This is a genomic window from Psychrobacter sp. TWP2-1-2, from assembly GCF_049896785.1.
In the GTDB taxonomy this organism is placed as follows: domain Bacteria; phylum Pseudomonadota; class Gammaproteobacteria; order Pseudomonadales; family Moraxellaceae; genus Psychrobacter.
On record NZ_JAFCVA010000009.1, the window covers coordinates 57,672 to 173,014 of the forward strand.

Annotated in this window: 100 protein-coding genes and 1 tRNA gene (2 of these 101 cut by a window edge); 57 read left to right on the forward strand and 44 right to left on the reverse strand. The window is 43.8% G+C overall.

Annotation, left to right across the window (positions count from 1 at the left end; translation table 11 throughout):
- From ACP7AE_RS09805 to ACP7AE_RS09820, 4 genes are all read left to right on the forward strand, one after another.
- On the forward strand, positions 1 to 383 hold the final stretch of the coding sequence (locus tag ACP7AE_RS09805) for a UDP-N-acetylmuramoyl-L-alanyl-D-glutamate--2,6-diaminopimelate ligase (protein ID WP_426242815.1). 1,327 nt of this gene lie to the left of the window's left edge; the window shows 383 of its 1,710 coding nt (coding positions 1,328–1,710); its start codon lies beyond the left edge, outside the window; its stop codon occupies positions 381 to 383.
- 111 nt (positions 384 to 494) lie between these two features.
- Positions 495 to 1,955, forward strand: coding sequence for a UDP-N-acetylmuramoyl-tripeptide--D-alanyl-D-alanine ligase (locus ACP7AE_RS09810; RefSeq protein ID WP_426242817.1), 1,461 nt, complete (start codon positions 495 to 497; stop codon positions 1,953 to 1,955).
- A 3-nt stretch (positions 1,956 to 1,958) separates the two neighbouring features.
- Complete coding sequence (gene mraY, locus ACP7AE_RS09815; protein WP_055125376.1) at positions 1,959 to 3,077, forward strand: phospho-N-acetylmuramoyl-pentapeptide-transferase; 1,119 nt, start codon at positions 1,959 to 1,961, stop codon at positions 3,075 to 3,077.
- Between the two features lie 258 nt (positions 3,078 to 3,335).
- Positions 3,336 to 4,307 carry a putative RNA methyltransferase gene (locus ACP7AE_RS09820; protein ID WP_426242819.1) on the forward strand — a complete coding sequence of 324 codons (972 nt, stop codon included), beginning with the start codon at positions 3,336 to 3,338 and terminating at the stop codon, positions 4,305 to 4,307.
- Between the two features lie 67 nt (positions 4,308 to 4,374).
- Here ACP7AE_RS09820 and ACP7AE_RS09825 read toward each other — a convergent pair whose 3' ends face one another.
- Positions 4,375 to 5,898, reverse strand: coding sequence for a phospholipase D-like domain-containing protein (locus ACP7AE_RS09825; RefSeq protein WP_426242821.1), 1,524 nt, complete (start codon positions 5,896 to 5,898; stop codon positions 4,375 to 4,377).
- Positions 5,899 to 6,070: 172 nt separating this feature from the next.
- Positions 6,071 to 6,865 (reverse strand): YdcF family protein, encoded by a 795-nt coding sequence (locus tag ACP7AE_RS09830; RefSeq protein ID WP_426242823.1) that lies wholly within the window; start codon positions 6,863 to 6,865, stop codon positions 6,071 to 6,073.
- Positions 6,866 to 6,991: 126 nt separating this feature from the next.
- On the opposite strand from ACP7AE_RS09830, the gene ACP7AE_RS09835 reads away from it, so the two are divergent.
- Entirely contained in the window at positions 6,992 to 7,918 is a 927-nt protein-coding gene (locus ACP7AE_RS09835) for an IS30 family transposase (protein ID WP_426242825.1), read from the forward strand.
- Between the two features lie 115 nt (positions 7,919 to 8,033).
- Here ACP7AE_RS09835 and ACP7AE_RS09840 read toward each other — a convergent pair whose 3' ends face one another.
- A complete protein-coding gene (locus tag ACP7AE_RS09840; protein WP_426242827.1) occupies positions 8,034 to 8,939 on the reverse strand; it encodes a LysR family transcriptional regulator in 906 nt (301 codons plus the stop codon).
- A gap of 157 nt (positions 8,940 to 9,096) precedes the next feature.
- Here ACP7AE_RS09840 and ACP7AE_RS09845 point away from each other — a divergent pair, with 157 nt between their 5' ends.
- The 6 genes from ACP7AE_RS09845 (at position 9,097) to ACP7AE_RS09870 (ending at position 16,559) form a co-directional block, all read left to right on the forward strand.
- Positions 9,097 to 9,486: a RidA family protein gene (locus ACP7AE_RS09845; RefSeq protein WP_201540612.1), complete on the forward strand. Its 390-nt coding sequence runs from the start codon at positions 9,097 to 9,099 to the stop codon at positions 9,484 to 9,486.
- A 48-nt stretch (positions 9,487 to 9,534) separates the two neighbouring features.
- Complete coding sequence (locus tag ACP7AE_RS09850) at positions 9,535 to 11,010, forward strand: aldehyde dehydrogenase family protein (RefSeq protein WP_201540613.1); 1,476 nt, start codon at positions 9,535 to 9,537, stop codon at positions 11,008 to 11,010.
- A gap of 106 nt (positions 11,011 to 11,116) precedes the next feature.
- Positions 11,117 to 12,106, forward strand: a complete 990-nt coding sequence (locus ACP7AE_RS09855) for a membrane dipeptidase (RefSeq protein WP_426242829.1) — start codon at positions 11,117 to 11,119, stop codon at positions 12,104 to 12,106.
- 192 nt (positions 12,107 to 12,298) lie between these two features.
- Entirely contained in the window at positions 12,299 to 13,984 is a 1,686-nt protein-coding gene (locus tag ACP7AE_RS09860; protein WP_426242831.1) for a BCCT family transporter, read from the forward strand.
- 126 nt (positions 13,985 to 14,110) lie between these two features.
- Positions 14,111 to 15,850 (forward strand): hypothetical protein, encoded by a 1,740-nt coding sequence (locus ACP7AE_RS09865; protein WP_426242833.1) that lies wholly within the window; start codon positions 14,111 to 14,113, stop codon positions 15,848 to 15,850.
- Positions 15,834 to 16,559: a DUF3726 domain-containing protein gene (locus tag ACP7AE_RS09870; RefSeq protein WP_201540615.1), complete on the forward strand. Its 726-nt coding sequence runs from the start codon at positions 15,834 to 15,836 to the stop codon at positions 16,557 to 16,559. The genes ACP7AE_RS09865 and ACP7AE_RS09870 overlap by 17 nt, the downstream gene beginning before the upstream one ends.
- A gap of 169 nt (positions 16,560 to 16,728) precedes the next feature.
- On the opposite strand, the gene ACP7AE_RS09875 is transcribed toward ACP7AE_RS09870, so the two are convergent.
- Positions 16,729 to 16,819, reverse strand: a tRNA-Ser gene (locus ACP7AE_RS09875).
- 128 nt (positions 16,820 to 16,947) lie between these two features.
- On the opposite strand from ACP7AE_RS09875, the gene ACP7AE_RS09880 reads away from it, so the two are divergent.
- From ACP7AE_RS09880 to ACP7AE_RS09890, 3 genes are all read left to right on the forward strand, one after another.
- Entirely contained in the window at positions 16,948 to 17,841 is an 894-nt protein-coding gene (locus tag ACP7AE_RS09880) for a DNA/RNA non-specific endonuclease (protein WP_227676682.1), read from the forward strand.
- 87 nt (positions 17,842 to 17,928) lie between these two features.
- A complete protein-coding gene (locus tag ACP7AE_RS09885) occupies positions 17,929 to 18,192 on the forward strand; it encodes a hypothetical protein (RefSeq protein WP_426242836.1) in 264 nt (87 codons plus the stop codon).
- Positions 18,193 to 18,449: 257 nt separating this feature from the next.
- Entirely contained in the window at positions 18,450 to 18,833 is a 384-nt protein-coding gene (locus tag ACP7AE_RS09890; RefSeq protein WP_045445845.1) for a DUF2147 domain-containing protein, read from the forward strand.
- A gap of 111 nt (positions 18,834 to 18,944) precedes the next feature.
- Here ACP7AE_RS09890 and ACP7AE_RS09895 read toward each other — a convergent pair whose 3' ends face one another.
- The 4 genes from ACP7AE_RS09895 to ACP7AE_RS09910 form a co-directional block, all read right to left on the reverse strand.
- Complete coding sequence (locus tag ACP7AE_RS09895; RefSeq protein WP_426242838.1) at positions 18,945 to 20,207, reverse strand: ammonium transporter; 1,263 nt, start codon at positions 20,205 to 20,207, stop codon at positions 18,945 to 18,947.
- A 75-nt stretch (positions 20,208 to 20,282) separates the two neighbouring features.
- Complete coding sequence (locus tag ACP7AE_RS09900; RefSeq protein ID WP_010197981.1) at positions 20,283 to 20,621, reverse strand: P-II family nitrogen regulator; 339 nt, start codon at positions 20,619 to 20,621, stop codon at positions 20,283 to 20,285.
- Between the two features lie 455 nt (positions 20,622 to 21,076).
- Positions 21,077 to 21,931, reverse strand: a complete 855-nt coding sequence (locus tag ACP7AE_RS09905) for a universal stress protein (RefSeq protein WP_426242840.1) — start codon at positions 21,929 to 21,931, stop codon at positions 21,077 to 21,079.
- Between the two features lie 174 nt (positions 21,932 to 22,105).
- Positions 22,106 to 23,605 (reverse strand): SulP family inorganic anion transporter, encoded by a 1,500-nt coding sequence (locus tag ACP7AE_RS09910; protein WP_087813692.1) that lies wholly within the window; start codon positions 23,603 to 23,605, stop codon positions 22,106 to 22,108.
- Positions 23,606 to 24,264: 659 nt separating this feature from the next.
- On the opposite strand from ACP7AE_RS09910, the gene murD reads away from it, so the two are divergent.
- Positions 24,265 to 25,701 (forward strand): UDP-N-acetylmuramoyl-L-alanine--D-glutamate ligase, encoded by a 1,437-nt coding sequence (gene murD, locus ACP7AE_RS09915; RefSeq protein WP_426242842.1) that lies wholly within the window; start codon positions 24,265 to 24,267, stop codon positions 25,699 to 25,701.
- A 388-nt stretch (positions 25,702 to 26,089) separates the two neighbouring features.
- Positions 26,090 to 27,214 carry a putative lipid II flippase FtsW gene (ftsW, locus tag ACP7AE_RS09920; RefSeq protein ID WP_426242844.1) on the forward strand — a complete coding sequence of 375 codons (1,125 nt, stop codon included), beginning with the start codon at positions 26,090 to 26,092 and terminating at the stop codon, positions 27,212 to 27,214.
- Positions 27,215 to 27,306: 92 nt separating this feature from the next.
- On the opposite strand, the gene gluQRS is transcribed toward ftsW, so the two are convergent.
- The 6 genes from gluQRS to ACP7AE_RS09950 form a co-directional block, all read right to left on the reverse strand.
- Entirely contained in the window at positions 27,307 to 28,248 is a 942-nt protein-coding gene (gene gluQRS / locus ACP7AE_RS09925; protein ID WP_426242846.1) for a tRNA glutamyl-Q(34) synthetase GluQRS, read from the reverse strand.
- A gap of 247 nt (positions 28,249 to 28,495) precedes the next feature.
- On the reverse strand, positions 28,496 to 28,933 hold the full coding sequence (gene dksA / locus ACP7AE_RS09930; RefSeq protein ID WP_045445865.1) for an RNA polymerase-binding protein DksA: 438 nt from the start codon (positions 28,931 to 28,933) through the stop codon (positions 28,496 to 28,498).
- 500 nt (positions 28,934 to 29,433) lie between these two features.
- Positions 29,434 to 30,279 carry a metallophosphoesterase gene (locus tag ACP7AE_RS09935; RefSeq protein ID WP_426242848.1) on the reverse strand — a complete coding sequence of 282 codons (846 nt, stop codon included), beginning with the start codon at positions 30,277 to 30,279 and terminating at the stop codon, positions 29,434 to 29,436.
- A gap of 251 nt (positions 30,280 to 30,530) precedes the next feature.
- Positions 30,531 to 31,349: a metal ABC transporter permease gene (locus ACP7AE_RS09940; RefSeq protein WP_426242850.1), complete on the reverse strand. Its 819-nt coding sequence runs from the start codon at positions 31,347 to 31,349 to the stop codon at positions 30,531 to 30,533.
- 106 nt (positions 31,350 to 31,455) lie between these two features.
- Positions 31,456 to 32,253, reverse strand: a complete 798-nt coding sequence (locus ACP7AE_RS09945; RefSeq protein WP_426242852.1) for a metal ABC transporter ATP-binding protein — start codon at positions 32,251 to 32,253, stop codon at positions 31,456 to 31,458.
- 80 nt (positions 32,254 to 32,333) lie between these two features.
- The gene (locus ACP7AE_RS09950) at positions 32,334 to 32,885 is read right to left on the reverse strand and encodes a Fur family transcriptional regulator (protein ID WP_426242854.1); all 552 of its coding nucleotides are present in this window, start codon (positions 32,883 to 32,885) and stop codon (positions 32,334 to 32,336) included.
- Positions 32,886 to 33,081: 196 nt separating this feature from the next.
- On the opposite strand from ACP7AE_RS09950, the gene ACP7AE_RS09955 reads away from it, so the two are divergent.
- The 13 genes from ACP7AE_RS09955 (at position 33,082) to ACP7AE_RS10015 (ending at position 46,241) form a co-directional block, all read left to right on the forward strand.
- Complete coding sequence (locus tag ACP7AE_RS09955; RefSeq protein WP_426242856.1) at positions 33,082 to 33,972, forward strand: metal ABC transporter solute-binding protein, Zn/Mn family; 891 nt, start codon at positions 33,082 to 33,084, stop codon at positions 33,970 to 33,972.
- A 291-nt stretch (positions 33,973 to 34,263) separates the two neighbouring features.
- Positions 34,264 to 34,662, forward strand: coding sequence for an ATP synthase subunit I (locus tag ACP7AE_RS09960; protein WP_045452420.1), 399 nt, complete (start codon positions 34,264 to 34,266; stop codon positions 34,660 to 34,662).
- Positions 34,663 to 35,350: 688 nt separating this feature from the next.
- The gene (atpB, locus tag ACP7AE_RS09965; protein ID WP_055125357.1) at positions 35,351 to 36,217 is read left to right on the forward strand and encodes a F0F1 ATP synthase subunit A; all 867 of its coding nucleotides are present in this window, start codon (positions 35,351 to 35,353) and stop codon (positions 36,215 to 36,217) included.
- A gap of 33 nt (positions 36,218 to 36,250) precedes the next feature.
- Positions 36,251 to 36,499 (forward strand): F0F1 ATP synthase subunit C, encoded by a 249-nt coding sequence (gene atpE / locus ACP7AE_RS09970; protein WP_010197960.1) that lies wholly within the window; start codon positions 36,251 to 36,253, stop codon positions 36,497 to 36,499.
- Between the two features lie 117 nt (positions 36,500 to 36,616).
- The gene (locus ACP7AE_RS09975) at positions 36,617 to 37,087 is read left to right on the forward strand and encodes a F0F1 ATP synthase subunit B (RefSeq protein ID WP_045452424.1); all 471 of its coding nucleotides are present in this window, start codon (positions 36,617 to 36,619) and stop codon (positions 37,085 to 37,087) included.
- A 13-nt stretch (positions 37,088 to 37,100) separates the two neighbouring features.
- Positions 37,101 to 37,724, forward strand: coding sequence for a F0F1 ATP synthase subunit delta (locus ACP7AE_RS09980; protein ID WP_045445877.1), 624 nt, complete (start codon positions 37,101 to 37,103; stop codon positions 37,722 to 37,724).
- A 93-nt stretch (positions 37,725 to 37,817) separates the two neighbouring features.
- Positions 37,818 to 39,362: a F0F1 ATP synthase subunit alpha gene (gene atpA / locus ACP7AE_RS09985; RefSeq protein WP_426242858.1), complete on the forward strand. Its 1,545-nt coding sequence runs from the start codon at positions 37,818 to 37,820 to the stop codon at positions 39,360 to 39,362.
- Positions 39,363 to 39,588: 226 nt separating this feature from the next.
- Positions 39,589 to 40,470 carry a F0F1 ATP synthase subunit gamma gene (gene atpG / locus ACP7AE_RS09990; protein ID WP_045445883.1) on the forward strand — a complete coding sequence of 294 codons (882 nt, stop codon included), beginning with the start codon at positions 39,589 to 39,591 and terminating at the stop codon, positions 40,468 to 40,470.
- Between the two features lie 50 nt (positions 40,471 to 40,520).
- Positions 40,521 to 41,954 carry a F0F1 ATP synthase subunit beta gene (gene atpD, locus ACP7AE_RS09995; protein WP_045452427.1) on the forward strand — a complete coding sequence of 478 codons (1,434 nt, stop codon included), beginning with the start codon at positions 40,521 to 40,523 and terminating at the stop codon, positions 41,952 to 41,954.
- A gap of 104 nt (positions 41,955 to 42,058) precedes the next feature.
- A complete protein-coding gene (locus ACP7AE_RS10000) occupies positions 42,059 to 42,475 on the forward strand; it encodes a F0F1 ATP synthase subunit epsilon (RefSeq protein ID WP_021812807.1) in 417 nt (138 codons plus the stop codon).
- Positions 42,476 to 43,131: 656 nt separating this feature from the next.
- A complete protein-coding gene (locus ACP7AE_RS10005; RefSeq protein WP_045445894.1) occupies positions 43,132 to 43,848 on the forward strand; it encodes a response regulator in 717 nt (238 codons plus the stop codon).
- 314 nt (positions 43,849 to 44,162) lie between these two features.
- On the forward strand, positions 44,163 to 45,851 hold the full coding sequence (locus tag ACP7AE_RS10010) for an ATP-binding protein (RefSeq protein ID WP_426242860.1): 1,689 nt from the start codon (positions 44,163 to 44,165) through the stop codon (positions 45,849 to 45,851).
- A gap of 234 nt (positions 45,852 to 46,085) precedes the next feature.
- Positions 46,086 to 46,241, forward strand: coding sequence for a hypothetical protein (locus tag ACP7AE_RS10015; RefSeq protein WP_426242862.1), 156 nt, complete (start codon positions 46,086 to 46,088; stop codon positions 46,239 to 46,241).
- A gap of 82 nt (positions 46,242 to 46,323) precedes the next feature.
- Here ACP7AE_RS10015 and ACP7AE_RS10020 read toward each other — a convergent pair whose 3' ends face one another.
- Positions 46,324 to 47,802: an ATP-binding protein gene (locus ACP7AE_RS10020; RefSeq protein WP_201581850.1), complete on the reverse strand. Its 1,479-nt coding sequence runs from the start codon at positions 47,800 to 47,802 to the stop codon at positions 46,324 to 46,326.
- A 494-nt stretch (positions 47,803 to 48,296) separates the two neighbouring features.
- Here ACP7AE_RS10020 and rpsP point away from each other — a divergent pair, with 494 nt between their 5' ends.
- From rpsP to rplS, 4 genes are all read left to right on the forward strand, one after another.
- Positions 48,297 to 48,566 carry a 30S ribosomal protein S16 gene (gene rpsP / locus ACP7AE_RS10025; RefSeq protein WP_045445900.1) on the forward strand — a complete coding sequence of 90 codons (270 nt, stop codon included), beginning with the start codon at positions 48,297 to 48,299 and terminating at the stop codon, positions 48,564 to 48,566.
- A 204-nt stretch (positions 48,567 to 48,770) separates the two neighbouring features.
- On the forward strand, positions 48,771 to 49,304 hold the full coding sequence (gene rimM, locus ACP7AE_RS10030; RefSeq protein ID WP_045445903.1) for a ribosome maturation factor RimM: 534 nt from the start codon (positions 48,771 to 48,773) through the stop codon (positions 49,302 to 49,304).
- A gap of 87 nt (positions 49,305 to 49,391) precedes the next feature.
- Positions 49,392 to 50,162 carry a tRNA (guanosine(37)-N1)-methyltransferase TrmD gene (trmD, locus tag ACP7AE_RS10035; protein WP_201540626.1) on the forward strand — a complete coding sequence of 257 codons (771 nt, stop codon included), beginning with the start codon at positions 49,392 to 49,394 and terminating at the stop codon, positions 50,160 to 50,162.
- 182 nt (positions 50,163 to 50,344) lie between these two features.
- Complete coding sequence (rplS, locus tag ACP7AE_RS10040; RefSeq protein WP_045445905.1) at positions 50,345 to 50,737, forward strand: 50S ribosomal protein L19; 393 nt, start codon at positions 50,345 to 50,347, stop codon at positions 50,735 to 50,737.
- A gap of 275 nt (positions 50,738 to 51,012) precedes the next feature.
- Here the strand turns inward: rplS and ACP7AE_RS10045 are convergent, their stop codons facing one another.
- Complete coding sequence (locus ACP7AE_RS10045; RefSeq protein ID WP_087813636.1) at positions 51,013 to 51,570, reverse strand: DUF4442 domain-containing protein; 558 nt, start codon at positions 51,568 to 51,570, stop codon at positions 51,013 to 51,015.
- Between the two features lie 515 nt (positions 51,571 to 52,085).
- Between ACP7AE_RS10045 and ACP7AE_RS10050 the strand changes: the two genes are divergently transcribed.
- Together ACP7AE_RS10050 and uvrC are read left to right on the forward strand one after the other, a co-directional pair.
- Positions 52,086 to 53,612 (forward strand): DUF3360 family protein, encoded by a 1,527-nt coding sequence (locus tag ACP7AE_RS10050; protein WP_045452432.1) that lies wholly within the window; start codon positions 52,086 to 52,088, stop codon positions 53,610 to 53,612.
- A gap of 141 nt (positions 53,613 to 53,753) precedes the next feature.
- Positions 53,754 to 55,598, forward strand: coding sequence for an excinuclease ABC subunit UvrC (gene uvrC / locus ACP7AE_RS10055; protein WP_426242865.1), 1,845 nt, complete (start codon positions 53,754 to 53,756; stop codon positions 55,596 to 55,598).
- Positions 55,599 to 56,077: 479 nt separating this feature from the next.
- Here the strand turns inward: uvrC and ACP7AE_RS10060 are convergent, their stop codons facing one another.
- From ACP7AE_RS10060 to lgt, 3 genes are all read right to left on the reverse strand, one after another.
- Positions 56,078 to 56,644 carry a dihydrofolate reductase gene (locus ACP7AE_RS10060; RefSeq protein ID WP_426242867.1) on the reverse strand — a complete coding sequence of 189 codons (567 nt, stop codon included), beginning with the start codon at positions 56,642 to 56,644 and terminating at the stop codon, positions 56,078 to 56,080.
- 64 nt (positions 56,645 to 56,708) lie between these two features.
- Positions 56,709 to 57,599: a thymidylate synthase gene (locus tag ACP7AE_RS10065; RefSeq protein ID WP_426242869.1), complete on the reverse strand. Its 891-nt coding sequence runs from the start codon at positions 57,597 to 57,599 to the stop codon at positions 56,709 to 56,711.
- Between the two features lie 74 nt (positions 57,600 to 57,673).
- Positions 57,674 to 58,558 carry a prolipoprotein diacylglyceryl transferase gene (gene lgt, locus ACP7AE_RS10070; protein WP_087813630.1) on the reverse strand — a complete coding sequence of 295 codons (885 nt, stop codon included), beginning with the start codon at positions 58,556 to 58,558 and terminating at the stop codon, positions 57,674 to 57,676.
- Between the two features lie 277 nt (positions 58,559 to 58,835).
- Between lgt and ACP7AE_RS10075 the strand changes: the two genes are divergently transcribed.
- From ACP7AE_RS10075 to ACP7AE_RS10085, 3 genes are all read left to right on the forward strand, one after another.
- Positions 58,836 to 60,467, forward strand: a complete 1,632-nt coding sequence (locus tag ACP7AE_RS10075) for a DUF4139 domain-containing protein (RefSeq protein ID WP_227676698.1) — start codon at positions 58,836 to 58,838, stop codon at positions 60,465 to 60,467.
- A gap of 78 nt (positions 60,468 to 60,545) precedes the next feature.
- Positions 60,546 to 61,442, forward strand: coding sequence for an NRDE family protein (locus tag ACP7AE_RS10080; protein ID WP_426242871.1), 897 nt, complete (start codon positions 60,546 to 60,548; stop codon positions 61,440 to 61,442).
- Positions 61,443 to 61,690: 248 nt separating this feature from the next.
- Positions 61,691 to 62,785: an NAD(P)-dependent alcohol dehydrogenase gene (locus tag ACP7AE_RS10085; RefSeq protein ID WP_426242873.1), complete on the forward strand. Its 1,095-nt coding sequence runs from the start codon at positions 61,691 to 61,693 to the stop codon at positions 62,783 to 62,785.
- A gap of 96 nt (positions 62,786 to 62,881) precedes the next feature.
- On the opposite strand, the gene ACP7AE_RS10090 is transcribed toward ACP7AE_RS10085, so the two are convergent.
- A complete protein-coding gene (locus tag ACP7AE_RS10090; protein ID WP_045452438.1) occupies positions 62,882 to 63,403 on the reverse strand; it encodes an RNA pyrophosphohydrolase in 522 nt (173 codons plus the stop codon).
- A gap of 519 nt (positions 63,404 to 63,922) precedes the next feature.
- Between ACP7AE_RS10090 and ACP7AE_RS10095 the strand changes: the two genes are divergently transcribed.
- Entirely contained in the window at positions 63,923 to 64,336 is a 414-nt protein-coding gene (locus ACP7AE_RS10095; RefSeq protein ID WP_201540635.1) for an OsmC family protein, read from the forward strand.
- Between the two features lie 14 nt (positions 64,337 to 64,350).
- On the forward strand, positions 64,351 to 64,776 hold the full coding sequence (locus ACP7AE_RS10100) for an MAPEG family protein (protein WP_201540636.1): 426 nt from the start codon (positions 64,351 to 64,353) through the stop codon (positions 64,774 to 64,776).
- 53 nt (positions 64,777 to 64,829) lie between these two features.
- On the opposite strand, the gene ACP7AE_RS10105 is transcribed toward ACP7AE_RS10100, so the two are convergent.
- The 7 genes from ACP7AE_RS10105 to ACP7AE_RS10135 all read right to left on the reverse strand — a co-directional run bounded on the left by ACP7AE_RS10105 (position 64,830) and on the right by ACP7AE_RS10135 (position 71,133).
- On the reverse strand, positions 64,830 to 65,855 hold the full coding sequence (locus ACP7AE_RS10105) for a tRNA dihydrouridine synthase (RefSeq protein WP_201540637.1): 1,026 nt from the start codon (positions 65,853 to 65,855) through the stop codon (positions 64,830 to 64,832).
- 90 nt (positions 65,856 to 65,945) lie between these two features.
- Positions 65,946 to 67,445 (reverse strand): UvrD-helicase domain-containing protein, encoded by a 1,500-nt coding sequence (locus ACP7AE_RS10110; RefSeq protein ID WP_426242876.1) that lies wholly within the window; start codon positions 67,443 to 67,445, stop codon positions 65,946 to 65,948.
- A 218-nt stretch (positions 67,446 to 67,663) separates the two neighbouring features.
- A complete protein-coding gene (gene tatC / locus ACP7AE_RS10115; protein WP_426242878.1) occupies positions 67,664 to 68,548 on the reverse strand; it encodes a twin-arginine translocase subunit TatC in 885 nt (294 codons plus the stop codon).
- A complete protein-coding gene (tatB, locus tag ACP7AE_RS10120) occupies positions 68,548 to 69,243 on the reverse strand; it encodes a Sec-independent protein translocase protein TatB (protein ID WP_426242880.1) in 696 nt (231 codons plus the stop codon). Before tatB ends, tatC begins: the two co-directional genes overlap by 1 nt.
- Positions 69,244 to 69,284: 41 nt before the next feature.
- A complete protein-coding gene (gene tatA, locus ACP7AE_RS10125) occupies positions 69,285 to 69,527 on the reverse strand; it encodes a Sec-independent protein translocase subunit TatA (protein ID WP_045445916.1) in 243 nt (80 codons plus the stop codon).
- A gap of 188 nt (positions 69,528 to 69,715) precedes the next feature.
- Positions 69,716 to 70,576 carry a phosphoribosyl-AMP cyclohydrolase gene (gene hisI / locus ACP7AE_RS10130; RefSeq protein WP_426242883.1) on the reverse strand — a complete coding sequence of 287 codons (861 nt, stop codon included), beginning with the start codon at positions 70,574 to 70,576 and terminating at the stop codon, positions 69,716 to 69,718.
- A gap of 113 nt (positions 70,577 to 70,689) precedes the next feature.
- Positions 70,690 to 71,133 (reverse strand): acyl-CoA thioesterase, encoded by a 444-nt coding sequence (locus ACP7AE_RS10135; protein ID WP_045445921.1) that lies wholly within the window; start codon positions 71,131 to 71,133, stop codon positions 70,690 to 70,692.
- A gap of 598 nt (positions 71,134 to 71,731) precedes the next feature.
- Here ACP7AE_RS10135 and rpmI point away from each other — a divergent pair.
- From rpmI to ACP7AE_RS10160, 5 genes are all read left to right on the forward strand, one after another.
- Complete coding sequence (rpmI, locus tag ACP7AE_RS10140; RefSeq protein ID WP_010197866.1) at positions 71,732 to 71,929, forward strand: 50S ribosomal protein L35; 198 nt, start codon at positions 71,732 to 71,734, stop codon at positions 71,927 to 71,929.
- Between the two features lie 150 nt (positions 71,930 to 72,079).
- Positions 72,080 to 72,436 (forward strand): 50S ribosomal protein L20, encoded by a 357-nt coding sequence (gene rplT, locus ACP7AE_RS10145; protein ID WP_025651520.1) that lies wholly within the window; start codon positions 72,080 to 72,082, stop codon positions 72,434 to 72,436.
- A gap of 352 nt (positions 72,437 to 72,788) precedes the next feature.
- Positions 72,789 to 73,844, forward strand: a complete 1,056-nt coding sequence (gene pheS, locus ACP7AE_RS10150; protein ID WP_426242885.1) for a phenylalanine--tRNA ligase subunit alpha — start codon at positions 72,789 to 72,791, stop codon at positions 73,842 to 73,844.
- A gap of 70 nt (positions 73,845 to 73,914) precedes the next feature.
- Positions 73,915 to 76,329: a phenylalanine--tRNA ligase subunit beta gene (gene pheT, locus ACP7AE_RS10155; RefSeq protein WP_426242887.1), complete on the forward strand. Its 2,415-nt coding sequence runs from the start codon at positions 73,915 to 73,917 to the stop codon at positions 76,327 to 76,329.
- A 246-nt stretch (positions 76,330 to 76,575) separates the two neighbouring features.
- Positions 76,576 to 76,875, forward strand: coding sequence for an integration host factor subunit alpha (locus ACP7AE_RS10160; RefSeq protein WP_045445928.1), 300 nt, complete (start codon positions 76,576 to 76,578; stop codon positions 76,873 to 76,875).
- Positions 76,876 to 77,108: 233 nt separating this feature from the next.
- On the opposite strand, the gene ACP7AE_RS10165 is transcribed toward ACP7AE_RS10160, so the two are convergent.
- Entirely contained in the window at positions 77,109 to 77,465 is a 357-nt protein-coding gene (locus ACP7AE_RS10165; RefSeq protein WP_426242889.1) for a hypothetical protein, read from the reverse strand.
- A 453-nt stretch (positions 77,466 to 77,918) separates the two neighbouring features.
- On the opposite strand from ACP7AE_RS10165, the gene ypfJ reads away from it, so the two are divergent.
- The gene (ypfJ, locus tag ACP7AE_RS10170; protein ID WP_045452448.1) at positions 77,919 to 78,809 is read left to right on the forward strand and encodes a KPN_02809 family neutral zinc metallopeptidase; all 891 of its coding nucleotides are present in this window, start codon (positions 77,919 to 77,921) and stop codon (positions 78,807 to 78,809) included.
- Positions 78,810 to 78,993: 184 nt separating this feature from the next.
- Here the strand turns inward: ypfJ and ACP7AE_RS10175 are convergent, their stop codons facing one another.
- From ACP7AE_RS10175 to trxA, 3 genes are all read right to left on the reverse strand, one after another.
- Positions 78,994 to 79,233, reverse strand: a complete 240-nt coding sequence (locus ACP7AE_RS10175; RefSeq protein WP_055125335.1) for a hypothetical protein — start codon at positions 79,231 to 79,233, stop codon at positions 78,994 to 78,996.
- A 580-nt stretch (positions 79,234 to 79,813) separates the two neighbouring features.
- Entirely contained in the window at positions 79,814 to 81,082 is a 1,269-nt protein-coding gene (rho, locus tag ACP7AE_RS10180; RefSeq protein ID WP_055125334.1) for a transcription termination factor Rho, read from the reverse strand.
- Positions 81,083 to 81,608: 526 nt separating this feature from the next.
- Positions 81,609 to 81,935 (reverse strand): thioredoxin, encoded by a 327-nt coding sequence (gene trxA, locus ACP7AE_RS10185; protein ID WP_060491956.1) that lies wholly within the window; start codon positions 81,933 to 81,935, stop codon positions 81,609 to 81,611.
- Positions 81,936 to 82,304: 369 nt separating this feature from the next.
- Between trxA and ACP7AE_RS10190 the strand changes: the two genes are divergently transcribed.
- Together ACP7AE_RS10190 and ACP7AE_RS10195 are read left to right on the forward strand one after the other, a co-directional pair.
- Positions 82,305 to 83,018, forward strand: coding sequence for an RluA family pseudouridine synthase (locus ACP7AE_RS10190; protein ID WP_087813615.1), 714 nt, complete (start codon positions 82,305 to 82,307; stop codon positions 83,016 to 83,018).
- 53 nt (positions 83,019 to 83,071) lie between these two features.
- Positions 83,072 to 84,697, forward strand: coding sequence for a flavin-containing monooxygenase (locus tag ACP7AE_RS10195; RefSeq protein WP_426242893.1), 1,626 nt, complete (start codon positions 83,072 to 83,074; stop codon positions 84,695 to 84,697).
- 34 nt (positions 84,698 to 84,731) lie between these two features.
- Here the strand turns inward: ACP7AE_RS10195 and ACP7AE_RS10200 are convergent, their stop codons facing one another.
- The 3 genes from ACP7AE_RS10200 to ACP7AE_RS10210 all read right to left on the reverse strand — a co-directional run bounded on the left by ACP7AE_RS10200 (position 84,732) and on the right by ACP7AE_RS10210 (position 89,208).
- The gene (locus tag ACP7AE_RS10200) at positions 84,732 to 85,673 is read right to left on the reverse strand and encodes a D-2-hydroxyacid dehydrogenase (protein WP_426242895.1); all 942 of its coding nucleotides are present in this window, start codon (positions 85,671 to 85,673) and stop codon (positions 84,732 to 84,734) included.
- A gap of 186 nt (positions 85,674 to 85,859) precedes the next feature.
- A complete protein-coding gene (locus ACP7AE_RS10205; protein WP_201540732.1) occupies positions 85,860 to 86,816 on the reverse strand; it encodes a response regulator in 957 nt (318 codons plus the stop codon).
- Between the two features lie 79 nt (positions 86,817 to 86,895).
- Positions 86,896 to 89,208 carry an ATP-binding protein gene (locus ACP7AE_RS10210; RefSeq protein ID WP_426242898.1) on the reverse strand — a complete coding sequence of 771 codons (2,313 nt, stop codon included), beginning with the start codon at positions 89,206 to 89,208 and terminating at the stop codon, positions 86,896 to 86,898.
- Between the two features lie 676 nt (positions 89,209 to 89,884).
- Here ACP7AE_RS10210 and rapA point away from each other — a divergent pair.
- Positions 89,885 to 92,773: an RNA polymerase-associated protein RapA gene (gene rapA, locus ACP7AE_RS10215; protein ID WP_426242900.1), complete on the forward strand. Its 2,889-nt coding sequence runs from the start codon at positions 89,885 to 89,887 to the stop codon at positions 92,771 to 92,773.
- 496 nt (positions 92,774 to 93,269) lie between these two features.
- On the forward strand, positions 93,270 to 94,172 hold the full coding sequence (locus ACP7AE_RS10220) for an acyl-CoA thioesterase (RefSeq protein ID WP_045452453.1): 903 nt from the start codon (positions 93,270 to 93,272) through the stop codon (positions 94,170 to 94,172).
- Between the two features lie 58 nt (positions 94,173 to 94,230).
- Here the strand turns inward: ACP7AE_RS10220 and mutY are convergent, their stop codons facing one another.
- Positions 94,231 to 95,499, reverse strand: coding sequence for an A/G-specific adenine glycosylase (mutY, locus tag ACP7AE_RS10225; protein ID WP_426242902.1), 1,269 nt, complete (start codon positions 95,497 to 95,499; stop codon positions 94,231 to 94,233).
- Between the two features lie 401 nt (positions 95,500 to 95,900).
- On the opposite strand from mutY, the gene ACP7AE_RS10230 reads away from it, so the two are divergent.
- Positions 95,901 to 96,416 carry a GlcG/HbpS family heme-binding protein gene (locus ACP7AE_RS10230; protein WP_238034592.1) on the forward strand — a complete coding sequence of 172 codons (516 nt, stop codon included), beginning with the start codon at positions 95,901 to 95,903 and terminating at the stop codon, positions 96,414 to 96,416.
- A gap of 120 nt (positions 96,417 to 96,536) precedes the next feature.
- On the opposite strand, the gene ylqF is transcribed toward ACP7AE_RS10230, so the two are convergent.
- The 6 genes from ylqF to ACP7AE_RS10260 form a co-directional block, all read right to left on the reverse strand.
- Positions 96,537 to 97,493, reverse strand: coding sequence for a ribosome biogenesis GTPase YlqF (gene ylqF, locus ACP7AE_RS10235; RefSeq protein ID WP_426242904.1), 957 nt, complete (start codon positions 97,491 to 97,493; stop codon positions 96,537 to 96,539).
- 124 nt (positions 97,494 to 97,617) lie between these two features.
- Complete coding sequence (locus tag ACP7AE_RS10240) at positions 97,618 to 98,838, reverse strand: DUF2339 domain-containing protein (RefSeq protein ID WP_426242906.1); 1,221 nt, start codon at positions 98,836 to 98,838, stop codon at positions 97,618 to 97,620.
- Positions 98,839 to 98,862: 24 nt separating this feature from the next.
- Positions 98,863 to 100,671, reverse strand: coding sequence for a DUF2339 domain-containing protein (locus ACP7AE_RS10245; protein WP_426242908.1), 1,809 nt, complete (start codon positions 100,669 to 100,671; stop codon positions 98,863 to 98,865).
- Between the two features lie 155 nt (positions 100,672 to 100,826).
- Positions 100,827 to 101,078: a hypothetical protein gene (locus ACP7AE_RS10250; RefSeq protein WP_426242910.1), complete on the reverse strand. Its 252-nt coding sequence runs from the start codon at positions 101,076 to 101,078 to the stop codon at positions 100,827 to 100,829.
- A 356-nt stretch (positions 101,079 to 101,434) separates the two neighbouring features.
- Complete coding sequence (locus tag ACP7AE_RS10255; RefSeq protein WP_087813609.1) at positions 101,435 to 102,226, reverse strand: SDR family NAD(P)-dependent oxidoreductase; 792 nt, start codon at positions 102,224 to 102,226, stop codon at positions 101,435 to 101,437.
- A gap of 313 nt (positions 102,227 to 102,539) precedes the next feature.
- Positions 102,540 to 103,280, reverse strand: a complete 741-nt coding sequence (locus tag ACP7AE_RS10260) for a dienelactone hydrolase family protein (RefSeq protein ID WP_045452456.1) — start codon at positions 103,278 to 103,280, stop codon at positions 102,540 to 102,542.
- A gap of 315 nt (positions 103,281 to 103,595) precedes the next feature.
- On the opposite strand from ACP7AE_RS10260, the gene ACP7AE_RS10265 reads away from it, so the two are divergent.
- The gene (locus ACP7AE_RS10265) at positions 103,596 to 104,069 is read left to right on the forward strand and encodes a YcgN family cysteine cluster protein (RefSeq protein ID WP_426242936.1); all 474 of its coding nucleotides are present in this window, start codon (positions 103,596 to 103,598) and stop codon (positions 104,067 to 104,069) included.
- A 79-nt stretch (positions 104,070 to 104,148) separates the two neighbouring features.
- Here the strand turns inward: ACP7AE_RS10265 and ACP7AE_RS10270 are convergent, their stop codons facing one another.
- A complete protein-coding gene (locus ACP7AE_RS10270; RefSeq protein WP_426242913.1) occupies positions 104,149 to 105,510 on the reverse strand; it encodes a DUF4105 domain-containing protein in 1,362 nt (453 codons plus the stop codon).
- 245 nt (positions 105,511 to 105,755) lie between these two features.
- On the opposite strand from ACP7AE_RS10270, the gene ACP7AE_RS10275 reads away from it, so the two are divergent.
- From ACP7AE_RS10275 to ACP7AE_RS10295, 5 genes are all read left to right on the forward strand, one after another.
- The gene (locus ACP7AE_RS10275) at positions 105,756 to 106,655 is read left to right on the forward strand and encodes a CBS domain-containing protein (RefSeq protein WP_045445952.1); all 900 of its coding nucleotides are present in this window, start codon (positions 105,756 to 105,758) and stop codon (positions 106,653 to 106,655) included.
- Positions 106,656 to 106,899: 244 nt separating this feature from the next.
- Entirely contained in the window at positions 106,900 to 108,456 is a 1,557-nt protein-coding gene (lnt, locus tag ACP7AE_RS10280; RefSeq protein WP_426242915.1) for an apolipoprotein N-acyltransferase, read from the forward strand.
- A 207-nt stretch (positions 108,457 to 108,663) separates the two neighbouring features.
- A complete protein-coding gene (locus ACP7AE_RS10285; RefSeq protein ID WP_060491940.1) occupies positions 108,664 to 109,101 on the forward strand; it encodes a hypothetical protein in 438 nt (145 codons plus the stop codon).
- A gap of 354 nt (positions 109,102 to 109,455) precedes the next feature.
- Entirely contained in the window at positions 109,456 to 111,018 is a 1,563-nt protein-coding gene (locus tag ACP7AE_RS10290; protein ID WP_109592090.1) for a peptide MFS transporter, read from the forward strand.
- A gap of 397 nt (positions 111,019 to 111,415) precedes the next feature.
- Positions 111,416 to 113,233, forward strand: coding sequence for an aminopeptidase P family protein (locus ACP7AE_RS10295; RefSeq protein ID WP_426242918.1), 1,818 nt, complete (start codon positions 111,416 to 111,418; stop codon positions 113,231 to 113,233).
- A 124-nt stretch (positions 113,234 to 113,357) separates the two neighbouring features.
- On the opposite strand, the gene ACP7AE_RS10300 is transcribed toward ACP7AE_RS10295, so the two are convergent.
- Positions 113,358 to 114,188 (reverse strand): hypothetical protein, encoded by an 831-nt coding sequence (locus ACP7AE_RS10300; RefSeq protein ID WP_201540720.1) that lies wholly within the window; start codon positions 114,186 to 114,188, stop codon positions 113,358 to 113,360.
- Between the two features lie 115 nt (positions 114,189 to 114,303).
- Positions 114,304 to 115,343, reverse strand: the 3' portion of a protein-coding gene (gene fabF / locus ACP7AE_RS10305; RefSeq protein WP_426242920.1) for a beta-ketoacyl-ACP synthase II. The gene runs 340 nt beyond the window's last position; the window shows 1,040 of its 1,380 coding nt (coding positions 341–1,380); its start codon lies beyond the right edge, outside the window — the gene reads right to left on this strand; it ends in the stop codon at positions 114,304 to 114,306.

Genomic DNA, 115,343 nt, shown 5'->3' on the forward strand with positions numbered 1-115,343 from the left:
AGACCCATTGTAAAGGTCAGCTGTGGGCAGTGTTTGGTTGTGGTGGCGACCGTGATGCGGGCAAACGTCCTTTGATGGCGCAAGCAGGATTGGCAGGCGCGGATAAAGTCGTATTAACGGCAGACAATCCACGCACCGAAGATCCCAATATGATATTGCAAGACATGCAAGCTGGCATGAGTGCTGAGCAATATCAGCGTACGCATATCGAGCCTGCGCGCCAAACCGCCATTGAATATGCAGTTAATAAAGCAGCGCCTGATGATATTGTCGTTATCGCTGGCAAGGGTCATGAAACCTATCAAGAAATTAACCATGTTCGTTATGATTTTGACGACCGTGTTATTTTGCAAAACGCCTTAAAACAAGCAGGGCGCGTATAGCCTTGATAAATAAATAGTAGCGCTGAACATCCATTTTATATGCTTCTTAAGAAGCATGAGTCGTTAACGATAAAAAATAAATAAGTAGTCATCATATATAAGGTAATCATTATGACAGCCGACAACGATAACAGCATTCAGTCGCAAGGGCTGTATGTTTGGCGAGCAGACAACCTGCTCGCAGCAACCGCAACACTGGGTGGACATTGGCAACTGAGTGAAGATCAACCCGATTCAGAAAACACTTCAGTAAATGATGTCATGAGCACTCGTATCGCCACCGATACCCGTACGATAAAACCTGGTGATATATTTTTAGCGTTATCGGGTGATAATTTTGATGGTCACGATTATCTCGATATTGCCATCGCGCAAGGTGCGGTTGCGGCTATCGTCACTCGCCCTATTGCTACCGCTGATGCAAATAGCATTCCGCAGTTAGTGGTGAGCGATACCCGTTTGGCGCTAGGACAATTGGCTGCGTATCGTCGTCAACAGCATCAAAATTTAACCGTCATTGCTATTACTGGCTCTAGCGGTAAGACCACCTGTAAAGAAATGCTTGGTAGTATCTTTGGTAGACTGGCACCGACATTGATTACCCGTGGTAACCTAAATAACGATTTGGGTGTGCCGATGATGTTGCTCGAATTATCCGACCACCATCGTTATGCCATCCTAGAGCTTGGTGCAAACCATATTGGCGAAATTGCTTATACTACCGAGATTGTAAAGCCAGATGTCGCGTGTATTTTAAATATTGGTACGGCGCATTTGGGTGAGTTTGGCAGCCGTGAAGGGATTTGCCAAACCAAGGCTGAGATTTACCATACCTTGAATGACAGTCAATTTGCGATCGTTCCTGATAAAGATGATTTTAACAATCAATTACGCCGTATCGCTGAAAAGTATACGTCACACGTGATTGGCTTTGGTAATACTGATGTCAGTGCCAGCCATTTAGATGTCGAGCCTGAGCGCAGTGAATTTAAGCTGCATATCGGCAATCAAGTCCATGATATCAACTTGCCACTAGCGGGCGAGCACAATGTCAATAATGCTTTAGCCGCTGCTGCTTGTGCCCATGCACTAAATATCGATGTTAGTGATATCGTTGTCGGGCTCGAAAATGCGCGTCCTGCTAAAGGGCGCTTGAACAGTCAGCTGTTAGGCATGCATCGACTGATTGATGATACCTATAATGCCAATCCGCATTCGGTGCGAGCGGCAGCGAAAGTATTGGCGGCGCAAACGGGCACGCAAGTCATGGTGCTGGGTGATATCGCAGAACTGGGGGAGGCGGCGGTTAGCGAGCATCAAAGCTTGGGTCGTACGATCGCGACAACGGGCATCAATGTGCTGCTGTGTGTTGGTGAATACGCGCCTTTTACCGTGGCGGGTGCACAAGAGGTTTCTGACATCAATGCCCATGCGTTTACCGATAAAGACAGTTTATTGGCGTATTTGAAGCCGTATTTGCAAGCGCAGCAGGCGCAGCCTTGTACGGTGCTGTTTAAAGGTTCTCGTTCCATGCAAATGGAAACCCTTATCAATGCGCTAATCGAGGAGTAGGCGGTGTTAGTTTGGTTGTTTGGCTGGCTTGGCCAGTATTACACGCCGTTTTCTGCGGTTTCTTCGTTGACGCTACGAGCGTTACTCGCGGTCATTACCGCCCTCGCATTTAGCATGTTTTTTGGTGGGCGTGTTATTCGACGTCTGCGTGCACTGAAATATGGTCAAGCGATTCGCAATGATGGTCCACAATCGCATTTGGCGAAAACTGGTACGCCGACCATGGGTGGGGTGCTGATTTTAAGTGCGATTGGCGTGTCCACCTTACTATGGGCACGTTTGAATAACCCGTATGTTTGGATTTTGCTCATTGTCATGATTATCTTTGGCGCGGTCGGCTGGGCAGATGATTGGCTAAAAATTAAGTATAAAGATCCCAAAGGCTTAATCGCCCGCAAGAAATACTTTTGGCTGTCGATGGGTGCGTTATTCGTCGGTGTGTCTTTGTATTATATCGCCACCTTACAGCCAGATATTGCGACCACGCGTGAGATGCAGGATTTGCTGTTACCGATTTTTAAAGATTGGATGATTCCTTTTTCGGCAGTGCCATTTGGTATTGGCTTTATTATCTTTACCTACTTTGTGATTAATGGTGCTTCTAACGCCGTCAACTTAACCGACGGCTTGGATGGTTTAGCTATTTTGCCCGTGGTCTTGGTCGCGGCAGGTTTGGGCGCGATGGCTTATGTATCAGGTGATGTACGCTTTGCTGATTACTTGCATGTGCCTTATATTGCCTATAACTCCGAGGTTCTCATTGTCTGTGGTTCGATGATTGGTGCAGGGCTTGGTTTCTTATGGTTCAATGCCCATCCAGCCCAAGTATTTATGGGCGATGTGGGGGCGCTTGCTCTCGGGGCGATGCTCGGTACGATCGCCGTTATGACCCGTCAAGAAATCGCTTTTGCTATTATGGGCGGTCTATTTGTCGCCGAAGCATTATCGGTCATGCTACAGGTTGGCTCGTATAAGCTGCGTAAAAAGCGCGTCTTTCGCATGGCACCATTGCATCATCACTTTGAAGAAATTGGCTGGAAAGAGACGCAAGTGGTGGCAAGGTTTTGGATTATTGCCATTATTCTTGTCATCCTTGGGCTCATGACCTTAAAACTGCGTTAATACAGCCATATCGCTCGAACATTAATATGAATATCATGTACGCAAAAGCCATCTCACTTTAGTTGAGGTGGCTTTTTTTGTTGCTAATAGTTTGGTTGCTAATAGTTTTGTTGCTAATAGTTTGGTTGCTAATAGTTTGGTTGCTGATAGTTTATTTTTCGCATTTTCTTTCCTGTATTGTTTATCGCGCCTTTTATCACGCAGTAAGCCTGAATTTTGTTAAAATGGCAGCCATATTGCGATGACGTTGAGATACTTGTGAGCTTATTTATTTGTCCCCTTTGCCAATCACCATTACAGTCTGCCGCAGATACGTGGCGCTGCGATGGCAGCTTGCACCCAAAACACACGGCTCATCCATTTGATGTGGCACGTCAGGGTTATGTTAATTTATTGCCCGTGCAACAAAAAAAATCCAAAGCACCGGGCGATAGCCAGCAATCAATCGAGGCGCGCAAACGGTTTTTAAACGCCGGACATTATCAGCCATTGCAGACGCTTATTTGCCAAAAAATGAGGGAATTGTTGGCGAAAAATGAGTCGGTCGCTGATTCCGCAATTGAGCCGATAACTAAAAAGGATAGCAAGGCAATCAATTGGTTGGATATTGGCTGCGGTGAAGGTTATTACACGCAAGCAATGGCACAGACAGGCATGGATACGCTCATCGCCGCAGATATCAGTAAACCTGCTGTGGTAGAGCTTGCGAAAGCCAGTAAGGTAGCGGGGCGTCTTTGGTATCAGCAAGTTAAAGACAGTGTTACTAATGCGACAGCCAAGTCGGCAGTCATCTATCCGCTTGTTACCAGCGCTGCCCATTTGCCGTTACGCGCGCATAGCATAAAGGGTATTAGCAGTATTTTTAGCCCTATCTTGCCAGACGCGTTCAATGAGGTATTGACTGCAGACGGTTATTTAATCATTGCCAAGCCAGATATCGGGCATCTAGCGACGATGCGCGAAGCGTTATTTGATAACGTCCGCGAGCATGATTCGGATAAGTTTTTGCATGAATTGGCCCCATATTTTACGCTAATGGGTACGGAGCATGTCAGTACCGAGATGACGTTGTCAGCCGCTGATTTGGCTGATTTGATGACCATGACGCCTTATGCTTATCGCGCGCTTAATGAAAAAAGACAGGCGCTACTAGCAGCGGTCGAAACAGAATCCTTTACGACGCAAGCTAAGTTTGTCGTTTATATTTTGCAGAAGACAGCTGCTGAATAGAATCGCTTAATGTCATTAGCCCGTTTAGATATGATCAATTGAATTGAGGACACGCCCTAATAATGGGTTATAAGACAGGTCCCATTGTGGCGACAATGTTATTCCAGATTTTATAAGATAACGGCCAGTTTTCAACTTGCTCACGAGTGACCTCTTCAGAATCAGCGATATACTGGTATTGTCGCTCAACGATATCCGCTGTGAGCGTTTTATCGCTAAACACAATGTTGTTTTCATAGTTCAAATCAAAGCTACGCAAGTCTAAATTGGTCGAGCCAATCAGACTGATTTCGCCATCGATGGTCAAGGTTTTTGCGTGTAATAGACCGGGTTTATATTCGTAAATATTGACCCCCGCTTCAAGCAGCTGCCAGTAATAACTGTGGCTGGTAGCAGCTACGACTATTGAGTCGTTATTCTTTGGGAAAATCATGGTTACTTGTACACCGCGATAAGCGGTCGCACACAAAATGCTGACGAGCGAATAATCAGGCACAAAATAAGGCGTTGAGATAATCAGGGTTCGTTTTGCCTGACCAATTAAGACACCTAAAAATTGCGGTGTGGTGCCGCGTCGTTGGGTAGGACCATCAGAAAAAACTTGTGCCGCAAAGCCATTTGGCGGCAATGTGACTGGTAAAGGTGGCGGTGATGTTATTGGTAAAGGCTCCTCAGTTTCTGGCTGTGGGGATTTTTGTTGCTTTAGTTGAGGGTCAATAAAATAAGGAAAGCTGTCAAGCGGCGTATCAGGATTTTCAGTCAGCCAATCACTGGCAAACAACATCTGATTCTGTGCCACCACTGGTCCTTCGACCCGCAGCATAATGTCTACCCACGGCGCAAATTTTGGCTTTACACGAAACTCAGGATCAGCGCAGTTGCGACTGCCACAGTAACCGATTTTGCCGTCAATAACCGTAATCTTGCGGTGATTTCGCAAGTCAATCCGGCTAAACATGAGTACCTTTAAAAGATTACTAATTGGTAGGGCAACACTGACTTGTACGCCAGCTTCTATCATTTCCTGCCATATCTTTGAGCCGACCATTTTTCGTGAGCCCATACCGTCAACCATTGCTCGGCATATGACGCCGCGCCTTGCCGCTCGTATGAGCGCTTGAGCAGTATCGATTCCCATACCATCTATTAGCCAAATATAATACAGCACATGAATATGATCGGTCGCTGCATCAAAGTCCGCAATCATACGTTTGCGCGTCTCAGCCGCATCTGCCATTAGCTCTGCGTGATTGCCCACCGTTGTATGATAGCCAGTTGCATTGGCAGAGTAGGCAAAGGCCGCTTGGTATTCAGGTTTGATGGCCTCCGACAAAGCGATGTCATCACCAAGTACTTCAGGACTATGTGCGCTTAATTTATCAATGATCTCTTTACGTTTGCGCGTAAAATCGCGTCCTAGATGCACCTCACCAAACATCCAATAAATTACAACTCCCAGATAAGGCAAAATGAACAATATGACGAGCCAAGCAAGCCGAGCGGGCGAGGTCAGATCATGGCGCGCAAGCACTCGCAAAGAGATCAGTATCAGTAGCATAAAATGAACAGTTAAAAAGATATCCAATAGCATAATGCGCTCCATCATTATTATTTTTATTTGCAGTATTTATCAGCGGTTCTTACTGATTATAACGCACTGTAAAATTACCACCGTTTTGATTGGTAAAAATAGCAATGCGGCAACGTTGGAGCTATGATACTTAGTAGTAAGCTTGTTTAAGCTGGTGAAATATACACCCCCATCAATATTCTCCTAACAGCCAACCACTGACAAAGGCAAAATACTCGCGAAACCAAGCGTTGTAACGAATGGATAAAGGCGTGGGACTGGCGACGGTGATCGGTTGTGTATAACCCTGATGTCGCGCAATGCTGGCCGCGCGAATGCTATGAAAGTCACTGGTAACGATGGCGATAGGATCAGTGATAGACAGCCCTTTTTCTTCTAACAACGCTCGGCTATTAGCGAGGTTTTCTTCCGTACTGGTACTTTTGCCTTCTTGTAAAATGCGTTCGAATGGCACGCCATGTGCCTCATGCAAATACGTGGCCATGATATCGGCTTCGCTACGTGTACGCTGAAAACCAACGCCACCACTGGTTATCACCAAAGCATCTGGTTGTGTCTCGATAAGGGGCACAGCGGTGTCCAAGCGCTTGGCGAGCGTCGGTGTCGGCTTACCTGCAACCGTGCCGGAGCCTAATATAATAATCGCTGCCACTGTCGGTGCAGGCTGCTGGCTAAGCGCAATCTGCTGTTGTAATGACCAAATAAATAGAACGAAGCTCAACAACCAAAGTATAAATACAGCCCATAACCCATACCAAAGGCGGTTAAAGCCATAATGTTGGCTGCAAAACCTGCGTATTGCATGCCAAAAAATTCCATGTATGACAAAAACTATGCCGACTAAAAAAGGTACAACCGAGCCGAAGTTGACTTTACCGACGACCATCAATGCAGCGCAATCGATGATAAGTATGATGCCGATAACAGATAAGAGGCCACGAGTAACGGAAATTAAACCTTTAGACATAGTGAAAGACGCTTTTATTCAAGCTTAGATTAACAAATGAAGTGCAATTTCAAAGAGCAGGTGAAAAAGAAGCCTAGATGCGCTAGCATCAAAGCTACTATCCACCGCCAAAGTGAGATTGCAACCATGAGCTATACCCATCTAAGCCTAGGGGAACGATATCAGATTTATGCCCTTAGAGGGGCACAACATAGTATTAAATTTATAGCAGGGGCGTTAGGCAGAAGTCCAAGCACCATATCAAGAGAGCTTAGACGCAATAAAAGCCTACGAGGGTACCGAGCAAAGCATGCAGACAACACAGCTAAAGCGAGGCGAGCAAATAATGCCTTCACCATCATTTTAAACGTCTGGGACTGGGTAGTGACTAAGCTTAAACTGCAGTGGAGTCCTGAGCAAATAGCAGGCGTTCATAGTGGAGTCAGTCACATGAGTATCTATCGTCACTTATGGACTGATAAGAGGCAAGGCGGCACGCTATGGCAATATTTAAGACGCAAAGCCAAACCCTATCGTCAAAGGCTTACCACTGAGACTCGTGGGCGTATTAATGACAGGATCTCAATTCATGAGCGCCCTCATGTAGTAAAAGAGCGATCCCGCATCGGTGATTGGGAAGCGGACACCATCATTGGTCAAAACCACAAACAAGCTATCGTGACAGTAGTAGAGCGAAAGACAGGTTTGGTTAAGATGAAGCGAGTGACTAAAAAGAGTGCTCATCTGGTCGCGGATGCGATGGTCGTTATGCTAACTCCAGTGAGACTACACGTTAAGACGATTACGTCCGACAATGGCAAGGAATTTGCGGATCATAAAGCTATTAAGCAAAGACTCTATAGTGGGTTCTACTTTGCTGATGCTTATGCCTCATGGCAACGAGGAACAAACGAAAATACCAATGGCTTGATTAGAGAGTACTTGCCTAAAGGATGTGATTTTAGACAAGTATCTGATGATGAGGTTCAAAACATTGAAGACAGATTAAACAACAGGCCAAGAAAGCGTTTGGGGTTTAAAACGCCAAGCCAGGTGTTTTATTTCATTACTTAGCGTTGCACTTGGTGTGTTAATCTAGGAAGTGAATGGAGTTTCTGAGAGTGGCTTATAAAAGTAAGCGGTAATGAGGTATGTCTTAACCCATTTTCAACCTTTTTTTAACCTGTCTTTATAAAATATAGTGATTCTGGACGTACTGAATACACAGTTCATGAAACGCTTGTGCTGGCGGTGAAATCGTTTTATTTGCCAATTTAAAAATACCAATTTGTCTGTCTAAGGTAGGTTCAAGTAAGTCGAGCCATACCAATTCTGGCTCATTCGACGGAAAGGCGAGCTTGGGTAGGGTGGTGATGCCAAGATCATTGCGTAATAATGAAAATAAGGAAGTAATATTCTCGACCGTGTAACGCGCATTACGGTTGAGCACCTCGGCGGGTGTGTTTTCGAGCAGTCGACAAGTGCCATTATAAATAAAAGGCTGGGTCATCAGTTGTTGCCATTTAAGCCCTATTTTTTGTTGGTTTCTTGACGGTTTTACTGGTTGATTTAACGAGTTACTTTTTAAGCAGACCACGCCAATCGGGTCAGATATGAGCAAGGTGAAATCTATATTTGATTGATCGATACTGGTGCAGTTGCCCAATGCCAAATCGATTTCACCTGCCAATAAACGATTGGCAACACCGACAGAGTTATCATCTATTAGTACAATCTCGACATCAGGATATCTCTTGGAGTATTCAACCAACACGCTAGGCAAGAGTTTTGTCACCAGTGATGGCACGCTTGCAATCCTTATTTTGCCTTTATCGCCAGCGGCTGCTCCTTTTAAATCATCCTCTAGCGCTTGATAAACCGTCATAAACTGCTCGATTTTGGGTAAACAAGTCTCACCAAAAGGCGTGAGTGTTGTTTTATTTCCTCCTTCAAATAAGCGCTGACCCAGTGTTTTTTCCAATTCCTTTATCGAGGCAGACAATGCCGCTTGCGAACGGTTGGCGCGATCTGCCGCCGCCCGAAAGCCGCCTTCCTCTACCACGCATAAAAAGTGACGTAATTGCTGTAATTTCATACGCTTATTCCTCACCACTATTAATATATAAGATATCGTTTATGATAGATTAAATCTATCATATCCTAAATTTAATTAGTTAGATTTATCATTAGCACTTGGGTAGGATACCTCTATAGCAATCGCTGCCCAATCATTGGTCAAAGGATATGACGACATGACGACTCACTCAACCAAACAAGCCATCAAAACCTCACTTTATGCGTCTAAATCCCCTTTAGAATGGGCGATCACTAACAATGGTACGTTGTACACCGCGCAGATTCCTATCGATGAAAATGGTGACGTGGTTGTAGGTGGTATCGAAGCGCAAACCCGCCAAACGCTAGACAATCTAAAGCACACACTAGAATGTGCCAATGTTGGCATGGATTCGGTGTTACAGGTCATGATCTATGTGACCGATCGCGACTATCTAAAAACGGTCAATCAAGTCTACGCCGAATACTTTGACGCACCCTATCCAAATCGGGCAGCGCTCGTGATAGCAGGACTGGCTCGTGAAGAAATGTTGGTTGAGCTGGTTGTATATGCCGCTTTGCCTTAAAACTAATTTTAATATTCCATCTTTTAGTACTTTATCAAGGAAGCTCTTATGTCAGCTCACACCGCCCAACAGATATTGCAGCAAGACCCAACCAAATCACTTTATATTAACGGTGAATGGCAGTCAGGCGTAAATACCGTAGCCAATATTAACCCATCTGATATCACTGACACTATCGGTGAGTTCGCACAGGCCAGTGGCGATCAAGTCAAAGACGCTATTGCTGCTGCCCGTCACGCTCAGCCAAAATGGGAAGCGACTCCTTTAGAAAAAAAGCAGTCTATCCTACAAGCGATTGGCGATGAAATGATTGCTCGCTGTGATGAGCTAGGTACGCTGTTGTCTCTTGAAGAAGGCAAGCCGTTTGCGGAAGGTCGCGGCGAGATTTACCGCGCAGGTCAGTTTTTTCATTACTATGCCGCTGAGGTATTGCGCCAAATCGGTGATACCGCCGCCTCAGTACGTCCTGGTGTCAAGGTTGAAGTTACCCGCGAAGCAGTCGGTGTGGTCGCCATTATCTCACCTTGGAACTTTCCAACTGCCACCGCTGTGTGGAAGATCGCGCCAGCGCTAGCCTTTGGTAATACGGTCATTTGGAAGCCTGCGAACTTAACACCTGCCAGCGCAGTGGCATTGGCCGAAATTATCCACCGTCAAGGCATGCCAGAAGGCACATTCAACCTGCTACTGGGTGGCGGCTCGTCAGTCGGTGATGCACTCATCAATTCTACAGATATCGATGCCGTTAGCTTTACCGGTTCTGTGCCAACAGGTCGCAAAGTTGCTGCTGCGACGGCACCGAACTTTATTCGTTGCCAGCTTGAGATGGGCAGCAAAAACGCCTTGGTCATCGCTGACGATGCCGATTTGCAAGTCGCTATCGATGCGGCGGTTGCTGGTTCGTTTGGTGGTTCAGGGCAGAAATGTACGGCTTCTTCACGCCTCATCGTAATGGACAGTATTCATGATGCCTTTGTCGAAGGTGTGATTGCCAAAATGAAAACCTTAAAAGTCGGTCATGCGCTTGATGACGGTATCTTTATGGGTCCTGTTGTCGATGACAAGCAGCTGGCGTCAAACATGGACTGGATCGAAAAGGCCAAACAGTCTGGTGCAAATTTAGCCTTTGGTGGTGAGCGGTTAGAGATGCCGCATGACGGCTACTATATGTCGCCGACGTTATTTACCGAGACGGACAACAGCTGGGATATTAACCAAGAGGAAGTATTTGCGCCGCTCGCTTGCGTCATGCGTGTCAAGGATTTGGACGAAGCGATTGCGATGACCAATGACACGCGTTTTGGTTTGACTGGCGGCATCATCACTCAGAGTTTGCGCAGCAGCGCGATGTTTAAAGAGCAAGTGCAAGCAGGCTGCGTCATGGTCAATCTAGCGACGGCAGGTACGGACTATCATGTACCGTTTGGTGGCCGTAAACAGTCAAGCTTTGGCCCGCGTGAGCAAGGTCAATATGCCAAAGAGTTCTATACCATCGTGAAGACCGCTTATCAAAAAGCGTACTAGAACTATCTTAACAAGACTGCTCGCCGCTATCGAAACGATACTGTGCTAAAACGTGCTCAATCGCTAATGATAGCGGCTACTGATAAAAGTATTAAAGGGAATTGATATGTACCAAGACCATATCGTCATTGACGGATTACAGTATAGCCATTGGGATCGTGACTACTTTAAGATGCTACAAGCCAGTGGTATCAATGCGGTACACGCCACCTTGGTCTATCACGAAGATGCTCGTCAGACCATGACCCGCTTTAGTGAGTGGCACACACGCTTTGAGCAAAATAGCGATTTAATCTTACCAGTGTACTCAGTTGCTGATATCAAAATGGCAAAAGAGCAAGGCAAGGTCGGCATCTTCTTTGGCGCGCAAAACTGCTCACCAATTGATGATGAAATTGGCTTAATCAGCGTGATGCGCCGCCTAGGTCTATTGATTATGCAGCTGACTTACAACAACCAGAGCTTACTAGCCACTGGTTGTTATGAGCAGAATGACAGCGGCATCACACGTTTTGGTCAGCAGGCCATCGCTGAGATGAACCGTGTCGGTATGATCATCGATATGTCTCATAGCGCAGAGCGCTCCACGCTTGAAGCGATAGAAATCTCATCGCGCCCGATATGTATCAGTCATGCCAATCCAACCACGGCTCATGACGCGCTACGCAATAAATCGGATACGGTCATCAGTGCCTTGACCCAAGCAGGCGGGTTGTTAGGTTTTAGCTTATACCCGTTTCATTTGCCAAATGGTAGTGCATGTACGCTTGATGACTTCTGTACGATGATTGCCAACTGTGCCGACAAATATGGCGTCGAGCATTTATCTATTGGTAGTGACTTGTGTCTCAATCAACCCCAAGCCGTGCTTGAGTGGATGCGTAATGGGCGCTGGTCAAAAGCGATGGACTATGGTGAAGGCAATGCCAATAATTCAGGTTGGCCAGATACCTTGCCGTGGTTCGCTGGCAAGGACGGTATGGAAAACATCTATAACGGTTTGCTAAAACATGGCTTTAATGAGATTGACGCTGGAAAAGTCATCGGTCAAAACTGGTTTGATTTCCTTGGAAATGGCATAAGGCCTTTAGCCTAAAGGATAATTCTAGCAAGTTATCGCTAAAAATCGCTATAGGACGACAGACGTTTTATAGCGCATACCCATTTGAAATAGATAGCTTTGAAGTAAATGCCTTTGAAATCAATAATATAGTGAGGATATCTGGCTATATCCTCATTGTTATACGTCTGATCTAAATAACGGAACGTTAGCATATGGAGCCACATCATGGCCGATTTAAAGGGACTTAACCAAGGTGAGCAAGGACGCTCAAACGCTGCTAATAGCACAGCGGATAAGGTCAACGCTGTACCAGCTGCTGCCGATATTGATGCGTTGGGGCTAAAAAACCCTGCCTTTTGGTATAGTGGCGGGTTTATTACGATTTTTGTGCTCATGGCGATTTTTGCAGAAGCACAGTTAGCAACGATTGTGGATGTTGGTTTTAAATGGTCGGCCAATATCTTTGGTCCTTTTTGGCAAATTTTGCTTCTCGCTACTTTCGTTATCGCTTTAGCGGTTGGTGCAGGTCGCACGGGTCGTGTGATTTTGGGCAACTTACCAAAGCCTGAAATGGACAATTTCAAGTGGATGGCCATTCTGTTTTGTACATTGTTGGCTGGCGGCGGGGTTTTTTGGGCGGCGGCAGAACCTATTGCTCATTTCGTGTCAGCGCCTCCTTTATACGGTGAGTCACCAGACTTGCAACAACGAGCATTTAACGCCTTATCACAATCTTTTATGCATTGGGGATTTTTGGCGTGGTCGATTGTCGGTAGTTTGACCGCGATTGTGGTCATGCATCTGCATTATGACAAAGGCTTGCCGCTGAAACCTCGCACACTTCTTTATCCTATGTTTGGTGAGCGCGTACTTACTGGTCAAACGGGCGCGATTATCGATGCTTGCTGTATCGTCGCCGTGGCTGCGGGTACGATTGGTCCCATTGGCTTTTTGGGTCTACAGACCAGCTATGCCCTCAATACCTTGTTTGGTATTCCTGATACTTTTGCCACCCAGCTTATCATTATCATATTCGCGATTGCGCTTTATACCTTATCAGCGATCAGTGGTCTTGCTCGAGGCATGCAATTGCTCAGCCGCTTCAATGTCATATTGGCAGTGGCGCTGATGGTCTTTATTTTGATATTTGGACCGACCAATTTTATCGTCAATGGTTATATTCAAGGTGTCGGCACGATGGTCGATAACTTTATTCCTATGGCCACTTTTCGCGGTGATGAAGGCTGGCTTGGCGGTTGGACCGTGTTCTTTTGGGGTTGGTTTTTGGGTTATGGCCCGATGATGGCCATCTTTATCGCTCGTATCTCACGAGGTCGTACGATTCGTCAATTGATTACCACGGTTTGTATCATTGCGCCACTCGTTACTTGCTTTTGGTTCACCGTCGTTGGTGGTTCGGGTCTGGCGTTTGAGATTGCCAATCCGGGCAGTGTCAGTAGCGCGTTTGAAGGATTTAACTTGCCAGGCGCGCTATTAGCCGTTACCCAGCAATTACCCTTTCCTTTAATTACCTCGATATTATTTCTAATTTTAACCACTGTTTTTATCGTCACGACAGGCGATTCGATGACCTATACCATCAGCGTCGTCATCAGTGGCGAGCGTGAGCCAAACGCCATGATTCGTACCTTTTGGGGCATCATGATGGGGGTGACAGCGATTGTTTTAATCTCGCTTGGTTCAGGTGGCGTGACAGCGTTGCAGTCTTTTATCGTGATTACCGCCGTGCCAGTCTCTTTTATCCTGCTGCCATCGCTATGGAACGGACCACAAATTGCCCAGCAAATGGCGCGAGAGCAAGACTTGTATCGACCTAATCAGGTAGAGGTAAGACATAAAATTAGCGAAGAAAAGCTCGCTAAGGAAAAGCTTACTCAAAAAACTGATTGACTACCAAACGGTCAAGGTCCAAACAACGATCCTCAAAATGGCTGAATACTTATTTACCAATAGATATCATCATTGAGATTATTAACAAAGCTGCTGGCTCAGTATATTAGGTAAGGTAGTGAAATTATGAATATGATTCATGCAAATAATGAAAGCATTAACGTCAAGCCGCCCCAACTTACCACTGAATTTCGTACTCGTGACGTGATTATGAATGCAGAAAGGTTGGGCGCGATGCACCAAACTCGCATTAGCTTTGTGCGGACGTTACTGCGTAAGATTGATAGAGAGCAATGGACGCTCAGTACCCATTTGTGGGATTTGGATGAGCAAGGCTATGGCACGGTGATTTATCGCCTCAATACTCCAGAGCATCTGTATCATCTGGTGGTGTTTTGTAATGAGCTGTCTGATGAAGAGCGTAATGATAGGGTGATTGCTCAAAAATGGGATGTGACCTTTGGTCTGGTCTTTGGTGAGATAAGTGAGGAATTACTGGGTAATCTACAAGCCAACGTACCGCTGCAAGAAGCAGGTCGCAACTCTAATATGGTGATGGTGCTGGCACGAGCAAATAAGAGCGTACGGGTCTTTGATCATATCGTTAGCTCACTCGCCGTTGGTCAGCAACCAGATTTGGATATACTCGCGCAAGTGGGTTATATATTGCGCACTACTGCCGTCTATGGCAATGGTAAGTTTGGTATTTATGACTTCAAACCGTTAGATCACAGTGCAGATTTTGATCAATCCTTTCGAGCGCAGATGTGTGCCGTGTATTTGCTGCGTGAGTTTAGCTTAGATTGGGTCGATTATTTGGCAAAGCAAAAAGGCGGTAGCAACGCCGCTGCACTGCATCCAGAGATTAAGCGTTACTTGGGAGTTGGTAACGCCACCGGTCTGGGCATGGCACCGTATCTAATCAACCATCCTTGTGTCGTCGATCAATGGCTAACTACCCGTGAAGAAGCGTTGCAAGTGACACTGATCTGCCAGATTGAACCCAAAAAAACTGCATATTTTGCCAGTTTAATCAAACGTGCTATTCAGCATTTTAGCGAGATTGTTACCATCAATGAGTCGCAAATCAAACTCAATGAAGCGGTCGTTGCAGAATTAGCCGTATTACAAAATAATTTGATGGCAACCATTAATCACTACAGTACATGGGCGGAGTTCTTACAAGCTCACCATCATCTAAGCCTTGAGAGCCAAGAAGTGATTATCTCTTGCTTGATGGAGCTTTATCCTGAGCGTGTCGATGCGTTTCAAGAAAAAATAAATGCCGATGAAACGCTATCGCTACCGAAAGGCAAGGTGATCCAAGATTTAATCGATGTATTAGAGCTACATTATCAGTGGGCGATTAATATTGATTTTAGCCAGCCCGATAATAGCCATTGGTTTTGGTATCGTTCGGTGGATAAAGAAGAGCCAAGGATGGGTGTGCGCGGGCAAGAACCGGGTGCTGATCGTGAGCTTGCATTAGACATCGCACGGCAAGCAAATAAGCTGTATCTCGCGTTGAAACCCACCGATCCAAAGCAGCTCATTTCAGAGTTCATCTTAAATCAGCCAAAATATCGCTCGATTGCGCGCCGCGTTTGGACGATGGGACATAAGCCACTGGGCGATATTCAGATGAATGTCTTGCATAAAAATGCATTACCCATGCACCTGTTACGGTGTAAGTTATCGATGTTTGGGGCAACCAAGTTCGATCCCAGATCAGATCGCTGGGTGCGGATCACCTTGTTTCAAGGTGCGCCTTTGTTTGCAGAAGTGCATAGTGATGAATGGCTGTTTCCTTTATTACCCGATTTATCAAAAGAGCAGGGAGGTTTGACTCATGATCGTATCGCATAATGAAATCGTGACGATAGTACACAAAGCCTTTACTGGGATGCACCGTGAAGTAGGCGAAGCGGATGTGATTGCTACTATGGTCGCTGAGCTACAGATGGCGGGCTTGGACGGTATCAGACACTTTAATAATGCCAGTCCGTATATTTTAACCGAGCACGATACGCCAATCGATATCGTCTATCAAGAAGACGGCGCTATTCGTTTAGATTTGCATGGTAGCAGCTTGGCTTGTCACTTGCCGACTATCATTGACTATGCTCTGGAAAAAATGGGTGATTTGGCGCATTTTCATATTTATTTACAGAACTGTCATAACCGCTGGTTGGCTTATAGTGAGCTGGTGGAGCTGGCTGCCAAAGGCTTTGCTTGTCTGGCTAAATGGGACAATGGCTCTGTGCCCAAGCATACATTATTTACGTTAAATCAAGGTTTTGTGTATCCTGATTTATACTTTTTTGACCAAGCACAAGCCAATTATAATACCAATGATATGATTATTGAAATTGCGACTCAAAATTTTGATATTGAACAGGACATACAGCATTTCAATCATAAAATATCGACAGATGAGCTATTTGAAACCCATCAGCGCGCATGGAAAGAAGGTATCTATGTCGACGATGAGCAGTGGGCGATACTCAAAAAAATGGCTGCGGCGATGTTGGTAGAAAATAGCGAAACATCAAGTAAAGGTGCGGGAGGAGCGTAAGCGAGAGGAATGTAATAAATAAAAGGTTACAAAATGACATAGGCAAATAGATGAAGCCAAAAAGAGGCTTGTAATTAAAAATTTCAGAAAGTGTTTTGAATTAAAAGGTATTTCGGAGTTGTTTGAATAGATGGGAAAAGCTAGAGGCTTTGATTAAGCAGAATAAGATTGGCGGTGAAGGAGGGATTCGAACCCTCGATACGCTATTAACGCATACACACTTTCCAGGCGTGCGGTTTCAGCCACTCACCCACTTCACCGTTTTTAGACGGCTTAGTATAGCGGATACTGTCTAGAATGTCACGACTTGCACCTTATCTTTCTTTATTTACAAACGCCTGCTACGATAGCGTATACGTAATGACAAGCATAGATGGTTGAAAGTTAAATGATAAGTTTCGGTAGGCTCAATGCCCGTTTGAAAAACAGTATTACAATGACCGTGATGGCGGTGATCATAAGTATAACTTCAGCGCATGCTGATGACTTTACTCAGTGTAGCGAGTCTTTTTATGGCGGTGTCTATCCTGAGTTTATTAATACCAAGCTAAGCAACAAAACCCAAGCTTTATGCATGGATGGTTTTGCCGTTATGTATTCTGGCGTATCGCGTACACCGCTTTGGTCGGCAGAATATTTGGATCGCAAGCGTTTACAACAAGCAAAAGAAATCGATCGTGAAGACAGCTTTCATGAAGAAAGTAGGTTACCAAAATCCGCACGCGCCTCATTGTCCGACTATTCAGGCTCTGGCTATGATCGCGGGCATTTAGCGCCCAATGCCGATATGGCGAATCGTAGTCAACAATATGATAGCTTTAGCCTTGCCAATATCGCTCCGCAGTCACCACGTAACAATCGCTATATCTGGCGTAATATTGAATCAGCCACTCGCTATTTGACCCAGCAATATGGAGAGGTTTATAGCATTACAGGGGTAGCCTTTACTGGCAAAACAACCAAGCAACTGGCAGATCGTGTACTGGTGCCCAGTCATTTTTTTAAAGCCGTCTACATACCAGCGATTAATCAAGCAGGGGTCTATTATGCACCCAATGATGAGTCAGAGCGCATAGAGGTTATTAGTGTTGATGAACTCTCGACTAGAATTGGTATCGATGTGCTGCCCGTCTTGGATGCCAAAACCAAAACACAGGCATTTGATCTGCCATTAAAGGCGGGTGAAAGCTCCGAGTTGCCCGATGAGCCAACAGAAGAGCCGGCTTGGATGCTGTTTGTTTGGGCGATTCTTGAGTGGGTAATCGCCCAATTGCAAGCATAATGCCTTTGTGACACGAGTCTATATATAATAAAAGGCACAAGAAATCCAAAAATTACGCAAGATATTGTTAATAAAAAGGAGAATCAAATGATTGATCCATTTGCCAATGACCACCAAAGTATGCAAATCGGTGAGCTTATCATCGAGAACCAAACAGATAAAATTATTATATATGGCGATATTGATTTGACTCTTGATGCTACTGGATATGAGCAAGCACAACAGTTACATGAACTAACAAGCAAGATTCTTCAGGCATTTGAAAATAGTTCTATTTACAATAATAGTCAGCATAAGTCAAAAGAAAAATATGACCGGTTGGATAAAAATATCGACAATCCTTTTTTGTAACTATTTGATATAGTTCAAATTTTATAGAAATAATAAACTATAAAAAAATTACTAGGCAAAAGCTTAAAATTGCTTATAATGAGTCAAGACATCGCTTATGTCGTATAAAATTTTGATGAGCAGTTTTTTTAGATGCGATAACTACTCCCAAAGAGTAGAAAGTCGCATAGCTGTTAATAGGGATTTTAGCGAAGGATAAGCCTAGGAGATCAGAAACATAACGTTTCGAGTAATCATTGTATGAAGGGAATCAGTCTATGAAATTATTTACCAAAACCACTCTAGCTGTTGCAGGTATCAGTTTAGCAAGCATGGCATTCGCCGCTGATCCTTTGGCCAATACCACGTGGCAGACATTTGATGAAGGTAAGCCAAAAGGTACCGTAAAGATTACTGAGTCAAACGGTGTACTAACAGGTACGCTTATCGCTACCAACTCAGCCAAAGGCAAAAAGCACGTTGGTACGACCATTATTAAAGGTTTAAAGTCTGATGGTGGTGGCAAATATAGTGGTGGTACGATCACTGATCCTGAAAAAGGCAAAGACTATCGTATGACCGCAAACTTGAGTGGCAACACCTTAAATCTAAAAGGTTATATCGGTCCATTCTCACGCAGTCAAACGTGGAAAAAGAAATAAACCTATCGTTTATTTTTAACATTAGACCTAATATTTATAAATAAAAATCCCGCAATACCTTTTGGTAATGCGGGATTTTTAGTACATATATTTTAATATTGGCTTCAGAGCTTATCTCACAAATTCTGGATATGCTTCCATACCACACTCTGCTATATCCGCACCTTCATACTCATCTTCTTCAGAGATACGCAGACCAATCACTAATTTGATAACCGCCCAAGTGATTAAGCTGGCGATGAATACCCAAGTAAAGATAGTGGCTGCACCAGCAATCTGACCTACGAACGATGCTGCTGGATTGGTAATTGGTACGATAAGTAGACCGAACAGACCGACTACACCATGAACTGAGATGGCACCCACTGGATCATCTATTTTTATTTTATCCAATGCTAAGATAGATAGCACAACGATAACGCCAGCGATCAAACCAAACAGTGTTGCTTGTAATGCAGATGGGGTTGAGGGTTCTGCTGTGATAGCGACTAATCCTGCGAGTGCACCATTTAAGAGCATGGTTAAGTCAGCTTTGCCAAAGATGATGCGTGCTATTATTAAAGCACCGATTGCACCGCCTGCCGCTGCTCCATTGGTATTCAAAAACACCATAGCAACCGAGTTAGCACTGGCAATATCACCCAGTTTTAGCACCGAGCCGCCATTGAAACCGAACCAACCCATCCAGAGAATAAGTGTTCCAAGCGCTGCCAGTGGTAAGTTAGCCCCTGGAATGGCGCGTATTTCACCATTAGGGCCATACTTGCCTTTACGTGCACCTAATAATAATACCCCTGCTAATGCAGCCGCAGCACCCGCCATATGGACGATACCAGAACCTGCAAAATCAGAAAAACCCATGTCGCCTAAATTGAACATCCCAAATACATCATTGCCACCCCACGTCCAGCTACCCTCTAATGGATAAATGACACCAGTCATCACCACAGCAAATAATAGGAACGACCACAGCTTCATGCGCTCAGCCACCGCTCCTGAAACGATCGACATACAGGTTGCAACAAACACCACTTGGAAGAAAAAATCCGACGCAGCGGAGTAAACAGAATCACCGTCAAAGCCGTTTTCAGCGGAGGCTGCTAGGGCATCTGCTACCAGCGTTTCATTACCCGCGATACCGCTCAAGAATAGGTTGCCACCATACATAATGGCATAGCCGCATATCATGTACATAGTACAAGCGGTGGCAAAAAGTGCGATATTTTTGGTTAAAATCTCAACGGTGTTTTTTGAGCGGACGAGTCCAGCTTCTAACATGGTGAAGCCTGCTGCCATCCACATGACGAGCGCCCCGCACATTAAAAAGTAAAACGTGTCAAGTGCGTACTGGAGCTCGAAGATTTGATTTTGCATGTTAATTCCCCCTTGAATTGATGCAATACAGCTATCGGTATGATCTATAAATCTGTGTCTATATGGCCTTGCGCGTTAGATAGCGTCAGGGCCTGTCTCGCCCGTACGAATACGAATAACTTGCTCAAGTGCAGTGACAAAGATTTTGCCGTCACCAATCTTGCCTGTGCTAGCGATGCGAGTGATGGCTTCGATAGCAGGTTCGACCATCTCATCAATAACAGCCACTTCGACTTTTACTTTAGGTAAGAAGTCCACCACGTATTCTGCGCCGCGATAGAGTTCTGTGTGACCTTTTTGGCGACCGAAACCTTTGACTTCAGTAACAGTGACACCTTTAACACCGATGTCAGAAAGCGCTTCACGTACATCATCGAGCTTAAACGGTTTTAAGATCGCAGTGATTAGCTTCATAAAATATTCCTTATTTGTGTGATGCCGCAGGTTGATCGAAGCATTGTGGTGCATCGTATCGCTGCCATGCTTACTATTAGTCATTCAAGAACTGTGCCAATTTACTCAAGGGGGATAGGTAAGATTGGATTTGTTTGTTCAAAAACAGCCATAGTTATGGCAAAAAATACTGGTTATGCTGCAATGGTATAAACCACCGTTATGAGCATAGAGAATGCGAATTAACCTTTAGCGTTGAACTGACGAAAACTTTATTATAACCAACTTTTTAGGTGCTTGGGGAGACCATCCATCTATTTCCTGTGATGATTTGCTAACCTAGTTTGGCATATGAAACGAATCACTTGAGGAGAAAGTAGGGAAAATTGTGTGATACGGTAAGCGGCAGAGCTTAACATGGATGTATAGGCTCTGCGCTCAAAGAGAGAGGAGTGGCTGTGTAGATCGGCTAAAGCCTATACCTTTGGGAAGAGTAGGTAGGGGGTTTTGGTGCTGCCGAGCAGCTTTTTTGTGTCGCTACCTTTTAGAAGTTCACGCAGACGAGATTGGCCAAAGGCACCGGTCATCAGCATACCGATATCATTTTCATTTTGATAATAATTCAAAGCCGAAGTGACATCACGGCAGTCCAGCAAGGCTTTTTTAGACTTGATGCCTGCTTGTTTGAGACGCGCATAAGCTTCACGTAGCGCATCGCAATTTTCAGAATTTTCTTTACCGACCATCACGATATGAACGGTTAATGCGCGCACCAGTGAGGTTTTGCAGAGCCAATTGAGCAATTTATGTGAAGTAGGACTGTTGTCAAAAGCAAACAACGCGGTCGTAGGGGGCAAAAATGGTGCATGAGTCACCAAAATGGGGCAGTGGCTGACTCTAATTAACTGGCTCAATGTCGATTTGCAGGTGACATTGTGACCTATAACGATCAATTGTGCTTTGTCATCGACGTAATCGATACTTTCATTGAGGTGTTCATGGCGATGCAGGGTATAGGTTTTTAGTTTTTGTCGCTGCTGCTCGCAATAGGTGGTAGCTTGATGAAGCAAAAGCTTACCTTGGGCTTTTAGCTCACAATTACTCAAGTGCTCCTTGGTGGTGAATTGCTCAAGCAGCATGTTTTCATCATCGATATTTAGGCAGCCTGAGTAATTCACAGCCGCTTTTTGCTGCAAGCTCGGTACAGAATGCAACAATCCGACAGGTGCTTGTAGACGAGTCGCGGCCCACATGCTAGCTTCTAACACTGCTTGCACGTGGTTTGGGCAGTCCAAGCAGGCAATCACACTATCTGGTTTTAAATTACTCATAAGACCACCACATTATTCCAATATTAAAAAAACAGAATAAAAAGACAGCTGCTTAGCTCAAGGGTGGGGCAATAATGCTTATGCCCAACCCTTTGTACCAATGCAGCTGTTTATTCAACTGTCTATTTATGAGCGGTTAATCAATATTAGCTCAATAAATAGACGTGGCTTTGTTTAATCCAATAAGCCAATATCTCGGCGATCGTGGATAGAGAAGCGATCAATCAGTGTTCGGCTCGCATTATTGAGTCCCACCACTTTGACATCAATGCCCTCACGTTGCAAGCGCATGACCAGTTTGTCCAAGGTGTCTACGGCACTGACATCCCAAAAATGCGCTTGGCTGACATCAATTTGAATACTGTCCAAAGCTTCTTTGGTATCGAAGCTGTTTAAGAACTGAGTCGTAGAAGCAAAGAATACTTGTCCTTGCACATAATAATAACGGGTATTAGTACTCTCATCATATTCGCTAAATACCGTTAAGAATTGACCAATTTTATTGGCAAATGCCAGCGCCGATAGCAGCACGCCCACGCCCACGCCATAAGCTAGGTTGTGCGTAAATACTGTGGTCAAAACAGTCGCTAGCATGACAATGTTAAATGACATCGGATGCGTTTTAAATTCGCGAATAGACTGCCAGTTAAAAGTACCAATAGAGACCATAATCATCACAGCGACCAGTGCCGCCATTGGAATTTGACTGACCCATTCACTTAAAAACACTACCATAATGAGCAGTACGATACCTGCCATCAAAGTGGACAGACGCGTACGTCCGCCAGATTTGACGTTGATCATAGATTGACCAATCATGGCACAGCCTGCCATACCACCGAAGAAACCTGATACGACGTTGGCAATCCCTTGACCACGACACTCGCGGTTTTTATCGCTTGGCGTATCTGTCAAATCATCGACGATAGTCGCTGTCATCATCGATTCTAATAAACCAACGATGGCAAGTGCGATAGAGTAAGGCGCGATGATCAGTAAAGTATTTAGGTTCAATGGAATGTCAGGTAATAAGAACATCGGTAATGAATCAGGCAAATCGCCCATACTGCCGACATTACGAATATCAAGATTCATATACATGGCGACAGCGGTCAAACCAACGATACAGATCAGCGGTGACGGAATCACGCGACCGATTTTAGGAATCAGCGGAAACAAGTAGATAATCGCTAAGCCCGCCGCTGTCATGATATAAACCGTCATGCCAACGCGTTCAGTCATTGGGTTAAGCTCAGGCAGCTGGGCGGCAAAGATCAATATCGCGAGCGCATTGACGAAGCCAATGACTACCGAGCGCGACACAAAGCGCATCAAATTGCCAAGCTTTAGGATACCCATTACAATCTGAATCCCACCGCACAATAAGGTGGCAGCTAGCAAATACTGCAAACCATGCTCGGCGACTAAGTCAACCATCACCAGTGCCATCGCCCCAGTTGCTGCCGAAATCATGCCTGGACGACCACCGACGAAACTGATCACGACCGCGATACAAAATGAGGCATACAAGCCGACTTTTGGATCAACACCCGCGATAATAGAAAAGGCAATGGCTTCAGGAATCAGCGCTAAGGCAACGACCAAACCGGATAAAACGTCGCCGCGAACATTGGAAAACCACTCGTCACGTAAGTTATCAATAAAAGATGTCATAAGTAAACTGCATAGGGTTAGAGGCAAAAAAAGTAATCATTACTCATTCATAAAATGATCGCGTCGCTATAAAAGTAGCTATTCATCTTTCTTTTACGGCAATATGTGCTGTGTCATATTGCAGTATTGAATTATTAAAGGTCACTAATAAGTAGGTCTACTGATTTACTTACTGGTATCACTAATACGCTCACCAATAATTGATACGATGATAAATTCAGTGAGATTACTTAAAAAAATAGTTAAAATAAGGTGCTTAAAGCAGGGCGTTTATAAGAGCACCTACAATAACGAATAGCGTCAGCAATGATATGCTGCGGTAGAGGGTAATAAATAATCTGTCAAATAAAAATAGCCGCTCGACATGACCCGTCTATAGTAGTAACTTTGCCAAACAGCAGTGACAATAGCGTGCTAACTGTGACAACATGCTAAACTAAAATGCTTGGGTAAATACCCAGTCACTTACAGATTAAGGCAACTATTATAGCATTAGCCACTTAATATAAAAACAGGCGCATAATAGCACATCGTCATAAAAAACCAGTACCGAAATCTGAACGATACCGTTATGATGCGTCTCATCTTGACGGCATCATTTTGCTTCTTTATATAGGTTTGTTTGATGCCATTTTGCTCGTCCAACAGAAGGAATAAATATGACCACCAACACTGCAACAGATGCCTTACTTCACAAAGGCAGTGGTCTACAAGTCGTGGTCGGTTTGGGACAATCTGGATTATCAGTTGCGCGCTATTTGGCCAATCAAGGCTATCAGGTTGCTGTTACTGATGCTCAGGTAACACCTAGCTTAGCAGATCAACTGCCCGCTGAGATTAGTATTCGCCAATTTGGTGCGATTGACGCTGAGCTCTTGCAGCAAGCGGCACGTATTATTATAAGCCCCGGTATCTCACTTGCTACCGAAGCCGTCGCCGCTGCCCGCCAAGCGAATATTCCCGTGGTTAGTGACATTCAGCTATTTTGTGAGGCTTGTACCGTACCGATAGTGGCGATTACTGGTTCTAATGCTAAGAGCACCGTGACCACCTTGGTCGGGCAAATGGCCGCGGATGCTGGTGTCAATGTCGGTGTCGGCGGTAATATTGGCGTGCCAGCGCTGACCTTGCTTGATAATCCTGATATGGAACTGGCGGTACTTGAGCTGTCGAGCTTTCAGTTGGAGACGGTGACCAATTTGGGTGCGCAAGTGGCGACAGTTCTGAATATGTCACCTGACCATTTAGATCGCCACGGTGATATGCTGGGCTACCATCAAGCCAAACATCGTATCTTTCAGGGTGCTAAGTCCGTGGTTATCAATCGCGAAGACGCATTGACGCGTCCGCTCGTGGCTGATAATTTGCCCAGAGTGAGTACCGGTATACATGCTCCTGATAAAGGTCAATATGGTCTTATTACTACTCCTGAAGGTCAGATTTATCTTGCCCACGGTACAGAAAAACTACTGTCGGCAGATAAACTGTTGATTAAAGGTCGTCATAATCTGCTCAATGCACAGGCAGCCTTGGCATTAGGCGAACTTGCTGGTTTGCCATTGGGCAGTATGTTAAATACCTTACAGCAGTTTACTGGACTTGAGCATCGTTGCCAGTATGTGGCAAATGCTGCAGACATTGATTATTTCAATGATTCAAAAGGCACCAATATCGGCTCAACGATGGCAGCTATCGAAGGGCTGGGCGCAGTCTACGCGCCAAAGGACGGTAAACTACTATTGATTTTGGGTGGACAAGGTAAGGGTCAACAGTTTGGTGAATTGACGCCGTTTATCAATCAGTATGTTAGCCAAGTACTGTTTATTGGTGAAGATGCGCCGCTGATTGAACAGCATCTGCGAGCAGCTAAGATAAGCGCCGATGTTGCGTTACATCAATGCCAAACTTTAGAAAATGCTTTTACAACCATTCAACAAGTCACGACAAGCAGCCTATCGCAAGTGCAAGCGGTGCTATTGTCACCTGCTTGTGCCAGCTTTGATCAATATAGTGGCTACGCAGCTCGCGGTGAGCATTTCAGTCAGTTGGTTGGTCAATTAGCAACTGAGTCGTCAGATATGATGACTGCGGAATAAAAGGTTTGGTGATTTAAGCATTTGCATGATAAGTGCTTAGCGAATATCAGCATTTAATAAAGAAATCAGTATTTAATAAAGAATAAAAGCAATGCAATAGGATTGCCCTGAATTGACTTTTACGATGTGCGCGCATTTTCTGTATAAATGATTGTTTTGCTTATAGATTGCTGCTACTGTCAATCATAGCCAGTCAGCAACATGAATGGTCAGCTTATTTGCTTAGTAATCTGTCTGGTACTGTCTATTTTCTATTTTTTAAACGGTGGCGTTTAATAGACGCCGTGTTTTTTCGTTCGTTAGTGTATATAAAATTATGGCGCTCTCTTCTCTTTTTCGTTCCTCGTCCCAACCGAAGCAAGCATCTGGATCAGATGGTATTCTTTCTATGCCGTCAGCACGCGCCATTCTCCTATCGAGTGTTGGCTGTATGTTGGTGCTCAGTTTATTGATGGTGGCTTCCGCATCTATTCCTTTTGCGCTCAGTCGCGGCATGACAGAGCTGCACTTTTTCAAAAACCAGCTGCTGTATATGATGATCGGTTTGACGGTCGCTACGGTTTCTTATTACAGCGTGTCTTTGCGAACACTATATAAGACTGAAACCCAATTTATCTTATTGGGTATCACTGGCATGCTGCTAGTGGCAACCCTATTTAGTACGCCTATTAACGGCTCCAAGCGTTGGCTGAACCTAGGGGTATTTAATTTTCAGGTGGCAGAGTTGGCCAAGTTGGTGATGATTGTCTTTGTCTCTGATTTTGTGGTGCGTCGCTCTTTTGAAGTTCGTAACGGCTTAGACGGTTTTTTACGGATTATGTTGGTGGTGGTACTCATCACCATGCTGCTATTGTCACAGCCTGATTTTGGTTCTTTTGTCGTTATTTTAGGTACCATCTTTGCGATTTTTTATATCGCTGGTGCGCCTTACAAGCACTTTTTAGCACTGGGCGCGGCTGCCATCGGTGGAGCGGTATTGATGGTGACGACAGCGCAGTACCGATTGGTACGTGTGATGTCATTTATGGATCCGTTTGATGATGTGCAAGACACGGATTATCAGCTGGCACGCAGTTTGATTGCCTTTGGTCGTGGACAATTTACAGGCGTTGGTTATGGTGAGAGCGTACAGAAACTGTCGCATTTGCCCGAGGCACATACTGATTTTCTATTAGCCATTACAGGGGAAGAGTTAGGCTTTGTTGGGGTTACTATGGTACTGGTGCTCGAAGCGCTGATTATCGGTAGCGCGATGCGTATCAGTTATAATGCGCTCAAACGTCGGCAGATGCGTATGAGCTATACCGCCTTTGGTATCGGTGTGGTGTTCATAGCGCAGACAATTATCAATGCGGCGATGAATATGGGCGCGATTCCAACCAAAGGATTGACCATGCCATTCTTCAGTTATGGTGGCTCATCAATGTTGATTAGTTTGGTGATGGTTGCATTATTGCTAAAAATTTATAAAGAAAGCCCTGAAATCGAAAAAAGCCAATGCCGTTATTATTGATAGGTTGAGCATTAGTTATAGGCTCGATGCATCATGACTGGCATTATCCAAAGAAGCGTCGCTAAATAGTGGCGCTTTTTGCTAGCTGATTCTTATTCATTGGGCATATTTAACTGTTGCTTGCCTTGTAGCGGCGTACTGTCCCATTGAGCAATGGCTTGCTTTAACATACGAGTAGGTGTGTCTCTATCGACGGCTGGTTGCTGTAATAGTTGTAAAGCATCGGCGATGAGTTTACTTGGATCCCGTGTATCAATGGGTTGTGCTAGGTTTTGCTTGGAGAGTTTTTGTCCATCAGCATGACATATCAGTGGCAAGTGATACCAATGATCGATGGCAGGCAAGCGTGCGGCATCCATGATGCTGATTTGCGCTGTCGTCATGGGTAGGATATCTAGACCGCGCATAATATGTGTCACTTGTTGCAGTCCATCATCAAGGCTGGCAGCCAAAATATAATTGATCATACTATCTTGGCGACGCACCACCATATCACCCAATATCTGCTGAGGATTATCCCACTGCAATCCTTGAATACCGTCGTTAAAACCAATCTTATAATTCGGTAGCTGTATGCGTAGCTTATGTTGCTCTCTATCAAGGTCAGCGCTGACACAGCAGCGTGGATAGCGCTTCCTGTTTGGTTGCAATGGGTTAACATAATAAGATGGGCTCAGCTCTTCTTGCGCCCAGTATTGCTCTAAATCTTTACGCGAGCACTGACAACCATAAGTGAGCGGATGCAGGGCTGAGTGTAGATAATCATTATAAATATCAATACGCTCAGATTGATAAATGATATCACCGTCCCAGTACAATCCAAGCGCTTCCAAATCAATCAAAATTTGCTCAGTAAATTGCTGATCACAGCGTTCGGTATCAGTGTCTTCAATACGCAGTAGCCATTTACCACCAATGGATTTTATATGGCAAAAGCTGGCAAGCGCGGTCGTCAATGAGCCAAGATGCAGTTCACCAGTCGGTGAGGGAGCAAAACGACCAATCGGCTGTACTGGTATGATTGGAGTGGGCATAGGAATAAGGTTAGTTTTCAAAGTAGGAAATTATCAGTAAAAAAGGTAGAAGATAGAATAATAAATATATCCGTAAAAAGATATTTGTGAAATGAGTCTGTTTTGTTAGCAAATCAATATAAGCAAGCTTAAAGCTCTGTATCAGCCATGATTCATTGACTAAAAACCAGCCAGCTAAAACGCAATAAGCGACCATGTTATGGTCGCTTATGCTTACATTCTACTATTGAGATTAATCGTAATTCGTTTAAGCGCCTTGATTTTGGCGTTCTTTAATCTCAGACAGTGTTTTACAATCGATACACTGGGTAGCTGTTGGGCGCGCTTCGAGACGACGCAGACCAATCTCTACGCCACAAGTTTCACAAAATCCATAATCATCATTTTCAATTTCTGACATAGATTTATCAATTTTGCGAATGAGCTTACGTTCACGGTCACGCGTACGCAATGCGAGGGCAAACTCTTCTTCTTGGGTGGCGCGATCATTGATATCTGGCATAGCACTGGACTCGTCTTGGATATAAGTCTTGGTGCGATCCGCTTCGCCAATCAGTTGGCTCTTCCAATCCAATAATATAGCCTTAAAGTGCTCTAACTGCGCATCAGACATGTACTCTTCGTCTTTGGCAGGCACATAAGGAGTAAACTTAGCTTCACTTGGATTCGTGGTCAGGGTGCTCATATGGGTATCCTACTTTTTTCAAATTAATTCAATAAAACGACGTATCAAAAGACAAGACGCTATCAATGTCATAAACGCTATAATTTGTCCCTTTATAAAACGTTTTACCACTTGGTAACACAAGTAACACAGCGGATCTAATAGTACAGTTATCTTGATATGCTTAAAGCAATCTATCAATGGTCAGGTATATGGTTATGCATATTTTTATTTAAATAGCGTTGTCTTAATAATGCGACAAATCACTGACTGTGAAGATTTAGCTGTGATCGATTTAGCCATCCTAGCTATTATAATTCTACCTAATACCTAATACCAGATACTAGGCAGTCCTCATTTCGTTTTATACGTTGTATCATTGTTTCTGACAATAATGAAGTCATTTTTCATCATCATGTCGCTTTTACCATGCCAGTCATTGTATTCTGAACTCAGAAATATCAGTCAATAGCTTGGGGTATAAGGGCTCACATCAATATTGGTGCCAATAAATCTGGGCGTCAAGTATCCAGTCTTTCTACCCAGCTTGCAACCTTTCCATTGTTGGCTAATTGCAACCAACGGTAACCGGGCGGGACGCTTTTATCATAGGAAAAATCATTCTCATAAGGCTTGAACTGGTAGCAAGTAGATGGCGTACTATAGACCGTGACTCCTTGACGATGGCGAACCTGCTCTTGGTGCGTATGACCACTGATAATGACCTTGAGATGGTCAAATCCTAACAGATGCTGCCAAAAGGCCTCACTATTCTCTGCCATATGCGTGTCAATCCAGTCAGAGTCTACGGGAATGACATGATGATGTAGAGCAATCAGCGCAGGCTTATCACAAGCATCGAGTCTCTCGCATAACCAGTCAATATCGGTAGGCGTTATCTCGCCCTCGACTTTGCCCGTGATGGATGAGTCTAATAACAACAGCTGCCAACGATCAGTCTCAATGACATGCCGGCTTAGCAAGCGCGGGTCGGCAGGTTGAGCAATCAGTTCGCGCTCAAAGAACGGCAAGTCACTGCCTATCTCATCCGTCACATCATGATTGCCTGCGATACAAGTAAAAGGAATATTGGTGGCTTGCAATACCTCAAAAATATGATCGTAAATAGCGGGTTTGACTTCATTGACTAAGTCGCCAGTCACGATAATCAAATCGCAGCGAATGTCGCTACTCAAAGCTTGCTGTAGTACTGTTTCAAAGCACTGCTGACAGACAGAGGCTTCGCTATTGTTAGTATCGCCATCAACACTAGAAGAAACGGGCGTTGATAAATGCAAATCTGTGATTTGTAGTATGTTTACCTGTTCATCTGGTGTGCTAATGTTATTAACAGGATAGCTTAGCATTGGGTCAGTCCCTCATCGAATCGAAACAAGTGATGCTGTTAAAACGAATGATAAATAAATAGATGTCCTGCATCGAGTAGACTAATGAATTTTGGTCTGACCAATATGTTTTTTGGCTTGACGCCGCTAGTATGTCGATGGTATTAGGGCAAGTTTATAACATAAAGTCAATGAAAGCTCTATCATATTGATGAAATAAAGTTGGATAAGAGGATAAAAAAACCAGCGGCTTTATGTGAACCATAATGTGTCTAACGGCGCGCTGACCAAATTTTTGCAGTACTGAGCTTTGAGAAAATCAGCGCGATAAAAAATAAAATGGCTAATATTAATACGATAGCAAGTCCTGTCTGAATATCTAGCCAGATGCTTCCCCAAACGCCTAGCGTCACGCCAAGCTGTGCGATCAGTAGCGATATAACGACCATTTGTTTTGGCGATGATGACCACAAACGTGCCGTTAATGCTGGTAATACCAATAAACCGCTGATTAGTAAACTACCAACCGCTTGCAGGGCAATCGCACAAAATCCCGCCAATACGCCCATAAAGAACAGCCGCTGGCGTGTCGGGTTGATACCTTGGATACGTGCCAATGCTTCGTGAGTGGCAAGCTTAATTTGTGCAGGCCATATATACATAAGTAGACCTAACCCTACCAGCACGCTACCGGCAAGTAAGGGCAAGTCTGCCCAATCAAGCTCTAGCAAATTACCAAACAAAAACCCCAGTACGTTTGCTTGTTGGTCAGTCAACTGGGTCAAAGCCAATAAGCCTAAGCATAACAATGACACCGCCACGACGGCCAAAACCGCATCGACAGGCAGGCGCTCATCATCGATTAATACCAGCCCTAGCACCACCATGACGCTGACCAAGGCAATGCCAATGCCCATAGGTAATTGCCACCATACTGCTAAAGCCACACCAAGCAAGGTGCCATGTGCTAAAGCATCAGCAAAAAAAGCCATGCGTCGCCACAAGACTAAGCAACCTAAAGGCGCTGATAGTAACGCTAAAATACTGCCAGCGATCCAAGCGGGGGCAATGATGGCTAACCAAGCAGTCATAATAAATATCCGTAAAAGTTTTTATAAAGCTCAACGCTCGATATGTGTTTGATGTATTAAGCTTCGATATATTTTATATTTGTGAATGTGCAACGCGCCTTAATGATTATAGTTCGCTTGGGGCGTGATGCTCACAGGCATGCGGTTGATGCACATAAGGCTGCTCATAATGATGCCCAAATAGCTTTTGAAATTCACTACTAACGGCAAGCTCGCTTGGTTGTCCCTCACAGCAAATATGCTTATTAAGACAAATCACGCGTCGACTGCCTTTCATGACCCAATGCAGATCATGCGATACCACCAACATGGCACAACGCAAAAACTCTGGCAGCTCATCAATAAACTGATAGAGCCAAACTTCAGTATCAGGGTCCAGTCCTTGCATCGGCTCATCTAAAATCAATAAGTTGGGTTTGTCTAACAATGCGCGCGCGAGCAAGACTCTTTGTGTCTCACCACCCGACAGGTGCAGCATTTGTCGCGATAATAAGTGCGTCAATGACAAGTTATCAAAGATAAATTGACGCTGCTCAGACGTTAAACGCCTTTTATCCGCTTGTGCCAATAAATCGCAGACTCGTAATGGCAATATCGGCGGTACAGCAAAGCGCTGCGGTACATAGCCAAGCTGTAACTTCTGATGAGAGTTAATGTGCCCTTTGGTTGGCTCAATCAATCCCAAAATAAGTTTAACCAACGTTGACTTACCAGCGCCATTTGGTCCAATAAGACTGACTGTTTCATTAACCGCAATATCGATATCAATATGTGAGAGTAAGCGTTGATGCCCTATATCGTAGCTGATATTGCTTAGGCTCAGCAGTTTACTCGCATTATTAATGGTATTGCCATCAACAGCGGAAAAGTTCGGTTGATTAGACGGTGAGGTAGACAGGCTCATAGTATGACAACCAATAAGTGAATGAGTAATACAAATAAAAAGTGGATGACAAAGACTTATGCTTCAGTGGTTAGGGCGTGCTACTGGCACGCTTGGCAACGACCACTCAGCTCAATCACACTGCGTTCCACGATAAAGCCAACGTCTTGCTCAGCAAAACTCATCATTTCCTGTACGGGTACACTGCTACATTCTTGTACACGCTGACATTGACCACAGATTAAAAATGCTGCGGTATGCTGCGCGCGCGGGTGACAGCAAGGCACATAAGCATTGATAGAGGTCAATTGATGTATCAAGCCTTCACTCAATAAAAACTCCAGACTGCGATAGACAGTGGGCGGCGCGACATTTTTTGGCATTTGTTTTTTAGAGCTAAGCGCTTCGCTGCTGTCATCATTGTTATTGGGCTCTGATAAGCGCATTTGCTGCAATTGCGTGATCAAATCATATGCACCGATAGGTTTATTGGCTGCCAATACCAATTGATATATTTGCTGGCGCAATGGGGTAAAGCGTGCACCATTCAGGCGACATTGTTCTTTTGCTGCCATTAGGCGCTCGGTCACGTCATGCGGCGTAAGGTCCTGCACATCATGTAAATGTTCGCAGACTGATAAACTGGTGGACATGGTGCAAGCTCCTACGAAAAAAAATGGCACTGTTATTATAGTAATTTATAATGTTATAGTATAACATACTAAAAATAAGAGCAGATAAATGATCTTGGCTTATTTATTGATACCTTGATGATCACTCAGATACAACGGCGATAACGTCTAAATGTTTCCACTTATATTTTATCTTTCATACATTAAAGAATCTATTATGAACTCAGTTTTCAAATATTTTTTAAGCTCAACCATTATACTACAGCGATGGCTCATTACGGGCATAGTTGCATTAGGCGTCTTTACTGTGAGTGCACAAGCGGCAACAGTCAGCGTGAGTAACTACCCACTGTTTTTATTGAGTCAAGCAGTGACTGAAGGTTCACCGCCTGCCAAGCAGTTATTGCAAGCAGGGGAGGTAGGTCATCATGGCAGTATCAGCCCAGGCGATATTAAAGCCATTCAGGACAGTAAATTTGTCGTGTGGTTTGGTGAGCCATTAGAAAATAACTTGGCGGCAAGCCTTAATACCGCACCCAATGCGATTGCCTTATTTGAATTTGATGCCTTTAATCGTCATCCGCTACGTGACGTCCAAGGCAAGCCTATTGCTGGCACCTTGGATCCACATATATGGTTAGATCCTGAAAATGCCAAAGCCATGACTCGTGCCCTTGCCGTGATTCATAGCCATGCTAATCCGCAATATAAAGCACTTTATCACGCCAATGCACAAAAATTTGCTCAGCGAATGGATAGGGGAGTGGCATCTTTCGTAAAACAAGCTAAAGGCAAGCAGCAAACCCAGCCTTATTGGGCCTATCATGATGCTTATCAATACATCGAATCCAGCACAAACCTAAAGCTTGTTGGCAGCTTAAGCACTGATCACCATCTAGCACCACGAGCAAGCCAAATACGCTGGCTAAATGAGAAGCGTCCAGCCAAGCAAATGTGTCTGGTTAGCCCAAGTCAACCAGCCAAAGGTCTACTCGCTAAGTTACAGCCTGTAAAAACCACTGTGCAACCTGAAGATATGAGCAATAGTAAAGACTTTGTGAGTGGTTGGCAGACGATGGCACAGCAAATCTATCAATGTATATCGTAGGATAACTGATTAACCATAGTGGCTTGCAACGCTTGAGAAGCCATTATGTAGTCATACTTTGGGTGTTATCCATTGGTCAGTAACTATGATGTTTATGAGTGATTCAGCTAGGTCACTGATAAAAGGTATATTTTTCTTGCTTAAAGGTGGTATGCCCCTTATAATAAGTGGCGTTTTATTTTGGTTAAAAGGTAACACCTGTAGAGTGAGCCGTTCACGGATAAAAGTGTCGCGACGATGTTATATTGCCACCTTATCCCAATGCTGTAAGGCTATAGGATTGCATTACCGATGACCAAGCCTGCCAAACGCACACAAAAAGATAAAATTGGCATCTATATCAAACGCCAAGCGTGGATATTATTTATCCTTATTATTATTGCTTGGGCTTTAGATACCAGTTGGCTACATAGTGAACTTACTGTCGCAAAAAGCGCCGCTATTGGTGCGCTACTCAGTTTTGCTACCCAAGCTGTATTTGCTTTTTTTATCTTTTGGTACACTGGATATCGCGCGCGCCAACATATTGTTAGCCAGCTATATCGAGGTCAAATGGCCAAATGGCTATTGACTGTGTTTGGTTTCGCACTAATTTTTATTACCGTACAACCCCTATCTGCGCCTGCGCTGTTTATCGGTTTTATGGTAATGCAAATTAGTCACAGTTGGATGTTGTGGCATATACGCTAGCATTAATAGACGATGACTATATCAATAGTTGAGTGCTTAATAGTGCTAGGCAAGTCACCCTGCCGTCCAGCTTCTCTATGACTGATTTCATAAGAAAGTCAAAACATACAAAACTGTCTAAAGACAGCGCCAATGATCATAAAGACTGTGATATGAGCGTTTAAATGAGTATAGCGTGTGATAATGGAGTCGATAGCCAATTATTAGCTATCAGTATTGCCTCTAATTAAATTCTTACAATTTAATTAATCACGCAAAGCTATGTTAGTAAACGTTAATAGTAGCTAACTTATTCATACAGTGCATAAAAAAGTCATAATTGACTTTACACGAATACAACGCTGCATTAATATAGGCAGCTAAATATTTTGCTTATGGACGCTGTATTAAGCGTCGATCGTGGAAACGCGGCAGTAAGTAAACACAGATATAATAATTTCGCGTACATATACAAGGGCTATTACTGAATCATCATAAGCCCTTTTTTGATAGCTAAAATTTATCTTAAGTTATCAAATTGCGCACTAGTAATAGAACTATGGGTTGGATGTTATTGATTACATGAGTGCTTTAGCATGGCTCATTTGCCTGCTTTGTTGCAAGGCAGATAGACATACTACAATCTCATCAGATGACAACCATATTTTTGGTAGTTGATTAAATCGTTGATTAATAAGAAGCTGACATTATGGCAGGCGAGCAAACAACAACAGACTATATCTCTCACCACTTAACGAACTGGACGTACGGCTATCTGCCGGGCGAAGGCTGGAAAGTTGCCTATACTGCTGAAGAAGCTAGTGCAATGGGCTTTAAAGCCATCCACCTTGATTCTATGCTTTGGTCAATTGGTCTAGGCATTGTTTTCTGCGCCATCTTTTGGATGGTCGCTAGAAAAGTCACTTCAGGCGTGCCGGGTAAAACTCAGGCCGCGGTTGAGATGATCGTTGAGTTCGTTGATAACAACGTTCGTGATTCGTATAGTGGTACCTCAAAGCTGATTGCGCCTTTGGCGTTGACTATCTTTGTATGGATATTCTTAATGAACTTGATGGATTTATTACCCGTCGATTTTATTCCTATGATTGCTGGCCAAATCGGCGCAATGATGGGACATGATCCACATCATGTGTTCTTTAAGATCGTTCCAACGACGGATCCTAATATTACGCTTGGCATGTCTTTTTCTGTCTTTATACTGATTCTGTTCTATAGTATCAAAGAAAAAGGTTTGGGCGGCTTTGTTGGCGAGCTAACACTGCATCCGTTTAGTGCCAAAAACCCTATCGTACAAATTATTTTAATACCCATCAACTTTATCTTAGAGTTTGTTACTTTGATAGCGAAACCTATCTCTTTAGGTTTACGACTATTCGGTAACATGTATGCTGGTGAGTTGATTTTCATACTGATTGCTCTAATGCCGTTTTGGATTCAATGGGCGTTATCAGTACCGTGGGCTATTTTCCACATCTTAATTATTACACTTCAAGCGTTCGTATTTATGATGCTGACGATAGTTTATATGTCACTTGCATCATCAACTGAACATTAATTAGACATTCAATAGGTAAATGAGGATACATCCATGGATCCAGTATTAGGTGGTTACACAGTTATCGCAGTAGCACTACTTATCGGTTTAGGTGCACTAGGTACAGGTATTGGTTTTGCTATTCTAGGTGGTAAATTCCTAGAAGGCGTTGCGCGTCAGCCAGAACTTGGTTCACAGCTGCAAACTCGTATGTTCATCGTAGCAGGTCTTCTTGATGCTATTCCGATGATCGGTGTTGGTATTGCTATGCTATTGTTGTTCGCTAACCCTCTAGCAGGTTAATCAGAAAGCTCAGTTGTAAATGTTTGGTAGTCAAAGTTTGTATCTTAACCATAGCCAAAGTTTGGCTATCAAATATGATCAATGAAACTGATTTTTCATTAACAAAGAGGTGATCACGTGAATATCAATTCTACCCTCATCGGTCAAGCCATTGCTTTTGCAATCTTTGTGATGTTCTGCATGAAATTCGTGTGGCCACCACTTATTGGTGCCATCAATGAGCGTCAGCGTAAAATTGCTGAAGGCCTGAATGCCGCAGAAAAAGCAAAAGCAGATCTGGCGACCGCTGAGCAAGACGTCCAGCAGGAGCTTGATCTTGCAAAGACCAAAGCTGCTGCTTTAATCGAGCAAGCGAACAAGAGTGCCAACCAGCTTGTCGAAGATGCAAAAATGCAGGCCCAAGTGGAAGGCGAGCGCATTCGTCAACAAGCGCAAGCGTCTATCGACCAAGAAATCAATCAAGCGCGTGAATCATTACGTGCCCAAGTTGCTGAACTGGCTGTACTTGGTGCAGAAAAGATTTTGCAAGACAAAGTCGATGTGCAAAAACATGCCAGTATGTTAGACCAACTGGCGGCAAAGCTGTAACTGTGAGGATATAATGGCTGACTTATCAACCTTAGCACGACCCTACGCTAAAGCCGCGTTTGACTATGCCAACGAAAACGGGGCCGTAAACGAGTGGGAAAATTTCTTGTTTGTCGCCAGTGCAATTGTCAATGACAAAGCGTTCCGTACATGGCTAGAAAATCCAGCCGTTACGGCTGAGCATAAGTCAGCTGCTTTGGTTGATCTTTATGACTCACAAGTGGCTGGTGATAGCGACTCTGCTTTTAAACAGCTACTAGGCGAGAGCAAAGGCTCTCGTTATGGTAATAGTATTAGCTATCCTAAAGTGTCACCAGCGCTCAATAATTTTATTAAGCAGTTGGCGCAGCAAGAGCGTCTGGCGCTGCTTCCTGAAGTTTATGAGCATTATCGCCGCCACAAGGCAATAAGCTTAAAGCAGCTTGATGCTTACGTGACCTCTGCCTATCCATTGACTGACGCTCAGCGTGAAATGCTTCAAACGCGCCTTGCTGCATCGTTAAATGCTAGTGTGGTGATTCATGAGTCGGTCGATCCAAGTCTATTGGCAGGCGCTACCATCAAAGTCGGTGACAAAATCATTGATGATTCGATGCGCGGCAAGTTACAACAGTTAAAAACACAGCTAACGGCCTAATGCCATTTACCAGCGCAGTCATCTATGATCTGTGTGAAAGTAAGAGCATTTAAGTCAGTGGGCGGGTTATCATAAATTAAAGGAAACAAGGCAATGCAACAATTGAATCCAGCGGAAATCAGTAACCTGATTAAGCAGCGTATTCAAGACCTTGATGCGGGTGCAACTGCAAAGAATGAAGGCACGATTGTCAAAGTATCTGACGGTATCGTGCAGATTCATGGTCTTGAAGATGCCATGTACGGCGAAATGATTGAGTTTGAAGGCGAAATCTATGGAATGGCGCTTAACTTAGAGCGTGATTCTGTCGGCGCGGTAGTACTTGGTGATTACCTAAAGCTGCAAGAAGGTCAAAAAGCCTATTGTACTGGTCGTATTCTTGAAGTACCAGTAGGTCCTGAGCTGCTAGGCCGTGTTGTTGACGCCTTGGGAAATCCTATTGATGGCAAAGGTCCTATCGATGCCAAAATGACTGACAAAGTCGAAAAAATCGCCCCAGGCGTTATTGATCGTCAGTCAGTAGATCAACCAGTAATGACGGGTTATAAAGCCGTTGATACTATGATTCCAATTGGTCGTGGTCAGCGTGAGCTTATCATTGGTGACCGTCAGACGGGTAAAACCGCGATGGCTATCGATGCGATCATCGCGCAGAAATCATCTGGTATCAAGTGTGTATACGTCGCAATCGGTCAGAAACGTTCTACCATTGCAAACGTCGTACGCAAGCTTGAGCAAACTGGTGCCCTTGAATATACGACTGTCGTCGTCGCTTCAGCGTCAGAACCAGCAGCACTACAGTATATCGCACCGTATTCAGGTTGTACGATGGGCGAATACTTCCGTGACCGCGGTGAAGATGCACTGATTGTATTTGATGACTTATCAAAACAAGCTGTTGCTTATCGTCAAATTTCACTATTGCTACGTCGTCCGCCAGGTCGTGAAGCGTATCCTGGTGATGTCTTCTATTTACATTCACGTTTACTTGAGCGTGCATCACGCGTAAACGCGGCGTACGTAGAAAAGTTCACTAACGGTAAAGTAGTTGGTAAAACCGGTTCTTTAACCGCACTGCCAATTATTGAAACCCAAGCTGGTGACGTATCTGCATTCGTACCGACTAACGTGATTTCAATCACCGATGGTCAGATTTTCTTAGAATCAAGCCTATTCAACTCAGGTATCCGTCCAGCAGTTAACGCTGGTATCTCGGTATCTCGTGTGGGCGGGGCAGCTCAGACTAAGATCATCAAGAAGCTATCTGGTGGTATCCGTACTGCACTAGCTCAGTATCGTGAACTGGCTGCCTTTGCTCAGTTTGCCTCAGATCTTGATGACGCAACTCGCGAACAGCTTGATCATGGTGAGCGTGTGACTGAATTGATGAAGCAGAAGCAGTATCAGCCAATGTCAATCTCTGAGCAAGCTGCAGTTATCTATGCATCGAATGAAGGCTTTTTAGCGGACGTTCCTGTCGAAAAAATCGGTTCTTTTGAAGAAGCTTACTTACGCTATATGCATGATGAGCAAAGTGAATTGATGCGTGAGATTGATGATACTGCGAATTATAATGATGATATCGCAGGTCGTTTGAAGTCATCTTTAGAGACCTTTAAACAAAATCACAGTTATTAATTTAACGGGTTAAGCCGAATTGGTTATGGCTGTCTTTGATGGCTAATAAAGTGGCGCATTGTCTTGTATTTTTTTATTAAGACAGTAGCGCCACTGTTCTAACCATTGACGGTATTAGATCGCGTCATGCACAAAATATATAACATTAATCTGTTAGATTGATGTTATATACTAAATAATTGTCGCATGCGCCAATGCTTTTTAACCCTCTTATATTGGAATCATTATGGCAAGCTTAAAAGAGATACGTGCCAAAGTCACCAGTATTAAAAGCACCCAAAAAATTACTCGTGCTATGCAAATGGTTGCGGCAAGTAAAATGCGCCGTGCCCAAGAGCGCATGGAAGTGGGTCGCCCGTATGCTGATAGTATGCGCCGGGTTATTTCACATTTGGTGCATGCCTCATCAGACTATAAACATCCGTATATGGTCTCGCGTCCAGTCAATAAGGTTGGCTATATTGTCATTACCTCTGATCGCGGTCTGGCGGGTGGTTTGAATATTAACTTATTCAAAGCTTTATCTAAGAGTATCCAGCAGTATCAAGATCAATCTGTACAAACTGAGTTTGCAGTCATTGGCGCTAAAGGTGTGAGTTTTTTCAAAAACTTTGGTGGTAAAGTGACCTCGGCAGTAACCGATTATGGTGATAAGCCAACGTTTGAGCAGATAAACGCACCGGTTCAAGCCATGCTTGACGATTATACTAACGGTAAAATAGACCGCATCTATGTGGTTTATAATAAGTTTGTTAATGCGATGACCCAAAAGCCGACTGTCAATCAGTTGGTACCTTTACCAGACAGTGCGTTTGGTGAAGAAGAGAGCGGCATTCAAACAGAACTGAGCTGGGATTATATCTACGAGCCTGATATCAAAACATTGATTGATGAGTTGCTTGGCCGCTATATTGAGTCGATTGTGTATCAAGCGGTAATGGAAAACATTGCCTCTGAGCAGTCCTCACGTATGGTTGCGATGAAAGCGGCGACAGATAATGCTGGTGACCTAATTAACGATTTACAGTTGGTTTATAACAAGCTGCGTCAAGCGGCGATTACCCGAGAAATCTCGGAAATCGTTGGCGGTGCTGCTGCTGTTTCATAATTGAAACCCCTTATGAAACCCACTATATACAGAAGTTCAAGGAGAACGCAATGAGTAGCGGTCGTATTGTACAGATTATTGGCGCGGTTCTTGACGTTGAGTTCAACCGTAGTGAAGTTCCTCAGATTTATGATGCCTTGCAAGTAGATGGTACCGAAACCACCCTAGAAGTACAGCAACAACTAGGTGATGGCATTGTCCGTACTATCGCAATGGGTTCAACTGAAGGCCTAAAGCGTAACTTAACAGTCACTAACACTGGTGCGCCTATTGCTGTGCCTGTTGGTATTGGTACGCTTGGCCGTATCATGGATGTTCTTGGTCGTCCTATCGATGAAGAAGGTCCTGTAGAAGCTGATGAAAAATGGTCTATCCACCGTGAAGCGCCAAGCTACGCGGATCAGTCAAACAGCACTGAGCTGTTAGAAACTGGTATTAAAGTTATCGATCTACTTTGCCCGTTTGCTAAAGGTGGTAAAGTTGGTCTGTTTGGTGGTGCTGGTGTTGGTAAAACCGTTAACATGATGGAGCTGATCAACAACATCGCTCTAAAACATGAAGGTTTGTCAGTATTTGCTGGTGTTGGTGAGCGTACTCGTGAAGGTAACGATTTCTATCACGAAATGCAAGAAGCCGGCGTTGTAAACACTGAAGACTTTAGCAAATCTAAAGTTGCGATGGTATACGGTCAGATGAATGAGCCACCGGGTAACCGCTTGCGTGTTGCGTTGTCTGGTTTGACCATGGCTGAATACTTCCGTGATACGAAAGATCCTGCCACTGGCAAAGGTCGTGACGTATTGCTGTTTGTTGATAACATCTACCGTTATACACTAGCCGGTACTGAAGTATCAGCACTACTTGGTCGTATGCCATCTGCGGTTGGTTATCAGCCAACACTTGCTGAAGAGATGGGTATGCTGCAAGAGCGTATTACCTCAACGCAGTCAGGTTCTATTACTTCTGTGCAAGCAGTATATGTCCCTGCGGATGATTTGACGGATCCATCACCAGCAACGACGTTTGCGCATTTGGATGCAACGGTTGTATTGAGTCGTGATATTGCTTCACAAGGTATCTATCCTGCGGTTGATCCGCTAGATTCAACCTCGCGTCAGCTAGATCCATTAGTCATTGGCGAAGAGCATTATAACGTTGCTCGTGGCGTGCAAGAGATTTTGCAGCGCTATCGTGAGCTAAAAGACATCATCGCTATCTTGGGTATGGATGAGTTGTCAGAAGAAGATAAACTAGTCGTTTATCGTTCGCGTAAGATTCAGCGCTTCTTGTCACAGCCATTCCACGTTGCTGAAGTCTTTACTGGCGCACCTGGTAAATATGTACCACTACGCGATACCATTGCTAGCTTTAAAGCAATCATCGCTGGTGAATACGATGACCTACCAGAGCAAGCGTTCTATATGGCTGGTGGCATCGACGAAGTTGTTGCTAAAGCAGAAAAAATGAAATCTACTGCAGCGTAAGTTGTGTTAGCATTTGCTAAAGGGCAGATAGACCATAAAAAGTCTATTTGCCAGTTAGTAACGCCTCGCAGTTTTGATTGTGTTTTGATCGTAAGGAGTTAAGTATGGCAACGTTACAATGTCGCGTCGTAAGTGCTCGTGAAGAGTTGTATTCAGGCGAAATTAGCATGTTAATAGCTACTGGTACCGAAGGCGAGATTGGTGTATTGCCAGGTCACACACCGCTTATTACTTTGTTAAAACCGGGTGCGATGCGAGTGCAAACACCAAACGGTGAAGAAGAAGTGATTTATGTATCAGGCGGTGTTTTAGAAGTACAGCCGAAGATGGTTACCGTATTGGCTGATACAGCGATGCGTGCACATAACCTTGATGAAAGCAAAATTGTCGAAGCACGTAAAAAGGCTGAGCAGATGCTGGTTAATCAATCGGATACTGTACAAACTAATGCAGCTTTAGCGTCATTAGCAGAGTCTGTGGCACAGCTACAGACTATCCGTAAGTACAAAAACCGCGCTTAATTTTTTGTGGAAAATTTTAGAGTTTCCTTTTGACTCTTACCACAGATATAAAAAAACAGTCCATCATGGGCTGTTTTTTTATGTTTATTATTTAATATTCTATGCTTGTTGATCGAGGATAAATACACGATTTATGATGCAATTTTGAGCTCAACAGCCAGTTTTTTAAATATGAATGTTAACTAACTATGCATATATGAACTATTCATTTACTAATTATGTATCGAATGATAATAAGCAGTACGGGAATAGTAGATGAAAAAGTCACTGGCAGCAAAGGTGATATGTCGCTATATTAGACGTAACAGGAATACAAGTATCGTTATCAATCAAGTATTTTATCGCTGTGCGCTACATTAAGATTGGCTACTTATAGAAATTCAGGTGAGGAAAGGGTCGTAAAAAAACATTTCACTTGCTATTATTTGTATAAAGCTCATAATTTTTGGACGTAAACTAAAGTTTTAATGGGTATAGTTTATAGGTTTTGTTAACGACTATAAGCTATAGTATAGGAAGCTGTATGTTTAATAGTATACTGTGCTACCAAGTTTGTAACAGCTATACCAACATCAATTGTGCCACTTAATGGTGCTATTAATTTTACCGCTCTTACTTTTACTGCTTTTAAATGAGATGTATTAGAGGATATAACAATGACAACGAATGAAGAAGACAACACCCCCCGAATTTTGATTGTTGAGGATGATGAGCGTCTGGCCATGTTGACTCAAGATTACTTGGTCAAAAATGGTTTAGAAGTCGCTATCGAAACCGATGGTAATCGTGCTATTCGTCGCATCGTCAGTGAACAACCAGATTTGGTCGTACTTGATGTCATGCTTCCTGGTAGCGATGGACTGACGGTATGTCGTGAAGTACGCCCGCATTATCAGAATCCTATTTTGATGCTGACTGCGCGTACTGAAGATATGGATCAGGTACTGGGTCTTGAGATGGGTGCTGATGATTATGTCGCTAAACCTGCTCAGCCACGTGTCTTGCTAGCACGTATTCGTGCGTTATTACGTCGCTCAGAAAATGCCCCATCAGAAGATGTACCACAGCGCCTAGAATTTGGTGAACTGGTCATCGACAATGGCGGTCGTTCAGTGAATTTAGGTGATGAGTTGGTTGATTTCACCAGTGCTGAATATGACTTATTATGGTTGCTTGCTTCTAATGCGGGTCGAATTCTTTCGCGTGAAGATATCTTCGAGCGTCTACGTGGTATTGAATATGACGGTCAAGATCGTTCAATTGACGTTCGTATCTCACGCATTCGTCCAAAAATCGGTGATGATCCAGAAAATCCAAAACGTATCAAAACCGTTCGTAGTAAAGGGTATTTGTTCGTTAAAGAAGGCAACTAAGTTAATTTTGCTCCGGCAATGGCTTATTGCTCATTAGCGTGACCAAAGAAACCAGCAACTAGGCTGGTTTTTTTGTGGCTAAATTTTAATTTTTGAACTTAAATACAGCGTTATGTGGTTTAATTAAGCAATTATTGCGGGTGCTGCCTAAATATACATGAGGCAAATGGATTTTAGGTGATGCTCAGTTATAAATTAAAATACAGCAGCCAGAATGGTTTTTTATTCAACAGTGTTTGATATCATTTATCACGCAGCGCTTGTTTGCTGAATGATGTCGGCAGTTTTTCTTCATTAAGTTGGTTACGGCACGTATGTCATTAGTCTCTTCTTTAAAACACAGTATCTTTGTTCGTATTTATGCTGGGCTACTCATAGTCTGTTTGTGTGTGGCATTATTTGCTCAACTGTTGATGGATACCATCAACAAAGAGCGCGTCCAATCCTACCGTGAAAACATGGCAACAGGGGCTTTTCATCTGGTGAGTGAAGGTATCGCTCATCAGGAAAGTGAAGAGCAGCGTGAATATTGGTTGTCTGATGCCAGTAGTTTATTTGGTTCAGAATTCAAAGTTTTGCCTATTGATGAAGTGGACTTTAATGCCAGTGAACTGCGGCGTTTTGAAAATGGCAATACGGTCGTTCGTTATACCGAGCAACCTGTCTATGCCGATGTGTATTATCGTCTACCAGACAATCAAAGTGTTTTGACCGCCAGAATATCGCAAGTGACTGAGCAGCAAGTACGGGCAATCGCTGTGTTTTTATTGGATGATTTGTCTTACTATGTGACGTTATCTGACAAGCGTGCCCGTTTGGCTGAACTGGAAAAAAAGTTTTCCTTTTCTTTAGAGTTTAAAGCCGTCAATACACTGGATTTGGATACCGATCAGCTTGCACGATTACGCCGAGATGAAGTGGTTATTTCCTTACAAGATACCAATAGCAGTAAAAGTAATTCGGCTATTAGAGTAGTGGTGCCTTCTGAAATCAATGACATGGCGATATTGATTGGTCCGGTGCCATTATTCAACTGGTTCCCACTTAATCTGATTATTAGTATGATTCTTATCAGCATGTTTTTGATCAGCTTAGGCGTGTATGCGTTGATTTTTCCACTTGAGCGTAAGTTGCAGTTGATTCAGGTTGGCGTCAATGAAGTGAGTAAAGGTAATCTTGAAAGTCAAGTTCAAGTAATTGGGCAGGATGAAATTGCCCGTTTAGCCGCGACTTTTAATGCCATGACCTCGCATATCAAGCGTTTGATTGAATCGCAGCGCGAGTTGACACGAGCGGTATCACATGAGCTGCGTACACCGGTGGCTCGTATCCGTTTTGCCGTTGATATGCTGGCTGATACGGATGACGAAGACTCACGTTTTATGCAGCGTGATTTTATTGATGAAGATATCGAAGCACTTAATGGCTTGATTGATGAGATTTTGACTTATGCCAAGTTAGAGGAAGGCTCACCAAAGCTGGATTTAGAACCAGTCAATCTTAGAGAGTTATTGGAGCAGATTGAGCGTGAAACCAATGCCTTGGGTAAGCCTATCAAAATAGTGACCAAGCTGCCGAATGCTAAAGTAACCGCTGTCGCAGATAGGCGTTATTTACACCGTGTGATTCAAAATCTGGCGGGCAATGCCTTACGTTATGCAGAGACCACGATTATCATTAGTGCTGGCGTCAGAAAGGGCAGTGCTTTTGTTAGTGTTGAGGATGATGGTCATGGTATTCCAGAAGCAGATCGCGAAAAGGTTTTTATTCCATTTTCACGCTTAGATGACAGTCGCACACGCGCCTCAGGCGGCTATGGTTTAGGCTTGTCTATTGTATCGCGCATTGCCTTTTGGTTTAATGGCAGTATGAAAGTCGATGAGAGCCGAGAGCTTGGCGGTGCACGATTTGTCATGACGTGGCCTATCAAACCACTGACACAAATTTTGGCTGCTGATGAACTGACGCAAGAAAAAAGCGAGCGTGGTTTTGAAGATAAATAATGCCACTGCACAGGATTTTCGTTATTTTTTAGTATGAAAATAGCAGCATCAATTAAGCAGTGTGTGACAAATAAACTTGCTCAATTTCTAAGCAGTGTTCTCAATTTCATGTTTAGAATGAATACACACCTTAGGTAGAATTGTCGGTTAATTTTTATTATTAGCGGTTTGAATATAGCTTTAAATCAGAGGAGGGCAAAGGATGCCATATTTATTTGGTGGTTTGGTGGTTTGGTGGTACTAAATGCAATAACGTTGGGCTACTATTTATTCTTGCAGCAGCCATCGACGACGCAAACGTTAACAGCAGCGCAAGAAAATATTACTCAGCCATTAGCGTTTACGAATAGCGCCAAATATATTCCACCTATCATTGGAAACAAAGACTAGATGCTATACCTATACAACTAAATAGTCGCAGCGAATCGTTTTGAGCATCTATTAGCTTTAGTGATGAACAGTTCAGCGGCTATCAGTCTTCTTTGTTCCAAGTCTTGTCATTAAAGACAGGCATTTTTTCTGTATCGTTTGCCATGGTTGTATCTCCAGCAACCTTGGAAAGCAGAGGAATACGCACACACACTTGTAAACCTCCGTCGGGATGATTAATGGCTTCTACCGTCCCATGATGCAATCTGGCAATACGATCGACAATCGCTAGACCTAAACCACTGCCTTGTGTGGTACGTGCTGTCTCTCCGCGTTCAAAAGGCTGCATAATACGTTCTAACTGATCTTCTGCAACGCCATCACCACAGTCACGCACACATATCAGCAATTGTTCTTGCGCCTCTCTATTGACGACATTTTCACTGACGACATCGCTATCTTCCTCTTCAATGGTTTCTATAAAAGTTGGCACAACAGTCGCTGACAGGTAAATGGGCGGTTTGCCATAACGCTTGGCATTATTGACCAGATTGATCACAAGGCGTTTGATAGACATGGGGCGCACAGGAACCACTTTGTGACATTCTGATTGATAGATGAACTCCATTGGTGCAAATTGCACCATGATCTCATTAAAGATGGTATCCAAATTGGTTAGGCTGACTGGCTCATCGGAGCCATCTTTCATAAATGAGATAAACTGCTCTAAAATGGCATCCATGTCTTCAATATCATAAATTAATCCCTCTCGAAAAAAGTCATCAGGTAGCATCTCAGCAGTCAAACGCATACGAGTTAAGGGCGTTCGCAGATCATGCGAGATACCAGCAAGCATAATTGTACGCTCTTTTTGTGCTTGACTTAACGTCGTGAATAGACGATTGAATGCCATGTTGACCTGACGTATCTCCGTAGGCCCTTTTTGTGTTGGCAACGTAGTGGCATGACCGAGCCGAATATAGTTGGTTGCAGCACGCTGTAAATATCGTAGTGGACGATTTAATTGCCGCGCCAGTAGAATAATGGTCAGCAGCGATAAAATAGGTAATCCAATGAGAAACAGCACCAATAATGCTGGACTATATTGCGAATAATAAACCACGGGTTCACGAATCCAAAAGCTGTCATCACGGCTGTCTTGTACCCAAAGCTGCGGTGTCGGTTTGAATTTAAAATAAACCTCAACAGGTCGACCCAATTGAGCACCGATTTCGCGTTGTAAGACATCAGTGAAGACGCCGACAAAGGCCTTATCAGACACTGCTGGAAAGTCATTAGGGTTATTCACTACCACGACATGTGAGTGTTGATAAATCCATTGGCGTACTTCAGGACGATTTTTCCAGTCTTTGTTGACACTATTCATCAACTGCAGCTCGCTCGTTAAGTAACGCGCATGGTTTTTAAGCTCGGGTAAATATAGACTGCGCCAAAAAAACAGAATCGACAAGCTGACACTGATAAGAACAATGAAAGAGACCATCAAGGTTGTCAGCCAAGTGTTGGAGTAAGAGCGCGTGAACCGCCCTTTGCGACGTGGTTGCGATTTTGGTGTGGTCATATGGATCCAACATATTAAAAGATGCTTTATTGAGTTTAGTGTAAAAATGGTGCTTTTTTATGTCGTTCAAGAATAACGTGCGATACTTATGAATAGCATAATGGTTGCGATTCTTGAGAAATTGAGCAATTCGTTAGGCGATAGCATCATTCACTCGCTGACTATGTCATAGAGTAGCATAATCAATGAATGACACGGATGGCTTTAAAACAGTAGGCAACAATTGAATACTCAAATTTGCACTAATATAGTACTGAGTAATATAGCACCGAATAACACGGCGCTGAATAATACAGCAACGAGCCACTTGGACATGATGTAGAGGTAGTATCTTCAGTTAAAAATCAGTGGTTATGATCAATTGTATTTTACATCGATGGGCATTTAAGCTATTGTTAATAAATAATTAAATAAGCGCAGTTTATGTTTTCAATAAAACAAGACTGTGATATAATTATGCCCTTTTTGGTATACCTGCGAAAGAGAGAATTCACATGGTTGTTATTCGTTTAGCACGGGGCGGTGCCAAGAAACGCCCATTTTATCAAGTAGTTGTTGCTGATCAACGCCGCGCGCGTGACGGTCGCTACATTGAAAACATCGGCTTTTTTAACCCACTCGCTAAAGAGTCTGAAGAAGCAGTACGCCTAAATATGGAAGCGTACAATGCGTGGATCGCAAAAGGTGCACAACCTTCAGATCGCGTTGCTTCATTAGCAAAAGCTTTCAATAAGTCTGTCGCGCAAACTGAAGCAACTGCTTAAGTTTTGTGGTCACTGAGACGCTGATAGCTCGTCTATAAGCAGTCTCGATAGACTTTAGTAAAAAACATAGCGTAACTGGTCTAACTAGGTACGCCATTAATTGTTTATCGCTTTTAACTGCGTTTATCGCTTTTAACTGCGTTTATCGTTTTTAATTGCTTTTTATTTATCTTCGCTGTGTTCATCATTGTTAGGTTAGCCGTTATGTCTTCTGCTCCAAACGCTAGTGCCCTTATGAAAATTGGTCAGCTCAAAAAGCCTTATGGCATCAAAGGTTGGCTTTGGGTATTTAGTGAGACAGATGATCGTACGGCGATATTTGACATTAAACCTTGGTGGATGAAAACCGCTACTGGCATGAAACCTTTAACCGTTAAGGCTTGGCGTGAGCAAGGCACAGGAATTGTAGCTCAGTTTGAGCAGATTCCTGATCGCAATGTTGCTGAGACTATGAACGGGGTAACTCTTTGGGTCGAGCAAGACATCTTGCCAGAACCCGCTGAAGATGAATATTACTGGTCGGACTTGGTCAGCCTGCGCGTTGTAAATGAGCAGGATGAGTATCTAGGCGACATTACTGAGATGTTTGAGACTGGCGCTCACGCTATTATGCGGGTTGCGGCAAACTCAGACAGCTTAGATGCCGATGAGCGCCTGATTCCATGGCACAAGCAAACTGTAGTACAGGTCAGTCTGACTGAAAAAACAGTGCTGGTGGCATGGCCGAGTGATTATTGATAATAGTTTTAACTTTGCGGTTAAGCTTTATCAGTAATAACACCGATTTATTTAGCCAATATTAGCCACTGCGCAAGTAGATACCTAATGTATTTTGCCGTTATTAGTATTTTCCCTGAGATGTTTGCCACGATTCGTGAGTTTGGAATCACGGGTCGAGCAGTCACTCAGAAACAAGTGACGATTGAATGCATTAATCCGCGTGATTTTACCAGTGATAATTATCGCCGTATTGATGAACGTCCGTATGGTGGCGGTCCTGGCATGGTGATGATGGCTGAGCCATTATCCCAAGCGATTGAGGATGCGCGCCTACGAGCGATTCAGCACGGCTGCCGTGTCGACAAAGCGCACTGTCCGGTGATTTATATGTCGCCACAAGGACAGACGCTGAGTGAGAGTAGCGTGGTCGAGATGACTGAGTATGACGGCATGATTATATTATGTGGTCGTTACGAAGGCATTGATGAGCGCCTACTGTCGCAATATGTTGACATGGAAATATCGCTTGGTGATTACGTACTTACTGGTGGTGAGCTACCAGCAATGGTGCTGATGGATAGTGTGATACGTCGTCTGCCTGATATTATGGGTGATGATAAATCAGCTGAGCAAGACTCGTTCGTCGATGGCTTGCTTGATTGTCCACATTATACTAAGCCGCATGAGTTTGCGGGTATGGCAGTGCCTGAAGTGTTACTTTCAGGTCACCATGCCAATATCGCGAAGTGGCGCTTTAGCCAGCAAGTCGAACGTACGCAAGCGCGTCGTCCAGACTTATGGCAAGCGTTTACGCCAACGGTAGAGCAAGCAAAGTGGCTAAAAGCATTGGCAAAAGCAGATAAAAAACAGCGTTGATAGCGGCTAAAAAGATAAACAGTTAAGCAACAGAATTTTGAGCAACAACAAAACGAGTCATAGCATGATGGCCGTTTGTCATAACCCACTTACGTTGTGTCTCATTAAAAAGATACGATCCATTATTACAAACAGGTGATATGCGTCAAGCCTCTATTATCTAATGTGAGGAGATAACTCTCATGAGCAACAAGCATCCATTGGTTCAGGTCATCGAAAATGCTCAATTGATTGAGCGCCCAAGCTTTGCACCCGGCGATACCGTTGTGGTTCAAGTAAAAGTACGTGAAGGTGAGCGTGAGCGTTTACAGGCTTTTGAAGGCGTTGTAATTGCTAAACGTAACCGCGGTTTAAACTCAGCGTTTACCGTACGTAAAATCTCAAGCGGTGTTGGCGTTGAGCGTGCATTCCAATTGCATTCACCAATCATCGATAGCATCGAAGTGAAACGCCGTGGCGCTGTTCGCCGTGCGAAACTATACTACTTACGTGAGCGCTCTGGTAAATCAGCACGTATCCGCGAGAAGCTTGCTCCGCGTGCACCTAAAGCTGTTAAGCCAAAAGCTAACGCTTAGATTATATCCAGTATCTGCTTTTAAGCATTGTGCTTAATATCGCTTTATTGCTGAACCGTCTATTATGCGATTCGGCAATAGCGAAAAGCCAGATACAAGCCCTTATTCATAGGTTTATCATATAAATAAGCGGGTAGTACCAAAAAAGACAAAACCCCAATCTGTGCGTATGCCAGATTGGGGTTTTTGTTTCTGTCGTTTTAATTAATGCGCTTTAATTAATATGCTTTAAATCACAAATCTAGAGAAACGTTTTAAAAATTGCCTTTAAAGTTCTAACCATCGAGATTTTCGATACGGCTATTTTGGTCTTTAGATTTGCTGTACTTACGCAAGCGTATATAGAGCGTCTTAGTGACGGTAGCGATAATTTTTTGTTGATCATCGACGATATCTGCTTGGTATTCCCGAAATACTGGCTCGCCGTCTTTTGCTAATTCCTGAATCGTGGTGATTTCATTGCTAGGAATTTTTAGGCGCGCAGTGACTTTGCTATTACCAGGGGCAATAAACTCAATATGTGAGCTTTTGTCCCAGACCACGTAACTGCTGCCCAGTTGGTGCATCAGTATTATCATATAGAATGGATCCACCATCGAATACAGGCTGCCGCCAAACTGAGTGCCTACGATGTTTTTGTTCAGCGTATTCAGCCCCATACTTACCACGCACAAACCTTGATCGAGATTGAGGTGATCGATTCTGATACCAGCGCCTACGTATGGTGCATAAGTATTGATACGCAGCTTCAGTAGGTGAGGTGTCAATAACGGCATGATACTTTGTTTGGCTCTGCGTTTTAGCGTCTCAAAATTGGTAGGTAGCAAACTCATAAATTCGTCCTATTGCTTCTTTTATATTTTTTAGTGATACCGTTTGAGTCAAATTTTTTAGTGTACTTCTATCAAAGAGCAGTCACGAAAGGGCATTTATCATAAGTAAAAAATATCAAAACCGCTAGGCTTAAAGCGTAACTGACATGGATTTTCTATAGTTACTTAAAAGCTATAATAAACTATTTATTATAACTATCTTTAATATTTAGTTATGTGATAACAAATATCTATATACAGATAATTATTAAGAAAAAGGTCATTTATTCTAATTTAAAGTTTATATTAAGTATGTTTTTTCCCCATGGTTTTCTATTAAGTTCAATTTTGCATTAAATGGAAACTTTAATTTATATATTATAATAGTGTATGGACTTTTTGAGTGGTTCTAAGTTCGCATTTCGAGTTCTTATGTCATACAATGGCTTGCAATTTTTAATGGACGCTTTAGTCACATTAAATTTCACTATCAAATTATCAGTTAAATAAAGCCTCAGTCGACATAAGGAAATGTGATGAGTAACACTCAGATCCCTTCTTCAGGGTCTAATCAGCAGTCATCAAATCCATCTAATTACGACAGCGAGCCATCAGGTAGCTACCTTGATTTACACAAACCAAGCGCAAGCTTTGACAGTCGTGACGCTTATCTAAATCATGAACTACAAATCATGCAGCCAAAACGTTGGCGTCCCAATTTGCCGTTTCGTGATTATCGCTTTGAGTATGAAGATACTATTCCTGCAATGGCGGCGACGATTGGTAAAGTGGTTATGGTGGGTGCTATTGCGGCAACATTTGCAGGTCCACTTGGTTTGGGCGATGCGTTCGTTTTAGAAAACGTTCGTTATGAGCTATTAATCGTTTCATTCTTTATCATCTTATTTTCAGGATTTCTACTCCCGACAGCCAACCTTGCAGGTACTCACGGCCCCCTTATTCCGCTTATTCCTATCGTCGTTGCTGCTGGTGGTCACCCGATGGCCTTTGGTCTGCTCATCGGTGCCTTCGGTTTGCTATTGGCAATCAGTAAAGGGGGCAGTCTGCTGGCAAACTTGACCAGTAAAGGCGTGTGCGGTGGTCTCTTGATTTACTTAGGGTTTATCGGTACGACCTCACAGGTCAAAAACCTCTTTGCTTGGGCAGAAGGTATTGGCATGTCGCATATTGCCTTCTTCATTATTTTGGCAACTATCCTGCTATATGCATTACTTGAGCATTGGCAAAAACGCTGGCTTGCGGTTCCGCTAAGCTGTGTACTAGGTGGCGGACTTGCATTTGCATTGGGTGCACCCTTTGAGTTCAAAACTGCACCAGGCCTACCAAACATGAACCCGATGTATTGGTGGGGTGAAAATACCGGTTGGATGCTAGGATTACCGACGGTTGAAAGCTTTATTGTCGTACTGCCATTTGCTATTTTGGCAGTTGCGATGTGGTCACCAGATTTTTTAGGTCATCAGGTTTTCCAAAAAATTAGCTATCCTAAACGTACTGAAAAGGTACTCATGGATATCGATGACACAATGACCAGCGCTTCGTTTCGTCAGGTCGTCGGCTCTGTATTGGGCGGTGCTAACTTTGCGTCATCGTGGGGCACCTATATTGTCCCAGCAGCGATTGCCAAGCGTCCGATTCCTGCCGGTGCCTTATTGACGGCTCTATTCTGTATCATTGCAGGTGTCTGGGGTTATCCAATGGATTTGGCTATTTGGCAGCCAGTGATGTGTGTGGCCTTGATCGTTGGTGTGTTTATTCCACTGCTTGAAGCTGGTATGGAAATGACTCGTGAAGGTAAAACCACGCAGTCTGCTGCGATTGTAGTCTTTGCTTCTGCATTGGTGAATCCTGCCTTTGGTTGGTCACTCACGTTGTTGCTCGATAACTTAGGCTTGATTGGCTCGAAAGAACGCAGTGCCAATTTGACTAAAATGAGCCGCTGGATCATACCGGGTATTATGTTTGTGGTATTGACTGGCGTGATGGCTATCGTTGGTATGCTACCGGGTATTCCGGCATTGATGGCTAACTTCCGCCATTAATGGCATCTTGCTTACCTATAAAAAGTCAGCCTTAGTGCTGGCTTTTTTATGGGTGATGCTATGATAATAATTGGCTTGTAAAACAATGACTCCCGCCCCATAACTAGCAGTATTATAAGACTTTTAAGAGCAATAAATTCTATGGTCAATGTCTCAGAATCGAGTCCCATCGATGACAAGAAAGCCCGTCTTAAGCATTTAATTCAGCGCCTGCCAAATTTGCCAGGGGTCTATAAAATGCTGGGTAAAAATGGCGATATCTTATATGTCGGTAAAGCCAAGTCACTCAAGAGCCGTGTGAACAGCTACTTTGCTAAAACCATTGACCATCCAAAAACACGGGCGCTAGTGGCACGGATACATAATATTGAAACCATTATTACCCGTAGTGAGACCGAAGCGTTATTGCTCGAGCAAAACTTGATTAAAGAATATCGTCCGCCTTATAACGTACTGTTGCGCGATGACAAATCCTATCTCTATGTGTTTATTTCAGCAGATAAGCCTTACCCGCGATTGGCTTATGGTCGCGGTAAAGGCAATCACCAAAAAGGTCGCTTTTTCGGTCCTTTCCCCTCTGCTCATGCTGCCAAAGAGACACTGGTGCTGATGCAGAAAATGTTTCAAATGCGCCAATGTACCAATACTTTTTTTAAGCAACGTAAGCGTCCTTGTCTTGAGTATCAGATTAAGCGCTGCCGTGCGCCTTGCGTGGGCTTGGTATCGCCTGAAGAATATATGGAAGACGTCAATAATACTATTCGTTTCCTAAAAGGCGACTCTAGCGATATTCATAGCGCTTTGATTGAAAAAATGGAAGCTTCTGCTGAAGAATTAGACTTTGAAAAGGCAGTGTTTTATCGCGATCAGCTGTCTATGCTGCGCGAAGTACAAGCCAAGCAAGCTGTTTATACTGTGCAAGGCGAGGCGGATGTGATTGCTATTGCCAGTCAAGCAGGGATGACTTGTGTCAACGTCTTGACCGTACGTGGCGGGCGCGTGCTTGGCGGTAAGAATTACTTCCCTGATGTTGATAGCAGCGAGCCACTTGCTGATAATTTATCGGCATTTATTACTTCATTTTATTTTCAGGTGACGGATGACTTGCCACCCGAAATCATGTTGAGTCATGAATTACCGGATCAAGTGGCGGTCAGTGAAGCGCTAGCGAGCCATTTTGGCAGTAAAGTCGTGATCAAAACCAGTGTCCGTGAGCACCGTGCCGAATGGTTAGATTTAGCCAAACTCAATACCAATAATGCGCTAAAAACCAAGCTGGGCGACTATTTAGAGCTGCATGCGCGCTTTGGTGCCTTAAAAGATGTCTTAGCGGACGTCACTGATAGAACCGTTGATCGCATAGAGTGTTTTGATATCTCCCATACGATGGGCGAGGCGACCATTGGTAGCTGCGTAGTCTTTGACCAAGGTGGCTCGCGTCGCCGTGATTATCGTCAATATGCGATTCATGACATTGTCGGTGGTGATGACTATGCCGCAATGAAACAAGTGCTGACACGGCGCTATAAAAAGCAGCCATTGCCTGATTTGTTGCTGATTGATGGTGGTAAAGGGCAGCTTGGCATCGCCAAAGAAGTGCTATCCGAGTTAGGTATTCTTGGTGACACTTTGCTGATTAGCGTGGCAAAAGGTGAAGGACGTAAGGCTGGGCTTGAGGTGCTGCATTTTATCGATCATGAGCCGCTTGATTTGCCCATGGATAGCAAGGCGCTGCATTTACTGATGCATATTCGCGATGAGGCACATCGTTTTGCGATTACTGCGCACCGTAAGAAGCGCGATAAGCGCCGTTCATCGTCAGTGTTAGAAGTCATACCGGGGCTCGGTGAAAAGCGCCGCCGTGATTTACTCAATCATTTTGGCGGATTGCAACAATTGCTCGGTGCATCGCAGCAGGAATTGGCAGGCGTGCAAGGGATTGGGCCAGTACTTGCAAAAACGGTTTATAAAGTACTGCACGAGTAGTGGTACATATTAAAAAAAACGACAACAGAAACAAATCTGTTGTCGTTTTAACGCTAATAATGTTTAGCAGATTAAACTCTCTAATCGCTAAAACTCAAAACTTAACTGCTGGTTTGGATAGCTACGACAGTGTTTGCAAACGCGCTCCCAACGATTAAATCGATAGCGTAAATACCAACGAACATGCACAGCTTTAGGGTAACCGCATTGAATGGCCATGATGACCTCCATAATTATGATTGGAAATTCATAACTATGGAGACATAGACACTTATTAGCATTTACTATAAAATATATGAACCCTACCAAGGTAAATAAACTTTATTAGTAAGCTAATAATGGAGTCTAGCTCCATAGTTGTCTTATATAAAAGTTTTTTAAGCTCAGCAATTAATTTTGCTGGGCTTTTTTAATTTTGCATATTTGGTTTCTCCTTTTAAGTTATATCTTATTAAAGTTGAATAGAAGACCAACCAAAGTTAGGCTTCTACTTTATAAGTCACAAATTTAAAGTCTAAGTCACTTTTTTCATCGTGCATTTTCTCAGATTCTTCGGCCACTTCAAACTCATTTGGCAATTCAGGATAAAATGCATCGCCATCCGTAATCTCAGTATAGACGTGGGTCAGCTCAATGCGATCGGTATACATCAACGCATCGCTAAACACGCGCTCGCCGCCAATCACCCAAATCGTATCAAGATGCGCACCGTGTGCCAGACTTGCTGCTTGCGTTAATGCATCATCTAAATTATGCACCACATAGGCATTGCTTTTGCCGACCAAACCTTTTTGTTCGGCATAATCTAGCTGGGTACTGATGATGAAGCTCACGCGTTTTGGCAAAGGCTTGCTGCCCATTGATTCAAATGTCTTACGACCCATAATGACGATACCTTGAATCGCACCATCATTTTGTTTGGTCGTCATGCTTTTAAAATGCTGCAAATCTGCTGAGATATGCCACGGTAGCTCATTATCTTTGCCGATACAGCGGTTGCTACTGATAGCTGCGATTTGGGCAACTTCGGTGTGGGCATAACTCATAACGTATCCTTTTTATCATCTTTTGAAATGTTGGTCTCATTTAAAACTTCCAATCAGACAAATGCTAGACCGCAACCTTTGCCTTAATCGCAGGATGCGACTCGTAATCATCAACGCTAATGTCTTCGTATTTGAAAGCAAAAATATCATTCACATTAGAGTTAAGCGTCAGCGTTGGCAGCTTATAAAGCTCACGCGTCAACTGTAATTCAACTTGCTCGCGGTGGTTTTGATAAATATGACAATCGCCACCCGTCCAGATAAATTCGCCCACTTCTAATCCGCATACTTGCGCGACCATATGGGTCAGCAAGGCATAACTGGCAATATTAAATGGCACACCTAAAAATAAATCTGCTGAACGCTGATAGAGCTGGCATGACAGTTTATTATCCGCCACAAAGAACTGAAATAGCGTATGACAAGGCGGCAGCGCAACTTGATCTGCTTCACCGGGATTCCAACCAGACACAATCAAACGTCTTGAATTGGGATTGGTTTTTATTTGCTCAATGACTTGGGTGATTTGATCGACACCATCATTATTGTAGCTCCCATCTTCACGCTGGCTTGCGCCATAATTGCGCCACTGATGACCATAGACAGGGCCTAAATCACCAGCAGGGCGATTAAAGCGTGCCGTCTGTTCAGCCGTTGACCACTCATTCCAAATGCGTACGCCATTGGCTTGTAGATAATCAACATGGGTGCTGCCACTTAAAAACCAAAATAGCTCATAGACGATAGATTTAAAGTGGACTTTTTTTGTGGTTAATAATGGGAAACCGTCGGCTAAATTAAAACGGAGCTGCGCGCCAAAGTGGCTCAGCGTACCAGTGCCAGTACGATCGCCTTTTTCAGTGCCTTCAGTGAGGACAAGATGCAGCAAATCTAGATAGGCTTGCTCATTTTTACGCTGCTTGTTGTTACTAATAATGGAGTTGCTCATGGTCATAAAATTGCTCTTCTACGCTATTAAAACGCATAGTTGTATTGTTTTTTAACAGGCTACTGGATGTGAATTAGTGCTTAATAAGCCGACTGCTTACCCCAGTCATAGATACCGCGTTTGTAAGCGTATACCAGCATAATGAAACCAATAATAATCATGGGAGCGCTGAGTATTTGCCCTTTGGTCATCCAACCTAGTAATACAAATCCTTGGTCAGCATCGGGTTGGCGGAAAAACTCAATGATGAAGCGGCTAATGCCATAGCCCAATAAAAATACTGCCGATGCTGCCATACGTGGGCGTGGTTTTGATGAATACCACCATAGGAATAGGAATAATAATAACCCTTCAGCAAGTGCCTCATACAGCTGTGAGGGGTGGCGAGGTAGCAAATACTGCCCATTTACTTCAAGCATTAACTCTTGTAGCTCAGGGTTGGTTTGCAATTGCTGCATATCAGTAGCAGCCGCTTGCGGGAAGTAGGTAAGCCAGTTGTAGCCACCGTTAGAGACGCGGCCCCATAGCTCGCCATTGATGTAATTGCCAATACGACCAAATAACAAGCCCGTTGGCACGCAAGGAACGATAAAGTCCAGCACCTGAAACGGGGTCTTTTTATACTTGCGGGCAAAATATAACATGCCCAGTAAGACACCAATCATGCCGCCATGGAAAGACATGCCACCTTCCCAGACTTTGAAAAGGTAAGCGGGGTTTTGTAAAAATTCACCGAATTGATAAAACAACACATAGCCGACACGACCGCCCAAAATGACACCAAGTGCGCCAAAAAAGACCAAGTCGGACACCATGTCAGTGTTCCAATTGTCACGTTTGGTGCTGCGATACCAAGCCAGACCAAAGGCGGCGGCAAATGCCAACAAATACATTAGGCCATACCAGTGCACTTCTACTGGACCCAAAGACAGCGCTACAGGATCGTACTGAGGATGTATCATCATAAAGGCATCATAAATTTGGTAATAGAATGCTGCTCATAATAGCAAAAATAGCCAGTGAGGCATACCAAATTACGGTGAGGCTCATCTCATGGTAACAACTTATCTGCTACGGGTAACATCTAGAAAGAAAGCCAGAAAACCGCTAAGATATAAAAAAGCTGCTGAAAATAAATGCCATCATAAATATTGCATCATCATATTTAATGAAGCGTTAGATACTGCGCGCTTGTGCTAATGCACCGTATTAATGGATTAACCGTATTTTTAAGGAATGATTATGCAAGCTAAGTTATCAAAAGTAGCAATACTACCTAATTTTTTACCCTCTAAAAAACAGTTGACGCCACTGGGTTTATTTGGCTTAGCGGCTTTAGCTTTGACTCCTGCTCAGGCAGCGAACAGTAGTATTGAGCAAGTGACCATTTATCAGGGCTTAGCGAGCGTGACTCGTGCGTTACCAATCAATGGTAGCGGTGAGCAGACACTGGTTTTTTCTTGTTTGTCCCCTTATATCGATAAAGACAGTGTGAGCGTACAAGCAGCAAATGGCATCAATATTGGTGAAGTCAGTATCGAGACTTTAAGCGATGAGCAAGCAGCGCAGTGTCAGTATCAAGGTGAGGCGAGAGTGCAGACACAGCAAGATAATTTGGCAGTTATCAATGCTGAGTTAGAAGCGGCACGCTTAGCTAAAGCTTACTTGCAGAATTTAACCAAGGTCACGCAAATCAGTACAGATGGCACGCTTGCCAATAATGCGCGCGATCTGGAAACACAAGCGGTCAGTATCAATAAACGGATACTAGAAATTCAGCAGCGCCAAGCCCGTGTACAAGATGCGCTCAACCAACTAATGGCGGGCAGCGCGACTTCCACTCAAAATAGTGTAACTCAAGTGAGTGTACGTACTGCCAGTCGAGTACCAAGCAGTGTAAAACTGCACTATCAAGTACGCGGCGCGGGTTGGGAGCCAACGTATCAAGCAAGGCTGAATACTGAAACCAAGCAATTAAATATCATTGCCTCTGCGGTTATTGCCCAGCAGACAGGAGAAAACTGGCTCGATGTCCCTTTGATGCTAAGCTCTGTCAATCCCAATCAAAACACCACCAGCCAATTACCACGAGTTGAGCGCTTTTCTTTATATGAAGAAGATAGAGAAAATCGGACTATATCTGTACCACCTATGGCGGAAAACATGCCTGTTGTGGTATCTGCAAGAGACAGCTATGGCGGTGCCTCGACACCTAACATGGCACCGCTGCCAAGCTTTACCGTTAGCAGTCAGAATAAAAACGGCATTACCGAATATCGCTTACCGCAGCGTATTAGTATTCCAAGCGATGGCAGGCGCGTACGGACGGTCATTGATGAGCAGTCGGGCAGTAGCAAGCTATGGATTCGTAGTACGCCGAGCGTGGAGGCAGCTGGCTATTGGTATGCATCCGCACCGTTCTTGACACCAGCTTGGGTAGATGGTTCGCTACAGCTATACCGTGATGATAATTATGTCGGGCAGGCGCGCTATAATTATCAAGCGCTCAAAGAGCAAGGTATCGGTTTTGGTATTGACCCTAATACTATCGTAAAGCAGATAGCTGATGAAGATAAGCAGGGTGATAAAGGCGCATTTAATCGCACGCAAACCTTGACTAAAACACAAGCTTATCAATTTACCAATCAGCACAACCGATCTATGCATTTACAAGTATTGGGCAGTGAGCCGATTAGCCGTGACGATAGTCTTAAAGTAACCATCACTCATAAACCGCCAGTGACTGAGCGTGACTGGAATGACAATAAAGGTATGGTTGCGTGGGAGTTCGATTTACCAAGTAAACAATCGAAAGTCATACAGTCGACCTCTCAGATTAGTTATCCTGCTAGCAAAAACTTATCAGTGAACTAATTTGTCAGTGAACTAAGTTCACACTTAAATCAAGCTTGGCTGTTTGCTAGGCATATTTTTAGCAAAATTAGGAGTCTTATGTGTATTGTCGCCATTGCTTGGCAACTGTTTGATGAGCTGCCTTTGGTGTTATTGTCCAATCGCGATGAGTTTTTGCAGCGTCCGACAGAACTGCTACATCAATGGGAAGATAAGCCTGTTTTTGCAGGACGCGATGTACAAAGTGGCGGTACTTGGCTAGGTATTCATCAACAGCCCCATCAAGCCAATCATCAATACAGTCATCAATACAGTCATCAAGCGCCTGAAGAATATTATCAGCAAAATGGACGTTGGGCTGCGGTATTGAATTTTCGCGATGGCGTGCAGGCAAGCTCTGATGAGTGCTCACGCGGGGCGCTAGTCACGGATTTCTTAACCAGTGATATAAGTCCGATGGAGTTTGCACGGCAGATTAGTTTGCAAAACTATGCTGGGTTCAATCTCATTATTGGTGATATGACACAAGCCGTTATTGTCAATAATCGTGGTCATGCTCCTATGCCACTATATGCAGGACTGCATATCATTTCCAATGGTCAGCCTGAGGACAGCTGGTTTAAAACTGAAAAGCTGCGAGGTAGGCTGCGCCAAGAAGTATTGCCACTAATCGCTGAGAATAGCGAACCTGAGTACTGGCAAGAAGCTGCCTTTGCGGTATTGTCTGATAATACGCAAGCCCCAGTGGATAAGCTGCCGGAGACTGGAGTGGCTGTTGAGATTGAGCAGATTCTGTCTTCTATTTATATAGAGCCTGTCGCTTTTAATCATACGCAAAATAATTTGCCCACTTATGCCACACGTACCCAAAGCATTTTAACCCTGAAATGTCATTCTCAGTTGGCAGATTCAGCAGTGGATGAGATTGCTAGATTAGTAAGCCGAGAGTGTCAGCATGACAATTATAAAGAATGTCGGCATGATAGTCATAAGTAGCCTATAGGCTTTTCATCTATTAGCTTTCTAATCTATTAGCTTTTTCATCTACTCTTAATGAGGCTCACGTACAATTTCTATGAGAAGTTTGATACTACAGTTTTAATATCTAACAATAGAGAATCACCAATCCCTTTATTAAAGAATGGATTTCACTTTAAATTACTATTTATATGGCGTAAGATAAATATAGATATCACTAAAGTTCATACCAGCTGAGTAAATGATTATAAAACAAGGAGTGTGAAATGAGCATGATGAAGTCACTGATATTTATTGAACCAGGTAAAATCGAAATTGTAGATAAAAAAATCCCTGATGTCGGCCCTAATGATGCCTTGATAAAAATTACGACCACGACCATTTGTGGTACTGACATTCACATCTTTAAAGGTGAGTATGCCGTTGCAAAAGGCTTAACCATTGGTCACGAGCCAGTAGGTATCATTGAAAAGCTTGGTAGCGCAGTCATGGGCTATGAAGAAGGGCAGCGAGTCATTGCTGGCGCCATTTGCCCAACGTTTACCTCCTATGCCAGTCAAGATGGTTTCCCGTCACAAGACGGTGGTTATCTTGATGCAAATGGTAGATGTTCTTGTCACGGTTATAAAGCCACAGGCGGCTGGCGTTTTGGTAATCACATTGATGGCACGCAAGCAGAGTATGTGCTAGTGCCAGATGCGCAGGCCAATCTATGTCCAGTGCCAGATGGACTGACGGATGAGCAAGTGTTGATGTGTCCTGACATTATGTCGACAGGCTTCAAAGGCGCAGAAAACGCCAATATTCAGATCGGTGATGTGGTTGCTATATTTGCACAAGGACCGATTGGCTTGTGCGCGACAGCTGGTGCAAGGATTAAAGGCGCGTCACTGATTATCGCTGTCGATGGCAATAATGACCGTTTGGCCATGGCAAAGAAACTGGGAGCAGATATTACTCTAAACTTCACAGAAGTTGACGTGGTTGATGAGATCATGAAAATCACTGGTGGTCGTGGGGTGGATAGCAGTATCGAGGCGTTAGGTTTACAGTCTACGTTTGAGCAATGCCTCAAAATATTAAAACCAGGCGGTACACTCTCAAGCTTGGGTGTGTATTCTGAAGATTTAGTCATTCCAATGGCTCATTTCGCCTCTGGTCTTGGCGATCATACGATAAGAACGGCTCTCTGCCCAGGAGGTAAAGAGCGTATGCGCCGATTGATGAATGTCATCGAGTCCGGTCGAGTGGATTTATCAGAGATGGTGACGCATACCTATGCCTTGGATGATATTGTAGAGGCCTATGACTTGTTCATGCATCAGCGTGACGGCGTACTAAAAATTGCTATCAAGCCATAATTATTCCGCAAGATATAATCGCTATATAATAAAAAAGCCTGCATCTAAAGGATACAGGCTCTTCTATTACGTGTTACTTTTAATCAAAATGTCAGTTCATCCTATCAACAAGTGATTGTCTTGTTCAGGAATAATCAGCTCTTGTCTTAGAGGTAGCTCAGGCACTAGCTCCTGCAAGGCACGACGATAAACGCCTCGTTTAAAATGAATCACTTGTCCAAGTGGATACCAGTAACTGACCCATTGCCAATGATCAAATTCTGGTTTGCCCTCATCAAAGCGGATATGTTGAGTGTTCGTCTCATCTAAGCGTAGCAAAAACCATTTCTGTTTTTGCCCAATACATAAAGGGTGCTGTCCATGCCGCACATAGCGTTTTGGCAGACGATAACGCAACCAATCTTGCGTCACTGCCAATAAGTCTACATGACGCGGATGCAGGCCGACCTCTTCCCAGAGCTCGCGATACATCGCATCCATCGGCGTCTCCCCACGGTCGATACCGCCTTGTGGGAACTGCCAAGCGTTGTGACCAATACGTTTTGCCCACAGAACCTGCCCTTGTGTATTTGCCAAGATGATGCCGACATTGGCGCGAAAGCCGTCTGCATCTATCATGATTAAACCTTTTTAATTTATTTAAAATAGCTTATTTTGAGCTAGAACCGTGACAGCAATCATAATTATTATAAGGTGATGGTTGTCGATATTAGGTCAAAATAAGATTCATTACCGTTATTAAACCAAGAAACAAGCAAAATGTGTAACAGTATTTTGCTATAAAATGTTTCACGAGCTTAACTGTTTAAAATCAACCAGTTATAATTAAACTTTTGTAATGTTTTTTGGGGAATCTTACTGCAAAGAGAGGTTCGAACTATAAGAGGATAGGTTTGAATAATAAACAGTAGGCGGTGTATGAATGTTAATTCACTACTAAGAGAATTTTAGTAAAAATGTTTAATTGAAAATAAGGCTGCAAAAGACAAATAGGTGAACTATTCATAATGATAATAATTTTGGATGATAAGGGCTCGATAAAATGTGCCATTGGCTTATGCTACACTAGCCAAGTAAAACATATTGCCAGAAAATAAAAATCGGGCAACGAGCTAATTAAAATAAGGAATGGTCAAGATGTCAGAGTCAAAAGCAAGTGTAACGTGGCAAGAAAATAAAGCATTTATGGGCGTGTCACCATCAGGGCATAATGTACAGATCGATGCTGATAAAGAAAAAGGCGCCAGTCCAATGGAGCTGATTCTATTGGGGCTTGGTGGTTGCGCTAGCTATGATGTGGTAGAGATTTTACAGAAATCGCGCCAAGCAGTGACAGATGTGCGTTGTGAATTGATTGCTCAGCGTGCTGAGAGCGTACCAGCGGTATATACCGATATTCATATGCACTTCGTAGTGACGGGTCAAGATGTCAAAGAAAAACAAGTCGAAAAAGCCATTCATTTATCAGCAGAAAAATACTGCTCAGCCAGCAGAATGTTGGTACAGGGCGGCGTGAACGTCACTCATGATTTTGAAGTTATAGCAGGGTAGGGGCGAATATATTAATGAATGCACTTTTGGAGTTGGTCTCTAATACCGCAGCATCTGCCATTTCGGCAATGGTAGTAGCAAGCTTACTACCATGGTTGGTATCAATCGTTGCCAAAGCGTCTGGCGGTTTTAAAATCAGAAATAACGCACATCCTCGTGATTTTTTTCAGCATGCCACCGGAATGGCGGCAAGAGCCAATGCCGCGCAGCAAAACAGCTATGAGACCTTGCCAGTATTTTTGGCAGCTGTCTTAACGGCGATGTTATTCTTTGTTCCGCAGGCGATTATTAATGTATTGGCTTGGCTATACGTACTGATTCGTATTGGTTTTTGTGTGGCTTACATCACTAATTTATCGGCTTTTCGCTCCATACTTTGGGCGTTATCGATGGCTTGTTCTTTAATGCTGTTCTATTTAGCGATTCGAGTAAGTGTATAATTCTTGAGCGTTAACTTTCATAGCGTCTAGATCAATCAAATATGAGCAGGTGATTATTGTTGTATGCTAGATTGTAGCGCATTGATAATCACCGCTTTGTTTTTTTCTCGTTTGATACTGTCCCATAGAACTTTTGCTTCGCTATAGCCTTTGATGAGCATTGCGAGCCATTGCTTATAGCGACCCACCAATATCACCTCAGTTTTGGCCTTACCTTCCAAAAACCTTATCTGATGGGTGACCATCGCTTCCCACGACAACGTCGCGGCACTTAGCATGACATCATCTGAACCACAATCCACACGAGCAACCAAATCTGGACGGGTAACCGCGCCGCGACCTAACATCAAATGTTCTGTACCAGCTTGAGTCATACAGTTTTGCGCGTGCTCAGCATTCCATATTTCACCGTTGGCAATGACTGGAATATCGAGCGCATTAAAACTTTGAATCTTGTCCCAATAGGCTGGTGGCTTATAGCCTTGGGTTTTGGTCCGTGCATGAATGGTCAGCCAATCAGTACCACTGTCGTTAATCGCACCACGAATATCATCCATGCGGCTGGTATCGGTATAGCCCAAACGAATCTTGGCTGAGACTGGTATGTCGGCAGGTACTGCTTGACGCACAGCACTGATAATTTGATACAGGGTTTCGGGTTCATCCAACAATACTGAACCACCACGATGGCTATTTACTGTCTTGGCAGGGCAACCAAAATTGATATCAATAGCAGGTGCACCAAGCTCGGCAGCATAAGCAGCATTGTCTGCCATGAGTTGCGCTTCGCTGCCCAAAAGTTGCAAATGTATCGGTGTGCCACAGGCTGTCTTAGCTTCATGACGTAATTCTGGCACGTATTTATAAAATACATGCGCTGGTAAAACGTGCTGAGTCACCCGAATAAACTCACTCACCGACCAGTCATAGGGGCGACCTAAATCTGCCGCAATCTGCGTAAGTATTTGCCGCATCAACGGATCGGTCAAGCCTTCCATTGGTGCCAGTAGGCGGACAGGATTGGCAAATAACTGACGGATGGTATTTTGGCGGGCTTGAAGTTGCTGATTATTATTCATGCTTGTGGTTCACTGCTAAAAAGTTGCTATAACGAAAGATAAACTAGGAATTTAGAATGGCAAATGCAAAGAGTGTCTAATTTAGGAAAATTAAGTATTACCAAAAATTACTTTCTTACCTATCTGTAATCCTGATATCAAATCTTTAATATTATGAATATCTAAGTTGGTTTGGGCACGAGTGCAAGCAACGTAGAGCAGCCGCAACTCTTCTGGACTTATTTTGACCGCATTGGTGGTGACATCATAATAAAAATCATCGTCTAGTTGCACCTTTCCCCATTCGAGCCCTTTGGCTTTGTGAGCAGTTGAGATGACATAGTCCGCATTTTCGATACTGGTTAAGCTATTGACCGCTTGGCTTAATACATTAGTACCATGGTCATCGACCAATTTGACAAGGGTTTTGAGATCGCTGCCTTCATTGGTTTCTGAGTACTCTTGTACATCGCCCCAATTATAAAAATATGCCAGTTCAGGCACACCATAAGCAGATTTGCCATTTTTTAAATTTTCGGCAGCCTGACAGAATTTGAGCATACGATCCGTATCGGCTTGCAGAGCGACTCTATGACCGAGTTTAAGTCCGGTCAATAGCTGCGACATTGCAGCAGCATTGGTGCGACATAGGATGGCGTCTTTTTTACTGTGTACCATGCCCTTATCAGTAGAAGATTGCTTATTAGGATTGCCTTTGAGCGGTACGTCTTCTTGTAATGCCTTTAGTAATGTATTGGCGACTTCTGCAATTGGCTCGCCAAAACGAAATGACTGTGTCAACAAGGTTTGCGGTAGGGGCAGTTTTTTCATGGCATTGACTGCACCGCGCCACTCGTAAATTTGCTGGTGCGCATCGCCCACATAAATGACCTGTCTCGGTTGCTGGGTCAAAATGCCCATCATCAAGGGATCGGCATCTTGGGCTTCATCAAACAAAATAAAATCAGCTGGAATACTGGGTTTAGACAGTGCCCATAATTTAAGATAAATATCATGTCCGATGCCAGCAGGATGGCGCGCATCAATCGACTGTAACCAACGCTGCTCGACGGCTGGATAGAGCATCTCACGCAACTGCTCTGCGTCAGAATCATCGAGCCACTTGGGAAACAATATATGTCTAGGTGCAGGATAACTGGCATGCGTACTACAAAAATTGCTGACAGCATCACTGACGAATCGCGATAATCGGGCTGGCGTGAGGGTAATATATTTGTTTATACCATCCATTTGCCGACGTACTTGCACGGGCTGCAAACCCAAATCATCACCCAAACGCTTGGGTGAAAAACGCGGCAACGACAGCTTAGCAGTGATATCGCGGGCGACATGCCGATAAGCAAGTGAATGAAAGGTGCGACATTCCACATGCGGTGGAAACTTTGAGCGAGCATCATTGGCAATCGTCTTGTTAAAAGCTAAATATAAGCCACGTCCACGCAAACGCTCACCAATCAGTTTTAAGGTCGTCGTCTTACCAGCACCCGCATAAGCCACCACTTTAAATGACTTGTGATCCATCGCCATGTTAAGCGCGCTCAGCTGCTCATCAGTGGGATCGCTCATATAAGCTGGCATAGATGCGGACATAAAAAATTACCTAAAAGAGTAAAACGGATCAAAAATGACGGGGGTAAAAAAAGCCACTGCATAGACAATGGCTGGCTCGTCATATGAAATTGCAAAATACTTGCAAGCGCACATGACAATAATACAAAAGCTCAGAGAAAATAAAGGTGGAAATAAGTAGGTTATAGTAACAGATTAGCGCGTTGGCTGTTTTTGGAATAAGTACCTGATAAGTGATGTTATTCTTTATTTAACCCTGTATCGCTTGCTAAAGCAGGACTGTGTTCTTCTTTAATTAAAATTTTCGCTAAAAATAATCCTAGCTCAAACAACAACCACATCGGAATGGCGAGCATCAACATCGACACCCCATCAGGCGGTGTCACGACCGCAGCAACGGCGAAACAGCCGACAATAATATAACGGCGTTTATCTTCTAAGCTCTGAATGGAGACGACGCCCGTCAATATCAATAGCAAGGTGACGACTGGAATCTCAAAGGTTAAACCAAAGACCATAAAGAGTTTAAGTGCAAAACTTAAATAACTGTCGATGTCGGTCATCGGCAAGACGTTCTGAGGCGCGAACATAATAAAAAATTTGAGAACGCCTTTAAGGACAATAAAATAAGAGAAAGCCACACCCGCATAAAATAAAAATATAGAGGATATCAAAACGGGAATGGCGATTTTTTTCTCTTTTTTATATAAACCGGGTGCGACAAACGACCAGATTTGATACAAAATGTAGGGCATTGCAAAGAATGCTGCGACAAAAACAGTCAGGCGTATCGGTGCCATAAAGTTGGAAGTGATATCCGTCGCGATCATCGTTGCGTTGGCAGGTAACTGAGCAACCAATGGGTTGGACAAAAAATCATAGAGCTCGCGTGAAAATCCGACCAAGGCTAAAAATATGACCAGTACGGCAACACATATCTTAATCAAATGACGACGTAGGTCAATTAAGTGCTCAGTAATAGGCATATCACCAAGTGAGCTTAAGATATCGCCAGAGTCCTCAGTATTGCTGTCGACATTACCATCTATGGTAGCTGTTGAGGTCTCGATATCTGAATCCGCGACTTTTTCTTGACGGCTTTTTTTACGTTTAAATAAGCCCACTAATGACTCTCCTGCTCATTAACAGAAGCCTGTTTAGGTAAAGGACTGTCTATATGGCTGTTTAGTAAGATATCGGCTTTATAATTTGGTAAGTAGGGCGGTTGCGGCAAACGACGCGCTTTATCATAAGCTCCAAGACGAAACCACATATTTTCCCACGGTCTAGTTGTGATGGTTTGAGACACTGGATTGGCGTTATCACTACAGTCAGTTTTTAGATTATCATTATCGCCTTGTACCGATGACTGCTCAGGGCTTTCTGGTTTCTCAGCCTGTCTATTACTGTCATAGGCGTAGTCAAACGCTTTTGGCTGCACTGGTCGATTATCATCATTCTCACTACTGGCTTGACTACTTTGTCTAGGCGTATTGTCATCGCCTAGATCACGCGATGCTTTTAAATGCTGGTTTTGCGAGGATTCAAACTCTTGCATACTGCCGCGCATCTCCGCCATCTCACGCCTCATATCTGCTTCAGTCTGGCGAATTTTGGCCAACTCTTTTTGCATAAGCTGGCGGGTCTCTGCCAAATCAAGTTCAGCTTCGATTTCAGATTGCAGGGTGGATACCGTGCGGCGAATTTTGGCATACCACTGCCCAGCGGTACGCGCTGCCTGTGGCAGTTTTTCTGGGCCCAAGACGATTAGGGCGATAACACCAAAGAGGAGTAGTTCAGAAAAGCCGATATCAAACATAATGTTCCGATGTCACTGTCTAAAAGGTCACTGTCTAGAGGCTATACATTATGCGTGTCATCAACCTTGGTGGTTGTTGGGCGCTCTTCAGTGTGTGCATTGCCATCATGATCGAGCACCACATGCTTTTTAGCATGCTCAGTATTTTCGTCTTTGACCGCTTCTTTGAAGCCTTTGACTGCGCCGCCCAAATCTTTGCCAGCATTTCTAAGCTTTGAGGTGCCAAATACGACCACCACTACCACCAATAAAATCAGCCAATGCGTAATAGAAAAACTACCCATAAAGGTATCCTTGTGTCTTGGTTTTCAGTCTTTGTATGCCTACTTTGGGTGTATCGAATATCGTTATACTCAATAAACAGCCTCGACATACAATGCGAAGTAAAACAGAGCTATATTATAACCTGCACTTGTGACAAAAAGGTGAAATCAACAATAATCAAACAGGGCAAGCGCCAAGCTTATAGAAACTATCGAGCCGCCTTTTCATCGATACCTGATAGACCAAAACGTCGACCTAGCTCATTTAATACCGCATCCGACTCAATACCGAACCACGCCAGTCCAACCAATGTATGAAACCAGACATCGGCCACCTCATAGATGAGCTCGTGACGAGCGTCATCATATTGCGCTTTATTACTATTTGCGTCGCAATTGGCAAAATCTTTGGCGGCAATGATACTTTCAGTACTTTCTTCGCCAACTTTCTCTAAAATTTTATTTAAACCCTTTGCGTATAAGCTTGCTACGTACGAGCTATCAGCATCCGCTTGTTTACGCTCTGCCAATACACCGTCAAGCTGCTGCAAAATAGAGCGATTGGTAGTGTCGTTGTCATGGTGACTGTGACTGTGCTTGGCATCTGAAGGGATTACATCGTGAGCATGCGTCTCGTTAGTTTTAGGAGTGGCTTTTTCTGCATCGCTTGAATGATAAATATCAGCAGGGTCTTTTAATACCTTATCGACGGTTTGCCATTCAGGCGTTTGACCCGACAAATCTAAACGCTGATAGAAGCAAGATTCGCGACCAGTATGGCAAGCGATACCGCTAGCCTGAGTGACACTAAGGACAATCACGTCTGCATCACAGTCCAAGCGAATATCATGTACGGTCTGAGTATGACCCGATGACTCGCCCTTATGCCACAATTTGGCACGTGAGCGCGAAAAATAAACCGCTGTCTGCGTTTGAGCGGTTAACTGTAGTGCTTCGGCATTCATCCAAGCCATCATCAAAATACGCCCAGACTTATGATCTTGAGCAATTGCAGGAATCAAACCATCATCATTAAATTTTATGGCAGCCAGCCAAGCAGGTAAAGTCATAATATATCTGTCTTCTTGTTTATATAGAAATCAAAGGGGAATAAATGAATCGTAACGGATTCTATTTATGGTCTGAATAAAAAAGCGGTTGGCGTTAGGGCATGTCCTCAATATCAAATCCTGTAGAGATGTGGGTACAGCGCTTCTTTCATAATTTTATCAAGCGCAATGGATTTATTGAGGCGAAAGTCATAATTGACAAAATGCTGCCGCGCCTTGGCTACTGTTTCTCCAGTATGCATACGGGTAATTTTTATCACTATAGTGCCACCATTATCGTATAACGGTTCAACGCCTACTTCAAATAATAGCTCTTCACGCGCCCGTATGCGACTGACAATACTTAGCTGTAACTCATCGATAATTAAACCGTGATAATCTGCATCGATCTCTTTAATACCTTTAGAGTAAAAAAATCTCTGCCGCGCCTCACATAGCAATGCCGTCAATGATTCGAGCGTCAGGTACTGAGCCATATCAAGCTCAATATGACGCACACGCATCACTGTTTCAAAGACAAATATGTCGTTATCAAAGTCTAATTCTTGTTTTGACACGTTATCTCCTAGATTGATTGCAGGCTATGAGTTCTGCTAATCATAGTGTAGGTTGGTAGCGTCATCATCGTACGATAGACGCTCGATAAGTGTGATAAATAACTTTGTATTATTAACGCTCAGCTTATACTAAGGTTCAGTCTCTACTTAAGCACAGCTTAAGCTGACATTCAATCTATTTGGCGGTAAATCCGCAGTTTTATGAGTGTTTTGACTAAAATCTTTATAACTGGGCTTATACCCATTATCCACTGTCATGCCTACTAGGGCGTGTCCTCATTTTAAAAATGATGATAAGAATGAGATAAATTGCCGTCAAACAAGGAAAATAGCACAAATAATATCGAGATATGAACCAGCTATTTGACGTAGCTTGGCAGAATTTAACCGTTTTTAGTCCATTTATTTGCTTTCGTTCAGATTGAGGAGACGCCCTAGGCGAGGCGTAAAAGTTTCCTTGGCAAAACAGTGCATTATCTGCTAAAATACCGCCTCCCACCTCGAGGCAAATAGAGGTTTAGTGGGTGTTTTTACAGCCACTATTCGTTATTAACTATTTGACGACCAGGTTCTATCAAAGACAAAGAGGCAAATCATCATGAAAGTTAAGATGAAAACCAGAAGCGGTGCAGCTAAACGCTTCAAAAAAACAGCGAACGGCTTCAAGCGTAAGCAAGCAAACAAAAGCCATATCTTGACCAAGAAATCAGCTAAGCGTATTCGCCAGTTGCGCGGTCTAAAGATGGTGGACAAGTCTGACGAAGCAGCAGTTCGTCGCATGTGCCCATACATCTAGTAGGCTATCGTCATTTAGCTTTAATTAAGCGCTGTTTAATTTATAGCGACTGGATTAAAAATATCTGACTTTGCAATCTGATAGCGATGTCTACTATTCGATGACATCGTGATTCGTTTAATAATGATTAAAGAAATCTTGGAGTAATTTATGGCCCGTGTAAAACGTGGTGTACAGGCGAATCGTCGTCACAAAAAAATCCTAAAACGCGCAAAAGGCTACTACGGTGCCCGTTCACGTGTTTACCGCGTAGCGGTACAAGCAGTGACCAAAGCTGGTCAATATGCTTATCGTGACCGTCGCAACAAAAAACGTACCTTCCGTCGTCTTTGGATTGCACGTATCAATGCTGGTGCACGCTTAAACGGTTTAAGCTACAGCCGCTTTATCAATGGCATGAAATTGGCTAACATCACTGTCGATCGTCGCGTACTTGCTGACATCGCTATGCATGATGCAGCGACTTTCACAGCGTTGGTTGAAAAAGCAAAAGCGGCATTAGCATAAATATTAACCTTCCTTTAGGGTTGCTGCTTGTTTAGTCAGAATTTACAAGTAGTTATCTATATGGACAGGGATAATATTGATTAATAGTATGATATTAATAAAAGCTACCGCTGGTCGGTGGCTTTTTTTATATCACATTATCTTAATACTTCATGTCACAGCCTTGTTTTAGCACCAACGCTAAATATGCTTTTTTGAGATAGCTTTTATTATCGTCTAAATATTCAAGCCATTCATATCACTGGTATTATTTTTGAATGACTGGGTAAATGGTTTGCAATATTTGGTCAAATCCCTACAATTACCAATCACTATTATTAATAGTCCGTTTAAATCAGGAAGAATGCATCTTATGACTACCCCTGCTGCTACCACCGATTTGTCGGCGCTACCGACCTTGTCCACAGAGTTAAGCGAGCTTAATGAAGCTCAGCTAAATGAGTTGGCCAGTGCCGCTGAAGCCTTGGTTCTACAAGTAAACGATGTGCGTGCGTTGCAAGATTTGCGTGTGCAATTGACCGGCAAAAAGAGCCCATTAACGGGCTGGTCAAAGCAAATGGGTAAACTCAGCAGCGACGATAAAAAAACCTACGGCGGCTGGTTACATCAAGTCCGTAGCCGTATTCAAGAGGCGTTGACAGAGCAGCAACAACAGCTTGAAGTCGCGGCCTTAAATGCCAAGCTTGCAAGCGAAAGTATTGATATCACCTTGCCTGCTCGCGGTGGTCAAAAAGGTCATTTGCATCCAGTGACCATGATTACCCAGCGTATGCAGCAGTATTTTATACAAGCAGGTTTCAACGTTGCTACTGGTCCTGAAGTCGAAAGCGACTATTATAACTTTGAGGCGCTTAATATTCCGTCGCATCATCCAGCACGCGCGATGCACGATACCTTCTATTTTGATGCGCATTATCTACTGCGTACGCATACCAGTCCTGTGCAGATTCGCACGATGGAAAAGAATGAACCGCCTATTCGTATTATTTGCCCAGGTCGCGTTTATCGCAATGACTCGGATCAAACGCATTCGCCGATGTTCCATCAGCTAGAAGGTTTGATGGTTACTGAGTCGAGCACTTTTGCAGAGTTAAAAGGCTTGATTAGTGAGTTCTTGGAAGCATTCTTTGCCAAAGAGCTAACCGTTCGTTTTCGCCCATCGTTTTTCCCGTTTACTGAGCCTTCTGCTGAAGTCGATATCCTCGATGACAATGGTAAATGGCTTGAGGTTATGGGCTGCGGTATGGTGCACCCACAAGTACTGACCAACTGCGGTATTGATGCCGAAAAATATACTGGCTTTGCTTTTGGAATGGGGATTGAGCGCTTCGCGATGTTATATTACGGCATCGATGATTTGCGTTTATTTTTCCAAAATGACGTACGCTTTTTAAAGCAGTTTGGCTAGATTTTATTATTTAATAAACCTCTACCTTTACTCCAAAACCTTTATTATAAAATTCTGATCTGAGATATTTATGAAAATTAGCGAACAGTGGCTACGTCAATGGGTAAACCCCAACAATAGCAGTGAGCAATTGGCCGAACAACTCACGATGGCAGGACTTGAGATTGATGATCGCTATGCGGTTGCCCTTACCTTCAGTGGTGTGGTTGTCGGTGAAGTCATCAGCGTCGAGCAGCATCCAGATGCCGATAAACTGCGCGTTACGCAGGTTAATATTGGTGCAGCTGAACCATTACAAATCGTCTGCGGTGCGCCCAATGTGACTGTCGGTATGAAAGCACCAGTTGCGACCGTTGGTGCCATTTTGCCAAGTGATGACAAAAAAGGCTTCATAATTAAAAATGGCAATCTACGTGGTGTTGCCTCCAACGGTATGTTGTGCGGCGCTTCTGAAATTGATTTAGTCGATGAAATTGATGGTCTGCTCGAATTGCCAGCAGATGCACCAATTGGTATGGATATCCGTGAATATCTAGGCTTAGACAATCAAATCCTAGATATCTCTATCACGCCAAATCGCGGTGACTGCTTTAGTGTACGCGGTATTGCGCGCGAAATATCAGTCATTAATGATTTGCCAATGCAGCTGCCTGAGATTCCTACCAATGTGGTAGTTACTGATAACGGTGCTGATACTGCTACGCTAGCGGTAACGGTTAGTGCAATTGAAGCGTGCCCACGCTATTTACTACAATCAATCAGCAATATTGATCGTAGTATCGACACCCCAAAGTGGATGCAAGATGCGCTGGTTCAATCAGGATTACGCTCGCACAATTTTTTGGTTGATGTGACCAACTATGTATTGATGGAGTTGGGTCAACCGCTACATGCGTTTGATGCCGATACTATCGAGGGCGATATCGTTGTGCGTTTGGCACAACCTGAAGAAACGATTACTTTGTTGAATGAGCAAACCATTACCTTAACCGGTGATGAATTGCTCATTGCTGATGATAAAGGCGCACTTGCACTTGCCGGAATCATGGGCGGTCAGCGTAGTAGTGTCACTGATAGCACAACCAATATTATTGTAGAAAGCGCTTTCTTTGGTCAGCTTGCTATTGCCGCACGCGCACGTCGTTTTGGTTTGCATACCGATGCCTCACAACGCTTTGAGCGTGGTGTCGATTTTGAGTTACCAGAGCTTGCTTTAGCGCGTGCTGTTGATTTGATTACGAGCATTACTGGTGGGCAAGCCGGACAAATAGTAAAAGCAGAAAGCAGTGAGCATTTACCATCTCGCGCACCGATCACTTTACCAATTGCTAAAGTTCGTGATGTCATCGGTATTGAGATTGAGCCAGCAGTGATGGTTCGTATTTTGACCCAATTAGGCTTTGAGGTAGTGCAGCAAGCCGATAGCCTGATTTGCACGCCGCCATCGTATCGCTTTGACATGAGTATCAAAGAAGACCTCATCGAAGAAATTGCGCGTATCTATGGCTATGACAATATTCCGAGTGTGTTGCCGCATTTGCAAGTCAGCATGGATTATGACGATACTGCAGACTTGACACACGAGATGAAGCTGGCGCTGGTCGATAATGGTTATATGGAAGCGATTAGCTTTAGCTTTAGTGACGCAAAAATAGAAGCCTTGCTCGATGACAAAGCCCTAGGAGAAGTACTGGCACTGGCCAATCCTATTTCTAGTGACTTAGCCGTGATGCGCCGTACTTTGCTATCAAGCTTATTGCCTTGCGTGCAATATAATCTCAATCGTCAGCAGCCCCGCGTTCGTTTCTTTGAAACAGGGCTTAGTTTTGTTGGTCAAAGTATTAGTGAGTTGGTGCAGACACCAAGTATTGCGTTAGTAGCAGTTGGCGATGTCTGGGACGAGCAAGCGTATCAAAACCGTGCGTTAGACTTTTATGATCTTAAGCATGATATTGAGCAGTTATTACCTGCACAAATGGATAGCGCCCGTATTCGCTATGAGCGCAGTGAGCTTGCTTTCTTGCATCCAGGCCAAAGTGCTAAGCTTTATATTGATGATGAATATATTGGTTGGTTGGGTCAGTTGCATCCTAACACGGCTAAGCAGTTAGATTTGCCAGCTACGTGGGTTGCTCAATTATCACTTGCGCCATTACTGACCCTTGCCCGTGAGCAGCATACCATCACCACCCCGAGCAAATTTCCACAAGTACGCCGTGATATTGCCATTTTAGTAGACAGTGAGATCAGCTTACAGACATTAGAGTCGACGATACGCGCAGCAGCTGGTGAGCTATTGGCTGATCTGTGGCTGTTTGATGTGTATCAAGGCGACAACGTGCCAGCTGGTCAGCGCTCATTAGCTTTTGCGCTAATATGGCAAGACAATGCACAAACGCTATCTGATGACGCCATTAAAACCGCGACTGACAAAGTGGTACAGGCGCTAACGAAGCAACATGCAGCAAAGTTGCGTGACAGCTAACATATAACTCTTATCATAGACATGCTCTGTAGCCTCACTCTTAAAGAGGCTATAGGGCATTGCTATTTATAAGAATTATAATTTTATAAATTTTTTTTCATAAAAATAGTTAAGTGGTTATTAATAAAGGATTTTAAAGCAGTCTTTGTTAAAAAGAGCTTAGAAAACCTTTATAATAACTAGCATTAACCCTCATACCGCTAAACCATGATATTCGACATCACGACATAGCATAGGAGTCGTACTGTGAGCACCTTAACCAAATCTGACATGATTGAGCATTTGATGAGTCATCTTGACCTAACACGCCAAGAAGGCCGCTGTTTGGTAGAGAATTTCTTTGATGAATTGTCAGAGAGTTTAATTGATGGCAAAGAGGTCAAGCTTTCAGGCTTTGGCAACTTCGAGCTTAAAGATAAAAATAGCCGTCCAGGTCGCAACCCTAAGACAGGGGAGCCAGTCGCCGTATCAGCACGCCGCGTGGTGACTTTCAAAACAGGGCAAAAATTCCGTCAACAAGTTGATGAGCGTCTATTTGACGAGTAGCAGTAACTGTCAATCGTATAAAACTGAACATATAAATATATCATGACTTCATGATGGTTGTTAAAGTTACGCTTTATTATTAATGTGAGATGGTTGATCTACATTTGAAAGCGCCATTAAATATCATATTTAGCTATGAATAACCACGAACAATGGTAAATGACACGCACAAAAAAAGAGAGCTTAGGCTCTCTTTTTTTTACTACAGTATTTCTATCATATAAACGATAAAATTACTGAGCTGGTTCTTCAATAATTACAACTTCGTCAGCTGCGTCTACAGCTGGAGTTTCGCTAGCTACGTCAACGCTAGTAGTAGTACCGTCTACAGGTACTTCAGCATCGATTTCGTCAGTAGCAGTAGCAACTTGAGCATCAGCGATGTCAGCTTCAGCTTCAGCAACAGCAGCGTCAGCATCAGCAGTTACTTCGCCTTCAGCAGCAGCTTCGTTTAGCTCTTCTGATGCATCTTGCACTTCTTCTTGTGCGTCAGATAAATCTTCAGCAGCGTTTTCTTTGTTGCTGTCACAGGCAGTAAGGCCCATAGTTGCAGTCATGATACCAGCTAGAGCAAGTAATTTTAAGTTCATAAGGTTTTCTCCGGGAAAATGAAATGATCAGTAGCAGCAAAAAAGGTTGAAAGCTGAGATTTCTCAGAATTCAACTAGTCTTAGTTACAGCTACTCAGCTTTCACGCATTCTATAGGATTTCTATATAAATAGAAATAGGCTGTACAATTAAGTAACAATAAAATTGTAAATAGTGTTTTACATCACTTATTCGTTATAATTTTTAATACAACGAGCCAAATTAATAGACGTATAATCAATGACATCAACCTATTTTGATGACTTTTTCGATGTCTTGATTAGTGCAATATCAAGAGTCTAATAAAGTAGGATTTGTCAAAAATACTTTGAGATTACTTACTTGTTAGAAATCGGATTTGATCAAAAAAATAAAGAATTGAGTCAAAATTACACTATATAAAAAATCATCAATACGAGTAGCAATATATATCGTATATTTGAGGAATGAAACAATGAAATGGCAAGGTAGACGCGGCAGTTCCAATGTGCGCACCAGCAGTGGTGGCGGCAAAATGATAGGCGGTGGTATCGGTGGTATTATTATTGCTGGCATTTTATGGCTGGTATTCGGGGTGAATCCAATGACCGCTTTACAGACGGGTCAAGTAGTCGCAGGCGGTGGCAATAGCAGTGCCGCTACCGAACCTGCGACAAGTAACGATCGAGATACGCAGTTTGTCAAAGTAGTATTGGCTGATACTGAAGAAGTTTGGCATCAGATATTCAAAGAAGCTGGCAGCACCTATCAGGAGCCATCATTGATTCTCTTCAATGGTCAAGTCAGCTCAGCATGCGGCAGTGCTAGCTCCGCGACGGGCCCATTTTATTGCCCAGGCGATCAGACTGTCTATCTAGACAAATCTTTCTTTGTAGAAATGCGCCAAAATCTCGGTATCACGGGTGATAAACAAGGCTCTGGCGACCAAGATAATCAAGGTAAAGCGGGTGATTTTGCACAAGCCTATGTTATTGCACATGAAGTTGGTCACCACGTACAGACTTTGTTAGGCATCAGTCAGCAAGTTAATGAAGCCAGCCGTCAAGTCACTCGTGCACAAGCCAATAAGCTATCAGTACTACAAGAACTGCAAGCTGATTGTTTTGCTGGGGTTTGGGCACAACGTAACCAAGAGCGTGTACAGTTTTTGGAGGCAGGTGATATCGATGAGGCCATCAATGCCGCTGGTCAAATCGGTGATGATCGTTTAGCGCGTGCTAGCGGTGGAGCAGTCGTACCTGATAATTTCACTCATGGCACCAGTCAACAGCGTGTTCAGTGGTTCACTCGTGGTTTGGAAAGTGGCAACGTACAGTCTTGTGATACTTTTAGCGGGGCGCTATAAGTGTACTGGATATCATGATAAGCAGATTTACTTTCAACTCATGAGTTAGAAACAAAAAAGCCTGCAATATCGATTGCAGGCTTTTTGTATTTTAGAGCGTTTTAGGCATATTCAATAGATTTAAAATACACGCAGTTGAAATGCTTAAAAACGGTCTTGATAGCACCAAATAATCATTCAGCGATTATCTGCTGTTGTTAAGAATGTAAGCACCAGCGCCACCTACTGCAGCACCACCAAGTGCGCCACGAGCGATGTCTTTGCTATCGCCGCCACTTCTAATAAGTGCACCAGCAGCAGCGCCGGCAGCAGCACCTTTAGCGGTATTGCTCAAGCCACTATTGTATCCATTAGTTGCACAGCCACCCATGATAAGGGCAGAGCTAGTAAGAGCAGTCATTGCGATAGTTTTAGCAAATTTCATAGTATCACCTATTAGGTTATCAAGTTAGTTTATCAAAATCAAAATACGATATTTTTATTACCACTAATTTTAATACCGATAGTAAGCTGTATTAAAATATTTGGGCAAGTATCTTAGAATAATCTATTGTGCTACCGCAAGACATACAAAGGTCTGCATTAGTAAGGATTACATCAAGGATGTTAAATATCTCGAAAATTATACTGCTATTAACACGTGATAGCAGAGTATATCTATACTGGCTCCTACACTAACCCATATAATAATTTCTAGGCGTAGTAAAAGCGCTAAGCTTTGCAAATAGCCTGTAAAGGATGTTTCTCCACTGTATCGTTGGTAGGGGTTTTGCTTAGGGTTATTGTATTTATATTGATAGTAAGCTAACTGTTTTTAAAAATAGTACTTTTGGCGTCTAATAGTGAGGTATTAAGGTCTGTTCTCATTTTTATTGCCATTTTTAAATTCAGGACATGCCTGAATATATAAAAAATGAATACAAAACGAAAAGACCGCACGAGTGCGGTCTTTTCTACTTAAGTGGCTTATCTATTGAGTATGGCAAAGCAGCACGGATCTATCATTAGTTCTGTGATTTACGTTTCATCTGCTCAAAGAATTCGTCATTGGTTTTCGCTTCTTTCAAGCGATCCAGTAAGAACTCAGTGGCTTGTACGCCATCCATCGGCTGAAGCAGCTTACGTAAAATCCAAACTTTGCGCAGTTTATCTTCATCAAGCAGACGCTCTTCACGGCGTGTACCAGATTTTTTGATATTAATCGCAGGGAAGACACGTTTTTCAGCCAGATCGCGCTCAAGCGTAATCTCTTGGTTACCAGTACCTTTGAACTCTTCAAAGATAACGCTGTCCATTTTACTACCCGTATCGATAAGCGCACTGGCAATAATGGTCAAACTACCACCTTCTTCAACATTACGAGCAGCACCGAAGAAGCGTTTTGGGCGCTCTAATGCATTGGCGTCTAGACCACCGGTCAACACTTTACCTGACGACGGAATAACCGTGTTATAAGCACGTGCCAAACGAGTAATCGAATCCAGTAAAATAACCACGTCTTGTTTGTGCTCGACCAAACGTTTGGCTTTTTCGATAACCATTTCAGCGACTTGTACATGACGCTGTGGCGGCTCGTCAAAGGTAGAGGCAACTACTTCACCGCGTACCGTACGTACCATTTCGGTGACTTCTTCTGGACGCTCGTCAATCAATAGGACGATGAGATAGCATTCAGGGTTATTACGAGTAATCGACTGCGCAATGGTCTGTAGCAGCATCGTTTTACCCGCTTTTGGCGGTGCAACAATGATAGAACGCTGACCCTTACCAATCGGAGCGATTAGATCGATGATACGACCCGTCAGATCCTCAGTGGTGCCGTTACCAAGCTCGAGTTTCAAATGTTCAGTTGGGAATAGGGGTGTCAGGTTTTCAAAGATAAGCTTATGACGTGAGCGATCTGGGGTATCAAAGTTGATTTCGCCAACTTTCAATAACGCAAAATAACGTTCAGAATCTTTTGGTGGACGAATCGTACCAGCGATACTATCACCCGTCTTGAGACTAAAGCGGCGAATTTGGCTAGGGCTGACATAAATGTCATCAGGACCGGCTAAGTATGAGCCTTCTGATGAGCGCAAAAAGCCAAAACCATCCGGAAGAACCTCAAGTACGCCGTCACCATAAATGGCTTCACCGTTCCGCGCATGGGTTTTTAGGATAGCAAAGATGATGTCTTGTTTACGGCTACGCGCCATATTATCAAGACCCATTTCTTTGGCGATAGCCAATAGCTCAGCGATTGATTTTTTCTTTAATTCAGTAAGATTCATAGATAGGTCATTAGCAATTGATCAGATGAGAGATGCCATTAGCAGCACAAGTCACGACAGTGATTAAAACAACGATAGTATGGTGATAGAGGGTGCGTGCACAGAGCTGGATTTATGTAGTTTGGATATTACGTGTTAGCTTATATACGAATTGCAATCGTTTATGCAAGGTAATAAGAAATAAGGATAAAGAAGTCTACATAAGAGTCTGCGTCAAAAACTCAATATCAGTAATTGTGTTTAGTCATTTCGTTCAGCAATGGTGTTTATAACGACGATTGTGTTTTTGTTGATAAACACGAGGAGAATAGCGATAAGACAGTTAGGAAAACCGTTAGTTTTCTGTTGTCAGCAGACTATACGGTCTTCACAATAGTATTGTCAATAAATTTTGCCAAAAAAGTCGTCTAATTGAGTTTTTTGCATAAAAAACAAGCAAAAAAGCCACTATCTACGTTAGATAATGGCTTTTTCGACGGTGTTGCTGTCTCTTTAGAATGCTTATGCAAAACGAGCAAGTCTCAACTTAGAGATGCTTGTCTAACACTTTTGCCAATTCAGCTTTTGGCTGTAGACCCATCACTGAGTCAACTTTTTCGCCATCTTTAAAGACAAATAGTGTTGGGATATTACGGATACCAAAACGGCTGGCTGCTTGTGGGTTGCTATCCACATCAACTTTGACGATTTTAACTTTGCCTTGGTACTCAGTGGCTAGATCTTCTAAAATAGGGGCGATTGCTTTACAAGGACCACACCATGCTGCCCAGAAGTCTACCAATACTGGCACATCTGATTGCAATACGTCTTTGTCAAAGTCGGCATCGGTAGTATGTAAAATAAGGTCTGACATAATTTATCTCTCTTGTTTTATTATTTCTATCGCCATCCATCAACCAATATATTTGTTGCATAATAGAATGATGGGTGACCAAAGAAGCGTTTAGAAGTGGTTAAAATGTGCCATTATATTAACATGTTTGCTCAGGGTTAACAGATGCAGGCTGGTTAAATTGTTTAACAATTACGATTAGCACAATAAATCGACACATAACGACACAGGCATGGTTTTATCTGTCACTTGATAATCCTGTCTGTGTCTTTTGCTCAAAAATAAGCGGTTTATAACACTATATCTATACTCTAATATCTACCACTTAAGACAGCTTTCATATGCAAGCTCATTAATCATTCAAGCCCCTTTATATAAGTGCCCATTTTTATGCCTTTTACTGCTGAAGAAGTCAACGCCCTCAATGCTCAAGAAAACGCCTATCCGCTTGAGTTTTTTCAAGCCTTTGCGCAACAGATTACTGTCTACGAAGATGATGATATTTGGGTGGTTGATAAGCCTGTAGGTCTGTTGAGTGTCGATGGCAAAACGCTCAAGGTCAGTTTGTTGGCGAGACTTGAGCGTGCCAATCCCGCAGTCAAGCTGATTCATCGTCTGGATATGGATACCTCAGGGCTGCTCATTTTTGCTAAGAATGCCGAAGCACAAACCCATATTAGTAAGCAATTCATTGAACGTTTGCCACAAAAAAAATATCAGGCACGCGTCTTTGGAGAGTGGGAGCGTGTCGGCGCAACGGGTGAGATATCAGTACCAGTGCGCTATGAGCCAGAGACGAAACCGCGCCATATCGTCGATCCTAGCTGGTCAAAGCATGCCTTAACTTTATATGAAGTCATCAGCCATGAGCAATGCAACGGTCAGACAGTCACACGCGTAATGTTAAAGCCGGTCACGGGTCGTAGTCATCAGCTGCGCGTCCATATGGTGCATGTGGGTCATGTGATGATTGGCGATCCTATTTATGCAGAAGGCACGGCTTTAGCGATTGCGCCAAGGCTTAATCTCCATGCTCAGCAATTGCGTCTCAAGCATCCTACGCTTGGTGCGTGGATGGATTGGGAAAGCCCAAGCCCTTTTTAAATGGATTTATGTCAAATTTTTTAAACCCATCATGCAAAAACAAGGAACGTATTATGCTTGATATGACGGCAGCCAAACAGGCAGTTAAGAAACGCTTCAAAGCTAAATCGGCACTCTCAGACACACCAGTGGATTATGAAGTACTGATTATCGGTGCAGGAATTGCCGGTATTGGTATGGCGTGCCGATTGCAGCAGCAAAAACACAAAGGACTGTTTGGTCATAAAAATCCAAGTACGCATAAACGCAAATTATCAAAGCAACAGCAGAAAAGTGCACAGCGATTTTTAGTGTTAGAAAAACGAGCAGATTTGGGTGGTACATGGGATTTATTTACCTATCCAGGCATCCGATCTGACTCTGATGCCTTGACGTTTGGCTACAGTTTCAGACCATGGCTAAATCACAGGATTTTGGCAAAGGGCGGTGATATTAAAAACTATATTGCTGATACGGCGCGTGAGTGTGGTATCAGCGAACATATTCGCTATCAGCACGAGGTGCAGCAGCTGTCTTGGTCAAGTAGCCATCAACAATGGACGGCGATGGTAAAAAATCATGCCAGCGGTGAGGTGTTTACGGTAACAGCAAAGTTCGTCGTTGGCGCCACGGGTTACTATGATTATGAACAAGGTTATCGTCCTTCTTTTAATAAAGAAGCAGATTTTCAAGGTGAGATCATTCATCCGCAGCATTGGCAAAATGTGGATTATGACGATAAGAAGGTAGTCATTATCGGTAGCGGTGCCACAGCGATGACATTGCTGCCAGCTTTGGTGGATGAAAAAGGTGGGCAATGCGCGCGTCACGTCACTATGCTACAGCGTTCTCCCACGTATGTGGCAAGTGTACCGGGCGATGATTATACGCTTGATTGGCTAGCAGGCAAATTTTCACCGTTGTCGAAAGAGCAGGCTTATACGCTGCTGCGTACTCGTAATGTATTGATTCAGCAAGGTACTTATCGAGCGGCTATATTGGCACCCAAGCTTATGAAAGCGTTATTAAAACGCGGTGTCAAAACAGAGCTAAAAGGTAGCGGTATCGATGTGGCGCATTTTGTACCAGACTATAATCCTTGGGATCAGCGGATATGTGCGGTGCCAGACAGTGATTTATTCAAAGCATTGCATGGCAAACGCGCCAGCGTCGTCACCGATCAAATCAGCCATTTTACCAAGACAGGCATTATGCTTGATTCTGGCAAGCATCTCGATGCTGATATCATCGTCACAGCGACAGGATTAAAGCTACAAATGCTCGGCGGTGCCAAAGTATATATTGACGGGCAGGCGATAGATATTGGTTCGCGCATGACTTATAAAGCGGTCATGATTGAAGATATACCAAACATGGTGGCACTGTTTGGTTATACCAACGCCTCATGGACGCTAAAAATCGATTTGGCGTGTCAGTATGTGATGCGACTGCTGGGCTATATGCATCAGCATCGCTATCAAGTGGTATTGCCACAAGCACAGACTAAAGATGCCAAAGCGCTTACGCAGACAGATACAGTGATGGGCGCGCTATCGTCAGGATATGTCAAGCGCGCTCAACATGAGCTACCCAAGCAAGGCGATATATATCCTTGGCGGGTGACAAACAACTATCTAAGCGACCGCATCATGCTCAAACATCGCAAAATAAAAGATGATTGGTTACGCTTTAGTCGTTAAGGTCGCTTAGTTACAGTTGTTCGCTCAATGTTTTTTAATGGCTATTAATAAAATCAGCAACTTGTTTGCTTAAGATCTGCCACAAGGTTTGTTGTGCACTTTTGCTGCCCCACGCATTATGCGGGCTAAATATAACGCGCGGATGCTTGGCAATGGTCAATAAAGGGTCGTCAGCGGTGATGGGCTCTTGTTCAAACACATCGCTGGCGTAGCCGATGATTTGCTCATTGTTAATGGCATCAGTCAGTGCTTGGCTATCGACAATACCGCCACGGGCGACATTGACGATGAGCGGCTGTTTGACCATTTTTGCTAAAGTATCTGCATTGATCAGGTGCTGAGTTTTCTCGTTTAATGGGCAATGCAGGCTCAGTACATCAGACTGTGCCAGTACGTCGTCAAACGCGGTATAGTCGTCATTGCGCGGTGCGCGTCCTTGCTGCTCCGCCCATAATACTTTCATCCCAAAAGCGCGCGCAATATCGGTCACGCGTTTGCCAATAGTGCCAACGCCAATAATACCTAGTGTTTTATCTTCCAAATCTATTAGCGGAATATCCAGTAGGCAAAAATTACCGTTTGCTTGCCATGTGCCATCAGCGACTTTTTGATGATAATAAATACCCGCGCGCATGGCGTTGAGCATGAGCATAAAGGTATGTTCGGGCACACTTTTGACTGCATAACCTGCGACATTATAAAGCGCCACATGGTGCTCAATACAAGCGTCTTGATCGACGTTGTTCATACCAGTAGCGGTCAGCTGAATGAGCTTGAGCTTGGGCAACTTACTGATCACTTCAGCGCTGATCTGCACTTTATTGGTAATAATGATGTCGGCGTCTTTGCAGCGCTCTACAATAACAGCAGCATCTTTTGGGGTATCATCATAAGTGAGGTAGTCGCTGATGCCGTCTGGGGCTGGCAAGTCGATGCCATCAGAAAAAGTGCCTTTATCTAAAAAAACCGCGCGCATGGTTATTCCTTATTAAATAGTTATTTTTAAATGATTTTAATAATGATCGACTTAATGTAGCACGTTGGTGATTTTAGTCAAAAAGGTCGTTAAAAAGTCCAAAGCAAAAAACCTCTACTTCAATATTGAAATAGAGGTTTTGTTGATTGAGACAGTAGTCTTTTGTGCTTATTTAGTCTTATGTACTTATAAAGAGAAACGCTTACGCAGTTTACCAATAAGGCTACGTACGCGACTGCTTAAATCAATACGCACGTCGTTTTCAGGGTCATGCTCGACTTCATAGCGTTTGACCAAATCAGGGCTGGCTTTGAGTTTCGTATGATGCTGAAACGCACGGTTGACGCTAATCTCAAGCAGGCTGGCGCGCATCGGTTTCGGCAAGCAGCGATAGACCTGACCTTTATTAATCAAATCAATCAGCAAGCCAGCATCTTGAAACTCAGTCTGTACCAAAACCACCAAATGCGGTGCATCTTGTTTTAAGGTAAAGATAATCGGCGCGATATTCTCGCCGCTGACATTGATATCGGTGATACAAACACCGATATCTTCATTCGCCAAATAATCGTACGCTTCCTCTAAACTCTCAGCGTGCAGTACTTTATAACTGTGAGAAAATTGCTTACGTATTTGCTCAATCAACTCATTGGTTTCATCGATCACTAGCAGCGTTTGCTTATTACCTGAACTGTCGAATTGGTCGGCATCTTCGTCTGGATTATAGGTCAAGGCGATTTCGGTAGCACGTCCGACCACAGTAATCAGCTCTTCAGATTTACAAGGCTTAGTCAAATAACGATAAATCTCACCATCGTTAATAGAGCCAATAATCGCGTTTAAATCGGCATAGCCCGTCAATAAAATACGCATGGTGGACGGTGAGACATCTTTTACTTCGCGTAAGATATCCACACCGACTCGCTCAGGCATCCGCTGGTCACTGACCGCCACGTGTACATGGTTGTTCTTGATATAGTCAATATACTCAGTCGGGTCGGTGGTGATAAACACGTCATGCGTTTTACGAAACAGCAGTTTCATAGACCGTAAAATGCGTTGTTCATCGTCGATAAATGCCAACTTCGGCTTTGACTCAGCGCTGGTTTCAACTGTGGTTAAGTCATTTTCTAATTCATTCATGATGATATCCTTATGATGATGAATAATAGTCGTTAAATATCTAAATATGTTCTACGTAACAGGGCAGCTGACCCAGCGCTTATGTGACTAGGTTTTGCTCTGTTAAATTATTATCAATCGGCAGTATTAACGTAAATGTAGTGCCAACACCTTCAGTCGATACGACTTTGATATCGCCATTATGTTGCTCCATAATTTGCTGGCTGATTGCCATACCAAGACCAGTGCCTTCGCCTGCGCCTTTGGTCGTAAAGAACGGCTCAAAGATTTGATTGAGAACTTCTGGACTCATACCTTTACCGTTGTCGATGACATCAATATAAACATTGTGATCATCGGCACGGGTGTGCACTTCGATTTTGCCATCAGGTTTTTCACCCATGGCTTGCGCGGCGTTATTGAGCAGATTGACCAAGACTTGATTGATTTGCGACGGTGAGCATTTCACTTCAGGTGTGGGCGCAAAATCAGTCACAATTTCTTGATGTCTAATGGAGTTACCAGCGATTTTAAGCGAGGCTTCGATACATTCGCGCACATCGATGGTTTTCACTTTTGACTCATCAAGACGGGCAAAGTTACGTAGATTTAGTACCATCTCGGTGATTTGCTCGACGCCAAATAACGAGTCTTTAATCAGCTCTTTTAGCTCAGCGGACAAATCATCTTCTTGAATTTCATCGGAAGCACGGACGATATCTGCTAATAACTTATCAATCTTGCCATCAGATGCGACGTCAGACTTGATACCTTTTAACCCTTGTACCAGTTCAATCAGCTCTTCGTATTGCTCAGTTAACTGACCGATAATCTCGAGGTTATTCTGTACATAAGATAATGGCGTATTTACTTCATGGGCAACACCAGCAACCATTTGCCCCAACGTTGCCATTTTTTCTGAACGGATCAATTGTAGCTGCGAGCTTTTCAGCTCTTTTAGTGTGTCTTGCAGCTCAGCAGTACGTTCTTCTACTTTAATCTCTAGCTGTTGATTAATATTGGCAAGCTTACCTTCGTTAGATTGGATACGATCTAATAGGTCGTTAATAGAGCCGTTTACCAGTCCAATCTCGTTGCGACCTGTCTTGAATTTAACTGAGCTTAGCTTGTTGTACTGCTTGTTATTAATGATGTTTTCTGCCAAAGAAATTTTATCAGTGGTTTCTTTCAATGGCTTGAATGCTAAGAAAGTTAGCATAAAGTAGATAATACCAGCGGTGATAAGGAGCGCTAATGCAATCCAGTTAATCAAGTTTTCACTTAAGTTGTCGGCAATGGCGTTAATCTCAGCATCAGGTTGGACAACGATAAGTTTCCAATAGGTTTCAGGAATCTCAAAGACATAGGCTTGACTGCCGTTATAAAAGTCATCGTTGGTCAGCTCAAAGCTCTGCAATAAGCGACTATCCATGGCATTTTGCTTGTTTTCGCTATTATTTAGGTAAGCGGCGTAGTTGACCAAATAATAACCTTTGGAATCACCTGTTTCTGCTTTATCAATCGTATTCAATACTTGCTGAACTTGCGGTGACACGCTAGCTGCAACTTGCTCGATAATCTCGTTACGCTGCGCTTCCAAGAAGTTTAATACCGGATTCCAAGCAGGGTCAGAGTTGATAACTTGTTTGATATCAAGTGGTGTACCGGTTGCTTCATCAATATAGCTTAAGCGTTCAGGGTTAGATGAGGCGATAACTTTATCACTGTTATCCAGCAATAGAATATAACCTGAGCCCGAGCTTTTGCTTAACTTGACGATGTTTTCTTGTAGCTGGTTTAGGGTAAAGTTAACGGTACTGGCACCCCAAAACTGATTGTCACGCTCAATTGCGACACCACAGCTCATGGCAAGCTCGCCTTTAGTTTGGCTGGCGCGAACATGGTTCCAGATACAGCTGTCAGGTTTGAGTAGTTTTAAGACGCTAAACCAATCTTCTTGATAATAAGGATTGGTTGGGTTTGGATCGCTGAGTACCGCTTGATAATCACCGTTTTGGCATACCATCAAAAACGGATGGGTTGCAGTATTGGCACCAAGAGCGCCTTTTTCTGGCCAAATGCCGCCACTACCCAATAAGTTATAGTCGCGTTTATCAAAGGCATTGGCGGTACTGACTTGCAAAATATTCTCTTGCGGTGGCAGCGTTTGCGCGCTTTGCTGTAACAGCAAGGCACTACGCATGACACGATTGATGTCGGCTGAGATACTATTAACCGCGGTATTACCACGTTCAGCGACCAGCTTTGCTGACTCAAGACGAATTTTATCATGGCCTTCTTTATCAACGACATAGACAACGACCGCAAGTACGACCGCAAAAGCAATGAACAAAATAGTGGTAACTTGGGTACTGACTTGATTAAAAAAGCCAACTTTTTTAGAGGCACTCATGACGGGATTTGTCCTTGGGAGTAGGGAGCACAAAAAGAATTGCCAATGGGATGGATTGGCTACAACGAAATATATGGTTAAGTTTCATCAAAATAGCTTGTTAACACTAGTCATAAACGTCAACTGAAAATAGTGTTAACATAACTTAAAATTATGATAATAAAATAAACTTATAACTTAATGGACTATAACAGGCAATAGTATACTTATAATCGCTGATAAAGCATCGATAACGGTTATGAGGTCTATGCTATTTTTTATATAAGTAGTAGTTAGCTAAAAGTCTAATGACTTAGTTAAATTGAATAGCTTTGGTATTAAGAGAGATGTTGTATTGCATTTTTTAACAATACAGTAACAATTTTACGATAACAATATTTTTTGTTTACTTGCGAGTCGTTATCTTATTGTTTTATATGACCAACTTATGCTTGGCATTGATATAATCTTGCAATAATCTGCTCTTGAAAAGTCAACTTAGCGCACTCATCTAGCTGCTAACGTTATATAATGGTCGGCTTTATCTTGCGACCTAGCTAATGAGCTGACGCTGCCGGTATGGCCGGCGACCTCTCAGACTATTAAGTAATGACATCGCGCTAGTGATTCACGCTAGCAACTCTCATTATGAGCTATCTATTTTTTCCTATTATCTGAGTACAAAAGACATCGCCCTATGACTATCTCTATCGCTTCATTGCACAATACTGAATTTGCCGTTGGTCAACGTTATTTATCTGATACGGAGTCCGAGCTGGGCTTGGGTGTGGTCATCGATGTAGATGACCGATGTGTGCACATTCTATTTCCACAAAGTGAAGAGACGCGCGTCTACGCCAAAAACTCCGCGCCATTATCACGCGTGGTGTTTAAAGTCGGCGATAGTATTTCTGATCAAGCGGGTAAGAGCTATACCGTAACCGCGGTCGACGAAGTGATGGGTGTACTCAAATACAGTGTCGATGAGCATGAACGAGGCATTATGGAAACCCGTCTTGCTGCCAATATCACCTTGGCTAAGCCGCTTGAGCGTCTGTTGGCTGGTCGGATTGAGCGCGGTGATTGGTATGAGCTGCGTCAAGATATCTTGCGTATGCAGTCGGCGCTAGCGGGTCATCCGCTTAAAGGTTTGATGGGTGCGCGTGTCGATATCATTGAGCATCAGCTCTATATCGCTCATGAAGTTGGCAAACGTATCGCACCGCGTGTGTTGCTTGCTGACGAAGTTGGTTTGGGAAAAACCATCGAAGCAGGTTTGATTATTCATCAACAGCTGCTAACGGGCAAAGCTGAGCGTGTACTCATTCTGGTACCAGATAGTTTGCAATATCAGTGGATGATTGAGCTGCGTCGTCGTTTTAATCTAAATTTTGCCTTATTTGACTTGGTGCGTGCTGCTGCTATCAAAGAACACGACCCTGAACAAAACGTCTTTGCCACTGAGCAATGTATCATTGCGGGTATGGATTTATTACTCGATCACCCTGATTTGTACGACCAAGCGATGGATGCAGGGTTTGATTTATTGGTGGTCGATGAGGCGCATCATCTGCATTGGGATGAAGCGCAAGGCGGCAATGATAAATATGACTTGATTGCTGACTTTGCCGAAGAAACGCCAGGGGTCATGCTATTGACAGCAACGCCAGAGCAGCTTGGGGCACAAAGTCACTTTGCTCGTTTGCGTTTGCTTGATCCGGATCGCTTTGATGATTTGGATGAGTTTATTGATGGTCAAGAAGCCTTTGCTGAAACGGCTGCCGTTGCTGGTGTATTGATAGAAGATAAGCCATTAAGCGACAGTCAAATTGCCGCTTTAAGCAGCTTGTTAGACATCAGTCTTGATGAGTTGGCAACGATTAATGATGACGAAAAACTGCGCACCTATGCGCTTAATGAACTACTTGACCGTCATGGTACAGGTCGTATTCTATTCCGTAATACCCGTGAAAGTGTGAAAGGGTTTTATGGTCGTAGCAGCCAGCCGTACCCACTGGCATTACCTGCCGCATGGAAAGACAGCTATCAAACCAATGGTAAATTGCGTGAGCAGCTATGGGGCGAAGAAAACCAACCTGATGGTGGCTGGCTAGAAGATGACCCACGTGTGCCTTGGTTGATTGATATTTTGCGCGGCGAGCTTAAGCACAAAAAAGTGCTGTTGATTGCCCGTAGTGGCGCGACGGTTGAGAGCTTGGAGGCGGTATTACGCTTACATGCTGGTATTAAAACCGCTATCTTTACTGAGCAGATGACCTTACTTGAGCGTGACCAAGCAGCGGCGTTTTTTGCCGATAGCGAAGGCGCTCAGATATTGTTGTGCTCGGAGATTGGTTCGGAAGGTCGTAACTTCCAGTTTGCCAGCCAGCTGATATTGTGGGATTTGCCAGCCAATCCAGATACCTTAGAGCAGCGTATTGGTCGCCTAGATCGTATCGGACAAACGCAGCAAATTATGCTCCATGTGCCTTATGTACAAGGCACAGCACAAGAGCGTCTGTATAAATGGTATCACGACGCGTTGAATATGTTTAATCAAATCTCTCCAACGGCGCAGAGCGTGCAAGAGCAGTATATCCAAGAGCTAAAGCCCATGCTTGAAGGCGCGGATACTGACGAGAACCGTGCGATACTACAAGATATCATCGAAGAAGCGAAACAGACGCGATTGGGGTTAGAGGCACAGCTACAAGCGGGTCGTGATCGCCTATTAGAATACAACTCGTGTCGCCCACGTGTTGCCAAACGTATCGCTGACGCCATGCGCGATTTTGATGGTCATAATCTATTGCCGCAGTTTATTGAGCGCTTTTTTGCCTCAGCCAATATCGATCACAATATCCAGCGCGATGGTTCGTGGGTAATTGCCCCGATTGATAGTACTGAAATTAGTGATTATATCGATGGCCTGCCACTCGGTGACGAAGATGGTATGACGTTGACATTCGAGCGTGAGCAAGCACTACAGCGTGAAGATATCGAATTTATCACTCACGAACATCCATTAATGCGCGCGATTTATGAGTTGGCGAGTACCAGCACCTTTGGTAATACCACGGTGGCGATGCTAAAAAGTTCTGCTGTACCACAAGGTATGGTACTGCTCGAAGTGAATTTCCGCGTTGAAGCCATTGCGCCAAGGTTACTCAATTTACCCGCGACGCTGACCACGCAAAATATCCGTGTATTTATCAGTGAGCAAGGCAGTGATTTGTCCTCGCGTATCAGTGCGGAGATGATTATGCCGCATATTGAGCGTCTGGATAAAAACCGCGCCCGCCAAGTCATTAAAGTACGCGGTGATGTGATTGAGCAGCGTTATTATGAAGCGGAAGAGATTGCCCGTCAGCAGCTTTCTCAGATTGGCGAACAAGCCAGTGCCCGTTTTAGCCAGCAGTGGTCACGTGAAATCAAACGTCTAAAGCATCTACAAACGATTAATCCTAACGTACGTCCTGCTGAGATTGAGCGTTTGGAGCAGCTAAAAGCCCAAGGTGAGCAAGCACTAGGGAGTCTATTATTAGTCCCAGACTCTATCCGTGTGTTAGTGGCAGTGAAGCCATAAATTTAAATGATCAAAAGAACGAGATGTTTAATAGCATCTCGTTTTTTTATGATTAATATCGTTTATATTAGGATGCGCCTCAAGGTCTGTTAAGCAAAAATATCAACATGATATTGCCAAGTGAGCGTCGCTCTCTAGTCAAAGCCATCGATATTGGGTAAGATGTTTATCTTTTCGATTTATAGTCCATTCGCTATAAAAGGGTGAGCGCATCTCGTGTGAAGTATCACATATACCCTTGTACTCGATTGCTTTGTACTTCTTTTAAGTTGAAACAACGATATAATAAATGCTGGTGATAGCGCTGCTATGAACGTGTTTTTTGCGCTAAAATTTTCGTGTTAAATCTCTCTTGTGCATTTTCAGCAAGTGATTTCATATTATTTTACATTCAAATGCAAAGTGTCTTTTGTCTTTCGCTATATGATATTGATATCGTTGGGTGCGTATTTTCAGATGCTTAGCGTTTTTGATAAAAATAAGGAAACCTATCGTCATGTCCGATTATTCGCAATTGATTGATGAGCTGCTAGCTACTGTAGCGCTTATTGAAGTGACCCCCGATGTCTTTGAGGGTAAGAGCCATGACTATGTTGGCAGTCGTATTTTTGGTGGACAAGTGCTCGCCCAAGCCATCATGGCGGCGGCGCATACACTGGATAAAGACAAACCCTGTCATTCACTGCACGGCTATTTTTTGCGCGGTGGTGATATCACGCAGCCAGTTATTTATCAGGTGCGCCGCTTGCGTGACGGTCGTAGTCTGTCTGCGCGTGAAGTGACGGCGATTCAGTATAAAGAAGTGCGTGGTAAAGCGCCCATTGAGCAAGTAATATTTTCAATGATAGCCTCGTTTTCGCCGATGGAAGAGGGTTTAGAGTATCAAGAAGATATGCCTGTCTATCCGCCACCAGAGGATTTACTGGCTGAGCAAGATTTAAAAGAAGAGTATGTCGGAAAAGTCCCAGACGCACTCAAAGCCCGTTTTATGCGGCGTCGCCATGTCGAAATTAAACCGGTTAAACCGCGTGATCCGATTCATCCAGAGCCAATGAAACCGAAGCAGGCGAACTGGTTGCGTATCCGCGAATTGGGCAATCAACCTGTTGCGATTCAACAAGCGCTATTGGCATTTTCCTCCGATTTTTATCTGGTTGGTACAGGGCTGATGTCACATGGTGTTAGCTTTATGACCAGCGGCTTGCAAGCGGCTAGTATCGACCACTCGATGCATTTTCATCGTAATTTTGATCTAAACGGTTGGATGCTATACGACATGTGGAGTGATACCACGTCTAATGCCAAAGGCTTAAACCATGGGCAGTTTTGGCAAGACGGTAAGCTGGTTGCTACGGTACAACAAGAAGGCCTAATGCGTTTACGTGTGCCAAAGTCCTAAGCTCTCATCTTCTGATAAATAAAAAAAGCGACTCACTATTGATAATGAGTCGCTTTTTTTATTCTAAAATCTTGACCATTGCTCGTGGCAATCCAAGCGTTGACTGAGCGTCAACAGCATTTAGCCAATTAATATTAATCTCGGCAGCTTGCAATGTTTCGGTTATTTCGGTAATTTGCTCAGCATTTAAAATCAGCGCTTGCGGTGTCAAATACCAATGAAAATGGGTCAGTGAATGCTTAATAGGGGCGTCGTCTAATAAAGTTTTACTGACTGCTTTTGCTGTCAATTTATGCTTATCTAACCACTCATTGATAATCTGCTCAGCAGTGGTAAATTCTGCTTCGTATACTTTTTCATTACTGGTCACTTTTAATACTGTATCGTCAATTTCAGTCGTCTTTTCTGCGGCAGTTTTAGTATTCACTTTGCCTGCGGTTTTTTCAACAAACTGTAAAGGTAAACTCCACAGTCCGCCCCAAATGCCATTGTCAGGGCGTTGTAGCCACAGTATTTTGCCATCAATATCTTCAATCAATAACGCATTGCTAAACTTGCTGGGTTTGGGTTGCTTTTTTGCTTTGACTGGATAATCTGTTTCGCGCCCCTCTGCATGTGCCAAGCAGTCCTCTTGAAGGGGACATAATAGGCAGGCAGGTTTGCTACGCGTGCATAATGTCGCGCCCATATCCATCATCGCTTGCGCGAACAATCCTGAGTCATCGACAGGCGTTAAACGCTCTGCCAATGCCCATAGCTCTTTGGTGGTGGCAGACTTGGTAATATCACCGTCAATCGCTGCCCAACGCGTCAAGACACGTTTGACATTGCCATCACAAATGACGCCATAACGATGCAGTCCCATCGCCATAATCGCGCCAGCAGTTGATGGCCCGACGCCAGATATGGCTTCCCATCCTGCTAGCGTCTGCGGAAAGTCGCCCGTCTCATCAATGACTTCGACCAGTTGTTTCGCGCCTTTATGCAAATTACGCGCACGCGCATAATAACCAAGTCCCGCCCAATGTTCCGCGACCGTATCCCATTCTGCGGCTGCTAAATCTTGCACGGTCGGAAAGGATGCCATAAAACGGGCAAAATAGGGCAGCACTGTCGTTACTTGCGTTTGCTGGAGCATGACTTCGGATAGCCAGACGATATAAGGATTGGGCGCGTCGGTTTGGTGCTGCTGCCAAGGTAGGTCATGGCGACCGTTTTCGGCGAACCAATCGAGTAGGCGCGGTGCGAACGAATCGAGAGAAGTAGAGTAGTGAGTAAAAGTATTTTCTATCGTTGTGAGGTTTGCAGTGGGGGTAAGCTGAGTCATATCATCAATTTTTGGCATATTAGTGTATGAATTATAACCGATTTTTGAGAGAAGTGAGTTGATATCGCTGTTGTGCGCTGTTGTGCGCTGTTTGAGATTACCACGATGTAAGCGTCTTTTGAGTATGAGTGTTAAAAAATAGAGTATGTAACAGAAAACTTAATATAGAGTTGCAAATTTATAAAGTAAATCTTACAAAATTAAGTGAATTTTGTAGAAAAATTAACTTATCATTGTTGTGCTTTTTGCAAAATTATGACTCTCATTCTCGCTAGGGTCGCAAGAGCACCTTTGAGTTAACGATAACTCATTGTCTGGTTTCATCAAATACGCTTATTAAAGCTCACCAAGCATCATTTCAAACAAACGCTCACATGTATGAGTAATATTTAGGACTCTTTATGAAGTTAATCTCGAACTACTTATCTAAAGCAATATTGGCGCTAGCAGTCATTGGCTGTTCAGCCAACGTTTTGGCCGCCAAACCAAATCTAGTATTACAACAGCCCAATGTTTCTTTAGAGTTGGCCAATGAATTGATCGATGCCACCATGGCAGCCTGTCACGCAGAGGGCAAATCTGCCGTTGTTGCGGTTGTTGATCGTGCTGGTAATTTAATCGCGCTACAGCGTGATGATAACGTTGGTCCGCACAATACTGATGCTGCTGTTCGTAAGGCATTTACGGCATTATCTACCAAAACGCCTTCACGTACGTTGGCGGATAATGCTCGCGCTAATCCAGACTCAAATAACTTGAATACGGTAAATGATTTACTGCTGATCGGCGGTGGTGTGCCGTTAAAGTTTGGCAATGATGTGATTGGCGCTATTGCAGCGGGCGGCGCAGGCGGTGCAGTACAAGATGAAGCTTGTGCGTTGAAAGCTATCGAAAAAGTCATGCCTAAACAGAAGTAGTTGATGGCTTAGATATTGCTAGCAGTAGATATAAAAAAAAGCCCTTAGGGGCTTTTTTTGCATGAGCTCTAAAATAATTTTATGCAGCTAACATTATAGACACAAAGGGTTGTCGATTTATTATTTCCGATTCTTCCGCGTTTTCAAACGACGCAAACGTTTTTCTTCTTCTTTGGCGATTCTTTTCTCTTCTGCTGCTAAGCGTTGCTCAGCGACGACGAGCTCTTCAGCTTCAGACATGGCTGGCGTCTCAAGCGTAATACGCCCAAGCTTAGCGCTACGTAACTCGTTGATCAAAATCTCAGACATGCGGTAAGTATCGACTTGATTGCCCGAACGTACACAGCCGCGATTGCGTCCAGCGACTTCAAAAAACTCCCAATCAGTCTTTGGTAGCGCTTCAATTTTATAGCGGGTTTTTAGCAGATCAGGATAGGCTTGCATCAAGTATTCAGCGGTATAGCTGGCAACATCAGCGAAGTCAAAAGCGGTATCACGAATACCGCCCGTCGCTGCCAGACGATAGCCAGAGTTTTCGTTTTCGACTTTTGGCCATAGCATACCGGGCGTGTCATAGAGCATGATGTCATCATCAAGTTTAATCAATTGCTGCGACTTAGTGACCGCTGGCTCATCGCCAGTTCTAGCAACCGCGCGCCCTGCTAAAGTGTTAATCAACGTCGATTTACCGACGTTTGGAATCCCCATAATCATGGCTTTGATTTGGCGACCTGTACCCACTTTATTGGGCACAAGTTGTTTACAGATGGCTATGATACGTTTGACATCATTGGCTTTATCAGTATCGCAAGCAATGGCTTTCACACCGCTTTGCTGCTCAAGATAGTCCATCCACGCTTGGGTCAATTCAGGATCAGCAAGGTCGGCTTTGTTCAGGATTTTGATGACGGGTTTTTCGCCGCGCAATGCCGCGACCATGGGGTTTTCACTACTATATGGGATACGCGCATCGATCACCTCGATGACCAAATCCATCTGCGGCATGATTTCTTTGATTTCGTTACGGGCTTTGTTCATGTGCCCAGGGAACCACTGAATACTTGCTCTCTTATCCATCTGCTTTCATAACCTTTTATAAAAAATGCGCAAAGTAAGACGATCGTCATTTACTTTTCATGGTGTCCAGTTTACTACAGAACCACCTTGCTCACGCTACAATTTCGCCCAACCAGATGCGCGGTTACTCTTGAGCTGGATTTTCTATTTCATCGCGGGCAGGAGGTAACGGTGCAAGATAACCAATTAATAGTATTAAGCTGCCTGCGCCAAGGAAAGATATCACTCGCCAAATCGCTTCGGTCTGTGACAAATCAACCAATACCAGTTTGAGTACGACGACGCCTAATAGCCCGATACCCATAAACCAAAGCGTCCGCTGCCAATAGCGACTGGCGACGATGGTGGCGGCTAAAGCCAAGAGAGTCCATAAAATAGTCAACCCTGTCTGCACTTGCTCGCTATTCCATGCGCCGCCCTGAGCGCTGTCCCACAGCGGTGTACCGATAAAGGCATGTAGGGTTCTGACCAATATACTGGAAATCAGCCAAAAGCTAATAAGTCCTAACATAACCAATAAATAATCGGCGGTAAGTATGCGCTTAGTTTGGGGAGCTGCACTTGATTCGATACGACTCTCATCGCGGCGATGTTGGCTCATGTAATATAGACTAAACCCAACCAATAGCGTCAGCCATGAGGTAATGTCGTATAAATTCAATAGCGGAAAATATGACATATCCCAAATTACACCATCATAAGACCAGTTGGTAATGATGACCCAACTTAAAGCAATGGGAGCAAAGATAGCCGCGCAGCTCAATAGCGCTTGTTGCCAATCAAACCAGTATAGTGGGCTTTGCTTGCATGCCTTGTTTGTACGCGTATTTTGCTTGGGATAGTAAGCATAACGATGACAGCACCATAATCCAGCCAATATTAAAATGGCTGGACTCAAGACAGCCATCACGCCAGCGGAATCTGCGAGTCCGTAATGGGCAGCGGCAGCGATAATTAAAATGCTAGCTCCTAGCCAGCTTGCGCCATCGTGGCGTGACAACTCGGAATGGTCGTACCACGTCTTTAACCACAACTGTCCGATGACCAACCAACCAACGATTGAACCAGTCAATAGTAGCCAATCTGCTCTCTGCCATATTAAATGAAACTCGAATTTTTGCGGTAACTGTAGGACGAGCATGAGATAAAAGACGATCGATAAGCCGTGGCTAAGTTGTCTGATTTCTATCCACGAGTGATAACGATTGATTGTCCAATATATGGCAAGGCTGACCAGTGCTGCGAGTGCAATTATGGTTGTCGTTGCCAGTGTCCAACTGGCAAACCACTGGTTAAAATCAAGCAGCAGCACTTGTAGTAGCCACGCTATAGCCGTAAAGGTCAAAAACCTTATGAGTATAGGACTGTGCTAAACAAGATTAAATACTGTGCTGTGGCTGTTGATTGAGGTTAGCCATTGCTGAGCGGCATGAGTGCTAATACCTAATGCGTTGGCATAGGTTGCTATCGCATCTGGCGTGGCATTTTGCTCTTGAGAATATGTTGAATGATTATCTAAGCTATCATTTAAGTCTTCGTTCAAACTATCATTTAGCATAGCTGGCGAGTTGTTCGTGCGTAAAATAAATACAGTGGCTAGATAAGTCATAGCCGAAATGGTTAAGGCCAATGTTGGATAATCCTGAATGGCGAAGACGACTTTTACCATCAGCATACAGATACTGATTAGCTGCAATAACAAACCAAATAACACTGACCATGCGCGTAGTGAGCGCCGTCCAAACCACACCAGTGCCAACCCTTGTACTGACCAGCCAAAAGCAATCCATTCAGCATCTAATGCTAAAGGGATTACCAGCGCCAAAAAACCAAATCCTAAAGCCAGCATGCCTTCGGTGATTAAGGCATAACGTTGGCTACGCTGCACAAACAACCAGCCGAGTCCTAAATAAACAGTGGCTAAAATAGCACTCGCGATGGTTAAAGCGTTAGGAATGTCATCTAATAATGCCGCAAATAAACCAAAGGCTAATATCGGCACTGAAAACAGTAAGCCAGTATCAATAGGGAATACATAGCTATTATTTCTTGCGTGAACGCTATCTAAATGCTTTACGTTGTCTGCGCTATTTGTCTGGATGATGTCTGTTTCATTAAGAGTATTGTAGGCAATGATTTGTTGGGCATAGCGAATGACGACAAACAGATATAGCAATAAGTGTAAGGTGACCAGCAAGACTAAAGACCAGCGCTGCGCCTCAATGACCGTGCTCAAATTCTCACTGATGCCCCAGTAGTAAGCCAATCCAAAGGTCACAGTGATACCGAATAAATTCAGTATTTTCCACGGGCGGTAATGCGCAATAATCGCAATCGTCACGTTCAATAGTAGATAGTAACTAAACAATACCACCAAACTGCCCGTGTCTTCACTGGTCAAAATAGGCGCAAAGAAACCACCCGATAATGCCAACAAAGCCAGTGGAAAGGCATTTTGACGCACGGCGAGTGCAATGGTAATCACAGATAATAGCCCAAGCCCAATAAAGCTCGGTAGACTAGGCAGGACTTGGTAAACGCTATAGGCAAAAAAGGTCGTTAAATACGCAATCGCTAAGCCTGCGCCTTGTAGAGTGATGCCATAAGCAAAGCGATTTTTTGCCAATTTTAGACCTAATGCTGCTAGACCTAAACCGAGGATGCCTATCGCTAAAAGCTTGGACGCTATCGACACTTCGATATAGTCGCTTAACAAGCGAAGTAGTAGCACCACACCGATAAGTAAGACGATCACGCCAACGCGCACGACTAGATTGCCGCCAAAAAACCAGTTTTTGATAGAGTGAATCAATGAAGTGACGATAGGCAGTGAGCGCTCATCCGGCTCTATGGGCGATGGTTTTTTTGGAGAAGTGGCTGGTTTCGGGTGGATCGTAGCAGTAGATAAAGGAGGTGCTGATTCAGATAGCTCCTCGATAATAGGTTGGGGCGAGTGAGTCTCAGCTATCGTTTGAGCCATTGGTTCAGTATGAACGTCTACGTTATTATCGGCGTTGACGTTGTTCATAAAGCTGACACGGTGTTGCTGCGCTTGTAACTCATCTTGCAGTTGCGTGATGTCTCGTTGAAGCTGATCAACGCGTCGCTTTAATTTATGGTAAAAAACGATAATCACTACTAGACAAACAAGCAATACAAACCCGCTGATATCAGACATAGCGCTACCACACCGTTACTCAATATTTGATGGCTTGATGATGACTCGATTTCAAAGCAAACACAAGCAAAGCGCTCATCAAAATAAACGGGTTAGCCCAAGACTATTCGTTCACTATCATTGAGCTGACCTTGATGCTTTATAAACTAAGATATTTATGCAGCATATAATTTATGTCTTTCTGATAATGTACATTCACGCAAGGTTAGATAATTCACCATACCTGAGACGATACCTGCAATAACACCGATAATAATTAAAGCTGAAATCAAAGATACTTCGACCGTACCTGCGTATTTTTGCCATAGTACAGCAAGAGAGGTTAATACCCCAAAGGTAAAAAATCCATGCTTTATCGTCAACCAAAAAGCAGTTGGGAAGAAGGCTACTTTTTTCTTTGATACCAAAATAAGCCACCATAGTTAAAATCATGGCTAACGTAATCGATAAGGTAACGGAGGTACCGAGCACTGTGTCTTCATTATTGGTAATAGAGTCAACAGATATTGCGATTGATGAGTATGTTTTTAAGAAGAAGTATTGTATGCCGCCGTTAATGAAGGCATTGATTACGCCAGTAAGCATAGCGCCTTTTAGCAATTTTGCGTTTAATGTTGTTGTCATGGTTTATGTTCCAAGTCCAAGCAGGTAGGTTTATGCATAAAAAATACTGAGTAGATAAAACTCTACCCAGTATGGTCGAATGCTCAACACGCCCTATTATGTATCGTTTATAAATTTATGATTAAAATGATGGCTAAGTTTATGAGGTTGGCATTTTGCTTTTGTAAACACCGCCACCATTGACTGTCAGTTCAGCACCAGTAATCCAAGACGCTGCATCACTTAACAAAAACGCCATCGCTTGAGCGATATCTGCTGGCACGCCACGTCGTTTTAGGACGATACCTTTGACCACATTATCGATCATCTCTTGGGTATAACCGGCTTCTTCAGAGGAAGCACCATTATCTACTGTACCGATGATTAGTGAGTTAAAGCGCACTTCAGGACCTGATGCGACCGCCATACTTTTTACCATATTTAGCAAGCCCGCTTTAGCTGTGCTGTATTCGATAAATTCTGGCGATGGTGTATTACCAACCATGGATCCAGAAAATACCACAGAGGCGTTTTCTTCTTGTTTTAAATACGGCATACATAAACGAGTCAAATGATAAGATCCCAAGGTGTTGAGCTTATACGCATTGACCATTTTTTCGGTGGTAGATTCCCATAAGGGCGTATTTGCACCCCAACCGACGTTGTTAACTACTGCAGAAATCTTACCGAATTTTGCAATAGTTGCATCGACCAAGGCTGCAATTTGCGTCTCGTCAGTAAAGTCGGTTTTCATGCCTAAGGTTGCATTGCCTGTTTCTTTTTCGATATCAGCGGCAATTTGCTTCACTTTATCTTCATTTAAATCAGCGAGGACAATGTTGCCTCCTAATGAGCTTAAAAACCGTGCCGCCTCGCTACCAATAGCGCCTGCTGCACCACTGATAATGATAGTTTTATGATGAAAGTCGAATAGTTGTTGGATGGTTTTCATGGTTTTACCTTATTATTAGTGAGTGATTAGTAAGCTATCAGCAAGGGGTGTGACCGATTTTATGAATCACGACTGTGCAATAACCATGTTAGCGTCTTAAATCCTTACTAATAGTAAGCCTTTGTAAGTGTATAATGAGCAATGTGGGTTTTGTATGATCAAAAAAAGCAGAGTGCGGCGGACGCACTCTGCTATATATTGCGTTAATAGATAGGGGTTAATAAATAGTGTGTTAATAACCTGAAAACAGCTATTGATATGCCTGATTCAAAGATTATTTACCTAAGTTATTTACCTAAGTTATTTACCTAAGTTATTTACCTAAGTTATTTTCCATAAATTCAAGCATGTTTTCCCAGCTTTGCTTGGCAGCGGCTTCGTTGTAGCCAAGATCAACCTCATTTTTAGCAGCGCGCTCATCGGCATGTGGGTTGGTAAAGCCATGTTTAGCGTTGTCATAAACATCGATAATATAGTCAACACCAGCAGCATCTAGTTCTGATTTTAGACCTTCTATTGCTTCCATTGATACCATTGAATCATCGCGACCGTGAGCAACCAATACGTTAGCGGTGAAGTTTTTATCCGCTGGCTGTTTTGGTGTTGGGTTGCCATGGAAAGTGGCAACCGCTTTTAAGGGCATACCTTCGCGCGCCATATCGAGGACGACCTTACCGCCGAAGCAAAAGCCAATCGCTGCTAGATTGTCACCATCAACGGCTAGTTGGTCGCTAAAGTCATTAAGGATTAAACGGCAGCGCGCCATCAGCATATCTTGATCTTCTAATACTTGCTCCATCCATATATTCGCTTGTGCCGCATCGGTGGTCAGCTTGCCTTCACCGTACACGTCCATTGCGACGGCAGCATAACCTGCTTCTGCCAAGCGCTCGACCACTGATTTTGGGTGATCAACGATACCCCACCATTCTGGCGCTACTAAAATTCCTGCAACAGGATGGTCGTCAGATGCATTTTCTGGCAATGCCACATAGCTGATAAGCTGGACACCGTTTTCGGTGGTACTGATTAATTCAAAAGTCTTAATTGACATATTATTATCCTTTTTTATGTGAGAAGTTTTACGTTATAAAGGTGATTTGTCTGTGTTTTTGCGACATCGTTTTTCTTACTTTTACTACCTTAACGCTCAACCTAGGCAAAAACAGCTATAATACTGTAACGCTCTTTATCAAAATGCTACGGCACCTTTATGACACTAAATTTGTTAAACAACTGTGCAGCCCACCTAGACTCTGACGCAACTTTGCCGCTAAAAGTCACAGAAAAATCAGCTGTGAGCTTATTTCCTGACAGTGGTAATGAAAGCAACAGCAATAGCGACCATGACAGTGAACTCAATGACACATTGCGTCCGAATTTTTGGTCGCGCTTTGTATTGTCAGAACTCAATCATAGCGAATGGGAAGCGTTGTGTGATGGCTGTGGCAGCTGCTGTTTGATTAAGTATATTGACGAAGATGAGAATGGCGATGTGGATGAAGAGTTGGTCGAGTATACCGATGTGACTTGCCAGCTAATGGACTGTACGACGGGTTATTGTCAGCACTATGACACGCGTCAAGAGCATGTACCAGACTGTATTCAGCTGACCATGGACAATCTGCCGCAGATGACGTGGTTGCCTGCGCACTGCGCCTATAAGCGTTTGTATAAAGGACAAAATTTGCCAAGTTGGCATTTGTTATTGACCCAAGATGCAGTGGTAACGCAGCAACAAATGCGTGCTGCCAATGTTGGCGTGGCTGGGCGCTGTGTTTCTGAGACTGGTATGTCTGATGAAGCGATGGAGGAGCGGGTGGTCAGCTGGGTTAAGCCTTGATAATACTGAGAGTTACTGAAATCAGTGACATCAGTGACGTTGGTATTATTGCAGGGTAAAAGTATAATGCTACTTGATGTTAATAAGAAGCCTGAGCCGCAGATTTGGCTTTTGCCTCAGCATCTTCTTGCGTGTCAGCCAATGGCGGGATAGGAATGTCCTGACGAATTTGCTCAGAAAATTCGCGGCTGTTTTCGTTGTTATTAACGCCAGACTCTAGAGTGATTTGATTATTAAATGCTTTAACCTTTGAGTTGATATGGGTACGCGCGTACCATGTATCCATTGACCAAGGCTGTCCAGTCTTTTCTGGATTAGCATCAAGCATACCGACATCATATAGATAATTTGGCAGCCAGCCAGAGACCCAAATACGATAATCCCACGGCAGGCGATCGCCACTGACGATACGCGCCATATAAAAAATGATATTGGTGCAATTACTGAGTAATGTGTTGTACCAAGCAGGCTTGGCATTCAATTCATCGGCAGCGGTTAAGTAAGATTCAAATAGTGACTTGACCTCATGCTGCTGCAAGTTGCTAACGGGGAATAGGTAAACTTGCTCACCACGCGCATTCGTTCGGGTATAGATAATATCACGCTCTTCTGCGGCAATCAGGCTCAGTTCATACCGTCTAAAAAACCCTGCCAATGCCGAAAATGATTCGCCTTCTTCTTTACGAATCTCAAACGAGAAAGCAAGCGGTCTATCGTCTTCAAAACGAAAGCTGACCAACGTATGAGCAATCAGTGGACCCATCCAGTAAGAGTTGGTGACATCGACGCCAGATAGTTTGGACATATCAATGGTACGTGTGTCCCAGCGTTCGGTCGCCTCCGTGTCGGTATGCCAATCAAAGTTACGTACATTGGTTAGGGTCACTAAATCAGGATTGGTTGCATCGCGCTCATAAGTGACCCTTTCACTTACCTCAGCCATCCAGTCGCGCTCTTGCTGAGGTTCAATAGTAAAAAACCAGCCAACGCCTACCAACCAAATAGCGCCATATAAAGCGGTTAACCATTTATTTGCTGACTTGCTATTTATGGTTGCTTTGTTGCTCCATTGTTTATTGCTGCGTTGTTTATGATCAAAGCGCTGAGCTATTTTCGACCAATAGCGAACGCTCAGTAAGGCTGTCAGTACACCAACAATGAAAAGTGCGGTTAACCAAGTGATGGCAGAGCCTGCTCCAAACTGATACCAAATCGCCAGCAATAACCAAACGGCTGACAGTAGCAAGGTGATAATGATGAAAAACTGTACAAGATAATATCGCCATGTAGGTGTCGGTTGGCGACCATTCGCAGTGTTATTTTTTAAGCTGTGTCGATCCGAACCATGATTATTTGACTCAAGCGTGTCCAAGCCGTTATCTGAACGATGGCTATGTGAGTGCGGCGTGAGCAGGCGAGAGAAAAAGGAACGTAGCGACATAGGGTGTGCTTTGGTGTGTGAAGGCTTTGACCATAGCAAAGTTTATAACGTACTGACAATACAATTTGAGTGAATTTATCGTTGAATGTCGGTGAGCCTTGCGCTAAAGTGAAGCTACTTTGATCTGCTCTATTTATAATTTAATAATCAAAGATCTGTTTTATTTGCTGTATTCATCCCCATCTACGTCTGTTATTACGTATTATTTTAACTGTTATTAACTAAAGAGGTTAAATCACATCACCATGTCTGACGACACTCCCAGCCCGAGTAGTTGGTCGATGCGCGGCTTAAAACGCTGGCTATCGACCGCCCCCGAAACCCGTGACGAATTGATTCGTCTGGTACAAGACTCGCGCCAGTTCTTAGAGCCTGATACCGTCGATATGTTAGAAGGCGTGCTGGATCTGCCTGCGACACAAGTGCGCGAAATCATGACGCCGCGCCCGCAAGTGGTTGGGCTGCACGAAAGCACCAGTCTCGCTGAGGTGATGGATATCATCCTTGAGACCACCCATTCGCGTTATCCTGTCTTTGACAGTCAAGATGATGATGCCGTCATTGGCATTTTATTGGCGAAAGATTTGATTCCTATTCTTGTGCATATGGTGCGCGATCAAGAAGATAAAATCGATAGCAAACGTTTGAGAGATCTGGTACGTCAGCCGTTATATATTAGTGAGACGGCACGTTCTGATACCTTGTTACGCTCATTGCAGCGTACCCAAGTACATATGGCGATTGTCGTCGATGAATTCGGCAACTTTGGCGGTGTCGTTACCATGGAAGACTTGCTTGAAGAGATTGTCGGTGACATCGTCGATGAGCATGATGACTTCGATGAAGACAGTGATATCAATAACATCGTCGCTGATCCTGAAAAACCAAATACGTGGCGTGTGCAAGCGTCTACCGTGATTGAAGACTGTAATGATGAGCTTGGTAGTCATTTTGATGATACGGATGTCGACACCATGGGTGGTCTAGTCATGCAGGCGCTTGGTTATGTGGGCGATTTGGAAGGTGAAAGCGTGGTGATAGATGATTGGAAAATCACTATTACTGATGTTGAAGGGCGTTTTATCCAAAATCTTGAGCTCACCAAAATCAATCCTGATCAGCAAATATTGATAGGCAGTCATTGATGTGTCGATAGCGACCTAAACATTGTTTGATGTACTCAAAAAAACACGATTGCGGTCGTGTTTTTTTTGTGTTTGCTATTGGGTATTTGCTACGCAATGTTACCTATTAATGGGTTGAGACTGGTATCATGGGCGGGTTTAACTTTTAGATACTGTACAAAACACAATACGGTCTGCTTCAGCTTGGTTTTCATCTGAATGTTGACGCTTAAAATTTTGAAAAATATGGTTTTGGATAACTGCTATGCGCCTGTCTACTGTTGATTTACAAAAACGCCTGAACCCTGACAAGCCAAAGGGTTTGCCTATAGCGCTGACGGTATTGATTGCGTTGTTGGCAGGGTCGGTGTTTATATTTGCACTTGCGCCTTATGGCATTTGGCCACTGGCGTTAGTGTCGCCTGCTATTTTATATGCCTTATTGATGCCTGATATGAGTGGCAAGCGTGCTTTTCTTATCGGTCAGGCTTACGGTACGGGACTTTGGTGCGTTGGTGCATTTTGGTTATACACCTCTATTCATGTTTATGGCGATACGCCAGCATGGCTTGCGCTGATTATGATTGCGCTGATGGGGCTAGGCATGGGGTTATTCCATGGCTTTTTGGCGTTGGTTTTCAACCGTATGGTCGGTCGTCAGCCGTTGTCGTTTGCGGCGCTATGGATACTCCAAGAGTGGCTGAAAACGTGGCTGTTCACTGGGTTTCCGTGGTTGTTTGTCGGTTATGCTTTTACGGAGCAGTATTGGTTATCCTCATTAGCACCAGTCGCTGGCGTCTTTGCAGTGTCTTTTGTGGCGGTATTATTGGCAGCCAGTTTGGTTGAGCTATTGCGTCGCCGTAGCGGCTATATGATTCCGTCGATAGCATTGTTGGTAATTAGCAGCGCGTTATGGTTGATTAATCCGCAATGGACGAAACCAAAAGGCACGCCTGATTTGTCCGTGTCCTTAATCCAAGGTAATATTCCACAAGATTTAAAATGGCTCACCGAATATCAAATAGAAACCTTGAAAATTTATGCAACTCTGACAAGTACCGAGTGGGATCGCGATATCGTCTTATGGCCAGAATCCTCGATTCCTATGTTTCAAGATGAAGCGATTGGCTTTATCAGTGAAATGGTTAAAATGGCCAAAGAAACAGATACCACATGGGTAACAGGTATTCCTTATCGAGATTTAGAAAACTTTGACCCAAAAACGGATAAATATCCGCCATTTTATAATAGCGTGGTTGCGCTAGGTAGTGATGCTGAGGGGATGTATAAAAAGCAGCGTCTGGTACCATTTGGTGAATATATTCCCTTCGAAGGCATGTTAGATATCTTGCCAAACCTTGCTGGTAGTCAAGAAATCATGAGCTATAGTCGTGGTGGTGACAATCAATCACCGCTGCGTGTACGTGGTCATAATTTGGGCTCAGCAGTCTGTTATGAAGTGGCTTACCCTGATACCACTCGTAAAAACGCGATTGGCACGGACTTCTTATTGACCATTTCAAACGATGCTTGGTTTGGTACGTCGGCAGGTCCATTGCAACATCTGCAAATGGTGCAGATGCGCGCGCTAGAGAATGGGCGTTGGTTTATGCGCGCGACCAATACGGGCGTGACCGCGATCATCGATCACAAAGGTCGTATCGTCGAGCGTGCACCGCAGTTTGAGCGCACCGTATTGCGCGGTGATGTTCAGGCGCGGGTTGGTAATACACCTTTTATGAGCTTCGGCAATTATCCGATTCTCTTTATCATTACGCTGTTACTTGTCTTGAGCTATTTTGGTAAGCGTGGGATGCCGTAACCGCGTTTGGGTAAGTCGCTAAAATAACTGGCTATTATTACCAGTGATAATGAATCGCTCGAATGGGTTATCAGAATTAACCATAAAAGCGAGTGGCAAAGTTTGTTGATAATAAATCCTTTAAATACTTAAGGGTTTTAACAAATCGGTACGAATTGCGATATAATAGACCAATATTTTAAATATTTTGTGCAAGGTGGATAAGGTATGTCAGAACATATTGTCGAAAACAACCCTAAGAAAGAGTTCTTATTTGCTTTAGGCGGTGTTGCCTTATTTTTAGGTATCGTCTTACTTATTGGTATTTCTGGATTTTTGCGTCCAGCAGGCGAGCACATTACTGCTGAGACAACCGAAACGTCAGCGGCGGCTGATGAAGCAGAAGCGATTGCTGCTGAAGACACTGCGCCAGCTGAAACAGCACCTGTAGCTGCGGATGCTACAGCGACTGATACTGCTGCAGATGCAAGCGTCACCCCAGCGACCGATACTGATAGCGCTGTGGTTACCGCAGAAGCTGGTACTGCAACTGCTTCTGGTACAGTTAGTCAAACTGCGGTTGCAGATGCTGATCTAACGGCTGAGCAAGCAGACGGTGATTTGGAAGCGGGTGATACCACTGATGAAGCGGTAGCCGCACAGTAATATACGTAAGTCGATGCTACATTTTTAAAGTATGGCTCGACAAACCGCTTCGCTTAAAGTCCAAGTATTTTCGCTTAAAGCCTAAGTGGTTTTGCTTAAAACCTAAGTATTATGGCAATATTATTGTAATACCATAAGCACAACAGCGTCGTCATCACTGCCATTGATGCTAAAAATAAAAGCCCGCTTTCAGCCAATGATAGCGGGCTTTTTTGTGGGTATTTGTGTAATTATTGACCAATTATTTCTTTACTTGATTATATCCAAGTGAAACAATGATGCGCCTATATGACCGCTTGTCGGGATAATTATATATTTGGTCGTTAATACAGTGGTCTTTAAAGGAATAAAGTTATGAGTACAGAATCAAAGTCAGAGGTTAGTGCTGCTGAATTGGCAGCACTAGATAATGGATTTATGGGGCATCCTAAGCCGCTACGTCCATTGTTTTTCACAGAAATGTGGGAGCGATTCTCTTATTATAGTATCCGTCCACTATTAGTATTATTTATGGTAGCGACCGTCGGTAGTGGCGGTTTTGGTTTCGATGAGGTCACAGCTTCTGCTATCTATGGTATTTTTGCTGGTTCGTTATATTTAGCGGCAGTACCGGGTGGCTGGTTGGCTGATAATTGGCTCGGTCAAGAGCGTGCACTGTGGTGGGGTAGTATTATTATCGCCCTTGGTCATTTGTGTATCGCACTATCCGCTATGTTTGGGATGACGCTGTTTTTTGTGGGTTTGATGTGTATCGTTCTCGGTTCAGGCTTATTTAAAACCTGTATCTCCGTGATGGTCGGAACGTTGTACCCCAAAGGCGATGCACGCCGTGATAGTGGTTTTACTCTATTTTATATGGGTATCAATATCGGTGCGCTACTGGCTGCCCTTATCGTTGGCGTATTTAAAGAAAAAGGTATGTGGCATGTAGGCTTTGGTGTCGGTGGTCTTGGCATGTTAGCTTCACTATTGATTTATCGTTTTTCAGCTAAAAAAACCTTAAATCGTTATGCTCGTGCCAAAAACATTACGCCTGAATGGGAACAAACGACCGGACGTTTCAAAAATGTAGGTCGCTGGGTTGGCGGGTTTCTCGCGCTACTTGCTGCCATTACTGTCTTAGTGTCGACTGGTATTATGCCATTTAACCCTGAAATGGTTGCTCAGTATATGACTTACCTCATTGCCGCAGTCGTCATATTATACTTTGCTGTCATGTTTATTTCACCGCGATTGGACAAAACTGACAAGCTGCGTTTGTTAATTTGTTTTATCTTAATCATCGGCTCGACGCTATTTTGGTCAAGCTTTGAGCAGCAGCCAACGTCTTTTAACTTGTTCGCTGATCGCTATACAGACCTGAATGTTTTAGGCTTTGAAGTGCCTAGTATTTGGTTCCAATCGCTTAATCCCTTATTTATTTTAATATTAGCACCGATCATCAGCATTGTCTGGGTCAAGCTTGCCAATCGAGGCCTTGAGCCAAATAGTATGGTGAAGTTTGCGCTTGGTATGTTGTTTGCCGCTGCAGGCTTTGCTTTGATGATATTTGCCTCAAAAAGCATTTTGACTAGCGACGGTGGATTGGCTTCACCTTTATGGTTGGTGGGTAGTTTATTATTGCTGACCCTTGGTGAGTTGGCGCTCAGTCCTGTTGGTCTGTCTGCAATGACTAAGCTTGCGCCAAAAGGCATGCAAGGTCAGATGATGGGGCTTTTCTTTGCTTCTCTCGCTTTAGGTAATTTGGTTGCTGCGTTCTTTGGTGGTCAAGTATCAGCGGATAAGATCGAAGGGTTGCCGGGCTTATTTACGATGATGACGATCTTTTTGGTGGTCACAGCCGTTGTCTTATTGGCATTAGCCAAACCCATCAATAATATGCTGCAAAAAAGCGAGCGTGCAGATAAGCTGAGCTAATTCAGACACGCGGTTAACGTGATTTAGGATCAATAGCAATACCAGCAAAAATGTTAGATGGCGAGACGTGTTACCATGATTGGTAGCACGTTTTATGGTGACACTTAGTAAGTTATTGCCCCCACGCTATTGAAAGTACGCTTTCCGCCCAAACATCTAATGATGCTCTGCTGTAATGCTCCTAAAAATAGTTAGCCTTATCTATCTGGTCATTGACAATATTTTAATTTTTAAGACATTGAGCTGCTTACGCAGGTTTAGGTGGTGAGCATTCAGTGAATGATCAATAGCAAACGCCTAAAACAGTTCACTCGCTCAAATAAGACGACTATCTATAGTCGCCTCACAATATGATTTTTCCAAATCTTATTTTTTAAAATCAATAAGGACACCTTTTATGAATAAACAAAGCATCCACGATCGTATCGACAGCCTACGTCAGGCGTTGGTAGCACAAGATCTGACCGCGATTATTGTACCGTCTGCTGATCCGCATTTATCTGAGTATCTGCCAGAATATTGGCAAGCGCGCTTATGGTTATCAGGATTCACAGGCTCAGTCGGGACGCTCGTTGTTACCGCTGATTTTGCTGGATTATGGACGGACAGCCGCTATTGGGTACATGCCGCTGACCAATTAGAGGGTACTGGTATTAGCTTAGAGAAGCTTGCACCGGGTCAGCCAAATCATATTGATTGGCTCGCCGAGCATTTGGCTGAGGGGGATAGCGTGGCAGTCGACGGCAATGTATTGTCTATCTCTGAGCAAGATAGATTGTTAAATGCCTTTGATGCCAATGACATTACCTTAATCACTGAGCGTGACGTATTGACAGAAATATGGAGCGATCGTCCAGCGCTACCAACCGCCAGTCTATATCAACACGATGCGCAGTTTGTCGCGCAGTTTGCTACCTCAAAACTTGCCGCTGTACGCGCAGGTATGGCTGAGGCAGGCGCAACCCATCACTTGCTTTCAAGCCTAGACGATATTGCTTGGTTGACCAATTTACGCGGTGCTGATGTTGACTATAACCCTGTGTTTTTGGCACATATGCTCATTAGCGAAAATGACGCGACATTGTTTATCGATAATAATAAAGTCAGCAGCGAGATAGCACAAATCTTAAGAGACAGCGGTATCACCCTTGCTGATTATGATGCTGTGCAAGATGCGTTGGGCACATTGACTGCTGATGACTTATTGCTATTAGACCCAAGTAAAGTGGCAGTGGGTACGTTATCTAAAATGGGCGATGGCATAGGTTTTATTGAGCAAATGGCGCCAAGTACGTTGCTAAAATCGGTTAAATCTGACGCTGATATCGACCATGTGCGTGAAGCCATGCGTCAAGATGGCGCGGCATTAAGTGAGTTTTTTGCCGCATTTGAGCAGCGTTTAGCAGACGGTGAGCGTTTAAGCGAGCTGGACGTCGACAGTATGCTCATCGAAGTGCGCAGTCAGCAGCCACATTATGTGTCGCCAAGTTTCCCGACTATCGCAGGCTTTAATGAAAATGGTGCGCTGCCACATTACCGTGCAACGCCAGAAAAATTCAGCTACCTTGATGTCAATGAAGGCGAAGGTGGTTTATTACTCATTGACTCAGGCGCTCAATATCAAAACGGCACCACAGACATCACCCGTGTGGTCGGTATTGGGCAGGTAAGCAGCGAACACAAACGTGACTTTACTACCGTACTCAAAGCCCATATTGCCTTAGCAAAAGCGCATTTCCCTGATGGTATCGCTTCACCACTCATCGATGCAATATGCCGTGCACCATTATGGCAGGCACAGATGGATTATGGTCACGGTACTGGTCATGGTGTTGGTTATTTCTTGAACGTCCATGAAGGCCCACAAGTGATTGCTTATAGTGCCAGTATGCCGAAAGAGCGTGCGATGAAAGAGGGCATGATCTCAAGTAATGAGCCAGGTCTATACCGTGAAGGCAAATATGGTATTCGTATTGAAAACTTGATGGTTAATAAACGCGTTGCTCAACCAGTAGAGACGGAATTTGGCGATTTTCTTAATTTTGAGACCGTCACTTATTGCCCAATTGATACTCGTTTAATTGAGTCGTCATTATTGACTCAAATCGAAATTGATTGGTTGAATAATTATCATAGCCAAGTCTATGCAGAGCTAAAAGACCGCGTTGAAGGTGCAGCTCTTGACTGGCTGACTGAGCGGACTAAGGCTATCTAATGTAAACGCTCATATCGACGAAGCTAAAATGAAAAAACCCCCGTAAAGTTTACGGGGGTTTTTTAGTACTAGGAATTTATTACTGAGGATTTATTGCTAAAAGGTGATGCGTAGGGAGCAGCGTTTAGCTTTTTTTCGATTCTTTGTCAGTTCCTGCTTCATCTTCGCTTAGATTTTGAGTCACTTCAGCACGTAACCAAGATTTTAAATTCTCAGACATCAGCATCATTTGCTCGCTGAGATAGTCATCAATTTGCATTTCCAACTCACGGATCATCTCTTGATGCGTGGTACTTAGTTTCGCATCTTTCAGGGCCAGTTTGATGGCGGCGCTGGCTTTGTCATTGACCGCTTTTATACTGTGGTCGTCATTGATATGCTTGTCATTAGCGACATTAGCATGTTCACTAATGGTTTTGTTCTCAGAGCTAGATTGCGTCGCAGCCGATTTTTCAACATCTTGGTTTTTCTCAACCGTGCTATCAATGCTGAGCGATTCTGAATCACTCGCATCATTGGTGTTCATAGCGGTCGTTTTATCAGCAAGATTATTCTTCTCAGCGGCTATTTGCTCAGTTTTCTGTTGTTCTTTTTGCGCGGTATCTGCTGCTTCTTTTAATCTAGCACTTTCTTTTAATCTGGCATCCTCTGCCGCTTTTACTTTTTGTTGTTCTTCTCGCTGTTGTTTTTCAGCAGTCGCTTGCTCTTCGGCTTTTTTGTCAGTAATGGCTTTAGCGATGGCTTGCTCCGCTTCATGGTTTTCGTAGAGCTCATCGATGTGGGTATCCAAATCATGAGTATTAAACACAAAGCTTTCAAATGGGGTATCGTTTTGCAATAAGGTGGTGATGTCTTTTAGCTCTTGGGTAATTGCTGCGCGAATAGGTTCAGGCGCACACGTCCAGCGCTGGTAAAACTGATGGGAAAATGAGTAGCTTGACATGGTATCGTCCATAAATGTTCCAAAAATTACCCCTTATCATACGCAAATACGATAAGGGGCTGCAAGTGGACAAACGTATCAAATCTGACACCAAGGTTACAACGACCGATATGGTGAGTTTTATACCTTAGTGATTCACGGGCCAGCGCGCAAATACTAACGAGCCATTGGTACCACCAAAGCCAAAGCTATTGGATACGGCATACTGTAGGTTTTCAACTTTGCGCGATTGGTTGGCGACATAGTCGAGATTACAGTTGTCTTCCACATTGTCCAAATTAATGGTGGGTGGCACATGCTGATGCTGTAGGGCAAGGACGGTGAATATGGCTTCAACAGCACCCGCGGCACCAAGCAAATGACCCGTCATCGATTTGGTTGAGCTGACCAAAATGTGGTCTTTGACTGGGGCAAAAACGGTTTCAATAGCAATCGATTCAGCGACATCACCTGCAGGGGTGCTGGTGCCATGAGCATTGACATAACCAACACTCGATGGCTCAATGCCTGCATCATTTAGGGCATTACGCATCGCTCGTGCCGCACCGCTGCCATCTTCAGGCGGTGCTGTGATGTGACTGGCATCATCACTCATCCCAAAGCCGACCAGTTCAGCCAGTATGGTTGCACCGCGTGCTTTGGCGTGAGCGAGGCTTTCTAGCACCACCATACCCGCGCCATCACCGAGCACAAAGCCATCACGGTCTTTGTCAAAGGGACGCGACGCCTTGGTCGGTTCGTCATTGCGAGTTGAGAGGGCATGCATGGCACCAAAACCCGATATGCCAAGCGGGCTGGAGCCTTTTTCACTACCACCTGCTAGCATGACATCGGCGTCACCATAAGCAATCAGACGTGCAGCGAGACCCATCGCATGGGTCGCGGTGGTACAAGCCGTCGATGTCGCAAGGTTGGGACCTTTTAAGGTATGTTTAATCGCCACTAAGCCTGCTGCCATATTCACAATAGAGCCAGGAATGATAAAGGGCGAAACTTTCATAGCGCCTTTTTCTCGTAGCGTATCGCGACTGTTTTCAATGGTTTGGATACCACCAATACCTGAGCCTAAAATAATGCCGAATCGCTCTTGATCGACATTTTGTACAGGTGCATCAGCAGCACTCACTTCATCGATAAAACCAGCGTTCTGTAATGCCATACTAGAGG

What these genes read in the sequence shown, in the direction of transcription:
- ACP7AE_RS10230 (WP_238034592.1), top strand. Translation starts at nt 95,901, where the DNA reads ATGAAGTTAATCTCGAACTACTTATCTAAAGCAATATTGGCGCTAGCA.
- ACP7AE_RS10075 (WP_227676698.1), top strand. Translation starts at nt 58,836, where the DNA reads ATGCAAGCTAAGTTATCAAAAGTAGCAATACTACCTAATTTTTTACCC.
- ftsW (WP_426242844.1), top strand. Translation starts at nt 26,090, where the DNA reads ATGCCGTCAGCACGCGCCATTCTCCTATCGAGTGTTGGCTGTATGTTG.
- tatA (WP_045445916.1), bottom strand. Translation starts at nt 69,527, where the DNA reads ATGGGTAGTTTTTCTATTACGCATTGGCTGATTTTATTGGTGGTAGTG.
- ACP7AE_RS10165 (WP_426242889.1), bottom strand. Translation starts at nt 77,465, where the DNA reads ATGAACTTAAAATTACTTGCTCTAGCTGGTATCATGACTGCAACTATG.
- ACP7AE_RS09835 (WP_426242825.1), top strand. Translation starts at nt 6,992, where the DNA reads ATGAGCTATACCCATCTAAGCCTAGGGGAACGATATCAGATTTATGCC.
- ACP7AE_RS10010 (WP_426242860.1), top strand. Translation starts at nt 44,163, where the DNA reads ATGTCATTAGTCTCTTCTTTAAAACACAGTATCTTTGTTCGTATTTAT.
- ACP7AE_RS10045 (WP_087813636.1), bottom strand. Translation starts at nt 51,570, where the DNA reads ATGAGTTTGCTACCTACCAATTTTGAGACGCTAAAACGCAGAGCCAAA.
- atpD (WP_045452427.1), top strand. Translation starts at nt 40,521, where the DNA reads ATGAGTAGCGGTCGTATTGTACAGATTATTGGCGCGGTTCTTGACGTT.
- ACP7AE_RS10255 (WP_087813609.1), bottom strand. Translation starts at nt 102,226, where the DNA reads ATGAAAACCATCCAACAACTATTCGACTTTCATCATAAAACTATCATT.
- ACP7AE_RS10050 (WP_045452432.1), top strand. Translation starts at nt 52,086, where the DNA reads ATGAGTAACACTCAGATCCCTTCTTCAGGGTCTAATCAGCAGTCATCA.
- ACP7AE_RS10205 (WP_201540732.1), bottom strand. Translation starts at nt 86,816, where the DNA reads ATGAATGAATTAGAAAATGACTTAACCACAGTTGAAACCAGCGCTGAG.
- mutY (WP_426242902.1), bottom strand. Translation starts at nt 95,499, where the DNA reads ATGACTCAGCTTACCCCCACTGCAAACCTCACAACGATAGAAAATACT.
- ACP7AE_RS09880 (WP_227676682.1), top strand. Translation starts at nt 16,948, where the DNA reads ATGATAAGTTTCGGTAGGCTCAATGCCCGTTTGAAAAACAGTATTACA.
- ACP7AE_RS10020 (WP_201581850.1), bottom strand. Translation starts at nt 47,802, where the DNA reads ATGACCACACCAAAATCGCAACCACGTCGCAAAGGGCGGTTCACGCGC.
- murD (WP_426242842.1), top strand. Translation starts at nt 24,265, where the DNA reads ATGACCACCAACACTGCAACAGATGCCTTACTTCACAAAGGCAGTGGT.
- tatB (WP_426242880.1), bottom strand. Translation starts at nt 69,243, where the DNA reads ATGTTTGATATCGGCTTTTCTGAACTACTCCTCTTTGGTGTTATCGCC.
- rimM (WP_045445903.1), top strand. Translation starts at nt 48,771, where the DNA reads ATGTCTTCTGCTCCAAACGCTAGTGCCCTTATGAAAATTGGTCAGCTC.
- pheT (WP_426242887.1), top strand. Translation starts at nt 73,915, where the DNA reads ATGAAAATTAGCGAACAGTGGCTACGTCAATGGGTAAACCCCAACAAT.
- rapA (WP_426242900.1), top strand. Translation starts at nt 89,885, where the DNA reads ATGACTATCTCTATCGCTTCATTGCACAATACTGAATTTGCCGTTGGT.
- pheS (WP_426242885.1), top strand. Translation starts at nt 72,789, where the DNA reads ATGACTACCCCTGCTGCTACCACCGATTTGTCGGCGCTACCGACCTTG.
- ACP7AE_RS10060 (WP_426242867.1), bottom strand. Translation starts at nt 56,644, where the DNA reads ATGAGTTATGCCCACACCGAAGTTGCCCAAATCGCAGCTATCAGTAGC.
- ACP7AE_RS10290 (WP_109592090.1), top strand. Translation starts at nt 109,456, where the DNA reads ATGAGTACAGAATCAAAGTCAGAGGTTAGTGCTGCTGAATTGGCAGCA.
- ACP7AE_RS10260 (WP_045452456.1), bottom strand. Translation starts at nt 103,280, where the DNA reads ATGTCAATTAAGACTTTTGAATTAATCAGTACCACCGAAAACGGTGTC.
- hisI (WP_426242883.1), bottom strand. Translation starts at nt 70,576, where the DNA reads ATGACTTTACCTGCTTGGCTGGCTGCCATAAAATTTAATGATGATGGT.
- ACP7AE_RS09865 (WP_426242833.1), top strand. Translation starts at nt 14,111, where the DNA reads ATGAATATGATTCATGCAAATAATGAAAGCATTAACGTCAAGCCGCCC.
- ACP7AE_RS09900 (WP_010197981.1), bottom strand. Translation starts at nt 20,621, where the DNA reads ATGAAGCTAATCACTGCGATCTTAAAACCGTTTAAGCTCGATGATGTA.
- atpE (WP_010197960.1), top strand. Translation starts at nt 36,251, where the DNA reads ATGGATCCAGTATTAGGTGGTTACACAGTTATCGCAGTAGCACTACTT.
- ACP7AE_RS09960 (WP_045452420.1), top strand. Translation starts at nt 34,264, where the DNA reads ATGACCAAGCCTGCCAAACGCACACAAAAAGATAAAATTGGCATCTAT.
- ACP7AE_RS10210 (WP_426242898.1), bottom strand. Translation starts at nt 89,208, where the DNA reads ATGAGTGCCTCTAAAAAAGTTGGCTTTTTTAATCAAGTCAGTACCCAA.
- ACP7AE_RS10195 (WP_426242893.1), top strand. Translation starts at nt 83,072, where the DNA reads ATGCTTGATATGACGGCAGCCAAACAGGCAGTTAAGAAACGCTTCAAA.
- dksA (WP_045445865.1), bottom strand. Translation starts at nt 28,933, where the DNA reads ATGAGCACCCTGACCACGAATCCAAGTGAAGCTAAGTTTACTCCTTAT.
- ACP7AE_RS09870 (WP_201540615.1), top strand. Translation starts at nt 15,834, where the DNA reads ATGATCGTATCGCATAATGAAATCGTGACGATAGTACACAAAGCCTTT.
- rpsP (WP_045445900.1), top strand. Translation starts at nt 48,297, where the DNA reads ATGGTTGTTATTCGTTTAGCACGGGGCGGTGCCAAGAAACGCCCATTT.
- ACP7AE_RS09860 (WP_426242831.1), top strand. Translation starts at nt 12,299, where the DNA reads ATGGCCGATTTAAAGGGACTTAACCAAGGTGAGCAAGGACGCTCAAAC.
- ylqF (WP_426242904.1), bottom strand. Translation starts at nt 97,493, where the DNA reads ATGGATAAGAGAGCAAGTATTCAGTGGTTCCCTGGGCACATGAACAAA.
- rho (WP_055125334.1), bottom strand. Translation starts at nt 81,082, where the DNA reads ATGAATCTTACTGAATTAAAGAAAAAATCAATCGCTGAGCTATTGGCT.
- ACP7AE_RS10090 (WP_045452438.1), bottom strand. Translation starts at nt 63,403, where the DNA reads ATGATAGATGCAGACGGCTTTCGCGCCAATGTCGGCATCATCTTGGCA.
- gluQRS (WP_426242846.1), bottom strand. Translation starts at nt 28,248, where the DNA reads ATGCCCACTCCAATCATACCAGTACAGCCGATTGGTCGTTTTGCTCCC.
- ACP7AE_RS09890 (WP_045445845.1), top strand. Translation starts at nt 18,450, where the DNA reads ATGAAATTATTTACCAAAACCACTCTAGCTGTTGCAGGTATCAGTTTA.
- ACP7AE_RS09810 (WP_426242817.1), top strand. Translation starts at nt 495, where the DNA reads ATGACAGCCGACAACGATAACAGCATTCAGTCGCAAGGGCTGTATGTT.
- ACP7AE_RS09940 (WP_426242850.1), bottom strand. Translation starts at nt 31,349, where the DNA reads ATGACTGCTTGGTTAGCCATCATTGCCCCCGCTTGGATCGCTGGCAGT.
- ACP7AE_RS10000 (WP_021812807.1), top strand. Translation starts at nt 42,059, where the DNA reads ATGGCAACGTTACAATGTCGCGTCGTAAGTGCTCGTGAAGAGTTGTAT.
- atpB (WP_055125357.1), top strand. Translation starts at nt 35,351, where the DNA reads ATGGCAGGCGAGCAAACAACAACAGACTATATCTCTCACCACTTAACG.
- ACP7AE_RS09885 (WP_426242836.1), top strand. Translation starts at nt 17,929, where the DNA reads ATGATTGATCCATTTGCCAATGACCACCAAAGTATGCAAATCGGTGAG.
- trmD (WP_201540626.1), top strand. Translation starts at nt 49,392, where the DNA reads ATGTATTTTGCCGTTATTAGTATTTTCCCTGAGATGTTTGCCACGATT.
- ACP7AE_RS10065 (WP_426242869.1), bottom strand. Translation starts at nt 57,599, where the DNA reads ATGACCATGAGCAACTCCATTATTAGTAACAACAAGCAGCGTAAAAAT.
- ACP7AE_RS10175 (WP_055125335.1), bottom strand. Translation starts at nt 79,233, where the DNA reads ATGAAATTTGCTAAAACTATCGCAATGACTGCTCTTACTAGCTCTGCC.
- ACP7AE_RS09910 (WP_087813692.1), bottom strand. Translation starts at nt 23,605, where the DNA reads ATGACATCTTTTATTGATAACTTACGTGACGAGTGGTTTTCCAATGTT.
- lgt (WP_087813630.1), bottom strand. Translation starts at nt 58,558, where the DNA reads ATGATGATACATCCTCAGTACGATCCTGTAGCGCTGTCTTTGGGTCCA.
- ACP7AE_RS10220 (WP_045452453.1), top strand. Translation starts at nt 93,270, where the DNA reads ATGTCCGATTATTCGCAATTGATTGATGAGCTGCTAGCTACTGTAGCG.
- rplT (WP_025651520.1), top strand. Translation starts at nt 72,080, where the DNA reads ATGGCCCGTGTAAAACGTGGTGTACAGGCGAATCGTCGTCACAAAAAA.
- ACP7AE_RS09950 (WP_426242854.1), bottom strand. Translation starts at nt 32,885, where the DNA reads ATGTCCACCAGTTTATCAGTCTGCGAACATTTACATGATGTGCAGGAC.
- ACP7AE_RS09850 (WP_201540613.1), top strand. Translation starts at nt 9,535, where the DNA reads ATGTCAGCTCACACCGCCCAACAGATATTGCAGCAAGACCCAACCAAA.
- ACP7AE_RS10005 (WP_045445894.1), top strand. Translation starts at nt 43,132, where the DNA reads ATGACAACGAATGAAGAAGACAACACCCCCCGAATTTTGATTGTTGAG.
- ACP7AE_RS09895 (WP_426242838.1), bottom strand. Translation starts at nt 20,207, where the DNA reads ATGCAAAATCAAATCTTCGAGCTCCAGTACGCACTTGACACGTTTTAC.
- ACP7AE_RS10275 (WP_045445952.1), top strand. Translation starts at nt 105,756, where the DNA reads ATGTCTGACGACACTCCCAGCCCGAGTAGTTGGTCGATGCGCGGCTTA.
- ACP7AE_RS09855 (WP_426242829.1), top strand. Translation starts at nt 11,117, where the DNA reads ATGTACCAAGACCATATCGTCATTGACGGATTACAGTATAGCCATTGG.
- ACP7AE_RS10105 (WP_201540637.1), bottom strand. Translation starts at nt 65,855, where the DNA reads ATGAATAATAATCAGCAACTTCAAGCCCGCCAAAATACCATCCGTCAG.
- ACP7AE_RS09955 (WP_426242856.1), top strand. Translation starts at nt 33,082, where the DNA reads ATGAACTCAGTTTTCAAATATTTTTTAAGCTCAACCATTATACTACAG.
- rplS (WP_045445905.1), top strand. Translation starts at nt 50,345, where the DNA reads ATGAGCAACAAGCATCCATTGGTTCAGGTCATCGAAAATGCTCAATTG.
- lnt (WP_426242915.1), top strand. Translation starts at nt 106,900, where the DNA reads ATGCGCCTGTCTACTGTTGATTTACAAAAACGCCTGAACCCTGACAAG.
- ACP7AE_RS10080 (WP_426242871.1), top strand. Translation starts at nt 60,546, where the DNA reads ATGTGTATTGTCGCCATTGCTTGGCAACTGTTTGATGAGCTGCCTTTG.
- ACP7AE_RS09845 (WP_201540612.1), top strand. Translation starts at nt 9,097, where the DNA reads ATGACGACTCACTCAACCAAACAAGCCATCAAAACCTCACTTTATGCG.
- ACP7AE_RS10110 (WP_426242876.1), bottom strand. Translation starts at nt 67,445, where the DNA reads ATGTCCGCATCTATGCCAGCTTATATGAGCGATCCCACTGATGAGCAG.
- ACP7AE_RS10245 (WP_426242908.1), bottom strand. Translation starts at nt 100,671, where the DNA reads ATGTCTGATATCAGCGGGTTTGTATTGCTTGTTTGTCTAGTAGTGATT.
- ACP7AE_RS10190 (WP_087813615.1), top strand. Translation starts at nt 82,305, where the DNA reads ATGCCTTTTACTGCTGAAGAAGTCAACGCCCTCAATGCTCAAGAAAAC.
- ACP7AE_RS09935 (WP_426242848.1), bottom strand. Translation starts at nt 30,279, where the DNA reads ATGCTAAGCTATCCTGTTAATAACATTAGCACACCAGATGAACAGGTA.
- ACP7AE_RS10300 (WP_201540720.1), bottom strand. Translation starts at nt 114,188, where the DNA reads ATGGACGATACCATGTCAAGCTACTCATTTTCCCATCAGTTTTACCAG.
- atpG (WP_045445883.1), top strand. Translation starts at nt 39,589, where the DNA reads ATGGCAAGCTTAAAAGAGATACGTGCCAAAGTCACCAGTATTAAAAGC.
- ACP7AE_RS10295 (WP_426242918.1), top strand. Translation starts at nt 111,416, where the DNA reads ATGAATAAACAAAGCATCCACGATCGTATCGACAGCCTACGTCAGGCG.
- ACP7AE_RS09945 (WP_426242852.1), bottom strand. Translation starts at nt 32,253, where the DNA reads ATGAGCCTGTCTACCTCACCGTCTAATCAACCGAACTTTTCCGCTGTT.
- ACP7AE_RS09905 (WP_426242840.1), bottom strand. Translation starts at nt 21,931, where the DNA reads ATGAGTAATTTAAAACCAGATAGTGTGATTGCCTGCTTGGACTGCCCA.
- ACP7AE_RS10085 (WP_426242873.1), top strand. Translation starts at nt 61,691, where the DNA reads ATGAGCATGATGAAGTCACTGATATTTATTGAACCAGGTAAAATCGAA.
- uvrC (WP_426242865.1), top strand. Translation starts at nt 53,754, where the DNA reads ATGGTCAATGTCTCAGAATCGAGTCCCATCGATGACAAGAAAGCCCGT.
- ACP7AE_RS09980 (WP_045445877.1), top strand. Translation starts at nt 37,101, where the DNA reads ATGGCTGACTTATCAACCTTAGCACGACCCTACGCTAAAGCCGCGTTT.
- ACP7AE_RS09840 (WP_426242827.1), bottom strand. Translation starts at nt 8,939, where the DNA reads ATGAAATTACAGCAATTACGTCACTTTTTATGCGTGGTAGAGGAAGGC.
- ACP7AE_RS10100 (WP_201540636.1), top strand. Translation starts at nt 64,351, where the DNA reads ATGAATGCACTTTTGGAGTTGGTCTCTAATACCGCAGCATCTGCCATT.
- ACP7AE_RS10285 (WP_060491940.1), top strand. Translation starts at nt 108,664, where the DNA reads ATGTCAGAACATATTGTCGAAAACAACCCTAAGAAAGAGTTCTTATTT.
- atpA (WP_426242858.1), top strand. Translation starts at nt 37,818, where the DNA reads ATGCAACAATTGAATCCAGCGGAAATCAGTAACCTGATTAAGCAGCGT.
- ACP7AE_RS10095 (WP_201540635.1), top strand. Translation starts at nt 63,923, where the DNA reads ATGTCAGAGTCAAAAGCAAGTGTAACGTGGCAAGAAAATAAAGCATTT.
- rpmI (WP_010197866.1), top strand. Translation starts at nt 71,732, where the DNA reads ATGAAAGTTAAGATGAAAACCAGAAGCGGTGCAGCTAAACGCTTCAAA.
- ACP7AE_RS09825 (WP_426242821.1), bottom strand. Translation starts at nt 5,898, where the DNA reads ATGCTATTGGATATCTTTTTAACTGTTCATTTTATGCTACTGATACTG.
- ypfJ (WP_045452448.1), top strand. Translation starts at nt 77,919, where the DNA reads ATGAAATGGCAAGGTAGACGCGGCAGTTCCAATGTGCGCACCAGCAGT.
- trxA (WP_060491956.1), bottom strand. Translation starts at nt 81,935, where the DNA reads ATGTCAGACCTTATTTTACATACTACCGATGCCGACTTTGACAAAGAC.
- ACP7AE_RS09830 (WP_426242823.1), bottom strand. Translation starts at nt 6,865, where the DNA reads ATGTCTAAAGGTTTAATTTCCGTTACTCGTGGCCTCTTATCTGTTATC.
- ACP7AE_RS10200 (WP_426242895.1), bottom strand. Translation starts at nt 85,673, where the DNA reads ATGCGCGCGGTTTTTTTAGATAAAGGCACTTTTTCTGATGGCATCGAC.
- ACP7AE_RS10270 (WP_426242913.1), bottom strand. Translation starts at nt 105,510, where the DNA reads ATGTCGCTACGTTCCTTTTTCTCTCGCCTGCTCACGCCGCACTCACAT.